Consider the following 115,343-nt stretch of genomic DNA (forward strand, 5'->3'; position numbering starts at 1 on the left):
TTTCTCTTAAGTTTTCAAAACTAAGTTTTACTTGACGCTAACTCGTTGCTGCTTTGCTTTTCAGCGTAGTGCCCCGTGTCAGTGGGGTCGCATTATAGGGCGATCCGATTTTAGTGCAACCCTTTTTTTAAAGAAAATTGCGAAAAAACGTTTGTTCGAGCAAAAAGAAAACAATCCGAATATAGAACAAACAAAAACACCCGCATTAGGCGGGTGTTTTACTATATTTAGGCTCGGATAAAGTCTATAAATTAAAACTTATACTCGATACCTAAGCCTAGATAATCCTTTTCTACTTGGTTGTCTGCATCAAATGTTGAGTAGAAACCATAAACCTTCGCGTTTTTAGCAAGCTTGTAATCAACACCGACAGAAACACCATCTACTTTGTCACCGGCATCGAAGTCAATAACTTGATACTGCGCTTTCAATGTCGCATTGCCCAATTTGTACGCTGCATTTAGCAAGTACCCATCGGCCTCTGCACTTCCATCCACCTTTTCTTGTGTCTGGTACATTGCACCAAGTTTGAAGTCAGCTACCTTACCTTGAACAGTGAAACGAACCGTATCATAGCCATTTACTTCGCTATCTGCCGCAATCGCTGCATAGATAGCTGACTCTTTCAATCCAGCATCGCCGTATGTTAGCGCAGTAGAGAAACCGTTTTCACCTTCTTCGCTGTCTTCAGCAATAAAGCTTCCTAGTACTCTAAAGCCATTAAAGCTTGGCGACTTGTAGGAAATTGAATCACCTAAGCGGTTTTCGCCTTTAAAGAGTACCTTAATGTCACCCTCAAGGTCGTTGAACTGGTCTAACTTACCTTGAGACTGTTTTAATGCTGTGTCATTACGGCCGATAACCACTTCACCGAAGTTACCTTTTAAACCCACGTACTGATTACGTGCAGTAATATTGTCTTTATCACCTTTTGAATCAGCGTCAGAGACATCTACTTGGAACTCAAGCTTATAAATAACTTCTAAACCAGAGTCTAATTTCTCAGAACCTTTGAAACCAAAGCGAGAGGCGTTACTTTTAATTTCAGTAACTGAACCTGCACCATCGTCAGAAGATTGTACCGATACATTCGCTTTACCATAAACATCTACTTCAGCGTTTGCTTGAAAAGTGAATGCACTTAGTAATGATAGCGCTAAAGCAGTCTTAGTTAGTTTCATGTGTATTTCCTCAATATCGCAACACGTATTTTCAAAACACGCGCAGTTTGACACTGGTAAATGACAAAAATATTACACATAAAATATTTCTGAAAATAAAATGACACCCAACTTTAAGAAATGCGTCACAAAAGATTCATTATAAGAATTACTTCACCGCCCCCAGTAAATTTACGATGGTTTCTATTTGCTCTAGTTGGTCGTTGTCTTTGTGATATGCCACAAATATCTCTCTTGAGTTACTTTCTACTTCATCAACTTGAGTCAACCTTCCAGCCTCAATGGACTCTAACGCTAACGCTTCTGGCACAAATGCAGAGCCACCACACTGAAGAATAAGATCGAGTGCTATTCTGCCGGTGCTGGTTCTAAAATAAGGAGGGGTTGCGCCAGTGAACTGTTTTGCATGCCATAGAGAAAAAGCAGTTCCCCAATCAACATAAACATACTGGTTGTCAAAAAAATCTTCCTTTGTTGCGTTATCAAAAGTGCTTACAGGAATAATAGCAAGATCGCTGATCGGCTTAACAACCAGTTCATCCACTTTTGGCGGATCGAACAGAACAGCGAGATCCAGTGTTCGCTCTAATAATAGTCGCGTGCTTTCTTGCTGTGCTTTCACTTCAGCAACAAGCGATACTCCGGGCATAGCGGATACAATATGGTTAATCCCGAATTGTAAAAATGCGTCCCAAATATTAGCCGTGCCACTCAGTGACAATTGCTTGTGCATATTGTTTGCGAGTGCAACATCAACTTTGGCGCGCTGCATCCCAGTTAAGATCATTTTGGCGTGTGGTAACAACCTTTCACCTGGCGCAGTTAACTGAATATTGTTACGCTGGCGAATAAAAAGATTCACCCCTAAACTTTGCTCAAGCTGGCGGATCCTAAAACTTACAGCTGACTGAGTGATGTATAAATTTTCTGCCGCTCGACCGAAGTGACGGGTTTTGACAACTTCGACAAAAGTTTTTAATAGATCTATGTCCATTTTTCTTCCTGACGATAAAAATTACTCGTTTAAAAAATTATAAAACTTGGTCCATACTCCAGCCAGATAATCTTAGAGGACTCAGTTATGGATCATAATTTAGCGACTTTGAAAAATGCATTTGCAAGCCCCAGAGCCTTTTATGATGACGCCAACTTCCCTAGAGGATTCGGACGCAGTGGTCACTTCACGCTACAAGAAGCCGAAATTCTTGAACGCTGTGGTGCCACATTAAGAAGCTTATACAGCAAAGCAGAAGAACCTCAAAACAGTTTCCAATCCCAGTTTGTTCAGGTAATGGAAGGGTTAATTCCTCCAACTAACGCTGTAGAAAAAGCCTGGACCAAATATTTGAAGCATACTACGTGTAAGACAAAGTTTCACACGCTATTTGGACGCTCTAAAGTTCAAAACGATGGTAGCGTGGTGATCCCGGTAGATATTGACGACGAGCTATAAGCGAAATCGTCTAAATCCTATCAAGCTTAGACGCCAACAGAGTAACCTTATTTCTGTCGTTGGTGTCTAAGCACTTCTATTATCAATCCCATTTCAATCTCGATTACCTCATCCCCCCCCTATCTTTCTCGTATTTTGTTCTTAGTCGTTATCTGTTTATTAGCACAAGCATTGCAATTAAGCGCAGTTAGGTTAAGAATTAGTAAAACAGGAAATGATTGGCGAAGGTTGTGTTACGGAAAATCTTAATCATTGAAGACACCCCCACCATTGCGAAGGTGCAAAAGCATATTGCAACCACTGTGGGATATCATGTAGATATTGCAGAGTCTTTGGCTGAAGCCAAAGCATTATTATCACAGCACGACTATTTTTGTGCCGTGGTAGATTTTGTGTTACCTGATGCGCCGCTTGGAGAAGCTATTCCTTGCACGGTTAAAGCTGATATACCTACCATAGTGATGACTGGTAACCTTGAAAGTCAGACTCGCTCAATCGTTGAGCAATACCCCATCATCGACTATATCACCAAGGAAAATAAACAAGCCTATCATTATTTACGTCGCCAATTAGAACGCCTGCCAAGAAATGAAAATGTCAGAGTACTGGTTGTGGACGACTCTATTTCGTCGAGACACTATGTCTCAGCACTCCTAACTCGCCATAAATATCAGGTACTAGAAGCCTGTGATGGCATAGAGGCACTCGCGGTATTAAAAGACAATCCGGATATTTCAGTGATCATTACCGACAATGAAATGCCAAATATGCGAGGCGAAGAGTTATGTATCGAAATTAGGCGACTCTACACTGATGATGATAAAGCGATAATTGGTATATCTGGAGTTGAAACCGAAAATTTATCTACACGATTTTTGAAAAATGGTGCTAATGACTATCTCAGAAAACCCTTTAACGCTGAAGAGTTTTACTGCCGTCTTAGCCAGAACGTCGATATGCTAGAACATATTCAAACGATACGCCGACAAGCAAATACAGACTATCTAACCAGCTTGCCAAATCGACGCTACTTTTTCGATACCGTAAAGAAAAGCCTAAAAGCAAGACATAAAAAGGAGCTCTACGGGCTGATCGCTATGATAGATATAGATCATTTTAAGCAAGTAAATGACAAATATGGCCATGAAGGCGGCGATGCAGTGCTTGAGTCAATTGGCCAAGCGTTTGCTCAATTCTTTCCCAATGATTTAGTCGCTCGATTAGGCGGCGAAGAGTTTGCGATATATTTTAAAGATACGGTGGCTGATCATTGCAAAGAAAGACTGGAGTGCTTCAGAGAATATTTAGAGCAAAGTAGTAACGAACTGACTGAACAGCGGATCTCGTTTACTGTTTCAATGGGACTTGCCGCTCAGGTGACTACGGACATAGAAAGCCTGATAAAACAAGCCGATGAGCGTTTATATCAGGCGAAAGCTTCGGGAAGAAACCGCTTAGTTCACTAAGCGCTTTCTTTTATCTCGATAAGAATCAAAGCTAAACATCACCAGCGCGCCCCAAATAAAGGCAAACGTTATTGCTCGTTCTGCATCAAAGGCTTCCCCATAAAAGAGTACCGCCAATATGAACATTAAGCTCGGCCCGATATATTGAAAAAAGCCAAGTGTCGTGTAGGGTATCCGTTTTGCTGCTGCGGTAAAGCATAACAAAGGCAAAGTTGTCACCACACCCGCACTTATCAATAGCGTGTTGGTATACCAATCATTATTCCAAAGGTTGCTTGTGGCACTCGGCTCAACCCACCACCAATAAGCCAGTGCAATTGGGGTGAGAATAAGGGCTTCCACCAGCAATCCCGGAAGCGATTCAACCGCTAAAGTCTTACGTAACAATCCATATATCGCAAACGATCCCGCCAGAGAAAACGCAATGACAGGGAATGAGCCAAAACTAATTAACTGTAATACCACACCCACTATCGCTAATAGCACAGCAAACTTTTGCGCCGTTCTCAACCTTTCCGATAAGAACAGCATTCCCAATAGCACGTTAAGTAATGGGTTGATGTAATAACCCAAACTCGCGTCTAACATAAAGCCGTTATTCACTGACCAAATAAATAAACCCCAGTTAAAACCCAACAGCAACGCAGTGAGTGTCAACATCGCCAGCAACTTTGGATTAGCCAGTATGGCCTTAATTTTGGGCCATTGCTGCTTTGCCAGCACAATTAGTGCAATAAAAAATACAGACCATACAACGCGATGAATGAGTATCTCAATCGCGTCGACATGGACGAGTTGCTTAAAATAGATGGGTGCAAGTCCCCACATAAAAAAGGCGAGTACAGCGAGTAAATGGCCTTTCTTTTGTTCTTCAATCACGGGCGTTTAACCTTTGGAGGGATCAACTAAGAGGTCAATCATTATACTCATTTTTACTAATCACGGCGATGAAAGTTCGATGAATTCACAATCACAAAGTTTAAAGCCTACAAGTGCTCAAAACTTATTCAAGTCTCTTAAGATTAGATAAAAAGCAAAGACAAGGTTCAAAAAAAGCTCTAAAATGACGCCGATGGATACCCTCGTAAGCACCCCAATTAACGACCCTCATTCAGTACTGAAAGATGTGTTTGGCTACAGTACGTTTAGAGATGGTCAGCTTGATATTATTCAGTCTAGCTTAGCTGGTCAGGATACGCTTGTACTACTGCCTACCGGCGGCGGTAAATCACTCTGTTACCAAGTCCCTGCAGTATTATTGTCAGGCGTGACAATTGTTATATCGCCACTTATCTCATTAATGCAAGATCAGGTCGCGCAGTTAAAAGCACAAGGCATAGCCGCAGAATATATCAACAACAGCGTCGCTTGGGAGCAGCAAAGAGATACCTATGACGCGCTTTTCCAAGGTCGTTTAAAGCTGTTGTACGTTGCACCAGAAAAGGCCTTACAACGAGACTTTATTGAACGCATATCCAACTGTAACATCAGTTTGTTTGCCATTGATGAAGCCCATTGTGTATCCCATTGGGGACATGACTTTAGACCGCACTATTTTCGTTTAAAAGAATTACGTCAACATTTTCCGTCTGTTCCGATGATGGCATTAACCGCAACGGCTGATTTAGCAACACGAAAAGATATTGTCCAGCAATTAGGTATGCAAGCACCATTTATCTATACCGGTAGCTTTGACAGACCCAATATTCGTTACACCATCGAAGAAAAGTTCAAACCCCTGCCTCAATTGATCCGCTATTTAAAAGAGCAAAAGGGGCAAAGTGGCATAATCTATTGTGGTAGCCGTAAACGTGTTGATGATATTGCCGAAAAGCTGATTGATGCCGGGTTTAATGCAGCTGGTTATCACGCAGGTCTAGATAATGATCAGCGCCAGTTTGTACAAAACCGCTTCGCCCGAGATGACATTCAAATCGTAGTTGCAACCGTTGCTTTTGGGATGGGGATCAATAAACCCAACGTGCGATTTGTGGTTCACTATGATATTCCTAAAAGTGTAGAAGCGTATTATCAAGAAACCGGCCGTGCAGGGCGAGATAGCTTAGCTGCTGAAGCCATTATGTACTTTGATCCTGCAGATATTCCCCGCGTTAGACGCTTTTTTGAAGATATTCCAGACGAGCAACGTCGTAAGGTCGAAGAACAGCGCTTTCAGGCGATGTCGAGTTTTGCTGAAGCGCAAACCTGTCGTCGTCAAATTTTGCTCAATTACTTCAGCGAATATCAACGTGAAGCATGCGGTAACTGTGATATTTGCCTTAATCCACCGAAACAATTTGATGGCACATTAGTTGCCCAACAAGCGTTATCGTGCGTATACCGCGCAGAGCAACGCTTTGGCATTGGTTACATTGTGGATATTTTGCGTGGGGCAAATACCGCAAGGATCAGAGAACAAAACCACCATACCCTCTCAACCTATGGGATCGGGAAAGAGCACAGCAATGAATTTTGGCTGAGTATCTTACGTCAATTGATCCATCATGGTTTATTGAGTCAAGATATTACTCAAGGCGCAACGCTTAGATTAACAGAAGCCGCCCGCGCCGTACTTCGCGGCGAATATGTGCTGCAACTCGCAGAACCAAGACTTGTAGCTAAGCATGTCTATCAAGATAAACTGGCTCAGTTTAATTACGATAAGAAGCTATTTGCTAAGCTTCGTGCACTCAGAAAGCAGCTCGCAGATGAAGATGATGTACCGCCGTATGTTGTATTTAACGACCGAACATTGGCTGAAATGGCACAAAGAACGCCAACAACTGATAGTGAGTTTTTGCAAGTGTCTGGTGTCGGTTTTACTAAGCTCAGCAAGTACGGTGCCCCTTTCATGCAGCTCATTCGCAATTATTTGGAAAGAGAATAATGACTACACTCACTTTGGATAATTCACACGAGGTGATTATCGTCAGCTGTGAAATTACACCTCAAGACGATGAATTTGAACTTTGGGGGCAAATATTCTTACATCAAGATGAGATTCAATTAATTGAATTCTCTGCTGGAGCGGATAGACATCAGTGGCGTTTTTCATATAAAAGCTGTAATTTTAATTTAAATTTTGAACATTACAGTGAGAGTGTGTGGATAGCTCCTGATGGCGTTGATGCCTTTGAACTCCTACCTTTCCTACGCCAACAACTTTCTCGTTAAGTCCACATAAAGCTCTTTAAGTCTATAAATATTATTACTTTTGTTGCAGAACTAAAGCAAGCTGCAACAATATAATCCATACTAAAGGAATATTAGACTTAAAGGCTCTGTGATGAATGTAAAGAGGATTTCGTGTAATAGTATTGTGCTAATGTGTAGCCTAAATGCAGCTGCGCAAGCTGAAAAAGTGCCTGCTGTTGATTTTGCTAATAGCTGTGGTAATAACCGAGTTGAAGCACAAAGCGACCAAAATCTTTCACGCCAGCTAGACAGCAAACAAGCCTATCCTGAGCCTGCAGAAGGTAAAAAGGTCGTCGCTATCACTCTAAAACAACTTAATGTTTTCGATACCGATAAACCTGAAGAAGACAATGCCCTATTCCGATTTGCCAACCGTTATCATATTCAAACCAAGCCCGAAGTATTAAAAAGCGTGCTCCTATTTCAGGAAGGGGATGCTTACAACCCAAGAAAACTCAGTGAATCCGAGCGACTCCTTCGCAATCAATCATACCTATATGATGCTCGTATCTATGCAGTGGAAAACTGTGATGGTGATATTTTAGTTACGGTTGTAACGCGGGATCTTTGGACACTATTGCCCGATTTAAGCTTTAGTCGTAGTGGCGGGGAAAATACTTCTCGAATTGGGTTTAGAGAAAGTAATTTATTTGGCTGGGGAAAGCGCCTTTCTTTTACCCACATACAAGAGGTCGACCGCTCTGGTTATCAGTTTGTCTATGATGACCCTAATATTTTAAACTCAAGATATCGTGGTCGCGTAGAATATTCAGATAATGACGATGGTGAACGCCACTATATCGATGTGAGCTATCCATTTTTTGCAACCGATACCCCATATAGTTATGGTTTTACGAGTTATTCCGACAAACGCGAAGAACCCATATATTCTGAAGGTGAAACAATCTCAGAGTTCAGTCAATCCACGGATGTCACGCAAGTCTACTTCGGACACTCAAAAGCGCTATCGGGCAGTTGGACTCGCCGTCTCATCGCAGGCGTTAGACATGAGCAACATACCTTTCGTGAGATAGCTGATACCACTTTACCCATTGCACAAGATAGAACGCTCACCTACCCTTATGTTCAAGCTCAGTGGTTTGAAGATTCCTATGTAAAGGTACGCAATTTCGACTCGATTTATCGTACAGAGGATCTTAATTTAGGTTGGAATATTAATGCTCTATTTGGCTATTCAGCCGAATCTTGGAGTGACGATACTGAGCGTCTTGTCTATTCATTTTCTGCCAATACAGCGCACTACACCTCAGATCACAGCTTATGGCGTTTTTATTTTGATGTTAGTGGCAACTGGAACAAAGACACAGATAAAACCGAAAACCTAATAGCGAAAACGACCTTTCAATACTATTTAAATACCAGCTTGTATGAGTCTTGGTTTATCAATGCAAGCTATACCTATGGAAATAACCTAACCTTTGATAATCAAATTACGTTAGGGGGGGAAACCGGGCTTCGCGGATACCCAATAAAATATCAACAAGGTAGCCGCAGTATGCTACTCAATATCGAAAAGCGATATTACTGGGAATATGACTTACTGCGCCTATTCAAAATTGGCGGTGCGGCCTTTTTTGACGTAGGTCGCGCATACCACTCTCATCTGCCGATTGAAGCAGATGAATCAGTCCTAAAAAATGTCGGCATTGGTTTACGTTTAGCACCTAGCCGAGCCAATTCAGATATCATGGTTCATATTGATTTAGCCGCGCCAATTAATGGCCCGGATAACGTCGATAGCGTACAGTGGCTATTAACCGTAAAAAATCGCTTTTAACGGTGTCGCGCACCAATAAACATGATATAAAGCAGAAAAAATTTCTTAGGATACGATTTTGCATTTGTTAGATTTCGCACTCAGTCAATACAAGCTAATTGTAACTTTAGTGGCACTATTATCCTTCCCACTATTGATGAAAGCGTGTTGCAAACTCTTAGAAAAAGTAACACGCGGAAAAATAGACTCTCATCGTAAACAACGTGCCGACTTACTCGTTCGTGTACTCGTTGCCTTTGTATTCGTCTGTTTTATGCTCGTATTCTGGGGCATAGAACTTCGTGGTTTACTGGTGCTTGGTTCATCGTTATTTGCGATGCTTGGTGTTGCCATGTTTGCCGCTTGGTCATTACTTTCCAATCTGACTTCGTTTTTACTTATGTTTATTCAAAACGATTATCGCGTTGGGAATTGGGTAAGAATTGTCGACGGTGCAAACTTTGTTGAAGGCTGCATTGTAGAGATGGGATTGATGAGTGTAGTACTGCGCCATGTTGACGGCCATAAGGTCGTATATCCTAACAACTTGTTTGTTACTCGACCCGTTATGGTGCTTAGTCAGGAACCAGCTAAACCTAAACAGGTTCCAACGCCAAGAAGAACATTAGGCCCTAAGAAATAGGGCCTATATCGTCAATAAAAGTTTCTAGCTGTTGTTCAACAATGCTATTTGCATGTGCAAAGTAAGCCAAATGAAAAACTGCGTCTCCTTCATTCACCAAAGGTAGCATTTGTTGGCCAATTACTATCCCACTACGAGGCGCGATAATCGCTTCTTCGCTTTGACCTAATGGACTGTCTATATAAGCCAAGATTTGACCTTTTGATACGCGTTCCCCCAAGTTAACTTGTGCTCGAACAATACCATCAACGTCTGCACGCACCCAACTTGTTGCAGCCGCGATAACTGCGTCATGACGTTGTTTCCTGCGACGTCCACGCAGCATTCTGAGTTTACGCATGACATTTTCAACCCCCTGCAATCCAGCAGCAATGGCCAATGAGTCAAACCGCAACGCTTCTCCCGCCTCATAGGTGATAACAGGAATGTCCAATCCCGCCGCTTCACTTCGCAACGAGCCGTTACGCAGTCGCGCATCTATCGCAACCGGCGTACCAAACGCCATCGCCATTTCTTTGGTCATTTCGCAGGACAAGTCACCACGGATCTGCGGTAAATTAGAGCGATGAATCGCGCCGGTATGTAAATCGATAATATGGGTGCATTTCTTTACCACCAAATCGAAAAACATAGATGCCATTCGAGCCCCTAGCGAGCCTTGCTCAGAACCTGGAAAACAGCGGTTTAGGTCTCGTCTATCAGGTAAATAGCGAGACTTATGAATAAAACCAAAGATATTTACGATAGGCACCGCTATCAAGGTGCCACGTAGCGTCGCCGCATCGACTTTACTTAATAGCTGACGCACAACCTCTACGCCATTCAATTCATCACCATGAATTGCGGCACAGACCAAAAGTACCGGCCCGGCCTCTGCGCCATTAACGACTTCAATCGGAATGGTCATTGGTGTGTGAGTGTAGAGCTTGGCCACTTCCAACTGGACAGTCTGCCTTTCAGCAACACCCACTCGTGTATCTAATAACGTAAAGGGTTGGTTGATTTTAACCTTTGCCACGTGTAGCAGTCCTTTTCGCCGCTGCATTTTTCTCGATAAAGGAGATTATCAAGCTAGCTATGTCTTTACCTGTTGCCTTTTCAATGCCCTCAAGGCCCGGAGATGAGTTCACTTCCATCACCAAAGGACCACGCTCTGAACGCAATAAATCTACACCGGCAACATTTAGGCCCATGGCTTTTGCTGCAGCAATTGCAGTGCGGCGCTCTTCCGGAGTGATTTTTACCAATGTCGCAGAACCACCACGATGCAGATTTGAACGGAATTCGCCCTCTTGCGCTTGACGCTTCATCGCGGCAATGACACGGTCGCCGATAACGAAACAGCGAATGTCCGCACCACCAGCTTCTTTAATATACTCTTGCACCATGATGTTGGCTTTTAAGCCCATAAATGCTTCGATAACGCTTTCCGCCGCTTTTCGTGTCTCAGCTAACACCACACCAATACCTTGTGTGCCTTCTAGTAGCTTGATCACAACCGGTGTGCCGCCAACCATTTCCAGTAAGTCTTTAACGTCATCAGGCTTACTGGCAAAGCCTGTGATTGGCATGCCTACGCCTTTTCTTGACAGTAACTGTAATGAACGCAACTTATCTCTTGAGCGAGTGATTGCAACAGACTCATTCAATGGGTAAACCCCCATCATTTCAAACTGTCTGAGTACCGCACAACCATAAAACGTCACAGAGGCACCAATTCGCGGAACAATCGCATCAAAGCCGCTCAACTGCTGTCCCTTAAAGTGAATTTCAGGCTCGCTACTATTGATATTCATATAACAACGTAGCGCGTCAATAACCTCAACTTCATGCCCACGCTGCTCTGCCGCTTCAATTAAACGACGTGTTGAATACAAAGATTGATTCCTTGAAAGAATGCCAATTTTCATGATTTATCCGTTTTATTACTTAAGTATGACTGTTCTGGATCAACAAGGATGCGGCCTCGCATCGCCGTACGGCCCAGTAACATTCTAAATTTCATGGTTTCTCTATTGCTTAGCGTGATTTCAATTGGCCAAGCCTGATTGCCGATAGTTAAATTTGTTTCTATTACATAACGTAGTTCTTTATGACCGCCTGAATCGGTAACAACGCGCTCATCTACTACTTTTGCTTCACTACAGACTTCATAGTCGGTATTGTCTTGTTTGGGATGGATCCAAAACCTTACCCAAAGTTCATCTTGTTCTGTTTTGAAAGGCTCAACCTTAAAAGCATGCAGACATGATGTTCTTGCTCCAGTATCTACTTTCGCTTTGATTTTTTCGATACCTAAATCGGGTAAGGAAAGCCACTCTCTCCAACCAACTGTGATCATATTATGCTCTCGTACAAAATGAGTTCGGACTTATACGCTGATTCAAGTCACTTGAAAAACAAAATAAATTTATCCTAAAGATAAAAACGCTCTGTTAAGCCAAGCACCTTAACTTACAGTAACACCACTTACACATTTTTCAAGGTAAAGCCCTATACTGAGCTAAAGTAAAATAGAGTATTCAAACAATTTATTTCATCGCCAAGATTTTTAAATGAATTTGAAAATTAAATTATCTATGTCAGTCTTGGGACAAACTTTTTAATAGGAATTAGCTATGACTGGATTACTCCATGCGTTTGTGCTCGACGGTCAAGGTGGCGGTAGGCTACTTTGCGATCTGAGTGAAGTAAAATCCGTAATTCACAAGGAGCCACTTTGGCTCCATTTTGACTACAGCTTCGACGAAACGACCGAATGGCTGAAGCAGCAAACGTTTTTGGATGACTGGGAAAGAGAAGCGCTAACCGCAGATGAAACCCGTCCGAGAACGGCTAATGGCGATGAAGGTTTGCTAGTGTTCTTGCGTGGCGTGAACCTTAACCCCAAGCAAAGCCCTGAAGACATGGTTTCTATTCGCTGTTTTGCAAACGATAAACTACTTATCACCTGTCGTAAGCGCCATATTATGTCTGCCCAAGATATGCTGGCATCGCTTAAAAAGGGTCAAGGCGCAAAAAGTATCGGTGAGTTACTGTCTACATTGGTGATGCGACTTTCTGTGCGAATGCAAGACATCATCTGGCAAATAGAAGAACAGCTTGATGAATTTGAAGATGCGATGGAAAGCAGTGAGCAGCTGCCAAACTATCAGCAACTTTCAACATTAAGAAGGCAAACCATTGGTTTAAAACGCTATCTTAAGCCACAAAAGCTTGCTATTAGCGAACTGCTATTGGCAAAGATTGCTTGGCTAGATGAAGATCATCGACACATGATTGAAGAGGCGAGCAATGCCTTAAGTCGATATATCGAAGAATTAGAGGCAGCGATTGAGCGTGCACAAGTGATCCAAAATGCGATCACCAACCATCAAAATGAACAGTTAAACCAAAGAATGTACGTGATGTCCGTCGTTGCAGCGTTATTCTTACCACTTGGATTTTTAACAGGCTTGTTAGGGGTGAATATTGGCGGTATTCCTGGCACTGAATGGGGTGGCGCATTTGCCTTTTTTGTTATTATGTTGGTGGTACTAACTGGTGGTATTGGGGTGTACTTTAAACGCAAAGGCTGGTTGTAAGTAGGATTAAGCATTGGCGCTCTCGCTAGGGATCGAACCTAGAACTCAGCCTCCGGAGGGCTACGTGATATCCATTTCACCACGAGAGCGTCGGCAATATAATAATGCTAAGTGCAGGCAATTGCCAGACAATGTTTGCTATATGACTAATTAGTAACCTATTTTTTAAAAAAAGCTGTACTTTGGGCAAAAAACCAGTTATTCAACTATGCTTTGAAAATAATAAAATAGACTGATATTGCTGCCCGTTCAGAAATATCGCGATACATCATTGAGGATCCCAAATATGACACCGATGACAACAGAGCAAGTTGCAGAGTTTCTTGACGTAAAGGTTGAGCGCGTAAGACGCCTCGCACGAGAAAACTTGCTAGTCGCCAAAGACACTGATGCCAATGGCGAACCTATCTTTGACAAAGCCGATGTTGAAAAATACAAAGAGCTAGCACAGCGACTGGGTGGGATTTAAACTACCCAATAGTGATGGCCAGTAATGTGATCAAGGAATATCACATACTACTGGCTCAGCTTGTAGCTACAGTATCCACTGCTTCAGTAACTGCCTAAGCTTTTCGGCTTCTATCATTACGCCGCGCTGCTCGTACCATTGGATGCTAACAATCAAATAAATTTGGCAAAATACCGTCAGTTTAGCTTGAGCGTATGAAGGCATGGCTTGCCGCTTTAGAGAAAAGTAAGACTCAACTACCGTAAGTGCTGCTTCAACACCACAGCTAAAACTACACACCAGCGCTGCTAAATCAAAAAAGATGTCACTATGACAAGCATACTCAAAGTCGATTAACCGAATCCCCTCTGGGCTTTGAATAATATTGCTCATGACTAAGTCATTATGGCAAAACGCCTGATCCACGGGTAAAGAAGCTAAGCTTTCGATAAGCCATTCGATATCAACTAAGTGACGCAATTTCTCATCAATAGCCTGAACATAACCGACTAGGTCCAGCACCTCGTATACTTCAAGCTCTAAGCTATGCACCTGAATAACTTGTGCTAACAACGCAATATTTAACTTTGGCTCAGCACACACTTCTGGCATAAAGGTGAATAGTGCCATACGAGTGCGTAGGTCGTACTGCAGTACTTTAGAAGTAATGCCTTGCTGTGCTAACTCATTCTGTGCTTTTAGTGCCTCAGTAGGAATACCATGGCTATAGCATTTTAATAGGTAGCTTTCGCCCTTACTCACCATCAGGTAATTATTGTTACTCACACCTTTAGTTAGCTTTTCTAATCGCTCAGCTGAAACCTTGAATACGGTATCCACCTTTACTTTTAATTTTTCAAGCTCAGAGTGCTGCAAGCGTCTTTCCTTGCTTAGCTTCATATTCTTCGTACCAACGCTTGTAGCCCCAACACGCCATCAAGGTGTAGAAAATAAATAGTACCAGCGTAGGATAGAAACCTTTAAGGTAATAAAGGTAGATGGAGGCTGCATCAATCACGACCCAATATAACCAGTTTTCAAGAATTTTCTTAGCCACTAAATAGGTCGTCACCACCGCAAAGCACGTGGTAAAGCTATCTAAATAGGCGAGATCTGCTGCCATATAATGCTTGGTGAAATACCCGAGCACAACGGAAACCACTGAAGTGATAACAATGATTGAAAGATGTTTTGATAACGACCAAGAAACAATATCACTGGGCTTGTTTTTGTCACCCTGACGCCACATCCACCAGCCAACAACGGCCATGACCATATAGTAAAAGTGCAGTAGTGATTCCATCACTAGTGCTCCGTTCCAGTACAGCACGGTATAGATGAAGGTGTTAATAAAGGCCACTGGCCAACACCAAATATTCTCTCGAATTGCCAGCAGTAAATAAGCTACAGCCAGCACCACAGCGATATACTCCCAACTCGACATCGCTGTGAACCCTGCAAAGGTTTCAGTAAACCAGTCCATTAATCGTAGGCACTATCAGCTGGAGATAAATCGCCTGAGATAAACTTACAAACAAAAATACATTTTCCGTAAGCTTCAAATGAGTGTTTCATTTCTTGATTCAATACTGAGGTCACTAAATCAAATTCACCAAAGACCTGAGTTGACATCGTATTTGTGATCACCTTGATCCCTTCATGCTCATTCAGCCTATCAATAAAACCTTTAATAAAAGGGATATAGTCTTGGTGCAGTGGGTATTTGCTTATTTCAACAGAAACTTGCATGGGCGCTCCTTACAAATGGCAGCCGATTATTAATATTGCTGGTTTAGATTTTCCCCACCGGTAAAATCCGATTTTGGGGTATAGTTAATCCAATCTTGCTGATAGATAATTTTACCTTTTTCGTCAAACTTTAGCACTATCAGAAATCGCCAAGGCCCTAACTCGCGTGACGCATAATTAAAGCGATTAAAAACGCCTCTAGCAACCACAGTTCTAGTCGTGCTATCGACTATCTTATCTTCTACCACTAAGACGGGTTGTTCATCCAGCACAGCAAAATTCCCAGCAGACCAATTTAAAAAAGCCGTAATCTGATCTTTACCTTGTGCCTTATGGCCAAAAACCATATCTTCCAGCACGGCATCTTCGGCATAGAACTCGATAAACTGAGTAAAGTTCTGCCTCTGAGCATAGGTATTAAAGTAAGCATCGGCATGGCTGATGAATGTATCTTTCTTACTGATATTAACCGAGTTATTACAACCACTCAGTATTAATATAAAGAATAACAAGAACCTATAGCGCATCATAGCCACTCCAAAAGCCGTATTAATCGAGTATAAAAAAAGCGCCTGTAGCGCTTAATTCGACGATGATAAAATGTGTATTTTTATACTGTCACTATACCCAATGGTTTAGCGGTTTTCCACGCTCCACGGGTAAAGTCTGGAATACTCAATGATTCACTGCGATTAGCCACTGACTGAGCCGATAACGGAGAAATTACCGACCAAGCTGCACCGTCGTATACGTCTTGATCTAGCGCTTCACCATTGCGCAGGCAATAGATCATGCGCCAGAACATTAAAAAGTCCATACCACCATGACCACCATTGCGCTGTGCTTCTTCACCCATTTTCGTCCAAAGCGGATGGTCGTATTGTTTGTACCATGGATCCATTTCGTAATCCCATTCATGGAAACTCTTAGCACCGCCTTGCTCTAACGCGATACGATTAGGGAAACCAGCAAAGACCCCATTAGTTCCTTGAATAAGATTGTGACGAGAATAAGGCCTAGGCGTGGTCGTATCATGTTGTACCATGATACTGCGTCCTTTGATGGTCTTAATCATCGTGGTATTCATATCACCCGCAATATAATGTAGTTGATTGCGCTCATGATCTGCCGGAAATTCGCGTTTTGCATAGGCTGCACGACCTAGGGCGGGAGAACTCATAGAAGTTAAGTAATCAAAACGATCACCTCGGTTAATATTCATGTACTGAGACACTGGACCTAAACCATGAGTTGGATATAGGTTACCATCTCGCTTAGTATGCCAGTGTGTACGCCATGAGCCGGTCTTGTGCTCAATTTCCTTCATTTGCCAACGTAGCTCATGAATATATGCAGCTTCACCATGCAATAACTCACCGAATACACCTTGGCGAACCATATTCAGTACCATCAACTCATCGCGACCGTAATTGACATTTTCCATCATCATACAGTTCTTTTGCGTGCGCTCTGCGGTGTCGACTATCTGCCACATTTCTTCAACGGTCAACGCTAAAGGCACTTCAACAAAAGCGTGCTTACCACTATTCATGGTATCAATTGCCATCGGCGCGTGCCATTTCCAAGGCGTTGAAATGATAACGATGTCAATATCGTCCCGATTTAGCATTTCTTGATAAGCTAAGTCACCACCACGATACAGCGCAGGTTTCGGCAAACCTCGCTCGCGCACAAGATAGTCTGCCGATTTTTCAAGCACTTCATCATGGGTATCACAAATCGCGACAATACGTGCACCATCGATGTGACTCATGCGCTTTACATGACCATAGCCACGTTGGCCAACCCCAATAAAACCTACCCGAACCACGTCCATTTTTGGTGCTACGAGCCCAATGACAGAGCGGCCTTGTTGCTTAGGTACAATGCTATTATTTTGATTCGAGCTTGCGCACCCAGCTACTACACTCGCAGCCGCTGCCGCTCCTGCGGCTTTTAAAAAGTCGCGGCGGTTTATATTTTTCATTCTTACTCCTAAACGATACTTCTTAACAGCACTAATACTGCTCGCTATCAAGCTAACCTATCCCAATCTTAGGTTCAAAACATTGCGATAAAGCCGCAAAAAAAGCGCTTGAAGCGCTTTTTCTTAAAATATACTAAATCGTTAAATTGCTCTGATAATATTATTCAGACAATCCTCTTTTTCTAGCACACTGGAATACAACGCAAACTGGTTCTTCGCACGGTCAAGATTATGATTGGCTCTGTGGGTTGCAAAATAATTATCTCCATCTAAGTGATCTGTTAAAAATCTCAGACCTATCATGAATGGCATCACTTTGGCGCCAAGAATAAAACTGTCTTTTTCTGCTTCAGTCACACTGTCTTGTAACGGTTCAATATACCCTTGTGCCAACGCAGCAAAGATATTTTCTCTTACCTGCACATTACTCAAGTTCGTAGAGTCTTCAGCTTCTGGTGAACAGAAGGTGCGCACCATATCGCCAAAATCAAACAACCAGTTACCCGGCATACAAGTATCTAAGTCGATAACGGCTCGTGCTGCATCACTCTGTGTTGAAAACAGCATGTTGTTGATTTTGGTATCGTTGTGGCAAGCTCTAAGTGGTACTTGTTTTTGTGCCTGCTGCAATTCTTCTGCAAGTGCAAATTGCTGCTGAAAAGCAGCGATAACATCACTGCACTTTTCCGCGCGACCATGCTCGTCTTTCGCTAGCACTTGGTTAAATGCATCAATACGCATCGCCAAGTTATGAAAGTTTGGAATGACATGATGTAACTGCGCCGCATCAAAATCATTTAGCGCATGTGCAAACTGCCCAAAGGCGTTTGCAGCCGTTAATGCTTGTTGTTCGTTTGCCACTACGTCTTCGCTATAACTGCGGCCAATAAATGCAAGCGCACGCCAAACTTCGTCATTAATATCGACTAAATATTGGCCTGAACTCGTCGCTAGATGCTTTATGATAGCGAGACTATATTCTCCATTTAAGGCTTTTGCTGTTAAGTGCTGTTCAATCGCTCGCGCATTTTCAACAAGATGCAAAGGGTTTGGAAACACCGCGGTATTTAGCTTTTGTACTACCATGGTTTTGTGATTGTCCTGCAACAGCATAGTCGTGTTGATATGACCACTACCGATCGGCTTCATTTTAGCTTCTTCACTAATGAGACCGTACTCACCAGCAAGTTGTTGCGCAACGGCTTGATACTCCATATTCACCTCAAAAGGAGTTAAGTCGGATGTAATTGTGTGGAGATGATTATCTTCCCTGACGTGCTTCATAAATCTTTCTCGCGACAATGTCTAGTTCGCTCTTATAAGTTATACCGTACCAATGTGATTTAGCTTGGTAGACCGACACGGTTTGTAGGCCCTTATTGATACTATGTTGGATACAATCCGGCAGATAATACTCTTTTTTGACACCGCTGTCATAATTCCTTAAAAACGCGTTAAACCCGACTTCTAATGAATCAAAAAGTGACGGTGTCACACCCCAGCAGGTCATCGAAGCCAGCGCAGAGCTTGCTATCTTACACCGCTTACCTGCAATATCACCTGACAACTCGCCGTTTTCAAAGCGAATATCTAATGCCTCTTCAACCGAGTGTAGTTGTTGCGCTTGTACCTGACAAACGCCACGGTTTACTCCACCTTGATCTGATAAGGTATTTATAATTGGGTATGCGACCATCGCCATATTGCTATGATGCTGAAAATGTTCAACAAGCTGCTCAAATGCATCAGGCCCGTAATAATCATCCGCCGTAATAACTATCGCAGGCTTATCAACGTATGGTTTTGCACACAACAGCGCATGTCCTGTGCCCCATGGTTTTTCTCGCCCTGCCAAACAGTCGATAAATTCATTCGGAATATCGCTAAGCCGCTGCTGCACTAAAGTAATGTTCAGCGCCTTTGGCAATCGTGGCAATATCACATTTTCGATTAGACTTCGCACTTTATCATTGATGATCAAAATAACATCGCGCACACCAGCATGATGCGCATCAATTATGCTCAATTCCATAATGCTTTTATCGATACTTGGCAGCTCAGCAACCTGCTTATTACCACCAAAGCGGCTTCCTAATCCACCTGCCAAAATGATCAGCTTAGGGGGGTGTTCGATTCCTATCATTGAAAAAATATCAAAACTCAAATAAGCGGGTAAGTGTACTGAGCTTTTGCACAGAATAAAAGCAATTGCGAGGAAAGGCGTCCTCGCAATTAGTGTGAACTAGCTAAACTTTTGGCATAAGTACTTTATTTCTTGGTATTCAAGCAGTCCTTCCTGTGCCCCTTCTCGGCCAAGACCTGAAAACTTCACACCACCAAAAGGCGCTACAGGATTGGATATGATCCCTTCATTAATCCCAACCATGCCATACTCAAGCGCATGACTTACTCGCCTTATTTGATTGCCATCATTCGAATAAAAATAAGCAGCAAGCCCTTCCGGCACAGAGTTTGCCATCCTTACCACTTCATCTTCACTCTCAAAATCAATAATGCTGACAATCGGTGCAAAAATTTCTTCATGGAAGAGCCGCATGGTGCTATTTACATCCGTGATAACTACTGGTGCCATAAATTGGCCGCTTTGTTTATCACCTTGATAAGCGATGCTCGCACCTTTAGCTAACGCATCTTCCAACAACTGCTGTGCTTTTTGTTTGGCTTCAAGTGAAATGAGTGGACCAATATCAACACCTTGCTCTAGACCATTTCCCAAGGTGAGTGTGCTAACCTGCTGAGTGAGCGTATTGAGTAGCTCTGCCGCGATACCTTTCGCAACAAACACACGATTTGCGGCCACACAAGTTTGTCCTGCATTTCTAAACTTCGCTGCCATCAAACCACTTACCGCTTGCTCAACATCAGCGCTGTCGAAAACAATAAATGGTGCATTACCACCAAGCTCCATTGACGTTTTTTTCACTGTGTCGGCACATTGCTTCAACAACGCACTCCCCACTTGCGTTGACCCCGTAAAAGTGAGTTTTCGCACTTGTGGTGACTCAGTAAGATGTGCTACTAACCCTTTAGAATCGTTAGTCACTAACACCTGAAAAGCGCCAACTTCCATTCCTGCCTGAATAGCCAGCTTAGCCAGTGCGATGGCCGCAAGAGGGGTTTTCTCTGAAGGCTTTAAAATAAAACTACAGCCTGCGGCATAAGCTGGTGCTACTTTTCTGGTGATCATCGCCAGTGGAAAATTCCACGGTGTGATCCCAAGTACAACACCAACCCCTTGCCTGATTGTAGTTAGCTCATGTGATTGAGAATGACTGGGAATAACCTGACCATAGGCGCGCTTGGCTTCTTCGCTATACCACTCAATAAATCCTGCAGCATAATCCGCCTCGGCAAGTGCCTCCTTAAGCGGTTTGCCTTGTTCCTTAGTGACGATTTCAGCCAACACCTGACGATGCTCTATTACCAATTCGTACCATTTTCTAAGTACTTGACTACGGGCATGTGCTGTCGTGCTAGCGAGTTTTTCGAAGGTTTCAGCCGCTGCTTGCAGCGCTTTATCAGCTGCCTGATTATCCGCCTCAGAAACCTGAGCAAGGTGCTCTCCAGTTGCAGGATTAACCACATCGACTTGCGTTTTACTATGATGTGCTTGGCCATTGATAAGTGAAAATTCGGGATTACTGATGAGTGACATAGCGTTCCTCCTAGAAAAGCAAAAAGCCGTAGCATAAGACTACGGCTTTTATTAAATTTGTCAGTAACAACCTAAGTTGTTAGCAGCACTTAATGGTCTTCATTAACGATATTGAGATTGTACTTTGGAATTTCAACCACTAAGTCTTCATCACTAATTATCGCTTGGCAACCTAAACGAGACTCAGCTTCGAGACCCCATGCTTTATCTAGCATGTCATCTTCTAACTCATCGCTTTCTTCCAGCGAGTCAAAACCTTCACGAACAACGATATGGCACGTAGTACATGCACATGACTTTTCACAGGCATGTGGAATGCTAATTCCGTTTTTCAACGCCACATCGAGTACAGTTTCACCCGTTTTCGCTTCGATTGCAGCACCTTCCGGACATAACTCTTCATGGGGTAAAAAGATAATTTGTGGCATATTACACCTCGTCTACCGACTGCCCTTGCAGTGCCTTTTTAATTGATTCATCCATACGGCGTGAAGCAAAATCACTACTCGCCTGATCGACTTCTTCGATCGCCTTTTTAATCTGCTCTGGATTGTCTGCACTTTCGCGAATTTGTGCAAGTTCAGTCATTGCACCACGCAGTGTATTGAGCTCATCTTCTGCCAACAGATGACCATCCGTTGCAAGCGATGCCTCTAACGCTTCTAACACACGCAGCGCTTCAACCTGCTGCTCTTTAAGCATACGAGCGCTCATGTCTTCTTTGGCATTGCTCATCGAATCTTTTAGCATTTGCGCTACTTGGTCATCGCTCAAACCAAACGACGGTTTGACTTGGATCTCAGCCTGCACGCCTGTCGACTTTTCTTCAGCCGAAACACTCAATAGACCATCCGCGTCAACTCTAAAAGTGACTCGAATATGCGCAGCGCCTGCCGCCATTGGCGGAATGCCTTTTAGACTAAATTTAGCTAAGCTACGACAATCATCAACGAGTTCACGCTCACCTTGCAATACATGCAATGACATAGCGGTTTGACCATCTTTAAAGGTGGTAAACTCTTGTGCGCGTGCAACAGGAATAGTGGTATTACGCGGAATGATTTTTTCAACCAATCCACCCATAGTTTCTAGGCCTAAAGACAATGGCAATACATCAAGTAGTAACATGTCAGAGTCAGGCTTGTTACCCACTAAAATATCAGCTTGGATAGCAGCACCCAATGCCACCACACGGTCTGGATCGATTGATGTTAGTGGCTCTTTGGAAAAGAAATTACCGACTTCTTCACGCACCACCGGCATACGAGTCGACCCACCCACCATCACAACCTGCAAGACTTCTTCTGCTGTGACACCCGCGTCTTTTAACGCGCGGCGACAAGAGCGTAAAGTCTTTTTAACCAATGGCATTGCCATTTCAGCAAATGCTTGACGCGTGATCGAAACAACCAATTTTTGCTCGCGAACTGGTAGCTCTACGTTTACCGTTTCATAGCTTGAAAGCGCTTCTTTACAGGCTCTTGCCTTATTGATAAACAAGCGTAGCTCTTTTGGGTTTAAATCAAATAGCTGAGTTTGCTGTTTGAAGAAATCGACCAACAATGAATCAAAGTCATCACCACCGAGGCTAGAATCACCACCGGTTGATAATACCTCAAACACTCCTTGGTTTAAGCGTAAGATAGAAATATCAAACGTACCACCACCAAGGTCATAAACCGCGATCACGCCTTCTTGACCAGAGTCTAGCCCATAAGCTACCGCAGCCGCAGTCGGCTCATTGAGAAGTCTTAATACTTTTAGACCAGCAAGCTCGGCTGCGTCTTTTGTACTTTGTCTTTGTGCATCATCAAAATACGCAGGAACAGTGATCACTGCGCCCATTACATCTTCACCAGCAAAGCTATCAATAGCACGTTGGTGTAATGTTTTTAAAATTTCAGCGGAAGCTTGCACTGGGCTTACAGCGCCTGCTACGGTTTCAATAGCAAGCGAACCGTTATTATCGACAAAGTTATAAGGCAACTGACCATAGCTTTGTTCTATTTCAGATTGCGTTTTACCTAAAAAACGTTTGACAGAAATAAGCGTATTAGTCGGGTCTTCAGCAGAAGCTGCTTGGGCTTGTTCACCAACGATAACCTCTGATTCGGTGTACCTTACTACCGACGGCAGCATAGGTTTACCCATTAAATCGCTAAGGGTCTTCGTTTCGCCACTTTGTACTGTTGCCACAAGAGAGTTCGTGGTACCTAAGTCAATACCAATCGCTAATTTATGCTCATGAGGTGCCGCGCTCTGCCCCGGCTCAGCAATTTGCAATAATGCCATAATGCTCTTTTCACTTTAACGTTTGTTGATGCTATACATCATCAATCGAATAATTCATCTTCGATACGTGCTAATTCGTCGCGTAACTTGTAGACAAACTTTAGCTTACGAATATTGTCTGCTGCGGCTTCTAATGTGCTCATGTCATCACTTTGAAGCTGCTCGGCAAGGGAGGCGCTAAACTCTGTATCTAACGCTTTAATCTGTGTTTCGAACTCTGCAATCGCGCCGTCAGGATCCGCCGCATCAGGTAATTCTTCTAACGCTTCACGCAGCTCCATCTGTTGCATTAAAAACATCGGATCTTGCAACGTTTGTTGCTCTGCACGTATGTCTACACCCTTTTCGCTTAACATATACTCGGCGCGTTTAACTGGGTGTTTAAGTACCGCTAGCGCGTCATTGATCTCTGCGGTTTTCTGTACCGCGAGCAACTTCTCTCGCTCACTTTTACCAGCAAATCTATCTGGGTGAACTGCACGCTGTAGCTCTAAATAACCTTGATTTAGTTTGTTTAAATCAACGTGATAATCAACAGTTAAATCAAATAATTCAAAATAACGCATACGCACCTAATACAGCAAAGCCCCACCAAGGCAGGGCTTTAAGCTATTCACTGTTGCAAACTATACGGTGAAGCTTTCGCCACAGCCACATTCGTCTTTCTGATTTGGGTTATTGAATTTAAACCCTTCATTCAGACCTTCTTTTGTGTAATCAAGCTCTGTGCCGTCGATATAAACTAAGCTTTTTGCATCAACGATGATTTTGACATCTTTGTCTTCAAATACTTCATCGCCTTCATCTAAATCGTCGACAAATTCGAGAACATAAGCAAGACCTGAACAGCCCGTGGTTTTAATACCAACGCGCAGCCCTATGCCTTTTCCACGGTTACTCAAAAAGGCTAATACGCGATTAGCGGCTGCATCTGTTAACGTCACTGCCATAATAGTCTCTTACTTCGCTTGTTTACTCTTATAATCTGCAATCGCAGCTTGAATCGCATCTTCTGCCAAAATTGAGCAGTGGATTTTCACTGGTGGCAACTCAAGCTCTGCACTGATATCAGTGTTTTTGATAGTCGCAGCTTCTTCTAACGATTTACCTTTCACCCACTCAGTCACAAGGGATGATGATGCAATCGCGCTACCACAACCATATGTCTTGAATTTCGCATCTTCGATGATGCCTTCTTTTGACACTTTAATTTGTAGCTTCATTACGTCGCCACATGCAGGTGCCCCCACCATGCCCGTTGCTACGCTTGGATCGTTCTTGTCTAAAGAACCTACGTTACGTGGATTCTCAACGTGGTCGATAACTTTATCACTGTAAGCCATAACTATTTCCTCACTACCTGCTTGCGGCTGGATAGTATCCAGCCAGCGGCTAAAACTTGCTTAATGGTGTGCCCATTCAACGCTATCTAAATCGATGCCATCTTGGTGCATTTCCCAAAGCGGTGACATCTCACGTAAGCGACCAATAGAATTCTTAAGAAGATTGACGGTGTAATCGATCTCTTCTTCTGTCGTAAAACGACCAATACTGAAACGGATAGAGCTGTGTGCTAACTCGTCATTACGACCTAGAGCACGCAGTACATAAGATGGCTCTAAGCTCGCCGATGTACATGCAGAACCTGAAGAAACCGCAATGTCTTTAACTGCCATTAGTAGACTTTCACCTTCAACAAAGTTGAAGCTAATGTTTACAATGCCAGGTACTGATTGGTCGATAGCACCATTAAAATAAACTTCGTCCATATCCATTAGGCCGTCCAATAGACGCTGACGAAGCGCACTGATGTGTGCATGGTCTTTTTCAAAGTCTTGCTTAGCAATTCTAAATGCAGTGCCCATACCCACGATTTGGTGAGTAGCAAGAGTACCTGAACGCATACCGCGCTCATGACCACCACCGTGCATTTGTGCTTCTAAACGCGCGCGAGGCTTACGACGTACGTACAACGCACCGATACCTTTAGGACCATAAACTTTGTGGCCAGAAAATGACATAAAGTCTACTTTCAATGTTTGTAGGTCGATTAATACCTTGCCAGCACTTTGCGCCGCATCAACATGGAACATGATCTTGCGCTCACGACACATCTCACCGATAGTCGCGATATCTTGAATAACACCTAGCTCGTTATTAACGTGCATTACGCTCACTAAAACAGTGTCTTCGCGCATCGTTGCTTCAAGCTTTTTCAAGTCAAGTAAGCCGTTGTCTTCAACATCCATATACGTCACTTCAAAGCCTTGACGCTCAAGCTCACGGCAGGTGTCTAGTACTGCTTTATGTTCAGTACGAACAGTGATGATGTGCTTACCTTTCTTTTTATAGAACTGTGCAGCACCTTTGATTGCAAGGTTGTTTGACTCAGTTGCACCAGATGTGAAAACGATTTCACGCGGGTCAGCGTTGATTAAATCAGCGATATCATTACGCGCCTGATCAACCAGTTCTTCTGCTTGCCAACCGAAACGGTGTGAACGAGAAGCTGGATTACCAAAGTTACCATCCATTGTCAGGCACTGCATCATCTCGTCTGCAACACGCTGATCAACCGGAGCGGTTGCTGCATAATCTAGATATATCGGTAATTTCATTTATCTCTCCGCTTGACGTCAACCTAGAGTTGACAGCTCACTTGAATATTGTCTAATTGCTCGATAACACGTTTAACGTGCTTATCTTGCCGCGTTGCTACGGATTGAACATCCGCGTCGGCGACTAACTCGGCTAGGGAAATACTGTTTAAAAATTCTTCAATTCGCACACTTAAATCAGACCACAATGAATGAGTCAGACAGCGCATACCGCTTTGGCAACCGCCGCCTTCGCCGTGACAACGTGTTGCGTCAACGGACTCGTCAACTGCATTAATCACATCACCAACAGAAATTGTGTGTGCATCACGGCCTAATAAGTAGCCGCCGCCAGGACCACGTACAGAGCTTACCAAGCCATGTTTACGTAGACGGGCAAATAATTGTTCAAGGTAAGATAGCGAAATCTCTTGTCGTTCAGAGATATCGGCTAGTGGAACAGGGCCAATACTTGCGTGTAACGCAACATCTAACATTGCTGTCACGGCGTATCTGCCTTTTGATGTCAGTTTCATGCATAACCCCCGCTAATTTACCAAGCCGCAAATTTTAATTACTTGACTAAGATAGTCAAGTATTAACCAAGCATAATAACGGCTTTAAATCTGCAACCCTCGTATGCCTACCCGAAATACCTGAGTAATTTAATCAGGTATTATGGATATTGTAATTACCTGAGTATTTTAGTCAAGTATTAGTGATGAAGATTTATGCAAGATTTCACAAAAGGAATGGTTAACATTTAGACAATAGAAATATAACAGTATTGGCGCGCTGAGTTGGCCAATACTGTTATCGTGTTTGGTTTACTTGTTAGTAGATTTATCTATCGAACTTAGGATCCCACGTAGAATATTAAGTTCTTGATCTTCCGGTCTAGCACGGTTGAACAAACGCTTTAGCTTAGTCATTACCATGCCCGGATGCTGTTTGATGATAAAGCCGGTGTCATTCAGGGTATTTTCAAGATGCTCGTAGAATAACTCCATCTGCTTTGATGATGGGTAAATCGTTTCATCCACTTCTTCTGGCTGTTTTTCTTGCGTGTCTAGATATGTCATACGCGTTTCGTAGGCCAAAGTTTGCACTGCCATCGCAAGATTAAGCGAGCTATACTCAGGATTAGCTGGAATACACACATGATAGTTGCACAATTGCAACTCTTCATTTGTGAGGCCGCTATTCTCACGACCGAATACAAGGGCGACAGGACCATTCACCGACTCAGCAACCAATTTTTGTGCACACTCACGCGGGTCTACCATTGGCCACGACAAAGTGCGTGAGCGCGCACTCGTGCCAATAGTTAAAGCGCAATCAGCAATCGCCTCTTGAAGTGTATCGACTTTAGTCGCTGCACCCAACACGTCGGTTGCGCCAGCCGCCAATGCACTTGCATGGCTGTCCACTTCACATGCAGGGTCAACTAAATAAAGCTTAGATAACCCCATCGTCTTCATCGCTCTCGCAACAGAGCCAATATTGCCAGAGTGTGAGGTGTTCACTAATACAATTCGAATATCTTCTAAAGCCATTTACACGAGTCTCAAACAAAAATAATGGCGCAGTGTAGCATATCTGATTTGCGTTTTTCCAAGCTCCACAACCAGAAATTAAAAATCTTTACGCAGCAACGGAGTACAAAAAACAACCAGAAAAATTCACAATTGGTTATTTACTTTAGAGAAAAAACCGCTAGAATACGCCGGCTCAAAATGATCCTGTTCTTTTACAACCTAAAGGTAATGCTATGCATCCAATGTTGAACATTGCGGTACGCGCTGCGCGTAACGCAGGTAAGATTATCCTACGTGCAAGTGAAGATTTATCGCGCGTTGAAGCCACTCAAAAAGGCACTAATGATTTAGTAACTAACATCGATAAAGATGCGGAATCAATCGTTCGTGACACAATTTTAAAATCTTACCCTGATCACTCTATTGTTGGTGAAGAATTTGGTCATCACGAAGGCAAAGATGCAGACTACCTTTGGGTTATCGATCCTCTAGACGGTACAACTAACTTCGTTAAAGGTATCCCTCATTATGCTGTTTCTATCGCGCTAAGAGTTAAAGGCCGCGTAGAGCAAGCTGTTGTATACGATCCAATCCGCGACGAATTATTTACTGCTTCTCGTGGCCAAGGCGCACAGCTAAACAACAAACGTATTCGTGTATCTAAGTCTATTGAATTACAAGGCACTGTGCTTGCCACAGGTTTCCCTTTCAAGCAAAAGCACCACATGGATGCCTACCTAGAAGCGTTCAAAGCATTATTCATTCATACAGCTGATATCCGCCGCGCGGGCTCTGCCGCTTTAGACATGGCATATGTTGCAGCAGGTCGTATGGATGGCTTCTTTGAAATTGGCCTTAAGCCTTGGGATACAGCGGCTGGTGAGCTGTTGGTAAAAGAAGCAGGCGGTATGGTCACTGATTTTGCTGGCGGTGCTAACTTTAACCGTAGCGGTAACATCATCTGTGGCGCACCTAAGCTTTGCCAAGCGATTGTAAAAGAAATTCGCCCAGTATTAACTGAGTCATTGTTAAAATAATAACTCTGGCTTAGATGAAAAACCCAAGCACTGCTTGGGTTTTTTTGTATCTGATTGAGTCTAAGAATAACAATAGTAAGAACTAGCTGTTATTCCAAACTCAGCTATTTAAGTTGAGCGACGGATACCTACTTAATTTCCACACGGGCTGAGCGCATTACGATTTCATCGTTTAGCTCAATACCAAGCCCCGGCTCTTCTGACACTCTAAAGATACCGTTCTTAGGCTGCGGGTCTTGCAAGCATAGCTCTCTGTTCCACTTTTTGATTGCGTAAGTATGGTGCTCATGGATCAGGAAGTTTGGGATCGCGGTTTCCAAGTGTAATGAAGCTGCGGTTGCTACCGGGCCGCCACAGACGTGCGCCTGAATACGGATATCAAAGATATCGGCGTAATCACATACCTTCTTAGTTTCCGTAAAGCCACCACAGAGGCCAATATCTGGCTGTAGTACATCAATACTTTGATCTTCAAAATAAGGGCGAACACCCCAGCGATTATACAAACGTTCACCACCAGCGATTGGCACAGAAGTCTTGTTGGCTACCTTTGCGTGTAAAGAGTGGTTAAGATAATTCACTGGCTCTTCATAATACATACAATCAAATTCTTCAGCGATGTCTGCAATTTGAATGGCTGATGTCGCGCCTGGTAAGCTGTGGCACTCAAAAATAATATCCACTTCATCACCTACCGCTTCACGTATTGCTTTCATTCTTGCACGGTATAATTTCATTTCCGCGCGCGAGATAAGCTTAGTTCTATCGTAATAGGTGTTGCCATCTTTGTCGTACTGAATTGGGTCAACTTTAACCGCATCGTACCCTTCAGCAATGGCTTTGTGAGCCGCTTCAGCATATTCGTGTGGTTGAACTAGTGCTTTAAACTCGCTATCCCAATCAAACTGTAATTGCGAGGCATAGGTGCGAAGCTCAGGGTTCACTTTACCACCAAGCAATTGATAAACAGGTAGGTTTAGGGCTTTACCTTTAATATCCCAAAGCGCGGTATCTATTGCTGACATCGCCGCATACACTACAGGTCCGCCACCTAAACCCCAAAAGCTTTCTCTCAGCATACGCGACCAAAGCAGCTCGGTTTGAAAAGGGTCATGACCAATTAAAAAAGCTTCAGCCATTTCTTTGATCATACTAGCCGCAGCGCTGTGGCCGAGGTCGTATGCAAGCCCAGCTTCACCAACCCCTGAAATGCCTTCATCGGTGTGAATACGAACAAAAACGGGTGTCCAAGCAGGTCTATCTGGACAATGAATATCGAAGACTTCGACGCGATTAACTTTCATGTTGACTCCTATTGAGCAAAGCCTGGATCTAGGCGGTAAGCTTTACGAAGCATTGCAGGCCATGCTAATTGACCACCGGTGCTACCGCTATGCACGACATTCGCTTGGTTATAAATGTTATCAATAATGGGTTGTGGTACAGGTACCGCTTGCTGTCCCGTTGCTTGAATCGCAACTTGAATCTCGCATGCACGCTGTAAGTCATAAAAACGCATAAAGGCATCGCCTACCGTTGGTCCAACAGTTAAACCACCATGGTTTACGAGCAGCATATGATTGGTTGTACCTAAGTCATCTTGCAAGCGCTTTTTCTCATCCATATTCACCGCCAAGCCTTCATAGCCATGATACGATAGTGATGGTAATGAGAACATACTGTGCTGACTCAAAGGCAATAACCCCCCCTCTACACTGGCGACCGCGATCGTCTCTTTGGTATGGAGGTGGATAACGCAATGCGCATCTTCTCGCACCTCATGGATTGCACTGTGAATGGTAAAACCCGCGGGATTAATCTTAAATGGCGTATCATCAAGAATATTCCCTTCAAGATCGACCTTCACCAAATTAGAAGCGGTGACTTCATCAAAGGTCAGGCCAAAGGCGTTTACTAAATAATGATCCGTACCCGGCAAACGCGCCGACATATGCGTATAAATTAGATCTCCCCAACGAAAGTGCTCAACCAGTCGATAGCAAGCGGCCAGGTCAACACGCAGCTGCCATTCTTCTGCGCTTACTTTGTCTTTTAAATTTAACTGAGGTAATTCGAACATGGGGATCCCTTATTGACTCCACATTTGGATGTATAGAAGTCTAAATTAGCTTAATTATATCTTCAACTAAAAACCACCGCGAACGGTGGTTTTTTATCATCTTTGATATCTAACTTTGATGTTATTCAACTTTAGATAGATACTCTGCAATCGCATCGATTTCAGCGTCAGTGACATTAGCAACCATCGCCTTCATTGCTGCTGTCATACCGTTATTACGTTTACCTGATTTGATATCTTTCATTTGCGCCGCTAAATACTCTTTGCTTTGACCATTTAGCTTAGGATACAGAGGCATGATTGGTGCTTTACCATCTGCACCATGACAGGTTTGACACATCTTTGCTGTATATAATGCTTTACCATCTGCAGCCATTGAACTTGCTGAACCTAGTGCGCAAATTGCCACCGTAGTCCCTACTAGTAGTTTTTTCATCTTGCTCATATCATTACTCTTTTTATTGACGGTTAACGTTGTAAGTCAGTGTAGACTAAAGTTCGACCTAAAGCCTAATCACTACCACATCAAATCATCTGGGACTTCAAAGTCAGCGTAAGGGTCATCCTCATCACCTTGCTGATTGTCCTCAACATGGAAAACGATATATTTCTCGTCTACCTCTGCGATCTTTCTAGCTGGTTCATCTTGTAGTACGTAGAACTGCTCTTCTAACACACAAATCGCTAAACGCCCCTTTGATAGCGCTTTTTGTGTTTCGGAATTAACTTCTAACTCCTTCACCTTATTTTGGTATGTGAAGTTAAAGGTCACATTGCCGCGGATCTCATCTTGGTTATGATGTTCTAAGATCTGCTTCACACGAGCAACTTGCTCTTTATCTTTTAGCGTTTCTTGCTTCGCTTTATTTAGCTCTTCGGCACGCTTTTGCTGCTCAAGCTTCGTTTGCTCAATATGTTTTTGAAGATCTGTTTGGTCGCTCGTTGCGCCTTTTTTCTTTTTCTTCTGCTGTTTACGCTTTTGTGTTTTTGCAACTTTCGCCTTGTGCTCAGTTGTTAGACCTGCTTTTAGCAACTGATCTTGCAGTGAACCCATCATGCAACTCCGTAAAATAGACTTTTCACTATTTTAACTCAGCAATTTCGATTGACCAGAGAGGAATCGGTCAATCTAATGTAAAACTACCAAAATTATTGTTGCGCATCGTGATTTAGCGCAAAAAATTGTCATCTAGTTTGCTTTAATTTAAGCTAACTCATCGAAATTAAAAGCCTTATTGCTTAATGCCCGTCATTCATCTATTGCTTTGCTCTGTGACCATTTTTTTTGTGCTCTATGCACCGCAGCCGCTGCTGGCTGAGTTTGCAGAGCAATTTAGTGTGTCAGCGTCTGATGCGGGCATGCTGATGTCAGCGACTATGCTACCTTTAGCTATCGCGCCAATCTGCTACGGATTATTGCTGGCAAAGTCCAATCCTTTGCGGATCTTAAAATGGACAATGCTACTATTGGCGCTAAGTAGTTTGGCTTTCGCTTCAATGACTTCATTCTCGGGCTTGTTGCTTACACGACTAGTTCAAGGACTGTTACTCCCTGCTGCACTCACTGCCATGACGGGTTATATCGGCCAACAATTTAGTGGCTCGCAGTTGAAAAGAAACATGAGCTTGTACATCGGAAGTACCATAGCCGGAGGTTATTTTGGCCGTACGCTTGCAGCCAACTTTACTGTCTGGTTTGAGTGGCAAAGTTTCTATTACCTAAACGCATTGTTATTGATTGTGCTGGCATTTAGCATTCGGGCCAGCAAGAACAAACCACCAATAATTCACGCGACAAGGATCAGGGACTACCTGGCACCACTCAAGCAATCACGCCTAGTGAGATTATACAGCTCTGTATTTTGTATGTTTTTCTGCTTCGCGGGACTACTTAACTTTTTACCTTTTATACTCAAGTACGACTTTAATTTAACCGATCCCAGCAAAGTGGGCTGGGTCTATACAGGCTATTTAGTTGGTGCTTTAGGGTCTATCGTTACACCTTGGCTACAAAGTAAATTTCATTCTACTTGGCGATTTTTAGCTGTGATGTTCTTCATCTATGCTACAACCATTGCGCTATTACCCGTGGCGTCTGTGTTCTTTTTTGTGGTCTTATTTACGCTATTCTGCGCCTGTATGTTTGTGATCCATTCAACCGCTGCGCCATTAGCCAACAGTATTAGTCAGGCACCTGCAACCGTCACTAATGGCGCTTATGTTTCATTTTATTATTCCGGAGGCGTGCTGGGATCTTATCTTCCGGGTTTGATTTATGAGCAAGCTGGTATCACTTGGTTTTGTGCGTCACTTTTTACCGTCTGTACAGTCGGCTTAGCTCTGAGTTTGAGAAACACAGTCAACCCAGTGAGGTGAGTGCCCAGTGACTTGCCAAAAGCGTTTCAAATCTTCGAGCGTTAACACCCAAGTTTTAGTATTCACTAGAGGGTGACACTGCCATAAATGCGCAGATTGCAGTTCACTATCAAGCCATAATTCGACTTGTTGCTCACTGTCGTTATGCAATGTGAGTGCTGATACACAGCCTTGTTCCACTCCTAAATACTTTGCTAGCCTGTCCGTCGATGCAAAACCTAAACGCGACACCCCTTGAGATTTAGACAGTGCTTTTAGGTCGACTTGCTTATCTGCAGGAATAATAAAAAGAAAGTGTCGCTTTCCATAGTTATCTCGGAGGAAAAGATTTTTCAGTCGCGTCCCTTTTCTCGCTAACTTCAAGTTGTCAGCATCTAGACAAGTATGTAACGGTGGATGCTCATAATTGAGATAGTTGATATCTAGCTGAGCGAGCCGCTCTGCAAGTGCACTTGGATTGTTTCTGATCACAAACACTTACCTCGTAACTGAACGCTACGCTGTCGCCAGTATACATCGGTAATTTTATGACCTGCATTACAATAGTCCGCCTCAATCAAAGCCGGTTTTAACAAGGCGACGGCTTGCTCTTCTAGCTTGAGTTTTAGAGAGGGGGAATCTTCAATACGCTCAAACTCGGCAAAGCGTTTTAGTTCTCTCCTTGATATTGGCTTACTTGCATCCAGCTCCATTCGAGGTGTTGCTTTTACCGTTACAATGAAAGCAAATTCTTTATCACCAGTTGGCGAAAGACGCTTATGAAGAGATTGCTTTTCGATAATAAGTTCAGGCTCATCAGGCTTTGATGCACAACTCGCTAGCAGCCCAATAATGAGAATAGAAAAGATATGACGCAGAACCATAATTCGCTTAATTCGTTTTATTTTCAGTTCAGTGTAACAAAGACTATAAAAAAATAGCGAAATTTTTTGTCTGGGGTTGACGGGAATATAAAAAATGATTAAATTTCGCTTCGTCCACTGACGGAATGTGGGGCTATAGCTCAGCTGGGAGAGCGCCTGCCTTGCACGCAGGAGGTCAGCAGTTCGATCCTGCTTAGCTCCACCACTTTCCGCACTTCTTACTTCTTACTTCTTACTTCTTACTTCTTACAACATTAACACCTTAAATCGAGAAGAAAAAAGCCCAAGTCTTTCGACCCGAGCTTTGCAGTTACTTATGTCATTCTGTGTATACCACTGAGTATGATTCTTCGATCTACTCAAGCAGCATCTGTTCATTATTCTCTGATTTGGCCTTCACCATTTACTAAAAACTTTTCGGTTGTTAGCGACTCCAAGCCCATAGGTCCGTATGCGTGCAATTTGGTGGTAGCAATACCAATCTCGGCACCTAAACCTAACGCTGAACCATCACTAAAGCGTGAAGAGGCGTTAACCATCACGACGGAAGCATCAACACCACGTTGGAACAAATCAGCAGCTGCTTTGTCCTCCGTACAGATAACTTCGGTATGGTGACTACCAAAGCGATCAATATGTGCAAGCGCTGCATTAAAATCAGCAACCTGACGAACCGCTATTTCAAGGCTCAAGTATTCTTCGCCAAACTCGTCATCACTCAATTCAACTGCATTATCAAAATAAGCTACGGTTTGCTTACACGCATTAATTTTCACGCCTCTTTCTGCTAATGCTGCTGCAACTTTCGGTAAAAAAGTCGGGGCGATATCTTGATGAACGATTAACCCTTCAAGCGCATTGCATACACCAGTACGCTGCGTTTTACCGTTTAACAGAAGCGCCATTGCTTTATCGAGATCGGCCGCTTTATCTATATATAAGTGACACACGCCTTTAAAATGCTGGATCACTGGCACCGTACTATTCTCAGTAACGAAATTGATTAGACCCTCACCGCCACGTGGGATGATAAGGTCGATATATTCTTTTTGCTGCATCAGCTCCATTAACAACGCGCGGTCTGGATCCGGAATAACAGAAACCAATGCGGCAGGTAGATTATGTTTTTCGAGCGCCTTATGCATCGCTTTTGCGATCTCTAAAGAACTCGCTAACGCTTCTTTACCACCACGCAAAATAACACCATTACCTGATTTAAAACACAGCGCACCGGCGTCAGCGGTGACATTGGGGCGCGCCTCATAAATCATGCAGACAACACCAAGTGGCACTCGCATTTTGCTGATTTTAATGCCATTTGGTCTTACACCCATGTCTCTACGTGCACCCACTGGATCGTCCAGTTGAATGATGGTCTCAATGCCCTCAGCCATGCTTTCAATCCGCGCTTGGTTAAGCGTTAATCTATCTATCATGGCGTCGCTAAGCTGGTTATCACGAGCAGCAGCTAAGTCAGCTTCATTGGCTTTAATAATGGCATCGCTGTTATCACGGATCCCTTTTGCCATATCTGCTAACACTGCATTTTTTTGCTCTGTAGATAATAGTGCTAACTGTTTCGCTGCTTTTGCAGCCTGTGATGAAATATCTGTGATTAAACTCATGTCTTATGACTTCTCCAATAATGCAATATCTTGTTCTGAAATAACGGGTCCGATACTATCTTGAATTCTTTCGCTGATCGGGTTCTCTTCATGTTCAGTTAAAAAGTTTAATAGGCAGCTACTGTAATTGGTGGTTGCTTTGGCTAAGCGCTTACCGTCTTTGCTCCTCACGAGTACGGTATCTCCAACAGAAAACTCACCTTTTACTTCAGTGATTTCATCGCCACTTAACTGACCGACCACTTGATTTTCGCCTGAGCCATAATCGCTATCTACGACTAGCTCACCTTGCTCTGATGCCGTGTGAGTCATCCAATGCACCGCTTCTTGCATCGGTTTATCATAGGCTGTAAATACCGTGCCTGGATTTTTTCCCGTCAACAATAATTCAAAGGTTGTTTCTTCGAAGCCGTTAACAATATAGGTATCTATACCGTGAGACGTCGCCTTTTCAGCAGCTTCAATTTTGGTCTTCATACCACCTGTGCCAACCTTGCTCGTTGGACAACCTGCCATATCGTAGATTTCTTCAGTGATCTCTGTCACCTCTGAGATCAGCTCTGCATCTGCGTGTAAATTAGGGTTTTTGTTATATAAACCACTGACATCGGAGCAAATAATTAGCCCATCGGCATCTGCAGCCCCCGCAACCATGGCAGATAAATTATCGTTATCACCCACCTTCAAATCGTCTGTGGTCACGGTGTCATTTTCATTGATAATAGGCAGTATTCCATGATCGAGTAAAGTGAATATTGTTTCACGAATACTGGTGTAGCGCTCTCTATCACGTAGGTCACCGTGAGTCAGCAATATCTGCGCCGACGGGAAGTCGAAGAAGCGGTCCCACGTAGCCATCATCTCGGTTTGGCCAGCTGCCGCCATCGCCTTTTTCACCGCAATGCTAGGCTGCTCTGAGTTTGGAAATAAGTGCGCCCCTGCTGCGACTGAACCTGAAGAGACGAGGATCACTTCGATACCTCGGGCTCGACAACGCACGATGAATTGCGCGATGCTGAGTAAATAGCGGGATCGACACCCATCTTGCTCTGGCGCGATCAACGCACTTCCGATCTTGATTACTATACGTTTTGACTGTTTCATCGACATAAATTCCTGCATTAAATTAACCACCCACTCACGAGTTGGTACTCCAAATATCTCCTATTAGAAGACAACAGAAAGCGCAATGCATCGACCAAAAAGTCGGCAAATAGATAAAACAGACAGACGTGCGACGGCGAAGACCTTAGTCCCATCATGTCGCCACACATGCTAAACCCAGACACAGCAACAATCGTTAACTGGCTGACATTTCACTAATAGAAGATTGATTGTGACATCAAGTACTTAACCCTTGACGTCGAGCCGTTTCCAACAGGGCCACCATGGTTTGGTGCGGCCGGAAAGGCTGTACCGCAATGAATAATTGCGTAATGAGTAGATTGTGAATGACGGCGCGATTTACTCCACGCCTTGAACGCTTATTACCTTAACGTAAGCTCGGGTAAGATTGCAACCCTATCCCATGTTAATTATTTATGACCACCATAAATCAATTTTATAATACCTTATTTTCAGTAATTTATTCACTTTACCCTCATTCGCGCTGTGTTATAACAGGATGCTAGCTATACTGATAAAAATGTTGGGATAATCCAACCGGGGAGAATCTATGTCAGCAATCTACATTGCAGGTATTGCAGTATGTTCTGTAATAGCACAATGGCTTGCTTGGGCCTTTAAGGTTCCTGCAATTTTGTTTTTACTTCTTATTGGTCTTGCTTTGGGGCCATTTAGTGGCACGCTGGATCCAGATGCCTTACTCGGGGATTTACTCTTTCCCGTCGTCTCACTTTCCGTTGCCGTTATCCTTTTTGAAGGTTCACTAACCCTGCATTTTAAAGAACTCAAAGGAATTGGTAAGGTCGTACGAAACCTTTGTTCTATCGGGATGTTAGCAACCTTTGCGGTGATAGCAACGACCGCAATTTTCGTGCTGGAGCTTAACTGGCAAGTTGCCGCCGTTTTGGGCGCAGTACTTGTCGTGACCGGTCCAACGGTTATTGCCCCGATGCTGAACGCCATGCGCCCAGACAAAGACATAGATCGTATTTTACGTTGGGAAGGTATAGTCATAGACCCAATCGGTGCACTCTTTGCGGTACTCGTATTTGAAGCCGTCTCTTTAGTTGGTGGCGAAGGTATCTTTAGTCACACCTTGTGGGCGCTCGTATCAACGCTTGGTGTTGGGATAAGTATTGGTGTCGCATCAGGTTACCTAACCACTTACCTAATAAGAAAAGAGTGGCTTCCTTTCGAGCTTCACAAATTCGCCATTTTAGCGCTGGTGTTGTTTAGCTTTACGCTATCTAATCATCTGAGCCATGAGTCGGGTTTACTGGCCGTGACTATCTTTGGTATTTGGCTCGCTAACCAAGATGACTTGGAAATAGACTCAGTGTTAGAGTTTAAAGAAGATCTCTCAATGATCCTGATTTCGAGCTTATTTATCTTACTCGCGGCACGACTCAAGTTAGAAGATTTAATGCTGTTAGACACCGACGTCTTTATTTTTCTAGCTGTAGTATTATTTATTGCTCGACCACTGTCGATATTCTTATCGACGTTCAATACTGACTTACCGATAAAGTCTCGTATTCTGTTAAGCTGGATAGCTCCTCGAGGCATTGTTGCTGCAGCGGTAGGCTCAGTTTTTGCGTTAAGTATGACCAAATCACAGATAGCAGATGCGGATAAAATGGTGCCGCTTATTTTCACCGTCATCATTGTCACCGTGGTACTACAAAGCCTAACGGCAACGCCTTTCGCACGTCTTTTAGGAGTACGTCAACCAAAGCCCAATACCTTACTTATCATTGGTGCAAACCATGTAGCTAGAGCGGTGGCTAAAGGCTTAAAAGACCAAAATATTGATGTTTATCTCTCCGATCCCGCATGGGAAAACTGCAAGATGGCGAGAATGGACGGACTGCCTTGTTACTATGGTAACCCACAGTCGGAGCATGCAGAGCGTTACCTCCCGTTGACCAGCTTAAAGTCAGTGCTAGCGCTTTCACCTAACCGTCACCACAACGCTTTGGGTGTACAGTACTTTTCTCACTTACTTGGCGATCAATGTGTTTATTCGCTCAAATCATCCACTAACCACGCTAAGGCGAACAAAGATAGCGCCACTTTCCTTTCTCGCCAAATCTTATTTGGCGACGAAGGTAATTACGCCAAGCTAAGTAGCATGATGGCTAAGGGCGGTAAAGTGAGCGTAACGCGGATCTCAGAAGAGTTTAAATGGGAACAGTATAAAGAGGTTAACAGTGAAGCAATCCCACTGTTTGTACTCACAGAGCAGAACAAAGATGAGGAACCCATCTTGATCCGCCCGTTTACCTCTGACATGAAAAAGCTTCCAGAAGAAGGCGACCGCGTGTTGGCATTGCAGCCGCCTAAGTTAACGGTGCTTAAAGATCCAAATGCAAATAAAGAAGGCCAAATTGGTGCAAAGCTTAGCAGCCAACAAATTACTTAACCTGAGATTTGGATAAGAAATAAGCTAGCTTTACCGGCTTTATTTAGAAACAAGCAAAGCGGCGTCACTTACGCCGCTTTTACTTTCCATTCATAATCTGCTGAAAGTAAAACCTATTGATCCAACGGAGTTAACCTGAGCCTCAGGTTATATAACCTAAACTCGGGATAAGAAGTAAGTTAATCCACTAAAATCACTAAGCTCAAAAGCGTAGTATCACTCTAGCCAGAAGTTATTTCTTAATACAAGGCAAATTTGTGCGTCAATAGCTGGCCTATTGCAAGCAAATTTAACGCAGTAGTAAGGAATAGCAGCTGCTAGAGAACAAGTTGTTATCCCGAATTCAGGTTATATAGGCAATCTCGCGCGCTTGACCACGCTATCAGGCATTTTATTTGCCAATTGCCCTAGTGCTACCTGAATCCGCTTATGTAGCTTTTTATCTGCAACTGCGGAATGGAACAACCATCGGTAGGCGTCTTCATAATCTCTAGGGCTACCATGACCTTGATTAAACACATCTACGAGTCTTAATTGAGCGTTTAAGTTGCCAAGCGCAGCGGCTTCTCTCAGATAGGTTACCGCCATCGCTTTATCTTCTTGCACCAACTGGCCAACATCATAGTAACGACCTAATTGTTCAAGCGCCGCGGCAAGGCCCTGCTCTGCTGCCCTTTTCATATAATAAAGGCCGAGCTCAACATCTCTGTCTACACACACGGCATAAGCTAACATGTCACCATAAAGAAACTGATACGAAGGCAGCGCCATGATCTCAGCACGCGCTTCAATATCTTTAACCAGCTGGCACTCATCCGCTTTAACCCGAGCAAGGTGTTGATTTTTTTCAATGAGCGCTAGTAGCTCTTGCTGCGTATACAAAGGCACAGCTTCGATAGCCTCTTCGGCAGATACTTTGCTCTGTATACTGAGACTTAAGGAAACACTCAATGCTGAAGCTGCAAAATAACGAAGTAAGTAATTCATCGAAGACCCATCAAAGTAAAGCTGATTGTTTAACTATAGCAGGCTACAGAGGCAAATTACTTGCTCTGCAGCAACATCGACACTCAAATTTGATTAAGCATTATTTACGCCAAAGCGAAGTCTAATTTCATCATCTGAGCAAAAATTCACTTACTTATCGGCAGGAAGACAAAAACTTGTAGGGTAATAGACACAAAAAAAGCTGCCGTAGCAGCTTTTTTCTTTATCAATCGACAGCAGGATTATTCAGCAAAAGGGTTGCGAACAATCATTGTCTCAACGCGGTCTGGGCCTGTTGAAATGATATCAATTGGCACGCCAGTGATTTCTTCTAGGCGCTTGATATAGTTGATAGCGGCTTCTGGAAGCTGCTCAACAGAAGTTGCACCAAAGGTGTTTTCGCTCCAACCAGGCATTTCTTCGTATACTGGAGTCACTTTCTCATAGCCTTCAGCAGCAAGAGGAGTCACATTAGTCACAGTGCCGTCTTCTAATTGGTAACCAGTACAGATTTTCACTTTTTCTAAACCATCAAGTACGTCTAGTTTAGTTAAGCAGAAACCACTGATGCTGTTGATTTGAACTGCACGGCGCATTGCCACTGCATCAAACCAACCGGTACGACGTAAACGACCAGTTGTTGCGCCAAACTCGTTACCTTTCTCGCCTAAGTGTCTGCCAACTGGGTCTTGCTTATCTTGACCATCGTAAAGCTCTGTAGGGAAAGGACCTGAACCAACACGAGTTGTGTAAGCTTTAACAATACCTAAAACGTAATCTAAGTGTAGCGGACCAAAACCTGCACCAGTCGCAACACCACCGGCTGTAGTGTTTGATGAGGTTACGTACGGGTAAGTACCGTGGTCAATATCAAGTAATGTACCTTGCGCACCTTCAAATAGAATATGGTCGCCAGCATTACGCGCTTGATCAAGTAGTTCAGTAACGTCAACAATCATTGACTTAAGTACTTTTGCTACTTCCATTGCATCATCGTATGTCTTCTGGAAGTCTACTGGGTCTACTTTGTAGTAGTTAACCAAGGCGAAGTTGTGGAACTCTAATACTTCTTTAAGCTTCGCAGCAAATTGCTCTGGGTTGAAAAGATCGCCAACACGTAAACCACGACGTGCAACCTTATCTTCGTATGCAGGACCGATACCACGGCCAGTTGTACCAATGGCTTTTTCACCACGCGCTAGTTCACGCGCTTGGTCTAGTGCAACGTGGTAAGGCAAGATCAAAGGACATGCTTCGCTGATCAATAGACGCTCACGTACAGGAACGCCACGCGCTTCAAGCATGTGGATTTCTTTCATTAGTGCATCTGGTGCAAGTACTACACCATTACCAATTACACATTTAACGTCTTCGCGTAGTACACCTGATGGGATCAAGTGTAGTACCGTTTTCTCACCGTTAATTACTAGTGTATGGCCAGCATTGTGTCCGCCTTGGTAGCGAACAACTAAAGAAGCCTTATCTGTAAGTAGGTCAACTACTTTACCTTTACCTTCGTCACCCCATTGGGTGCCTAATACAACGACGTTTTTACCCATTGCAAATTCACTTAGAAAAAATTAGGCGCAGATTTTACCAGAAAACCATAGTCGAAATCACCCCAATTTGCCTAATTTTTCTGCTTTCAATAAGATTGATGATGTAAAGCATCAAGGCAAGTTACATAACTTGTTGAAAAGGTGGATTAATAGCTGAAAATCAAACAACGTATTTTATTTTTATATCAAAATAGCTGTATTGTTCGGATTAATCGATAACTATCTCTTTGTTATCAAAAGTAAACTTTTATAAAACGTAAAAAGCCCAAAGGTTAACCTTTGGGCTTTTTAAAATATAGCTCAAGCTTGCTGGCGAGCAGTTAAGCTTGGGTGACTAGCCTATAGCTCTAAATCGTCTTCAACTTCAGCAAGGCCTTTATCTTCTCCCTCTTCAGGCATAATAACCGCTTGCGCTAGGAGCATTTCTCTCAACTTGCCTTCAATTTCGTTGGCAATCTCAACATTTTCTTTTAAGAACTTAATCGAGTTTGCTTTACCCTGGCCAATCTTATTGCCGTTGTAGCTAAACCAAGCACCCGCTTTATCAACCAGTTTGTGTTTCACACCTAAATCTATCAACTCACCTTGTTTCGACGTACCTTCACCGTACATGATGATGAACTCAGCTTGCTTAAATGGTGGTGCTACTTTGTTTTTCACAACCTTAACGCGAGTTTCGTTACCAACAACCTCATCACCTTCTTTCACTGAACCGATACGACGAATATCAAGACGTACAGATGCATAGAATTTAAGTGCGTTACCACCAGTTGTGGTTTCAGGGTTGCCAAACATTACACCAATCTTCATACGAATTTGGTTGATGAAAATACATAATGTATTCGAGCGTTTGATATTAGCTGTAAGCTTACGCAATGCTTGTGACATGAGTCGAGCCTGCAAGCCAACGTGTGAGTCACCCATATCGCCTTCGATTTCAGCTTTAGGGGTAAGTGCTGCTACCGAGTCAATAACAACCAAATCAACCGCACCAGAACGAACTAACATGTCACAAATTTCAAGCGCTTGTTCACCGGTGTCAGGCTGTGATACTAATAGCTCATCAACATTAACGCCTAGCTTTTCAGCATAGATTGGATCGAGTGCGTGTTCAGCATCAACGAACGCACATGTTTTACCAAGCTTCTGCGCTTCTGCAATCGCTTGTAATGTTAGCGTTGTTTTACCTGATGATTCTGGACCATAGATTTCAACAATACGACCAGTTGGTAAGCCGCCGATACCAAGTGCAATATCCAGACCTAGTGAACCAGTTGAGATGGCTTCAATATCTAGCGCCTTGTTCTCACCCAGTTTCATGATTGAGCCTTTACCAAACTGACGCTCAATTTGTGATAGTGCTGCGTCTAATGCCTTTTGCTTGTTATCGTTCATTTGCTTCTCCAATTCAGCGTAATGACACCTAGTATACTGTATGAAATTACAGTATCAAGTAGAATTTTATGATTTTACCATTGCTATAGTATTTTTTAATGCAAATTCAATAGCTTGAACTCTTATTTCGGCCCTACTTCCAGTAAATAGTTGGTGAAATACCTGAACTTTGTCACTATTTGCAATAGCAAACCATACAGTACCTACTGGCTTATCAGCACTGCCCCCAGTTGGTCCTGCGATACCGGACACAGCAATGGCAACTTCAGCATGGGCTGCCTGCTGAGCGCCTTTGACCATTTCCAAAACCGTTTGCTCGCTCACTGCACCAAATTGCGTTAGCGTTTGTTGTGATACTCCCAATAATTCATGCTTAGCTTGATTACTGTATGTCACAAAACAACGTTCTATATATGCAGAGCTCCCCGGCGTATCTGTTAACGCATAACTCACCCCACCACCCGTACATGACTCTGCGGTAGTGATTGTTACGCCGTTATTCGTTAGAATAGCGCCCAATTGTGCCGCATATTCGGCTATCTCTTTGTAGTGCTCCATAGGAAAACCTTTTAGGTATCAACAATGTCGTCAGATCTATATTCAGAACACACTATAAACCAACAAACCCCAATGATGCAGCAATACCTGCGAATTAAAGCTCAGCATCAAGAAATCTTGCTGTTCTATCGCATGGGCGACTTTTATGAACTCTTCTTTGACGATGCCATCAGAGCGGCGCAGCTTCTTGATATTTCTCAAACCTATCGGGGCAAAGCCGGTGGCAATCCAATTCCAATGGCGGGTGTTCCCTATCATGCAGTTGAAAACTACTTAGCTCGCTTGGTACAACTGGGTGAATCTGTTGCTATTTGTGAGCAAGTTGGCGACCCCGCGACCAGTAAAGGTCCTGTAGAACGTAAAGTTGTGCGTATTGTTACTCCAGGTACCGTCACCGACGAAGCACTATTGCAAGAACGCCAAGATAATTTACTTGCGGCGGTCTACCAACATCCAAAAAACTTAGGTTATGGCATTGCCTATCTTGATATTAACTCGGGCCGATTTAATATCGTAGAGCTACAGACTGACGAAGCACTTAACTCTACGCTACAGCGCTTGCAGCCCGCAGAATTGTTATATCCAGAATCATTTCAGAACCTTTTAGTGCTAGAAAGTATTAAAGGCAGTCGTCGCCGCCCGGATTGGGAGTTCGATTTAGACACAGCAAAGCATTTACTTTGTCAGCAGTTTGAAACCCGCGATTTAGTCGGTTTTGGTGTCGACAATGCCAATATGGGTTTAATCGCTGCGGGTTGTGTCATGCAATACGTGAAAGACACGCAGCGCACGGCATTACCTCATATTCGTGCGATCACGCTCGAAAAGAATGAGCACGCAGTGATCTTAGATGCCGCAACACGCAAAAACTTAGAGCTAACACTGAATCTCTCTGGCGGTGTTGAAAACACCTTAGCGCAGATTTTAGATAAGTCTTCAACGGCTATGGGTTCGCGCTTACTAAAACGCCGTATTCATACGCCCGTGCGCGAACGCAAAGAGCTCAATGCTCGACTCAATGCGATTGCGAGCCTTATCGAACAACAACTATGCATGGAAGTTTACGATGCACTAAAACACATTGGCGATATTGAACGAGTTGTAGCACGGTTAGCGTTGTTTACCGCTCGTCCGCGTGATCTAACGCGTTTAAGAAGTGCATTACAAGCGTTACCGCCATTGCATGATATTTTACAAGATGCGACGGATGCGAGACTTCAGTCTATCATTAGCCACTCACCGGCATTACCTAAGTTACAAGATTTGTTAGAACGAGCGGTTATCGACAATCCCCCTGTTCTCATTCGTGATGGTGGAGTGATAGCACAGGGTTACAATGCAGAGCTTGACGAGCTACGCGCATTAAGCGCAGGTGCCACGGATGTTTTAGAAAAACTTGAAGAAAGAGAGCGCGAACGCACAGGGATCTCGACATTAAAAATTGGCTATAACCGCGTTCACGGATTTTATATTGAGATCAGCCGCGCCAATTCGCACTTAGTGCCTGCAGAATACATTCGCAGACAAACACTGAAAAATAACGAACGCTATATTATTCCTGAGCTAAAAGAGCATGAAGACAAAGTGCTTGGAAGCCAATCGAAAGCACTAGCACTTGAAAAGCGCCTATATGAAGAGCTATTTGAACTCATCGCTCCTTATATTGAACAATTGCAAGTCATGGCAGCAGCACTTGCCGATTTGGACGTATTAAACACCTTAGCTGAACGTGCTCAGACACTAGACTATTGCAAGCCCACGCTTACCGAGGGCACTGAAATTGATTTAGTGGATGGTCGCCACCCAGTCGTAGAACAAGTAAGTAAAGAACCATTCATTGCCAACCCAGTAAAACTCAACGATGAACGTAAAATGCTCATTATTACTGGACCAAATATGGGTGGTAAATCGACCTATATGCGTCAAACCGCGTTAATCGTGTTGATGGCGCATATTGGCAGCTATGTACCGGCAAGCGCGGCCACCATCGGTATTGTCGATCGTATTTTTACTCGCATTGGTGCCAGTGATGATCTTGCCTCTGGGCGCTCAACCTTTATGGTTGAAATGACCGAAACTGCAACCATTTTAAACAATGCAACCGCCCAGTCGTTAGTGCTGATGGACGAAATTGGTCGCGGGACAAGCACCTATGACGGTTTATCACTCGCTTATGCGACAGCGGATTATCTCGCCAGCAAAATTGCAGCAAAAACACTGTTTGCAACTCATTATTTTGAGTTAACCGAATTGGCTGAGCAGCAAGCCGGCCTTGTTAATGTGCATTTGGATGCCGTTGAACATAACGATACCATTGCCTTCAAACACACCGTGATGGAAGGGGCTGCAAGTAAGAGTTTTGGTTTACAGGTAGCAAGTCTTGCCGGCGTGCCAAAAGCGGTGATTAAGTTGGCAAAACAGAAACTCGCTTTGTTAGAGCAACATCAGAGCGTCGTTGGCGATAAGCCTGTTCATGTAGCTGCGCCTGTACAGCAGAGCTTAATGCTTGCCAATGAGCCTTCTGAGGTTGAAGCGCTACTTGCAGATATGGATCCCGATGATATGACACCAAAGCAAGCTCATGCTTTGCTATATCAACTTAAGTCTATGCTGTAGAAAGTAAAAAAGCGGCTAAAAGCCGCTTTTTTAATGTTCTCTCACAATTAGAACTTGTGATTATATTGAAGACCAAAGATCATCGCATGGCCTTTAGAGCGATAGCCCCACTCACTGAATCTGTCAGCTTCAGTGAAAGTTTGTGTTTTACCTCTTAAAACACTGATCCCGAAATCTACAGTTGCTTGGTTAGCAAGTGTATACTCCGCACCAAATGAGTACCAAGTACGGTCTGTATCAGGAATTGAGATAGACAGATGGTTTTCATCCGCTGGTGATTCATCATACGCCATACCTGCACGTAGTTTCACTGCATTACTAAGCTGATAGTCAGCACCAACTGCAAAACGTAATGAATTAGAGAAATTCTCTTCTTTAGTGAATACTGAACCTGCGTTACCAACTACAGCTTCAAGTTCATCAAAACTATTCCAGCCAGTCCAAAGTACGCTGTAGTGTAGTGAGGTTTCTTGGTTTAGTTTATGAGAACCTGAGATCTCAGCAATCGCAGGTAACGTTACATCTACTGAACCTGGTAGTGACGCGCCATTCAAGCCGCCAATCGCTGCTGGTAAGTCGTTGCTAAAGTGGCCATCAAATGTGATATCTGTTTCACTACGGTAATGGAAGCCGATTAGGTTGTTTTCATCAATTTGATAAGCAACGCCTAGGTTCCAACCAAAGCCATAATCGTCACCTTCTAAATGTACCGCTTGAGTACTTGCTGGCAAACCTGTCGTTGTCGCGCCAAGGTTACGGACGATTTTAGCATCGGCATAAACTTCATTAATACCAAACGCTACGCTCCATTGCTCATCAATTTGGTAAGCAGCTGAAATGCCTAAGTTAACGGTCTTAATTTCAGTTTCACCCGCGATTTGGCCAGCAACATAATCCTTATCGAATTCTGTAGATAGGCCGAACTGTGAATAGATACCTGCACCAATCGACCATTGGTCATTATATTTGTGTGTTGCATAAATAGCAGGAATAATAGCACTTGGTGCGATGCTGTTGTCATTTAACGCAGATGCAGGGATACCATTGCTAGTACCTGTTCCCGTCAGGCTTACGTCCGGTTGAACATACATAGCTGCTACTGATAATTGCGTGCCTGATAGCTTACCCATCAATGCTGGGTTACGTGCAACCACTGACGCATCGTCGGCTGCAGATGCTTCACCCGCATAAGCACGACCAAGGCCAGATACGTTTTGTTCCGCAAGTTGGAAGGCGGCAGCTAGTGCTTGTGATGACGATAAAATCGCACCTGATGCGATAAGACCTAATAATACTTTGTTCATACTCTAATCCCCTGTGAACTAACCATTTCCTGAGTAATGGTTAAAAAAACCAATTCGAGTAACACTGCGTAGCCTCACTTTGACCTTGCTCACCTAGCCAATATCCAGCTATGCCACACACCCACCAAATTGGCAGAATAATAAATTCATGACACCCTACCTAAAAGTGGAGTAGAAATCTCCTTTTTTGCGACTTTTCGTTGATTAAGTGAACATATAACGAACAAATTACGCACTTTATAAACTCATCGGATGAGATAAATTATCAAATGATAATAATTACCAATATCATTGACGTACCTTCATCCCTTATATACACTCTTCAATCTGAGTATGAGTCATTCTGTGTGCTAATCGTGCCAAGGAGAACAACATGTCGATAGCATTAATCGTTTGCGCATTGGTATTTTGCGGTCTCAGCGTATATTGCCTGTGCAAAGCAAACTACTGTGCCTGTCGCCACGCAGGAGAGTGTGATAATCCGGTCAGTCAATACTGGCTAGGTGCAATTGTCGCAGCGCTGCTATCACTGCTGCTAAGCTGTGCGGCGTTACATTCGGAAAAGGGAACATTACTGTGGATATTAATGATGGCAAGCTGTATGACTGGCGCAATGCTCTCTGCTAGATGGCAAAATCTCAAAAGACGCTGTAAAAACGCTTTCTTCCCAGTCGCGCAATCCAAGCCTTAAATCAATAATTGATCTCTTAGCAATCGTGAGAGGTTAATTTGATAATCAAGCGGCCTGACACTTGCAATCACTTTGATGTCTGACTCGCTTAAATCCAAATCTTTTGCCGTAACATGGTGGAGATGTTTGGTATTGTAAAACACTCGTACAAGAGGCGCCGTGGGTGCATGTTTATTGCCTTCGAGTACCAATCCTAATCGCTCGTTGGTCAGTTTAACAATAGTTCCTACGGGGTGAACCCCCATACACTTAATAAAACGTTGCACTAAAATAGGGTCAAATTGCTTTTTACTCGACAGCAAAAAGCGTAACGCATTAATAGGCTCATCAGCCTCTTTGTGGTGCTGATCTGAGGTTATGGCGTCGTATACATCCACAATCGCCATCATTCTTGCCGCGGTGCTGAGTGCGTCGTCTTTAATCCCTCTGGGATAGCCTGTACCATCTAAGCGTTCATGATGGTTGATGATCATGTCCAGCATGATTGGCGTGATCCCAGACTCTCCTTTGCTCAACCCCAACGACTGCGCCACATGTTTTTTGACCGCACGATACTCAAGATCGGTAAAATTGCCCGGCTTATTGATCAGCCCCTGCGGTAACTTAGCGTGACCAATGTCATGCAACATCGCCCCCATGGCTAACTGTTCAATAATGTGATGTTGCAAGCCAAGGTGTTTGGCAAATACGGTGATCAGAATGGCGCAGTTGGTCATATGACGCCAATTGTAGGCATCTTTGTCTTTGATCCGAGTTAAAATCGCCATCGCATTTGAATTGCGCAGTACCGAATCGACGATGTCTTTACTTACCTCGTTGATGAGGCTCATATCGACCTTCAAACCCGACGTTACATCTCCATAGAGGCTTTGGATCTGACGGTTATTCTTTTCAAACTTTTGCATCGCAACCGCAAATTCTTGCTGCAAAGTTTGTTCTTTACTCACCGTTTTGGCTTTGGATTTTGGCTTGCTGCGAGCGGTGGAAAGACTGCCATCCATGCCATTTTTGGCGGCTGGTTCTTCAGGGGTTTGTGGTGCTTCAGTGACCGGTTCAGCTGGCTGCTGATATTTCTGTGGTACAGGAATATCGCTCTGCGTAAAGTCGATGGTGAGCTCCAGTACCCCTTTATCAATCAGTTTTTGAATGATGGCTTCATCTCTGACCATTCCCCGAGATTTGATCTTAATGCCCGCGTCAGACTTATGCTTGTGAACATTATCCACAAACATTCCTGGTCTAAGATCTTCAATGGGGAGGACAATCTGCATGAATCGCTTACACTACGTAGTTAGCCAATGAATATTAATACCATTGAATGAGGTGAAACACCATCTATTCAGATTAAATTCACACAAAGGTATGGTGAAATTACAACCACTCAGAAACGCTTGTTATACCAATTTGCTTAATTAAGTGATCTATTTTTAGGTGTTTGTGAGGTGTTGTAGGAGGGGAAACCCAACACCGTATACATGCTGGGTTTTATACAGTTGCTATTCTTGGAAATAAGTTCCCCAGCCGTCGTATTCAACGCCAGCGTCTAGTGCAACCTTTTCTAACTTGTCTACGTCTTCCATGATAACGTCGGTATCCAGTTCGGCTTCTACTACAACATCAAAGCCCCAAATTTTACCGCCGTCTTCGAGCTCAAGCTCTGCTGGTTCTTCAACATCATAGCCCAATTTAAATGCCGCTAATGCTGCTGCTTCCAGCTTGTCAAAATCCTCGCTTACAAAGTGATGTTCTACTTCATAAAGTGTTTCAGGGTTTGAACCGTCTTCTAGCAATGAAGAAACGATGTCTTCACTTATCTCACGCCAGTTTTCCATTATTTTAATCTCGCTTTTGCATCTAGTTCAGCTATTCTTTGAGCCATTTTAGCATGGATCTGAGCAGCGTGATCCCTTGCTGGCACTTCTGAGTCTAAATATTCTGGCTCTAGTATATCGATATAGACCTTACCATTATTCCAACGATTGAGCTTTATCTGCTCATGTGTTGAACTCATACATACTGGGATAATAGGCACATTGGCGCTCATTGCAGTATGAAATGCCCCGGTTTTAAATGGCAACAAACCGCGACCATAGCTTCTGGTTCCTTCAGGGAACATCCAAACCGATAGTTTTGACTCGGTGATTTTTTTTGCTGATTTGGTCAGTGTTCCCAAGGCTTTAGAACGATTAGCTCTATCAATCAAAATGTTGCCAGATAGCCAATACATTTGTCCAAAAAACGGGATCCACTTTAAGCTTTTTTTCCCCATGCTGACGGTGTTTTTTGGCACCACGGCCGGCAGCGTAAAGAGATCATAATTATTTTGGTGATTTGCAACATACATCGCAGGAACAACATGCTTGGCATTTGCATGCTGCGTAATAACCAATTCAACGCCTATCAACTTTGACATATAGCCATACCATTTGGCTATCGTGTGCACATTGTTGGCATGAAAAGGACGCACAATGCACAATAACAATCCGCAAATACCACTAACAATGATAAACACTGCTAATAAGAGAATTCGTATAATGGCAATCAATTTAACCACTCCAGAATTAAAATCTCGCGCATTATAGTAAAATAAGCGAACACTTGTAAGCTCAAAATGATGATAGTTTTGAGATTGCCAGAGGAGTCTCTAGGTATGAGAGTTAAGATGCTGATCTGTTTATAGAAAATAAAAATGCCGCTGAGTAGCGGCATTTGACACACGATTTATCATTTTTGCAAAATTTAGCTCATTGCGTTTTGCAGCTTTTTCATTGCTGACTTTTCTAGCTGGCGTACACGCTCTGCCGACACGCTATATTTCTCAGCTAAATCTTGTAGCGTTGCCTTTTCGTCAGCAAGCCAGCGTGCACTTACGATATCTTGAGAACGCTCATCAAGCGTTTTCAGTGCTGCAAATAGGCGATTATGTGACTGCTCTTGCCACTGCTCTTGCTCAACTTCTTCGGCAAGGTCACTACTTGTGTCTGTTAAATACTGTACTGGAGAGAAGTTACCCGCTTGGCTTTCGTCATCATCAGCAGATAGGTCAAAGCCCATATCTTGGCCTGCCATACGCGATTCCATCTCGCGAACTTCTTTCTCACTTACACCAAGCTCGTTTGCAACCGTTGTCACTTCGTCTTGGTTAAACCAACCTAAACGCTTTTTATTTTTGCGCAGATTGAAGAATAATTTACGCTGCGCTTTTGTCGTCGCAACTTTAACAATACGCCAGTTCTTTAATACATATTCATGGATTTCTGCTTTAATCCAATGTACCGCAAAAGAAACAAGGCGCACACCCACGCTTGGGTCAAAACGCTTTACTGCCTTCATCAATCCAATATTACCTTCTTGGATCAAGTCAGCCTGAGGTAGGCCATAGCCTGAATAACTTTTTGCGATGTGAGCAACAAATCTCAAATGAGACATAATGAGCTGCTTAGCCGCGTTAAGATCCCCTTCTTCCTGAAGACGTGTCGCAAGTTTTCTCTCTTCCTCAGCGCCAAGCATAGGTATTGTGCTTACAGATTGAAGGTAACCTTCAACACTTGCGCTCTGCTGCCCAGTTAGTGCTAATGCGTATAAATCTTTAGTCATGTTTCACCTCAGTGATAAACCGTTTCGTGTATATTTAGCACTCTAACATCTAGAGTGCTAAATGCAATCTACTTTATCTGATTTTTAAAATCAACCTTTTTAGAAGAACTTCGAAAATAAAATATAACCTACTGAATAATATTAAAAATATTGAATTAACTAGGCTTCTTTTTACGATATTATTTTTTTATGACAGTGCTAAATTTAAATAGTTCTGATTGTTTGAGTGCTAAAACCTGATAGTAATTGGCAACCGACTGCTACACTTTAGCAGTCGGTTGGTGTTTGTAGCGTTAAATCATACCTTTTCAGGTTCAATCTCTTTGATATAACGGTGTACAGAAAGAAAAGAGCCTACAAACCCTAAAGTAATCGCAGTGCCAAGTAGCACTAAAAGTTCATTCCCTGCCATTCCCTGAAGCACAAAGTTGCTTTGATATACCCCAACAACTGTAGATACAGCTGACTCCAGCCACCACAACATAAGGCCAACACAGATAAAGGCAACCAAACCACCGACTATGCCATACCATACACCAGTCCAAAGAAACGGAGCCTGAATAAAGGTATTGGTCGCTCCCACCAGTTTTAGCACTTGGATTTCTTCTTTCTTGTCCATGATGGATAAGCGTATGGTATTTCCAATAATCAAGATAACGGCGCTAAGCAATAGAAACCCCACGGTGATCACACTTTCTTTTAGTAATCCCAGTAGTGCATTTAGGCGCTCTAGCCATTCAATATCCAGCTTACCAAACTCAACCTCTCGTTCTTTTTCAAGTTTAGTGAGAAGCTCTGTTGCGGCTTGTGGTTTTCTAAAACGACTAACAGGCGTTACTAGCACAACATTAGGCAGCGGGTTTTCTTCTAAATAGTTAAGCGCCTGACCAAAGCCAGACATAGACTTAAATTCATCCAAAGCTTGGCTTTTACTTATCAGTACTACTTTTTCTATTTCTGGATAGAGTGCAAGCCGCTTCACCAAGGTTTGTGTCTGTGCCTCTGTCATTTCGTCTTTAACAAACAATGATATTTCAGATGCCTCTTTAAACCCGCTACTTACCTGCTGTACATTTTTCACTACCACATAAAGCGTCGCTGGCAATGTCAGGCTGAGTCCCAAAACTAGAATAGTCATTAAAGAGGCCATTGGCGTACGCCACATTTCCCCAAGGCTCTGTACACCTTGACGAATAATCATCAAACAAAAAAAGTAAAAATGATGAAATACCGACTTTTTACTCTGTTCAGCCTGATTTCCTCGTCCTTTAAACAGCAAACTCATAGCGTGTCCTCCGCTAGCGGATCTTGTAGCATGCGTCCTTGATTAAGCGTGAAGCTACGGTATTTCATACGTGCTATTAACCCCAAATCATGAGTAGCGATAAGAACGGATGTACCACGGCGATTAAATTCTTCAAATAGGTTCAGAATTTCCATCGATAGTTCTGGGTCTAAGTTCCCCGTAGGTTCGTCTGCAAGCAGCAAAGGCGGCGAGTTAACAATCGCTCTTGCTATGCCAACACGTTGCTGTTCACCTCCAGATAACACACTCGGATGGCACTTTGCTTTATCAAGCAAACCCACCTTGTCCAGAGCGGCATGTACTCTTTTGGTGATCTGTTTATGGTGAGTACCTTCAATAACTAAAGGTAGTGCGACGTTATCAAATACGCTGTAACGTTCGAGTAGGCGGTGGTTTTGAAAAATAATCCCAATATCTCGGCGAACGAAAGGAACCTGCCGGTTAGATACCGTATTGAGATCGACACCATTAATGTAGACACGGCCTGCTGATGGCCTTTCCATCACGCTAACCAACTTTAATAATGTACTTTTACCAGCGCCACTGTGGCCGGTTAAAAATGCGAGTTCTCCATTTGCAAGTTCAAAGCTCACTTTTTCCAGCGCTTTGTGCCCACCAGGATAAGTTTTGCTCACCTGCTCAAATTTAATCATGTTGGCCTCTTATACTTATTTTAACCATGACACTCAGTCCGTGGCATTGTAGCAATTCGGCAATCGAATAAAGCGGGCAAATTTGCCCGCTTTATTGCAACTGATGTCTCTATTTATTCTTGACTGAACAATGCCTCGATAAAGTCATCACTCTTAAAGGTGCGTAAGTCATCAATGCCTTCACCTACACCTATATATCGAATTGGTACCTTAAACTGATCCGCCACAGCAAAGATAACCCCACCTTTGGCTGTACCATCAAGCTTAGTTAACGTGATACCAGTTAAGCCAACCGCTTGATTAAACAGTTTTACCTGACTAATCGCATTCTGACCAGTTCCGGCATCAATCGTCAACATCACTTCATGTGGCGCATCAGGGTCTAACTTTTTCATTACTCGAGCTATCTTCTCAAGCTCTTGCATTAGGTTATCTTTATTTTGTAATCGACCCGCTGTATCCGCTATTAATACATCGATATTTCTCGCTTTAGCGGCTTGGAAGGCATCAAATACCACCGACGCAGAATCAGCACCTGTGTGTTGGGCAACAACGGGGATACTGTTTCTTTCACCCCATACCTGCAACTGCTCTACCGCAGCCGCGCGGAAAGTATCGCCAGCCGCCAACATGACGGATTTACCTTCGCTTTGAAACTGTTTGGCAAGCTTACCGATTGTTGTCGTTTTACCAACGCCATTTACGCCAACCATTAAGATAACAAAAGGTTTCTTATCGACAGGGATCTCAAGCGGTTGCTCTGCGGTATTTAAGATCTCTGACATTTCTTTTTTCATTAGATCATATAAAGCTTCACCGTCTTTTAACTGCTTTCTATCAGCAGCATCAGTCAGGTTATCTATCAGCTTCATCGTGGTTTCAACACCAATATCAGCCGTTAGCAATTGCGTTTCTAGATCTTCGAACAACTCATCATCGATTTTCTTGCCTTTGAATACCGAAGCAAAGCCTGAGCCGATATTGGCCTTGGTTTTCAACAAGCCTTTTTTAAGACGGGAGAAGAAACCTTCTTTTTTCGGCTTTTCTTGTTCTTGAGCTAATTGTGCCTGACGCTCTGCTTCCTCACGCTCAGCTTGTTCTTTCGCTAGTTGTGCCTGACGTTCTGCTTCCTCACGCTCGGCTTGCTCTTTAGCCAATTGTGCCTGACGTTCTGCTTCCTCACGCTCGGCTTGTTCTTGAGCTATTTTTGCTTGGCGTTCCGCTTCTTCACGCTCAGCTTGCTCTTTGGCTAACTGTTCTTGGCGTTCTGCTTCTTCACGCTCGGCTTGCTCTTTAGCCAATTGCGCCTGACGTTCCGCTTCCTCACGTTCAGCTTGTTCTTTCGCTAATTGTGCCTGACGCTCTGCCTCCTCACGCTCAGCTTGTTCTTTCGCTAATTGCGCCTGACGTTCTGCTTCTTCACGCTCAGCTTGTTCTTTCGCTAGTTGTGCCTGACGTTCTGCTTCTTCACGCTCAGCTTGTTCTTTCGCAAGTTGTGCCTGACGTTCTGCTTCTTCACGCTCAGCTTGCTCTTTGGCTAACTGTTCTTGGCGTTCTGCTTCTTCACGCTCGGCTTGTTCTTTTGCAAGTTGTGCCTGACGTTCTGCTTCCTCACGCTCGGCTTGCTCTTTAGCCAATTGTGCCTGACGTTCTGCTTCCTCAAGCTCGGCTTGTTCTTTAGCAAATTGTGCCTGGCGTTCTGCTTCCTCACGCTCTGCTTGTTCTTTCGCAAGTTGTGCTTGACGTTCGGCCTCTTCACGCTCAGCTTGATCTTTAGCTAATTGCGCCTGACGTTCTGCTTCTTCACGCTCAGCCTGTTCTTTCGCTAGTTGTGCCTGACGTTCTGCTTCCTCACGCTCAGCTTGTTCTTTCGCTAGTTGTGCCTGACGTTCTGCCTCTTCACGCTCAGCTTGCTTTTTCGCTAATTGCGCCTGACGTTCTGCTTCCTCACGCTCAGCTTGTTCTTTTGCTTGTTGCGCCTGACGTTCCGCTTCTTCACGCTCAGCTTGTTTTTTAGCTAATTGCGCCTGACGTTCTGCTTCCTCACGCTCAGCTTGTTCTTTCGCTAGTTGTGCCTGACGTTCCGCTTCTTCACGCTCAGCTCGTTCTGTTGCTTGTTGCGCCTGACGCTCAGCCTCTTCACGCTCTGCTTGCTCTTGAGCTAATTTTGCTTGGCGTTCTGCTTCCTCACGCTCAGCTTGTTCTTTTGCTAACTGTTCTTGGCGTTCAGCTTCTTGTTGCTCTTTATCGGATTTACCAAAGCCCAACCAAGATAAAAATTTGTTTTTCTTTCCCATATTCACTTATGACCGTGTTAGATAAATTGCATAAACCCAAAGCAAAATGTTAATGATCTTGCTACCATACTCGAAAACGCCAATCCGCATCAGCTTATTGCTTTTACTTGGATTGATATCACACTTAATTTTGGGCTCGAAAGGCAAGCCGAGGATGGCAACCTTAGTGCTTAGACAAAATTGCGTGCAAGTGTACCATGTTCCGTAAGGATGAAAAATCCTGACACCAAGAACCTTTAATAAAGAAGCAAATTACGTCGCTATGAGAAAATCTAAGCCCAAGTCAAATACCAAACAGTCTGGTTTCATCCGCCTGATAAGTGGTAAGCATAAAGGTCGCAAGTTACCTGTTCATGATGTTGTGGGATTAAGACCAACAACAGATAGAATGAAAGAAACCGTTTTTAATTGGCTCATGCAGGACGTAAGAGACGCAAAAGTACTCGATTGCTTTGCTGGTGCTGGCAGTCTAGGATTTGAGGCTATTTCACGCTTCGCTGCAAGCGGGACCTTTATCGAACTGGATAAAACCGCGGCGATGCAGCTTAGCAATAATGCAACTTTACTCAAACTGGATAACGTTGAAATCATTAATACCGACGCGTTAACCATGCTGGCAAATAACCTTAAGCAACAGCAATATGACTTGGTTTTTATTGACCCACCCTTTCGCAAAGGGCTTGTGACTCCTTGTTGTGATTTACTTGAGACACAATCTTGGCTCAGCGAAGACGCACTCATCTATGTTGAATTTGAACAAGAAGCACAACCTGAAACACCAGAAAATTGGCAAGTGATTAAAGAAAAGCATGCAGGACAAGTGATCTGCCGCCTTTATCAGCGCTGAAATTCCCTCATAAAGAATGAAAAAACAGCCGCTAGCGTATGACATGACAGGGCTGGTGTTTTTAGCTATAATTTAGGCTTTACATGCGGTCTTGCTTCAGATTACAATACCGCACCATTTTTGAACCAATTGGCTAGTTTTTAGCCAGATAGAGCTAAGCTCATTAATTAGGTAGGTGAATTTTTAATGCCAGTAATTAAAGTAAGAGAAAACGAGCCGTTTGACGTTGCACTACGTCGTTTCAAACGTTCATGTGAAAAAGCAGGTATCCTTTCTGAAGTTCGTCGTCGCGAGCACTACGAGAAGCCAACTGCTGAGCGTAAGCGCAAAAAAGCTGCAGCGGTTAAGCGTCACATGAAGAAGCTTTCTCGCGAAAACGCACGTCGCGTTAAATTATACTAATCAGTATTGGTCTTGTATCAATGAGCTTATTAGTTACGCTAAAAGACGCGCAAAAAGAAGCGATGAAAGCCAAAGAGAAACTTCGTCTTGGCGCGATTCGTGCGGTACTTGCTGAAATTAAACAGCGAGAAATCGACAACCAAACTACACTAGACGACGCAGGTATTACTGCGGTTTTAGTTAAGTTGGTTAAGCAGCGTCGCGATTCTTATACCCAGTATAAAGATGCAGGGCGTGAAGACTTAGCTGATATCGAAGCTAACGAAATTAGCGTACTTGAGACATTCCTTCCTAAGCCACTTAGCGAAGATGAAATTGTCGAGCTAATTGATGCCGTGATTGCACAAACTGGTGCGTCAGGCATGCAAGACATGGGCAAAGTAATGGGTGCGATTAAAGCAGAAGCTGAAGGTCGTGCTGATATGGGTAAAGTCTCTGGTTTAATTAAGCAAAGACTTACCGCTTAAGCCCACATACAATTGTATGATTGATAAGTGAACCGAGCCTAGTGCTCGGTTTCTTCGTTTTAGGCGTCATGCGCATCAATGCAGCGCTAATAAGATACCTTAATTGAATTAAGTTGATTTTTTCTCGTTGCTACTTGATATAATGCGCTCACTCACTAGTACAACTTCGGAACTTAAATGAAAGGCAAAATCCCTAGACAGTTTATTGATGACTTGCTCGCAAGAGCGGACATTGTCGAGCTCATAGACGGTCGTGTGGGATTAAAAAAAGCAGGAAAAGACTATCAAGCCTGCTGTCCATTTCACAATGAAAAAACGCCTTCATTTACCGTGTCGCGTGATAAACAGTTTTATCATTGCTTCGGATGTGGTGCTAATGGCAACGCTATTTCCTTTTTAATGGAATACGACAAGCTTGAGTTTGTTGATGCCATTGAGGAACTAGCCGCCCTATTAAACTTAGAAGTACCACGCGAAAACGCCCCACAAGGGCCGCAGCGTTCAATGGAAGAAAAAAAGTCTGACTATGACTTAATGCTCCAAGCCGCTAAGTTTTACCAGCATCAGTTAAAACACCATAGCAATGCCACTCAAGTAATTGACTACGTAAAAGGCCGCGGCCTGAGTGGCGAAACTGTACAAAAGTTTATGATTGGTTATGCACCACCTGAGTGGGAGTCATTGTGTAATCAAATAGCCCGCAAGCCTGAGCACAAACAACAGCTGCTTGATTTAAAGTTAGCATCAGAAAAGTCAGCTGGCCGCCAATTTGACTTCTTCCGCGATCGCTTGATGTTCCCTATTCGTGATAAACGTGGTCGTGTCATCGCATTTGGCGGAAGGATAATGGGTGCAGATCAAGGCCCTAAATATCTAAACTCGCCCGAAACACGCATTTTCCATAAAAGTTTCGAACTTTATGGTTTTTATGAAGCTAAACAAGCCCATAAGCAATTAGATAAAGTGTTGATTGTGGAAGGCTATATGGACGTCGTTGCCCTAGCAGAAAAAGGCATTGATTACGCCGTTGCCGCATTAGGCACTGCAACCACCGCTGAACACATGCAAACTTTGTTTCGTAATACCGACAGAGTGATCTGCTGCTACGACGGTGACAGAGCTGGCCGCGATGCTGCTTGGCGTGCGCTTGACCACGCTTTACCTAACTTAAAAGACGGTAAGTCTCTACAGTTTGTCTTTTTACCTGATGGTGAAGATCCAGACTCATTGGTACAGCAAGAAGGCAAAGATGCCTTTGAAGCACGGCTAGAAACAGCAAGCGATTATACGCAAGTATTGTTTACCAAATTACGTGAGCAATGCGACCTTACAAATGATGCAGGCAAATCCAAGCTGCTTACCGATGCCATTCCACTGATCAGCAAAATACCCAGTGACTACTACCAAGAGAGTTTATTAACGACCTTAGCCAGGTTAATTGGTCGTACTCGTGAGCAACTTAGTGCTAAATTGGCAAGTAACAAACAGCAGAATAAAATTGAGCGCCAATTTAAAGTCACGCCGATGCGTCGAGCGATTGGCTTACTGCTCCAACATCCACAGCTTGCGCAAACGGTTGAGTATATGCCTGAACTCGGTGAAATGGCGATCCCAGGTATTCAACTGCTGCTGAGCTTACAAATGTTATGTCACGATAATCCGCAAATAAACACAGCACAGTTACTTGAACATTATCGCGATCAGGCTGAATTCGACGCCTTGAAAAAGCTTGCGGTGTGGCAACATGGCGTTGCTGAAGATAGGCTAGAAGACGAATTTAAAAATACTTTTCAATTTATTGAAGATCAGTGTTTAAATTATCGCCTAGAGACCCTATTAATAAAGGAGAAAACCGAAGGCCTAACAAATGATGAGCGGCTAGAATGCGCACTCCTTACCCAAGCGCTTAAACAGTAGAAGTTCTAGTCAATAGCAATTTTCGGTGCTATAATGTTCTATTCACTGCGTCATCAAAATTTAGCTGTTAAATAGCTGGCGCCTGTTGTATCAACTTTTCAGAGTGGAAGCAAATTTCTCTATGGATCAATCTCCTCAGTCACAACTCAAACTTCTGATTCAGAAAGGTAAAGAGCAAGGTTATTTAACTTTTGCAGAAGTTAACGATCATCTTCCACAAGACATCATAGACTCAGATCAGGTAGAAGATATCATCAGCATGATCAACGATATGGGTATTCAGGTCTCTGAAAATGCGCCTGATGCTGATGAGTTGATGATGCAAGAAACAACAACAGATGAGGATGCTGCAGAAGCAGCGGCTGCGGCTTTAGCAACAGTAGAAAAAGAAATTGGCCGCACAACTGACCCTGTTCGTATGTATATGCGTGAAATGGGTACGGTAGAACTTCTAACTCGTGAAGGCGAAATCCAAATCGCTAAGCGTATTGAAGAAGGGATCAACCAAGTACAGATTTCTGTTGCAGAATACCCTGAAGCTATTACTTACCTGCTAGAGCAATGGGACAAGTACGAAGCAGAAGAAATGCGCCTAAGCGACATTGTTTCTGGTTTCTTTGATCCTAATGCTATCGAGGAAGACGAAGCACCAATTTCAGCAACACACATCGGTTCTGAGCTAAGTGATGAAGACTTAGATGACGAAGATGATGATGAAGATGATGACGATGATGACTCAGAAGAAGGCGATTCAGGTCCAGATCCTGAAGAAGCTCGTGAGCATTTTGAACAACTTCGTACGCTGTACAATAAAGCGCGAGAAATTTTTGAAAGTAAAGGTCGCTCGCACCCAGATGCGAAAGCTGCAATTCAGGAAATCGGCGATCACTTCCGTACTTTCAAGTTAGTTCCTAAGCAATTCGATCGCATGGTAAACAACATGCGCGACATGATGGATAAAGTGCGTGTTCAAGAACGCATCATCATGAAGCAAGCAGTTCAGATTGCTAAGGTTCCAAAAAAGGTTTTCGTTAAGCACTTTGCTAACAATGAAACCGATACCGCATGGATCGATGCTGAAATTGCATCAGGTGAAAAACACTCAGCAAAACTTGCTGAAGTAAAACCTGAAATCGAGCGTTGTGTTAACAAGCTTAAAGCGTTTGAAGATAGCACAGGTCTTAGCATTGAGCGTATTAAAGACATCAACCGTCGCATGAGTATTGGTGAAGCAAAAGCTCGCCGTGCGAAGAAAGAAATGGTTGAAGCGAACTTACGTCTTGTAATTTCAATCGCTAAAAAGTATACCAACCGTGGTCTGCAGTTCTTGGATCTGATCCAAGAAGGTAACATCGGTCTGATGAAAGCGGTTGATAAATTTGAATACCGTCGTGGTTATAAGTTTTCAACATACGCAACGTGGTGGATCCGTCAGGCGATCACGCGCTCGATTGCGGATCAGGCAAGAACTATCCGTATCCCAGTGCATATGATTGAAACAATCAACAAGCTAAATCGTATCTCTCGTCAAATGCTACAGGAAATGGGCCGTGAGCCAAGTCCTGAAGAGTTAGCAGAGCGTATGATGATGCCTGAAGACAAGATCCGCAAAGTGTTAAAAATCGCCAAAGAGCCAATCTCAATGGAGACGCCAATTGGTGATGATGAAGATTCACATCTTGGTGACTTTATCGAAGACACTACTATCGAGTCGCCGATTGATTCAGCAACGATGGAAAGTCTTCGTGGCGCGACCAACGAAGTACTGGCAGGCCTTACCGCTCGTGAAGCTAAAGTACTACGTATGCGTTTCGGTATCGATATGAATACAGACCACACGTTAGAAGAAGTGGGTAAACAGTTTGATGTAACACGTGAGCGTATTCGTCAGATTGAAGCTAAAGCGTTACGTAAGCTGCGCCACCCTTCTCGCTCAGATCTATTAAAGAGCTTTTTAGACGTTAAGGGCTAAAAAGTAGCAAATAAGATTAAGGCCGCTATTCAGCGGCCTTTTTTATATTAATTGGATTAAATAGGTATACACACATGGCTTGGATCCAAATCCGAATTTATTCAGATAAAGCCGATGCCGATGCGTTAAGCGATATGCTTATGGATGTCGGTTGTCCGTCTGTCACATTCATGGATAGTAAAAACAATCCCGTTTACGAACCAAAACCCGGCGAAGTCATCTTATGGCCCGAGACAACGGTGATCGGTTTATTTGAAGCGAATCATGATATGCAAGCAGTTGTTGACTTTGTCCAATCACAATATGACAAGCCGTTAAACTACAAGCTTGAACAGCTAGAAGACAAAGACTGGGAACGCGAGTGGATGGATAATTTCCACCCAATTAAGTTTGGCGAGAGATTATGGATTTGCCCAAGCTGGCGTGATGTGCCAGATCCCAATGCCGTCAATGTGCTACTGGATCCTGGTCTTGCATTTGGTACTGGTACCCATGCCACAACCGCACTTTGCCTGCAATGGCTAGAACAACAAGATCTCAGTGGCAAAACGGTCGTTGATTTTGGCTGTGGCTCTGGGATTTTAGGCATCGCAGCAATCAAATTAGGCGCTGAGCGTGTGATTGGTATTGATATCGATCCACAAGCGCTTATCGCAAGCCGCGATAATGCCGAGCGTAATGGCGTTGCAGATAAGCTAGAAGTGTACTTACCTGAAAATCAGCCACAATTCAGTGCTGATATCGTTGTTGCTAATATTCTTGCACAGCCGCTGAGAGAGCTACACGAAATCATTCTCGGCTTCTTGGGCGACAAAGGTGCCATCGCCATGTCTGGGATTTTAGAAGAGCAAGCGCAATCTGTTGCGGATGTTTATGCGCCATTTTTAAAGCTAGACAACATTGCTCAACAGGGTGAATGGACGCGCGTCAGCGGTGTGAAAAAATAAGGCTGCTAACGTCACGCTGACAAAAGTATCAGCGAGTCAATGAAAGTTAGTAAGTTTTAACTGGTAAAGCCTGTAATTAACAGGCTTTACGCATTTTTCACAGCTTAAATTTTCGGCTCAAATTGTACCTTTAAAATTGTTTTTGCATAAATTTCGTGCAAATTATCTGGGCTCTCAGGTTGTTATCAAATGTCAACCCATAAAGTTCAAAAAAAAAGCAATTATGTTCAATTTATAACCTTTGATTTTTGCGAAAAAAACCGTAAACTTAGCGCCCCTTGAGGTAAGGCGGATTAAACTGTAGTGCGTATTGGTCCATACCAACTTGAAAACAATCTTATCGTAGCACCAATGGCTGGGATCACCGACAGACCGTTTCGACAACTGTGTCGACGTCTAGGTGCTGGGCTTGCGGTATCAGAAATGTTGTCTTCAAATCCAAAAGTGTGGAAAACCGATAAGTCGCAAAATCGCATGGATCACAGCGGTGAATCGGGCATTCGCTCGGTACAAATCGCAGGAGCAGATCCTGAGTTGATGGCGCAAGCAGCACAATTTAATGTCGCAAACGGTGCGCAGATCATAGATATCAATATGGGCTGCCCCGCTAAGAAAGTGAACAAGAAGCTTGCAGGCTCAGCATTGTTGCAATATCCAGAGTTGGTTGACGAAATCGTAACCGCTGTGGTTGCTGCCGTTGACGTACCTGTGTCGTTAAAAATCCGTACAGGATGGGACACAGACAATCGTAACGGTGTTGAGATTGCTCGCATAGCTGAACGTCGAGGCATTGCTTCGCTAGCCGTGCATGGCCGTACAAGAGCATGTATGTATAAGGGCGAAGCTGAATACGCCACGATCAGAGAAATTAAACGTTCAGTATCTATTCCTGTGGTAGCAAACGGTGACATTACGTCTCCTGAAAAAGCGAAACAGGTGCTGGAATACACGGGCGCAGATGCCATTATGATTGGTCGAGCCGCCCAAGGTCGTCCTTGGATTTTCCGAGAAATAGACCACTATTTGCAAACCGGTGAACATTTGCCAGAACCTGAAATAGCAGAGGTTCGAGCAATATTGATGGAGCACTTAGTAAATCTTCATCAATTCTATGGTGAGCCAATGGGAGCGCGCATCGCACGCAAGCATGTATCTTGGTATTTGCAAGCCCATGACCAAGAAGGTCAATTTAGGCGAGTATTCAATGCCTTGGAGACGCCAGAAGCGCAAATCGAGGCATTAGAAGACTATTTTGAAACATTAGGGTGAATGAATTTATTCATCCTTCAGGCTAACTAAGAAAGAGACATAACGATGTTCGAACAAAATGTGACTTCTCCATTTATTACTAACGCTCATGTTCAGTCACAAGAGAAACCGCAACCTTTGCGCGATGCAGTTAAAAAAGCTGTACATCACTACCTAAAGCAGCTTAATGGTCAAGACGTACAAGACGTTTATGAGTTAGTTCTTTCTGAGCTTGAAGCACCTCTACTTGAAGAGGTTATGACTTATACTCGTGGTAACCAGACTCGTGCAGCGATCCTTTTAGGCATCAACCGTGGCACACTTCGCAAGAAGCTAAAAAAATACGGCATGAACTAAGCACTGCTGGTAAAATTTAGTTGATAAAAAAGCACCTTCGGGTGCTTTTTTATTGTTTAAAATTCAGCAGCTAGCGGACATTTATCCTTTTCATATCGCACTTTTCTCATGTTTATCTCGCCTTTTAACATCGTCATCTTAACAATAATGCGCTAAAATACTGGCTTTCTAAGTTAGCCCTTAACTAATCATTGAGGAAACCTGAACCATCATGGATATACATCGTCCAATTCGTCGCGCCCTACTAAGCGTGTCAGATAAAACCGGTATCGTTGAATTCGCCACAGCACTTGCAGCTCAAGGCGTAGAAATTTTATCAACTGGCGGTACTTGCAAACTACTTGCAGACAACGGCATTAAAGTAACAGAAGTATCTGATTACACTGGCCACCCAGAAATCATGGATGGTCGCGTTAAAACGCTTCACCCAAAAGTGCACGGCGGTATCTTAGGACGTCGCGGTCAAGACGAAGACGTCATGACTGAAAACAATATTTCAGCAATCGATATGGTAGTAGTCAACTTATACCCCTTCGCACAAACTGTTGCGAAAGCTGACTGTAGCCTAGAAGATGCAATCGAAAATATCGATATTGGTGGTCCAACTATGGTTCGTGCTGCGGCTAAGAACCACAAAGACGTGACCATTGTTGTAAATGCGAATGACTACAGCCGTGTCATTGAAGAAATGAAGGCGAACTCTGGCTCTACAACATACAAGACACGTTTCGACCTTGCTATTGCGGCCTACGAGCATACCGCTCAGTATGACGGCATGATTGCCAACTACTTCGGTAAAATGGTTCCGGATTATACGGAAGAAGCAGCAGAGGAAACCAAATTCCCTCGCACTATCAATATGCAATTCACCAAGAAGCAAGATATGCGCTACGGTGAAAACTCACATCAAGACGCTGCTTTCTATGTTGAAAACAACATTGAAGAAGCATCCGTCGCGACGGCTAAACAACTTCAAGGTAAAGCGCTGTCTTATAACAATATCGCTGATACCGATGCTGCACTTGAGTGTGTTAAAGAGTTTGATAAGCCGGCTTGTGTTATCGTAAAACACGCAAACCCTTGTGGTGTTGCGGTAGATGAAAACATTCTTGCCGCCTATGACCGCGCGTTTAAGACCGACCCAACTTCTGCCTTCGGTGGTATCATCGCCTTTAACCGAGAGCTAGACGGCGACACGGCGGAAGCCATCGTAGCGCGTCAGTTTGTTGAAGTTATCATCGCACCTAGCGTATCAGAAGAAGCCGCACAAATCGTTGCTGCGAAGCAAAATGTACGTTTACTAGAATGTGGTCAGTGGTCAAACAAAACCACAGGTACTGATATTAAACGTGTTAATGGCGGTATCTTAGTACAAGATCGTGACCAAGGTATGGTTGGTTTGGACGACCTTAAGGTGGTTTCAAAACGTCAACCTACAGAGCAAGAACTAAAAGATCTACTGTTCTGCTGGAAAGTCGCTAAATTTGTTAAGTCCAACGCGATTGTTTACGCCCGTGATGGTATGACTATTGGTGTGGGCGCAGGCCAAATGAGCCGCGTATACTCTGCAAAAATCGCAGGGATCAAAGCCGCAGACGAGAACCTAGAAGTTCCAGGTTCTGTGATGGCTTCTGATGCGTTCTTCCCATTCCGTGATGGTATTGACGCCGCTGCAGCTGCGGGTATCACTGCGGTTATCCAGCCGGGTGGTTCAATGCGTGATGAAGAGGTGATTGCCGCCGCTGATGAAGCGGGAATGGCAATGGTGTTTACCGGCATGCGCCACTTCCGCCATTAATCAATAAAGCGCGAAACTTATGAGTTTCGCGCTTTTTGTTTCAGCTAATTTCCAGTATTCTGGCTACAGCATAATCATAACAGAATGAAGGAAGCTAACGATGAATCTAGGTATGAAATCTCTTATCGCTGCTGCAGTATTTACTACTTTAGTAGGCTGTAACGCGACAGAATCCAACTCCAGCCAAGCAGTACCAAGCGCGATTGCAAAAGCCGTTGCTAGCGACAATCGAGCTGAGAAAAATAGAGCCCGAGACCAGTATCGCCACCCAAGTGAAACGCTTGCTTTTTTTGGCATTGAGCCATCAATGACCGTGGTAGAAATTGCACCTGGTGGTGGTTGGTATAGCGAGATTTTAGCGCCGCTGGTTAAAGGTCAAGGCACCTATTATGCAGCGCACTTCCCTGCTGATTCAGATGTTGGCTACTATCAACGCTCATTAAAAGGCTACAAAGAAAAAGTAGCAACCAACCCAGACTATAGTGAAGTAAAGATCACGGAATTTGCACCAGTGACGCACAGTAATATTGCGCCACAAGGCAGTGCTGACGTGGTACTTACCTTCCGTAACGTACATAACTGGTACATGGGTAAAGGGGATGAAGGTGTACTTAGCGCGTTCAACGCGTTTAATAAGGCACTGAAACCTGGTGGCATTTTAGGTGTGGTTGAACACCGTCTGCCTGAGCACCGCCAACTTGAGGATCAAAAGTCGTCAGGTTATATGAAGCAAAGTTATGTTGTTGATATCGCCAAGCAAGCTGGGTTTGAATTAGTTGCAAGCAGCGACATTAACGCCAACCCGCTAGACAGCGCCAATCACCCGAAAGGCGTCTGGACTCTGCCACCTCGCTTAGCGCTAGGTGATGAAAAAGCAGCGCAATATAAAGCGATTGGGGAAAGCGACCGCATGACCTTAAAATTCAAAAAGCTTTAATAGGAAAATTTCGCCATGAATGTACTAGTCATTGGCAGCGGTGGACGTGAGCATGCGCTTGCGTTCAAAGCCGCACAAAACCCATCTGTAAAAACAGTTTTTGTAGCACCAGGTAACGCAGGTACTGCGCTTGAGCCTAAACTCGAAAACGTAGCTATCGGCGTTGAAGATATCGATGCCTTGGTCGTCTTTGCTAAAGAAAACAATGTGCAATTAACCATTGTTGGCCCTGAAGCGCCACTGGTTATCGGTGTAGTTGACCGTTTCCGTGAAGAAGGCTTAGCTATTTTTGGACCTACTCAAGCGGCAGCACAGTTGGAAGGTTCAAAGTCGTTTACTAAAGACTTTTTAGCACGTCACGATATTCCAACAGCGGCTTATCAAACGTTTGAAGAGATTGAGCCTGCGCTTGCCTACTTGAAAGCACAAGGAGCACCTATCGTCGTTAAGGCTGATGGTCTTGCTGCTGGTAAAGGGGTTATCGTGGCAATGACCGAAGCGGAAGCGGAAGAAGCTATCCGCGATATGCTTGCGGGGAATGCTTTTGGCGAAGCGGGCAGCCGCGTGGTTATCGAAGAATTTTTAGAAGGTGAAGAAGCTTCTTTTATCGTCATGGTTGACGGCAAAAATGTACTTCCTTTTGCCACCAGCCAAGATCACAAACGTGCATACGATGGTGATAAAGGCCCAAATACAGGTGGTATGGGTGCATACTCTCCAGCTCCTGTAGTCACGCCAGATATTCATGACCGCATCATGGCCGAAGTGATCAATCCAACGGTTGAAGGTATGGCGAAAGAAGGTCACCCTTATACAGGTTTCCTATACGCTGGTTTGATGATCACAGCAGACGGCACACCAAAAGTTATCGAGTATAACTGCCGCTTTGGTGACCCAGAAACACAACCTATCATGTTACGCCTCCAATCTGATTTAGTTGAGCTGATTGAAGCGGCAAACCGTGAAGAGCTTGATCAAACATCGATCGAATTCGATCCGCGAGCTGCCGTTGGTGTTGTGCTTGCAGCTAGTGGCTACCCAGGCAACTATCCTAAGGGTGACGCTATCTCAGGTCTTCAGGTGAACTATCCTGAAGGTGAAAAAGTGTTCCATGCTGGTACTAAGCAAGATGGCGAGCATGTAGTCACCGCTGGTGGTCGAGTATTATGTGCAACGGCCCTTGGTCACACGGTAACCGAAGCGCAAAAACGCGCCTACTCTCTAGTGAAAGACATTCACTGGGATGGTGTAGAGTACCGCACAGATATCGCATATCGTGCAATCGCACGCGAAAGCTAATTCACATTAAGCTTTGCAAGGCCAGCCCGACGCTGGCCTTTTTCATTTTTACACACTGCGTTTCTAAGTTTGTAATGGTATCCTACCCTTTTATGAGCATTTTTAGGGGCAAAGATGCAAGTACAAGGTACACTCAGCAAGTTAAAGTCAGCGCTTGTTGAACCTATTCAATATCAATTACCCGTGGGTGATAACTTAGTATCACTCAATGACTACTTTGGTAAATCTGTCACCCTTACCTTCACCGGCAATATATTTTGCAGTAGCTGTGGTAAAAAAACCAAAAAGAGCTATTCGCAAGGCCACTGTTTCGTGTGCATGAGAAAACTCGCGAGCTGCGACATGTGCATTATGAAGCCAGAGACCTGCCACTATGATCAAGGCACCTGTCGTGAACCCCAATGGGGCGAAGAGAACTGTATGATCCCGCACTATGTGTACTTGGCCAATACCTCAGGTCTTAAAGTTGGGATCACTCGTCATACGCAGATCCCAACACGTTGGATAGATCAGGGCGCAACGCAAGCACTGCCGATTTTTAAGGTGCAGACCCGTCACCAGTCAGGATTAGTGGAAGTGGCACTGGCTCAGTTTATTGCCGATAAGACTAACTGGCGCAATATGCTCAAAGGCATCAATCCTGAAATAGACCTCAAAGCAGAAGCTGCTAAGCTTATTCCCGAGATCCAAGCAAAGCTCGACGAACTTGCTGAACTCTTTGGTGCAACCGCCATTGAAGTGCTGGACGAAGAAGTGGTTGATCTCACTTTCCCTGTAGAGCAGCACCCGAGTAAAATCAGCTCGTTTAACTTTGATAAAGACCCTGTAGTATCAGGCGTGCTTGAAGGGATCAAAGGCCAATACCTTATTTTTGATAATGGCGTGATCAATATCCGTAAGTTTACTTCTTACGAAATTACCTTCTCTGACGAATAAAATGCATGCCAATCGTCTTCTGTAAGTGGCTTACAGAAGACGTAACCTTGGATTGTATGACAACCAAGCTTGCGCAGGTAACGTTTCTGTACAGGCTTTTCTACGCCCTCAGCTACAACTTGCAGGTTGAGCGCCTTAGCCATCGCCACAATTGCCGAAACAATTTCGCTGTTGCCATATTCATCGGGCACCTTAGCAATAAAACTAGCATCTATTTTTAGGATATCGATGGGCAGTTTAGCCAAGTAACTGAGCGCAGAATACCCTGTACCAAAGTCATCAATCGCCAGTTTGACCCCCAGCTCCTTGAGTTTTTTCAAGGTGTACTTAGCCTCAAGCAGATTACCGATAAAGCTATTTTCAGTAAGCTCAAGCTCAAGATACTTGCCATCGACGTTGTGCTTCTTTAATGCCTGCGCAACACATTGATACAGGTCACCTTGAGTGACATGTGACGCCGAGATATTAATCGCCAAGCGCCTAATCTCAACACCTGCGCGTTGCCATTTAGCCAAGTGCTGGCAGGCTTTATCTATTACCCACTGATCTAAGCGAATAATAAGCCCCAGTTCCTCAGCAAGTGGAATAAATTGAGCCGGCGAGATCATCCCAAGATTTGGGTCACGCCAGCGCAGCAAACACTCAACACTGGAAATACGACTACTGGTTAAGCACTGCAAGGGTTGAAAATGCAGTTCAAACTCATCATTTTCTAAGGCATTCTGAAAACGGCTTAGCATGGATAAACGCTCAAATGAACGTGCATTCATCGAAGCTTCGAATAACTGAAAGGAGTTGCGCCCTACTTCTTTGGAGCGATACATAGCAACATCGGCGTGTTTAAGTAATGTTTCCGTATCATGACCATCTTCGGGATAAATAGCTGCCCCCATCGAGGCCGTCGCAGCCACCTGCATATCACCAAGTTGAAAGGGGCTCGATAGTGCCATCAACATTTGGTCAGCAAACTCAATGACCTCCGACATGCCATTCACTTCGCTCAGTAGTACAACAAATTCATCGCCACCAAGTCGCGCTAAGGTGTCACCTTCGTTTAGAATAGACTTTATCCGCTCGCTAACCTGTACCAATAACTCATCTCCGGCGCTGTGACCAAGAGAGTCATTCACTTCCTTAAAGCGGTCTAAATCTATAAACATCACACTGAGTTTTTGCTTGTAGCGGTGCGCTGATGCCAATGCCATAGAGAGTCTGTCGTAAAATAAGCGGCGATTAGGCAGCCCAGTCAATTCATCAAAATAGGCTAAGCGAGCAATTTTTTCTTCAGCATTTTTACGCTCCGTAATGTCGCTAAAAATGGCTGCGTAAAGCATGTCGTCACTGTACGGCTCTCTGATCTCAATAATCGTAAGCCATTCAACATAAATCTCACCGCTCTTTTTACGATTGCAGATCTCGCCCTGCCACACACCTGTTTCTCTGAGCGTTTGCCACATGCTCTGATAATAGCATTCATCATGTAGCCCAGAGCTCAATATGCTTGGGTTTTTCCCTAGTACTTCGTAATCTTTGTAGCCGGTAAGCGCACTAAACGCTGGGTTGATCTGGATTATTTCACCTGAACTTTTGGTGATCATAATGCCATCGAGAGAAGCATCAATGATGCGGTTAGCTAGATAAAGATTCTTCTCCGATTTTTGCAGTGCAATATCACGTTGTACTAGGACTTTTTCCAGCTCGCTACAATACGCAGTTTCAATTTCAGTCAGGACATTTTTGAGCGCTAATAGCCCTATCACTTGTTGCGAGTCAGGGGAAGTCACCACCAAATGGCGAATGGAGTTTACCGTCATTAGCCGGTAAGCATCGAATAGGCTGTCTTTTGGCGTCATGGAGAGCATCGGATAGCTAGCTAATTGCCAGCAAGGCTGACGCCAATCAGGGTTGAGAATAATATACGCAATATCGCGCTGAGTAATAATGCCATACTCATTTAATTCACGGTTATACACCAGCACGGCGGTCAGCTTAAGCTCACGCATATTATTGATAACATCAGAGACGCAGTCTTCACTGTCTAAAATCACAATGCTCGAGTCAAAGTGCTGCTCAATTGGTCTAAAATGCAAATAGTGGTCGAGCCCTTGGCTGCGCACAATATCGGATAAAGAGACCACACCACAAGGTAGATTATCCGAGTCCACCACGAGTAAGTGACGGATCCCTAATTGATGGAACTTGACCGTCGCCTCACTCAAGGTTTTATCTATTTGAATTTTTTGCACCGGTGTAGTCATCACTTCTCGGATCGGCACCTGAGCAAAGTCAGGGTCGTTAAAGTTGAGCTTAACGCAATCCGACTCAGTCCAGATACCAATAATGTCATCGGCACGGGTAATAAAGATCGAGCTCACTCTGCTCGCTCGCATTTGCGCAACCGCATCATATAGGCTGGTTTGCTCATCGCAACATAACAAGCTATTGGTAAATACTTCTTTGATCTGTAACTGACGTGAATCACCAACCATAAGCACACTCTCGCAATATTATTCCAATTTGAAGTATACTGGGCGACACTTTTGATAACTTGACCAAGAACAAATTATGGCGATAAAAACCTATCCTTTATTGCTGGTATTAGACCAAAGTATAGAGTTTATCGAAGATGAAAAAGCACTAAGAGATACAACGCATCTGCTCGATGATGCGTCACTCAAACGGTTAATTCTAGTATACCCAAACGATTGCTGCAGCAACGCACACGGTGCGCCCGTGCAGTGTATTGATTTGAAATATTTAACCGAATTAGTGCAACAATATCTCGTTAACGAAGGCCAGTGTTGCGTCAGCAAAATCCAACTGAGCACTACTCAGCAGGCTTTTGATTTATTAAGTCTAAGCTAACCGGCTTCAACCAGCGCTTTGATATGTGTCACGGCGCTGCGGCCTAAAGAAGAAAGATCATAGCCCCCTTCTAAGTAGGAAATAATCCCCAAACAGTCCGATAAGTTTGCAAACTCAACCACTTGCTCAGTAAACCACTGGTAATCTTGTTCAACAAACTTGAGCCCGCCCATATCATCTTCTAAATGACCATCAAACCCTGCGCTGATAAAAATGAGCTGAGGTTTAAATGATTGCAGCTTAGGTAACCATTGCTGCTCCACCAAGGCTTTTAAGTCTGTACCGTCCGCTCCCGCACTCAAAGGGGAATTGATAAGTGTTTGATGATTCTCAATCGCGGTATTTGGATAAAAAGGATGTTGAAACAAAGAGCAAAGTAATACGCTATGATCGTCTTTGAAAATATCTTGCGTGCCATTACCATGATGTACATCGATATCCAATATAGCCACCCGCTCTACGCCCTTTGTCTTGGCATAAGCGGCGGCAATGGCAACATTATTAAAGACACAAAACCCCGATGAAGTACTTTGATTGGCGTGGTGCCCAGGAGGTCTAACAGAACAAAATGCAGCATCAAGTTTACCAGCAACAACTTCGTCCACCGCGAGTATTCCTGCGCCGACAGCGCGTTCAATCGCTTTCATAGAATCAGGACAAAGCCAAGTGTCGCCGTCTAACTCGGTTAACCCTTCATTAGGGATTTTATCCATTACTTCTTTGATCATGGCTTGATCATGAACCAATGCATAGTGTGAGGTATCGGCTTTCAGCGCCGTTTTGTGTTCAATGGCGATATCAAGTCCAGACGCTAGCAACCTGTCTGATATCGCATCTAACCTCGCAGGACACTCAGGATGTTCCTCGGTCATTTTATGCTTGCGGCAATATGGATGAGTAATAATTGCAGTACGCATAACGAATATACATCCTATGTTAGTTTGCGACGTGGTTGATTTAAGTAGCTATCCTTTCACTATATCAAAGCCACATAATTGTGGCTTTGATACTTTGGTATATCCTAATGCTGGATTTCTTTCGCCTTTAAATCCAAGTTATGGAAATCGAAACTAAAGTCGGTTATTTCTGGGTTAACAAATTCCATCGCAGCAGACTCAACCCGTTGTGATTTATCCATCACAAAATTGATGTAAGCATCTGCTTCAAGTAATGGCTCATCCCACCGTACCACAAAGGTGTTACCGGTTAGGTGCTCAAGTTTCCCTTTTAAGCGCTTCGTGTGCGTAAAATCAATGCGCAGTTCCTTACCGAGCTTTTCCACTACCACATCGCCATACCAAGCGCTAGTTAGTGTCCCTGTGTAGTTGTTTAATGATAAAGCAGGTTGTGGTTTTGCAACTTCGATTATCCCAGCTTTAGCATATTTTTCTTGTTGCGCCTTAAAGTAATCATCGGCGATGATCTGCACCCAGTCTTTATCTTCTAGACCAAGCGCATCTTCAAACACTTCATTGATAATCGCGGAAAGTGCAGGGTATTTTTGCTGGTTTGATAAGACCACCACACCCAATTTTTTCTCTGGGATCATCGCCACTTGCGACACCATACCTAAAATCCCACCGCCGTGACCTACCTTTTTATAACCAAAGTAGTCTTCTACCGCCCAGCCAAGGCCGTACCCTCTAAACTGCTGGTGGTATACTTCTGCGGCTTTTGCTGCGGGAATACGCGTAATGTGTGGGTGCCACATTTGCACTTGTTGCTCTTGGCTAAATAGCTGCTCGCCAGAAGGTAAGCGACCACCTTCAAGCTGAGTTTGTAACCACTTGGTCATGTCATCCACGTTAGACGCAATGGCGCCAGCACCACGGAAATCTTCTAGGTAGTTAACAAAGAACGGTGTAAGTTTGCCATCCATCGGAATATGGCCAGTCGCCCAATTACTATTGTTAGCCGGGATCCGAGAGAATCCAGCCTTTGAGTCATCCATATCTAGCTTGGTAAACATTTCCTGCTCAACAAAATCGCGCCAATCTTTGCCACTGACTCGGCTTACGACTTCTCCTGCAACCACAAACATCAAATTGTTATAAGCGTAATGGCTGCGGAAACTTGAATCCGGTTTGAGATGTGAAATACCTGCCAGCAATTCAGTCATGGTTTTATCAGTATCAGGCCAGATCATAAGGTCACCCGCCCCAAGACCCAACCCACTTCGATGACTTAATAAATCGCGGATCGTCATCTCTTGAGTTACATAACTATCGTAAAGCTTAAATTCTGGAATGTGTTTGGTGACTTTGTCATCCCAACTCAGTTTGCCTTGATCTATCAACATCGCCAGTGCTGCTGCCGTAAATGCTTTGGTGTTAGATGCAATACCAAACAAGGTATCCGCATTGACCTTGGCTGGCTTATTTAAATGCGTCACTCCGAAGCCCTTGGTCATCACAACCTTACCATCTTCTACGATACCAATTGCCAAACCTGGAATATTAAACTTTGCCATTGCACTTTTTACCGCAGCTTCAACATCCTGTTGGTTTACTGCCGCGCTTGCCTGCGCACTAAGAAAACTTGCAGCAACTAGGCCTGAGGTTAATAGCCATTGTTTTATTTTCATTATTTTTCCTTGGTTTTTTGCCACAACTAATCATGATGTTACCAGTCAAGCTTTGAGATTTAACTTCGTAATATCACATTGATAGATGGCTAATTCTTGTTGTTGTCTGTCACTATTATTATCTGTAACGTGTGATTGCGCCGAAATTGCCTGTAAATAGCTAGTCGGAAACTGATGCTCCTTTGCCCCGGCCAACACATGATGTACGTACCAATCGAAAGGTAATTGATGTTCCACAAAGGTGTTAGCAATATAGCACCAAGCGTCCACCATACCGCCATCTTGCCTTTCAACAGGCAAACAATGACAGCTGTAGCGCTCCCCTTCAATGTCGTCCAAACGAGCCTTTTCTTGCTCATCCAACGCATACAAAACGCCATAAACATGGCTATTTGCTTTAGTGCTCGGCGTAATACTGCACTTGGCTGAACCATCGGTGCTCAACATATCAAAAGTCAGCCGATAGCCATGCAATTTTCCCACTCCAAGTAGCTTCGCTTGTGGTAAGCGAGCGAGCAGGCGTGCGGTCGACATATTTGAACCAAAACTAAAGTTAATAATGTTTTTGTCACACATTAGATCACCAATCTTACTGCAAGCAGTAACATGATCACACCGATCCCGCGATCAAACCAATGTCCTGCACGACGAAAAAATTGCCTTACCCTTGTTTTTGATAAAACTAAAGATAAAAACGAAAACCAAGCCCAGGTAGCCAACGCCATATAAACACCGTAAAACAACTGCACACTGCTTGGTGTGGTTGGCTCAATCACTAAGGTAAAAAGCGATAAAAAAAACAGCGTTGCTTTAGGATTTAAGGCGTTGACTAAAAAACCTCGTTTTAACGCAGTCCAATTAGACTCAGTAACAGCGTGTTCAGTGATATTTTCTTGCTCTGAATTGGGTTTTGCATACCACAACGCTTGAACACCAAGGTAAGCGAGGTAAAGCGCGGCTAAGTATTTTACTGCTGTGAACAAGGTTTCAGATTGAGATAGCAGTAACGCAACCCCCAATAAGCAATAACTGACATGTACTAAAATACCAAGGCCAACCCCAAAACTTGTCCAAAGGGCGTTTGCTCTACCCTGCTGTACACTTTGTTTAAGCACTATCGCAAAATCAGGACCGGGACTTGCGACAGCAAAAAAATGTGCCAGCGCAATTAAGATAAACTCATCAAGATAAACGAGCATGTGCATGCTCCTGTAAGGCCAGTAAATCACCTCGCTCTGAGTTATCCATTAAGGTATTAATTTGCTTTTTCGCCTTTTTATACTGACTCACAAGGTGTGACTTAAGATGCTTATGACCATCTTTCACCCCTTTAAAATGGCATACTAGGGCATGCACAAAAACACTCTGCTGCTCTGTCAGTGCAGCTTTTCGGTTGGCATATTGGTTGTAGCAAGAACCACATCCTCCCCTAAAGTGATATACGGTATTAGACATCATGACCCCAAAGCCAAAAAAGCTCGCCAGCACATCACAAGCCGCGTCTAATTGCGCTTCCCCACCTGGAGGTAACACGCCACGCTGTAAAATTAAAACTTTTGCCATAACACCTGCGTAACTGGCGATCAGATCTTGAGGCTGATTTATTTGATTGGGATTATAAGAAATCAAAATAGGCGCAGCCGCTTCAGCGATAACCGCTTGCTCACCGCGCCAACGCCCTGCAATGTTTAACTTAGTCATGCTGTTCGACGCGAGCATGCGTTCAGGCGCAACCAAAGTGATTGGCCACCGTTGTAACCCCGCGTAGGACTTTACTCGGGAGAAAACCACTGCCGCCATCTCTTCAATACTGGATACCGGCTCAGGAAAACAACTGGGAGTCGGAGTAATGATCTGCGTTTCATTTAAAAAGTACTCGCCATCAAAATGCTCAAATGCCCAGACAAAGGTATCAATTAACCATTGGGTTTCTTCATCGCTAAGCAAAGGTGAGACTTTAAATAAGGACAGCATGCTAATAATTCACTCTTTTCTGGAATAACCCCTGATAAATAGCATAAACTCTGAGCCTAATGCAAAAACATGGAGTTTCACATGCCACACTTTATTCTCGAACACTCAGCTAATTTGCCAATTGAAACCGAGGCATTAGTATCACAGGTGCAGCAATTTGCCTGTGCAAGTGGCTTGTTTGATCCAACTTCCGTCAAAACCCGTGCTGTTGCTTTTGAGCATTTTCAGTTAGGTGATGGCAAACAAGGATTTATTCACCTGCAGATCCATATGATGGCTGGTAGAACATTAGAGCAAAAACAAATGCTCACGGAAGGTGCTCTAAAGCTTTTGCTCGCAAAGGTCGGGGAGCATTTTGCTCTCAGTGTCCATTGCTATGATTTATTATCCGATATTTACCGCAAAAACTAATTTATTATTCGAGTTATTTAGCTATGAAATTTCCATGTAGATTGGAGAAATTTTTGAGCCACGTTGCAGAGATGCCGCGCAGCAAGGTCAAAATTAATATTAAAAAAGGTCTAGTTACCGTCAATGGCAATGTCGTCAAAAAAGGTGATATCCAAGTCACTCCAGCAGACCACATTACTTTCGATGGCAATCGCCTAGAGTATTTGGGTTTACGCTACTATATGCTAAACAAACCGCAAGGTTATGTATGTGCAAATAGTGATGAATTGCACCCTACAGTATTCGATTTAATCGAAGAACCTAACTTAAAAGATTTTCATGTTGCAGGTAGACTGGACATCGATACGACGGGTTTGGTTCTGCTCACTAACGATGGTGATTGGTCTCATCAAATCACCTCGCCAAAGAAACAAAAGTTTAAAACTTATGTACTAGAAAGTCGCGATGAACTCACTGAAGAAGCGCTAACACAGCTTGAGCAAGGCGTTGAGTTACATGGTGAAAGGCAAGCAACCCTGCCAGCAAAAGCGGAGCTTATTGATAAATTCGCACTACGCTTATCTATTTGCGAAGGAAAATATCACCAAGTAAAGCGCATGCTTGCCGCAGTTGGCAACCAAGTAGTTGAACTCCATAGAGAAAACATTGCAGGGATCGAACTTGATCCAACCCTTGCTAAGGGAGAATATCGCCCGTTAACTGATGAAGAAATAAGCATAATTAATGCAAATTAGTCTTCGCCCTTAGGTAGTATGAGTAAATATCATCTCAAAATAACCCGCATAGGGCATTAACCTACTTACAAACTCCCCCTAAACATGCTAAATCATGTAATGAGAGTATTTTTAGGGGGCGATCCTGTGTTTTCTAGTTTCACATTAAAAGCAAAAATAATTACCTTTGCCGCCGCAATATTTGTTTCATTACTTGCCGTTGCCTTTGTAGGTCTTCAAGCTCTACGCCATGCCAGTGAAAGCGATAATATTGCGCGTATCAACCAATTAATGAAAAGCACCGTTAATATTGTTAAACAGTTTGAGCACTTTGCAGAGCAAGGAAAACTGACTGAGCAACAAGCAAAAGAGATGGCAATTCAAGTTTTAAGAGAAAATAAATATCATGACTCTGAGTATGTGTATGTTGTTAATGATAAAATGGACTTCGTAGCAACACCTCATGACCCCCAACTACATAACACCAGCTTTAATGACTTTGAAGATGCTGACGGCAAAAGCATAGGCAGCATGGTAAAGCGTTTAGTCGGTAACCAATTTGATCGGATCATTACCTACAATTGGACCTCATTACGAAATGGAGAAGTTGTCGACCTGACCTCAGTGGTTCAAAAAACCCCAGGGTTTGGCTGGTATGTCGGCACTGGTATTAGTTATAAAGAAGTGAACGAGCGCTATTGGGACACCGCAATCTGGTTAGTTGCACTTTCTTTAGTGGTTGCCGTTGCATTAACCACCGCACTTGCGCGGTTTGGACTGTCACTCAACAATAAACTTGGGGCGGAAATCAATGATGTGCTCGAAATCGTAAAACATGTTTCAAGAGGAAACCTGACTACGCCAATCAATACTGCTGACTGTCAAGATTATAGCATTCTCGCAGCTATGGCCTATATGCAAGGCGGATTAAAAGGGGTAGTTGAGGGACTAAAAGAAGCAACCAAGGCGCTACAAAACCAAACATCAGACAGCGAGGTACGATCAGTAGAACTTGAGAATCTAACTCGTAGTTTAAATGCAGAAACTCAAATGGTGGCTTCAGCAATTACTGAGCTCACAGCATCAGCACAAACCGTTGTCGAACATGCAGAGCAAGCTGCAGATTCAGTTCAAGAGGCTGAAAAGCAAGGTAATGCAGCCGACAAACTGACAGCTCAAGCAGCGACTGAAATTGCATTATTAGAGCAACAAATTGACAGCGCTGGTAATAACATTCAAGTGCTAGATGAAGAAGTATCTAATATCGCCAATGTACTTACCGTAATCCAATCTATCGCCGAGCAAACCAATTTACTGGCTCTCAATGCTGCGATAGAGGCAGCACGAGCTGGAGAGCAAGGACGAGGCTTTGCTGTCGTAGCGGACGAGGTCAGACAGCTTGCTCAGCGCACTCAAACCAGCACAGAAGAGATCCGTACCATGATCACTAAACTGCAAAGTGCGACTCAAGATGCGAAGGCTTCGGTAAGCTTGAGTATTGCAACAAGTGAAAAGACAGTAAGTATGTCGTCTAAAGCATCCCAAGCGCTTGTGCAAGTCGCCGATTCTTTAAAATCTATATCGCAAATGAGTCATCAAATAGCTCAAGCAGCCAAAGAACAGTTGGATGCAGGTGAAGATACAGCTAAACGCGTCGTTATTATTTCTGATACCGCTTCGCAAACGGCTAGCGTCTCAGAAAAAGCACATAAAGCAACCGATACGATTAAATCATTATCCGGAAATCTAGAGCTTGAGATGGCTAAATTCAAGGTGTGAAAAATTAATTTTATCTTTACTTTTCAGACCATTAGAATAGTGTAAATATATCTAAACTATTATTTTAAAATTTTCTTTAATTTTTCATTCACCTTGTGTTTATTTGGTGTTAAGTTTGTACCTGTCGGGAGTGTCGGTTGAGTAGTCTGGCACGGCTCTCCTGAAGTTGTGAGAATCACAATAAAAGATAAATCCAATACAATTTGATCACTTGGTATTCAAGTGTGTTCAATAAGGACTATGATAATGCAAAAGCTAAATTTGAAAGAATGCAAAAAAGTTTCTGGTGGCGGTATTTTTGAACCTGAATTTCCACAACAAAAAAGCCAAGAGTCTCAAAAGAAAGACTAAGTTTTAGATTGTCAAAATGAAAAAGAACTTTTCAATAAGAGATCTACTTCTTCCTTACGCTGTTATCGGAGTAGGTCTTTTTGTACTATATGATATTAGGTATCACTTCTTTTTAATTTACATTATGACGATCTCTGCAATTTTGGTGGTGGGGATTCGGCTGAAAGACATTAACATTTCCACTTTAGCTATTCTGGTTGCAATTCCTTTTTCTCTCGAAGTCATTGTTTTTTCATCCGGATTAATTAGCTTATCTTCAACCGAAAGCAGTCGCTTACTCCAAAATAGCATTATTTTTGGCGTACATTTCTTAATAAATTTATCAGTTGTCTTCCCTTTAACGCATCGAGTTGAATTAACTAAAAAGCTTTTTCCTAAGGCAAAAGTGAGATTTACCTTCGCAGATTCCATCTTACCTTGGTTGGCAATTTTAGGGGTATTTATGAGTTTTGCAGGACTTGTTGAAAACTATTTAAGACATGCTAAAGGTGTAAACAGTACTATCTTCTTCTACAGTTTTGACGTTAGTGGCTACATTATTTACGCTTCCAATTGTGGCGTCCTACTTGTTTTAACTGCCTTAACGTATAAAGAGGAATACGACTATGCGCTGCCAAGCTTACGCAAAAAGCGTTAATCTTCTGTAAAATACGGATTCACCAAGTTTATAGTTGCGCTTGTAAACTGTTTATCCAAACCATACTTTTGTTTTAAAGTTTGTAACTCTCCAGACTCTTGAAGTTTGGCAAGCCCTTCTTCCAAAGCCTTTGCCAGCGCTTGCTTGTCTTTATTTACAAAGAAGTAAAAGGCGGTTGAATACGATAGATGAAAATCAGGTACGATCATGAGGTTCTCGTTATTTTGTGCGATTAACTCTGAATTTGCCTCAATCACCGAGCGTGGAAAATAATCCGCTTTCTTATCCGCAATCAAATTAAACATAGTTTGATAATCAGAAATCGGTCTGACCTTAAGGCCGTTATAGCTTAGAATTTTGGTATCAGGCCAATCGTGCCCCTGAACTGCGGTAAAACGCTTTAATTCGTTAAGTGACCGAACTGCTTTTATGGCTGGATAAATATCTTTATGAACAATCAGCACACGTTTACCAATAAGTCCATCATAAAGGGGGATCTTAATAGGAATAGCAATTTGCTCACGAGCAGGGCTGGTCATCGACCAATGTAAATCAACCTTACCTCGGCTTAGTGCCATTAGCGTGCGCTGTTGATGAGGGTGGATTTTGATGTGTTCAATTTGAGCTGAGTACTTAGCAGCCGCCAGCGCCTTTTCTAGTAATTCGTAAAGATAAAGATCGCGATCGTACAAGGTTCTCGCTTCTTTCGCGACATAGATTAACTCGGGGGTTTGCGCCACGATATAAGCGCTTTGAAACACCAGAGCAGAGATAATTACACTCAACTTTAACTTCATCGCACAACCCTCTTTTAGGGGAAACAATACTACAATCAAGAGTATTTTTACGGATTGCTATTACTATTGCGTAATTAAAAATATAGTCAACCTGCATTTTCCAATCGTACAGTCGATACCGTAGGCTTGCGACGGTTACATACAAATAAATAGCTATTACGATAGCGCTTTGCTTCTTTCTTAGCATCCGTTGCTAAAGCTGCAACTTGGTGCGAATTTATACAGTGTTGTAAATCTGGTCTCACTAAACCAATCGATAAAGTGAGTAAAGGTACAAATTGCTTTTGCCCTTCACGATTTGTTGCCCAGTAACCGCCAGCACTAACATGCTCGGGAGTAAAAAAGGCTTTTGATTTAAGCTCAAACTGAGTGATGATCTCATGACACAACACTTCTGCATCATTATTATCGAACACCACCATAAAGTCGTCGCCCCCGATATGCCCAACAAAACTTGAGCTCTGTGCACATACATCAACTGTCACCTCGGCAAGTAGCTTAATCACGCTATCGCCACTGGCATATCCATATAAATCATTAAACTGCTTAAAATGATTAAGGTCGATATATGCAAGAGAAAAGTCATGATGTGAACGTAACCTTTGCTCTATTGCCTCATTTATCGCGACATTGCCCGGCAACATGGTTAATGGATTGGCATGTTGAGCATGACGAATTTTTTCTTCTGTGATGTGCTTGAGTATGTCTCTCAAGGGCGCTAAGCCAAGATAACGACCATCTCTAGTAATAATGATATGACGTCGAATATCAAATTCATGGTCGGTTATTTGCTTACTCACCGTATCAAGCTCTTGCTGCTCATCCACCACTAACGGCTGTTTATCCATCAACTTAATCACTGATTTCTTATCGAAGAGTGCATGACCATATGGTGCCGCAAACACCTCAGTCAGTTGATCTCTGTGTAGCAGCCCTACAGGCTCTCTAGCATCATTCACCACAGCAAGGCTGGTAAGCTTACGATCTTGTTCAAACAACCTATGAGCATCGATACATTGCGTACATTCATGGATAGCATTGGCCTCTTTGGCAAGCCAACCGATTGCCATCGACTGCTCAAATTGATTGACACTGGAACGAACTTCCGAATGAAGGGATTTTAACAACGCCAGCTCTGTCGGTGGCTTTCGAGTTGGCTTCGCGAGCAGAAAGCCTTGAGCGTTTACAATACCGAGCTGCTCTATCAGCTTTAGCTCCTCCATCCGCTCAATTCCCTCGGCAATTACTTGAGTGCTAGTGGCTTTAGCAAGCTCGATAATAGACTTTAAAAACTCACGTTTCACCACACTTTGGTCACAATGGTCGATAAAATATCTGTCGACTTTGACGTAGTCAGGGCATAACTCCGACCACTTTCTGAGACCAGAATAACCCGCTCCCAAATCATCAATCGCAATTTGAAACCCAAGTTCTCGATAATGGGTAATTGTAGTTAGTAGCAGATTCGCGTCATCTACTTTGTCTTGCTCAGTCACTTCAATGACGACACGCTTGGGATCGAGCCCATACACTTCTGTAAGATGTCTGGTTTCGCCCTTTGGGTGGCTCGGATCAAGTAACGCTTTTGGACTAACGTTTAAAAATAACTTACCAGGAAGGTTGAGTGAGACGAACTGCTTAATAGCAGCTTCACGACAGATAATCTCGAGTTCTGACAAACGCTCCTGCTTACTCGCGATCGCAAAAAGCTTGTCTGGAGATTCCAACAATGAGCCGGACATGCCACGACTTAATGCTTCAAACCCTAAGATTTGCCGTTTCGCAAGATCGTAGATAGGCTGAAACAGAGTAAATACAGCTTTTTCTTTTATTATTGTATTAAGTACTAACGTGCGCGAAGGATCCACAGCATTAAACTCACTGTAAAAGTATAATCGCGCACGGTAGCAACAGAGTATGACAGATATATGTCAATCGGGTGAAATGTACCCAATTTGCAATTGAATGATTTTCAACCGCTTACTTCAGCGCTCGTTCTACCTGATCGAAGTGTGCAATCACTTCCACAATTTCCATCTCTGCGCTCTTATAGTCTTCAGCGCCACTAAACCCTTTCATCGCAATCGCTTGCACCGTTGCTGGATGCACTAATAAATCTTTTGCATGGTAGCAAACAGGGTCATCAAACTTGGGTAATTTGCCATCTGCATGATAGCCAGTTTCGATCTCTTCAAGTGGTAAAGTAGGAATGATATCAGCGGCCTTATCCAAGGCATCTAGATAAGTCTGACACTGAGGATACTTGGCCACAAACTCATTAAGCAAAGTTCTAGAAAGCGTCACAAGATCGGCGGATTGTGCTTCAAGTGCAGCAGCATCTTTCTCGATACGAATATCCGCAAGTAAAGTCTCGGCTTGTGCTTTATATTGCGCCAAAGATGAGGTTGCTTCCGTGGGAGCGGACTCTGTGCGTTGTTCTAATTCAGGTTGCTTAGAACATGCGGTCATTAATGTTAATGCGCCAACCGCCATCACAAGTTTGTACATAGGTATCTCCTTTATTGATAACGATTATCATTATATACTACTGTCATTTTTTAGAAACAATAAAATGACGTTTTACAAACAACAAAAAAGCGGCCAAAAAGCCGCTTTCGATTATCACAACAACTTCTGTGATTAAGGCATAGCGTCTAGGTCTGCACCTTCTTTTTCAACTTCTACTGGGATCAAATCTTCTTTGCTAACACCCATTGCTACTGCAACTGAACTCGCTACATAAACAGAAGAATAGGTACCGATAAATACACCGAACAGCAGAGCCGTCGCAAAACCGTGAATGGTTTGACCGCCCCATACGAATAGCGCTATCAATACAAGGATAGTCGTAATTGAGGTCACTAATGTACGATTAAGCGTTTGTGTCAGTGAAATGTTGATGATCTCTAAGGTGTCGTCAATGCGTACTTTACGGAAGTTTTCACGAATACGGTCAGACACAACGATAGTATCGTTAAGTGAGTAACCAATTACCGCCAATATTGCCGCCAAAATCGTTAAGTCAAATTCCAGACCTAAGATAGAAAACAGACCCATTGTCAGTACAACATCGTGGAAGAGTGCAAATACAGCACCTACCGCAAAGCGCCATTCAAAACGAAAAGCAACATAAATCAAGATACAGATAAGCGCGGTTAGCATCGCCAAGCCACCCTGCTCTTTGAGATCTTCACCAACACTTGGACCTACGAATTCAATGCGGCGCATCACCACACTTTCGTCTGCTTGCTTAAGTGCTGCAATAAGCTGGTTACCTAATACCTCAGCTTTCACGTCGTCCCCACGAGGGGCGAGTCGCACTAATACCTCTTGGCTTGAACCAAAAAGTTGCACAGAGGCATCGGCAAAACCATTTTCGGCTAATACACTACGTACCTTCGCTAAGTCTGCTGGCTGTGAAAATCCAACTTCAACTGCCGTACCACCGGTAAAGTCCAAACCAAAGTTTAGTCCTTTCACCATAAACGAGCCGATTGAAGCCAAGATCAACAAAACAGAGAAAGCCATGGAAAGCTTTCTTGCCGACATAAAACGGATAGTGCCTTTTAAGTTTAATAATTGCATGTCCGTCTCCTAGATTGATAGCTTAGTGATACGTCTGCCACCGATGATGGCATTAATAACTGCACGCGTACCAACGATCGCTGTAAACATCGAGGTAATGATACCGATAGCTAAGGTTACCGCGAAGCCTGCAATTGGACCTGTACCAACAGAGAATAGAATCACCGCAGCAATTAAAGTGGTGATGTTGGCATCAAAAATCGTACTAAATGCACTATCGTAACCATGATGAACGGCTTGCTGTGGACTGCGACCTTCCGCAATTTCTTCACGAATACGCTCAAAGATAAGTACGTTAGCGTCAACGGCCATACCGACGGTTAATACGATACCGGCAATACCTGGCAACGTCAGCGTCGCACCTGGGATCATCGACATCACACCCACAATCATGATGAGGTTAGCCGCAAGCGCTAAGTTTGCTACCAGACCAAAGCCTTTGTAGTACAGCAGCATAAAGGCAAGAACAAAAGCAAAACCAAGGACAACCGCAGTCATACCCGCTTCGATATTCTCCTGACCAAGGCTTGGACCTACAGTACGCTCTTCAACGATTTGAATTGGCGCAACCAGTGCTCCTGCACGTAGTAGCAAGCTTAAGTTATGTGCTTCTGCTGGGCTATCAATACCAGTAATACGGAAAGAGCTATTTAAACGCGCTTGAATCGTGGCAACGTTAATCACTTCTTCCACTTTGATTGGTGGTAACGCTTTGCCGTTTTCATCTTTCTTGCCAGATGGTTTGTACTCGATAAAAACCGTCGCCATACGTTTGCCGATAGCACGTTTAGTAAAGGCATTCATTTTTGCCCCACCTTTGCTATCAAGCTTGATATTCACCTGAGGGCGCTGATATTCATCCATACCAGATTGCGCACCTGTGATATGCGTACCTTCAAGAATAACGCGCTTTTTAAGCACAACAGGATAGCCATCTTTATGTGGGATCACTTCTGTGCCAGGAGGAATGCGGCCTTGTGCTGCTGCACGCACGTCGGCATTTTCGTCTACTTCACGGAACTCAAGCGTTGCAGTAGCACCAAGGATCTCTTTCGCACGAGCCGTGTCCTGAACACCTGGAAGTTGAACAATTATGCGCTCACCACCTTGACGTTGAACATTTGGTTCAGCAACACCCAGTTGGTTAATACGATTACGAATAATAGTTTCGTTTTGCTTGATAGCGTATTCACGCAGCTCTTTGTATTTAAGGTCGCTAAGGCTTGAGAAGAAAGCGAGGCTATCGCTGCTATCATTAATAAAGTCGTTACCCGGGTAACGTTTTCTCAAGAAGCTCATTGCCGCGTCTTTATCTTCTTCCGAGCGCATCGTTACTTGTACACGTTCAGTATTAGAAACACGACGAACAGCACGATAACGCAATTTCTCATCACGTAAATCGCTCTTGAAATCTTGCTCCATTTGCTCAAGTGCATTGTCCATCGCCGTGACCATATCCACTTCCATTGTGAAGTGAACACCACCACTTAAATCTAGACCGAGCTTCATTGGGTTTGCACCTAAGTCTTTTAACCACTCAGGTTGTGCCGGAGACATATTGATTGCTGAAATGTAATCATCACTTAAGCTATTACGCAAAATATCTTGTGCTTTAAGCTGATCTTCAACATTTTTGAAGCGAACAAGGATTTGACCGTCTTCTAACACAGAAGATTTTACGGCAAGGTTGTTCTTTTGTAGGGTTTCGTTAACTTGATCTAATACACTGAGCGTCGCATCAGCACCTTTTGTGCCAGACACTTGTATGGCCGGATCGCGACCATACAAGTTTGGTGTGGCATAAAGAATACCGATAGCTAACACAGCGAGAACAAGTAAGTACTTCCACATTGGATACTTGTTTAACACTGGACTATCCCTTTATTGTTATTCTTATAGAGATTTCATTGTACCTTTAGGTAACACAGCTGAAACCGCTGACTTTTGCACTGTCACTTCAGTTTGATCGTTTAGTGCGATTACAACAAAGTCTTTGTCATCAGCAACTTTTGTGATTTTACCCACTAGTCCACCTTGAGTTAGTACTTCATCACCCTTGCCTAATGCACCCATTAGGTCTTTGTGTTCTTTAACACGCTTGGCTTGTGGACGGTAAATTAAAAAATAAAATACCAAACCAAAAATACCTAACATGATTAGCATTTCCATGCCACCACCAGCAGGTGCTGCCGCAGCAGTGCTAGCATGCGCGTTTGAGATAAAAAAGCTCATTTCACTTCCTCGTTTATAAATTAATTATTTTCTGTCAAACCAACGTCAGCCAACTCTGGCACCGCAATGCCACGGCGCGCATAAAAGTCTTCGACAAATTCATCAAATGTACCTTCAGATAAGGCATTTCTCATTCCTTCCATCAAACGTTGATAATAACGTAAGTTATGGATGGTATTGAGTCGAGCGCCTAGAATTTCATTACACTTATCTAGGTGATGTAAGTACGCTCGAGAGTAATTCTTACAAGTGTGGCAATCACACTCCGCATCTAGTGGACTGGTATCTGTTTTGTGTGCTGCATTACGGATTTTCACCACGCCACCGGTTACAAATAAGTGACCATTACGAGCGTTACGCGTTGGCATTACACAGTCAAACATGTCGATACCACGACGCACAGCTTCAACCAAATCTTCTGGTTTACCAACACCCATTAAATAGCGTGGTTTGTTTTCTGGCATTTTATAGGCACATTGGTCAAGAATATTGATCATGTCTTCTTTAGGCTCACCAACCGATAAACCACCAAGTGCATAACCGTCAAAGCCGATTTCTTCTAAACCCTTTTGCGACTCGGCACGAAGCTCTGGGTACATACCACCCTGAATAATACCGAATAGTGCAGAAGGATTGTCAGCATGTGCATCTTTAGAGCGCTTAGCCCAACGTAAGCTTAGCTCCATCGAGTCTTTTGCTTCTTTTTCTGTCGCTGGATACGGCGTACATTCGTCAAAAATCATCACGATATCTGACCCTAAGTCGCGCTGTACTTCCATCGCTTTTTCTGGAGACAACATGATTTTCTCACCATTAACTGGTGACTTGAACAACACACCTTCTTCCGAAATTTTACGCATTGCACCAAGACTAAATACTTGGAAGCCGCCTGAATCGGTCAGAATCGGTTTATCCCAGTTCATAAAATCATGCAGATCGCCGTGCTGTTTGATGATCTCTGTGCCAGGTCTTAGCATCAAGTGAAAGGTATTTCCTAAACAGATATGTGCGCCCGTTTCTTTGAGCTCATCAGGGGTCATGCCTTTTACTGTGCCGTAAGTACCAACAGGCATAAATGCAGGCGTTTCTACCACACCACGGTCAAAAATCAAGCGACCTCGGCGAGCCTTACCCTGTTTGCTATCTAATTCAAATTTCATTGTTACCTCGTTGTCGGAAAAACAGTCCAACTTTGACTAAAAAACGTGCTAAGCCAATGCTTAGGGCAGTGATCTTTCGATTCTACCAAGATTACTAGCGCAATTCTAATACCAATTATCTTAATTAAGTGTTCTATTTTGAGGCGAGAAAATCTTGTCGATAACAAGGCAAAAATTTTGATATTTAGTTGCTCTAAATAAGAAATTTTTAACGCAGTTAGCGTCAGATTTACTCCTTCAAATTGAGCAAGCGTTAAGACTAATTGGTATAATATTGGGATAAAAAACACAAAGTCCATATCGAGCTTGCAACTTTACAGCTATAAAACGCAAAATGCCCAGCAACACTGGGCATTTAAATAGTTGTATGGCGTGAGTTACTTATCTTGCTTTTGCAAGAACATCGCATCACCGTAACTAAAGAAGCGGTATTTCTGTTCAATGGCGGTTTGGTAGGCCTTCATAATATGTTGTTGCCCTGCAAACGCACTCACTAACATGATGAGCGTTGATTCTGGTAAGTGAAAGTTAGTCACCATTGCATCTACCACGTTAAAACGGTAGCCCGGATAAATAAAAATATCGGTATCGCCGTAAAGTGGAGCAATTTCACCGCCGTTTGCTTTAGCCGCAGACTCAAGTGAGCGCACCGACGTAGTACCTACCGCGATGACGCGTCCTCCTCTGGCTTTTGCCGCTTTGATTGCCTCCACGACTTCTGCTGAGACCTCGATATATTCTGAGTGCATAACATGCTCTTCCACCGAATCGACTCTCACTGGCTGGAACGTACCTGCCCCCACGTGCAAAGTAACAAAGGCCATCTCAACACCTTTGTCTTTTAGCTTGGCCATCAATTCATCATCAAAGTGCAGTCCAGCGGTAGGTGCGGCGACTGCGCCTGGTTTCTCACCATACACAGTCTGATAACGCTCTTTATCTTCTTCATCATCCGGTCTGTCGATATAAGGAGGCAAAGGCATATGGCCAATTTTATCTAAAATAGCCAATACATTTTCTTCGCCCTCAAATCTCAACTCAAATAATTCACCATGGCGCTGAACCATCTCTGCGTTTGCTTGGCCTTCAAGCTCAATCTTAGTACCAGGTTTTGGCGACTTGCTCGCCCTTACGTGAGCAAGCACAGTACGCTCATCTACAACGCGCTCAACCAGTACTTCGAGTTTTCCACCACTGGCTTTTTGACCAAACATACGAGCAGGAATAACTTTAGTGTTATTAAAGATGATTAAGTCTTCTGGATTAATAAGTGCCAAAATATCTCTAAATACTTTGTGTTCTATTTCACCACTATTGCCATTTAAGGTAAGAAGACGACTGCTAGAGCGTTCCTTCATTGGGTGTCTGGCAATCAACTCATCAGGAAGATCAAAACTAAAGTCTGCTACGCGCATGGAAAGGCCTCATTTCTATAAGTGCGCCAAGTCTAGTGCGGTGTTTTGGCGAAATCAAGTGCTTGTAACCTTGCGTAAATACCTTTAACCTAGCGAGTCTAAAACGGTAATCACCATGTAAAGTTTTGTACGGTGTGCACCTTTGTTTAGTACGTTCTTTATTCTTTACGTTTAAACAATAACTTATCGCTATCGGCTATAATTTCCGAGCAAAGTTCGCGTCACTGTTTGATTATTATCAAGCGGCGGTTAAGTACGATTTGCTAACTTTAAGACAAGCCCAATGATTGTGTCGCAGTATCTGGTGAGGTTTTTTTATTGTGTCTAGACAACTAACGTTGCTCATTGTTAACGCCAGTGCTCACGAGCGTCAAACCTTGACTAAAACTCTTAGTGCATTAGATGTCTTTACTATCATTGCCAAGTCCGACTCTCAAGATGCCCTAAGCTTATTGAAGATGCAAGCTGTCGATTTAGTGATCACCGGCTTGGATGTTGGCAAAATTGACGGCTGGCGATTCTCTCGCATGATCCGCTCAGGTCTGCTGGCAACGCCCAAAAATACCCCCATTGTACTTATTCCGCCAACTTATTGTGAACGAATAGCCGAAACCACCGCCCGTAGCTATAGTATTGATGCCGTGCTGCCATTTGAGCGTCAAGACATGTTGCCGCAAATTCTGGCCAATGTGTTGTCAACGCATTTAGATAAAAGCAGTCGCCTCAACTTGCTGTTGTTAGAGCCCAACCAACAACGTGCGCAAAAAATATGTGAGCACCTATCGCACAATTTCGTTTGCACACATGTAAGCTCGGCGGCCAGCGCTTTATCACTATTTCTACAAGATCACTACGCCATTGTTTTAATGGACACTACGTCTAACTTGTCAGGTTCCGCAGAAAGCTTAGTCGAAAGTATTCTCAAACATCGTCCAAGCCAAGCCATTGTAACCATTATTGACAAACGCGATGCCGACCATGCTGAACAACTACTATTATTAGGTGTTACCGACTTTGTTCGAGCGCCATACGACATGCCCTTTTTAAGCAAGGTATGCGACCATGCGGCGCGGCGAGAAGATTTTATGGTGAGCTATGCTGAGTTTGCTAATAAAGTTGAGCAACTCAGTCGCAGTGAAAGTCGCTACAAAGATTTATTTTCTGCGCACCAAAGGATCTTACTGCACCTCAGAACTGTAGTCGTCGAGTTGGATTTGGAAGGCGCGATCCGCTTTATAAATCCAGCATGGGAATACCTCTCGGGCTTTGGTATTAAGTCGAGCCTCAATACTCAACTCAGCAACTACATTGCCAAAGATGAACTTGCAACTTTCAACAAAGTCATTCGAGAAATTCAAAGTGGGGTAAGGCAACATGCCCAAGTCGAGCTGCAGCTCTGCCATAAAGCTGGACATCTAGTGTGGGTCGAGTGCCGCCTGCAACTTATCAAGAATACCTCAAGTTCGGTCGCAATAACTGCAACTCTCGATAACATTCACGAGCGCAAGCAAGCTGAACTACAACTCAGACACTTAGCACTGCATGATACGCTTACCGGCTTACACAACCGCTATTATTTTGACCAGCAATTAAATCAGCTGTGCAATGAAGTAAAGTCTGCAGAAGAGATAGAACACGCTCTAATTTACATCGACTTAGATCACTTTAAGATCATCAACGACAGTAAAGGCCATCAACAAGGAGATATCGTACTCAAAGAGGTATCTGAGTTGTTTGGCGACAAAATAGGCGAAGAGCATCTCACTTTCCGTATCGGTGGAGACGAATTTGCTGTACTGCTTAAGCACACCAATTTACTCGACGCTCATATGTGCGCTGAAAGTATTTGCATGGCTATCGAAGAACATAAATTTCACTTTGAAGACAATGCATACTCTCTCAGTTGTTCTATCGGATTAACGCAAATTACCAATGAAAATGCGGATCCCAGTGAGTGTTTAAAACAAGCTGACATAGCCCTTTACATTGCCAAGAATCTCGGCCGCAACTTAGTTCATTGTTATAACAAAGAAGATGAACAAAACCAGACACTGCAAACCGGTTTAGAATGGGGCCATAGTGTTAGGCAAGCGCTTCAGAACGACAGCATAGAACTCCACTATCAACCGATCTGGGATTTCAAAAAACAACAAATAGCCTATTACGAAGCACTGCTTAGATTAAAGATCAACGGTGAGACAATTTACCCAAATCAGTTTATTCCTGCATTAGAGCTACTTAATGATACATTTTTGATGGATCAATGCGTGATCAGAACAGCCATTAAAGCACTGGCGGAACATGAGATCCTGAGCCAAGTGGCCATTAACCTATCCGCTCATTCATTTTTAGATGAACGACTGCAGCCACACATTCAAGCCTGCTTAAAAGAGCATCAAGTTTCAGCTAATCGCGTTATTTTTGAGATCACTGAATCTGCCAGTATTAACAATCTTAACGCAACCCAGACGATGATCAAAAACCTGAACGATCTTGGCTGCCATTTCGCTATTGATGATTTCGGGACAGGCTTCAGCACTTTTAGCTACCTAAAACAGCTACCCGCGCAGCATGTTAAGATAGATGGTTCCTTTGTTCGAGACATGCTCAACGACCCAATTGACCTGGCGCTGGTCAAAGCTGTAAACGATATTAGTCACTCATTAGATAAGTGTTCAGTTGCCGAATATGTCGAAAACAAAGAAATATTTCAACAACTTAAGGAAATAGGTGTGGACTATGGACAAGGTTACTTTATCTCTAGACCGCTTCCTATTGAACAACTAGCGAGCAGTGCAAAAACTATTTTATCTCTAAAAACAGCGTAGTAACATTTTTATACTAAAGGTTACTTTTACTTCTTGCAAAGTCCACTATAATTAAAGATACCAGTTTAAAATGTCACCAAATTTTAAGGTAACACCTTAATTTTATAGACATTCAAAGGATTGAGTTACATCTTGCTATGGACTTCAAGGGGTAAATTATGCTGTCATTATCACTGTTTTTACTACTTGCAAACTTGCTCATCGCTTATCAATGTTACCGCTATGCCAACACTAAAGGATATCCGGTAAAATTGTTCACAGGGCTCGGTTTGCTACCCTACTTTAATCTAGTGGTTTGGGTTTACTTACTCTTTTTACCAAATTTAACTACTGCAAAAAATATAGAGCAGGCTTAATACAAGCAAGTGTAGTTCTTTTACTAGTGTAAGTTCCTTTATAAATAAAACAGCATGTAATCATGCTGTTTTTTGTGTCATCACTTTGCGCCCCTAACCTCAAAGAAACACTTTCACCCCAAGCTTAGATTAACTAAAAGCGATAGCTAGTTACTGTCTCGGCTAGCTCTTTAGCCGTTTTCTCACCTTTAACACATTGCTGCACCAAGGATTTCGGATAAACAAATACCTGTTTATTGTTTGGATTGCTAAGCTCACTGTAAATAAAGCTTATATGCTCATTTCTAGGTAAACTTCTTAAACCCGCACCATAGTCGCATAAACTTCGGGCTAAGCTGGTTACTAGCATTTTTTCAAGCGCCTGTTGCTTTTCTGCTTTCTCTTTCGCGCGTTTGACTCGAGAAGCCTCAAGGCTCGCTTTCAGCTTATCTTTCAGGTCTTTTAATTCCGAATCCTTAAGTGAAAGCTTCTCTATGCGCTTTTCAACTTCTCTCAATGACTCCGTAAATTCTTTTACTTGATCATCACTTTCGTGCCTTTTCGCAAACTCCAGCTCCGCTTTTTGGCGTTCAAGCTCCCTCAATTGAATTCTATTCTCTCTTTCTTGCTCTACGGCTTCGCGGACCTTCTCAGCTCCTGCTCTCACCTTCTCAGCAGCATCCGAATAAGCTTGAGAAAAAGCTTCAGCTATTGGCTGTGAAATCTCGACCTCCGCAATGTCCATATCAAATTCCGGCAGTTCAAACTCCCCTATTGCAGCCACATCATCGAGATTGTCGATATGAGAGATCCACTCTAAACGGTGCCGACGTTTTAATGCCAGTTCAAACACAACTCCCTGATCTTTTAAATAATAGCCAGAAACACTACGAACTTGGTCTTGTGTGTCATGCTGTAATGCACTCATTAGTACCCGCTCAAAAATAGCAACCTCACGCTTTAGTGCTTCATCAACAACTTGGGCCTGAGCAAAGCTTGTAGCGATGGCTGCAACAGCGCCAAAACAAAGTGGAATTAACTTCATGGTTTACCTCGATACTGTGCTAAATTTTGTGTCGGTGTTTGCTCTACTTGCTCTGCCAATTCATTCAATTGCAGCCTAAGTAGGGCTTGATCTTGCGCTCTTTGTGCTTGGATCAGATCAACGAGATTATTCATTGCCAAACTGCGCTCTTTACGATTTTGTTCAACCACTTGCGTTGCTAACTTGGCAAGCGTAGCTTGATCTATTGGCTTAGTCTCATCAAGTTTTGCAAGCATGGCCTGCATAGCGCTTTGCTGCTGTGCCAGTTGTGTTTGTTGAACACTTAACTGCTTATTTAAGCCTAAGTTCTGTAACCAAAGTCCTGATACACCGAGCCCAACAACCAGCCAAGCAGCAACGGCAGCCACTGGCCAAGCGCGAGTTTGGTGCTGCAAAGTGAGCTGTGAGGGTGGCGCTTGCTCTTCGAATCTAGCGACACGCTGTTGCCAAGTAGTGGCTGCACTCATCATTTCTCGATATTCACTATCAGCCTGAAGTTCGGCCAACTCTGCCTCAGACAGCACTTTGCCATCTAACCACTGCTCAAATAAGTGTGCTAATTTAGCCATGATTTTGCACCTCTAGTTGCCCTTTCATCTTACCTAACGCACTGTATAGCCTAGCCTTCACCGTATTACTTGATAACTCAAGCTGCAGCGCAATTTCATCAAAGGTGTAATGCTGGAAAAACTTTAGCTCCACGACAATGCGCTGCTCAAATGGTAGTTGTTTCAGCGCGATATATATCTCTTCATTACTTTGTTGTTGCGCTATTTTGCTGTCAGGTCCGTGTTGCGGCGTCTCAGGTTCTTTACCTTCAATCGATTCAAACTTATGTTTTCGCATGTGATCCACTATCCTTGCATGGGTGATTTTAAATACCCAAGTCGAGAACTTAGCATCACCATTAAAGGTATGCAGATTTCGATACATACTTAAAAATACATCTTGAGCAATATCTAGCGCGTCTTGCGGATTACCAACCAGCCTCAAACATTGGTTATACACACGACTATGATGCTGGGCGCAAAGCTTTGACCATGCTCCTTGATTACCTTGCAGTGCTCTTTTTATTAATTGTTTTTCGCTATTAAAAAACACGCAGTTCACTCATCCAATCTACTCACTAACTATTAATCGTAGCGGGCGCAAAAAAAGTTGTTCAGACGGGAAAATTTTTTGAAAAAAAAGCACCGTTAAGGTGCTTCTTTCGTCATCATTACTGCGACTGACATTGGCCACTGATGTAGCCACCAACAAAGTCGCTAAACAGTCTAAAATCTCTGATCCGCCCGGTAGTACGACGCCAGATCAAGCCAATCTCGCGATATGCATGATCTTGTGGTGGCATAGCCACTAAAGGCTTACCTTCCAAAATCCCAGCATTGATCGCCATTTGAGGTAAAAATGTTACGCCATTTTTGTATTCCACCATACTTAATAAAGTATGTAGGTTTGCCGCCTCGAATGGATTAATGCACGCGCTACGGTTCAGGTGACAAGCACTAAGAGCATGCCCCGTCATACAATGCTCTTTTTCGAGTAAAAATACACTTTGCTCAGGTAACAGGTTAAAGTCCTCTATCGGCTCAGGTACGCTGTACTCCGTATGGCGAACCAAACTAAAATGATCTTTTGCAAGTACCTGTGTATGAAACTTATCGGTTCTATATGGCAGCGCCAACATGGCCATATCAATATGCCCATGCTCTAACTTATCCAGTAAGTTATCACTGGTATCTTCAACCAGTACCAAATTAAGCGCTGCAAATTCTTTTTTGCACGCCTGATAAAGTGGCGCAGCAATAAAACTCGCAATAGTGGGAATGATCCCTAACGTCAACTTGCCAGATAATGGATTTTTATAGCTTTTAGTCAGCTCTTTAACGCTCATGGTGTCGTCGATAATTTTCCGCGCTCGTTCAACCACTTCCTCACCAATATCGGTAAACATTAGGCTGCGATTTTCGCGTTCAATTAGCTGACATCCTAATGTCTCTTCAAGGTTTTGTATCGCGCTACTTAGCGTCGATTGACCAATAAAGCATGCTTCCGCTGCACGACCAAAATGTTGGTGCTGATGCACCGCAAGCAGGTATTGTAGTTGTTTGATACTAGGTAAATTCGTCACAAGCTTTACTCTTAATTTTCAACAGCACAAATAAAAAGACCCCAACACCAAAGGTGTTGAGATCTTTTCAAGCTAAAAGTCTGTCTTTTTGAAAAGTGCGGTTTATTTTTATACGCCGAACACTAATCTCAAAATATAGAATATAACAATAGCAAGGGCAGCACCAACTGGCAATGTAATTACCCAAGAAACTACGATGTTACGAATAACACCCATGTTTAATGCCGCAATACCACGTGCCATACCCACACCCAATACCGCACCAACTAAGGTTTGAGTTGTAGAGATTGGTAGGCCTGTGCCTGATGCGATTACTACTGTTGAAGCAGCAGCAAGTTCAGCTGCGAAACCACGGCTAGGAGTAAGATGCGTGATGCCTTCACCGATAGTCTTGATTACTTTCTTACCAAGGATCGCAAGACCCGCAACAATACCTAAACCACCTAGTGGTAAGATCCACCAAGCTAGGGCCGCTTTCTTAGCAATTTCACCGTCGTTTTCAACAATGTTTACCACAGCAGCTAATGGACCAATTGCGTTAGCAACGTCATTCGAACCATGTGCGAATGCCATACAACATGCTGTTAGTACCATAAGGATAGCGAATACTTTTTCAACATTATTGAACTGCATTTGCTTGTCTGCATTGGGATCCATTTTCAGCTTAGAAATCGCAATCTTACCGATAATAGCAATGATAATAGCGATACCGATAGCAAGCGCAAAACCTTCGAATGTGCCGAGCTTGATGCCAATATGCTTAAGGCCTTTTTTGATCGTAACCAAAGACATAACAAAGCCCGCTAGACCCATGTAAATAGGCACAAAGCGTTTGGCATTTTCTAGTGGCTTATTGGTATCAAATATGAGCTTCTGGGCGCTCATAAAGATAAGATAAGCAATAAAACCAGAGATGGCCGGGGTGACAATCCAGCTACCAACTATACCTGCAACTTTACCCCATTGAATTGCTTCGCTGCCTACAGCAACTAGCGCAAAACCAATGATTGCACCAATGATTGAGTGCGTCGTAGATACCGGCCAACCTAACATTGAGGCCATCAATAACCAGCTACCTGCAGCAAAAAGTGCAGAGATCATTCCCAGTATCATCAGTTCAGGAATATCGATGAAAGGAGTAGAATCTATAATCCCTTTTCGGATCGTTGATGTTACCTCACCACCCGCAAGATAAGCACCAGCGAATTCAAAGATCATAGCAATGATAATTGCTTGTTTGATGGTAAGTGCTTTTGAACCTACCGAAGTACCCATAGCATTCGCAACATCGTTTGCGCCAATACCATAAGCCATAAAGAAACCAACTGCTGCGGCAATTAAAACCAATACTGTGCCGTAGGATGCAATGATATCCATAAGAAACCTTACTTTATTTTAAAAGATCGATTTTTATTAACGAGCTAACATCAGCTCAAGACGTGAACCAACGCGCTCTGCGATATCTGCAAGCCCACCGACCCATTCGATGATCTTGTATAAGAACATCGCATCAATTGGGTTAAGCTCGCTTTCAACAGCGCGTAACTCTCGACGAATTTTAATTTGCATATCGTCGGTATCTTGCTCGATGGCATCAAGCTCAACTAGCATTTTTTCAACTAAAGTGACTTCACGGCCTCTAAAGCCTGTCTCAAGCAGTTCATCAAACTCATTAATCGCTTCTGATGCTTGTTTAGTTGCGTCCACACAACGAGTGACGTAAGCAAGAAAATCTTTTTGAATGGATTCAGGGATGACCATTTCACGACCGATAACGCGACCTGCGATATCTTTCGCTTTGTTGGCTATCTTATCTTGGTGGGTGATAAGTTCCAGTAAGTCAGTCCGTTCTACTGGCATGAATAAACCACGAGGCAAATGTAAGCGTACTTCACGCTTTAGTTCATCTGCTTCACGCTCTAGGTTGCGGATTTCAATGCGAATTGCATCCGCTTCTGTCCACTCCCCTTTGAAGACATGGTTAAAAAATGGGATCAAAGCCGCACTGGCTTGATGGACTATTTTTATATGCTCTTCAATTGGCTTAATAGGAGATTTAGCAAATACTCCTAAAAACGCGTTACTAGGCATAACTGACCCTTAAATCATATTTGTATGCATGTGCAAAGTGTAATTTTACAGCATTGAGCGCTGTTGTGAACGGTTTTATTGCAAGTTTAGATGAACTTACTATGAAATTGCGCGCCGAAAGCGCGCAACTAATTGATAAGCATCACAAGGTTTTTGCGATATCTTCTTGAGATGTATGACGAATATCTTTGCCATTTACGAAATAAATGACATATTCCGCAATATTTTGACAACGATCGCCGATACGCTCTAATGAGCGCACAGACCAAATTAAATCCATTATTTTTGGAATAGAGCGTGGGTCTTCCATCATATAGGTCATAATTTGACGTGTTACTGCTTCGTATTCACGGTCCACTTTGGCATCAGCTTTATGCACTTCAAATGCCTTTTGCGCGTCCATCCGAGCAAACGCATCGAGCACGTCATGTAGCATTTGTGACACTTGGCGACCCATATTGTCAATATTCACCAATAGATCTTGCTGATCTTTGGTAAACGAATCCAAGGCAACTTTAGCAATACGCTCCGCTTCGTCTCCGATACGTTCAAGATCTGCAATCGTTTTAGCGATGGCAACGACCAAACGTAAGTCACTGGCTGCAGGCTGTCTTTTGGCGATGATACGTGTACATTCTTCGTCAATATTCACTTCCATCGCATTGACTTTGTAATCGTTCTGACTGACCTTTTTCGCTTTTTCAGCATCATTGTGGTTAACCGCATCAAGCGCAGTGTTTAGTTGCTGCTCGACCAGTCCACCCATACTGAGTACGTGATTCCTCACGTTTTCTAGCTCTTCATTAAAGCGGCCAGAAATGTGCTTATTAATATTGTGTTCCATTATATTCTCCTCGCAAGCTCGCCTTAACCGTAACGACCTGTAATATAGTCTTCTGTTTTCTTCTTAGACGGCGTGGTGAATAAGGTATTGGTATCTGCATACTCAATTAACTCACCCATATACATAAACGCAGTTTGATCAGATACACGCGCAGCTTGTTGCATGTTATGTGTAACGATAACTACAGTATACTTGTTTTTCAGGTCGTTAATGAGTTCTTCGATAACCAATGTTGAAATCGGATCGAGTGCTGATGTTGGTTCATCAAGTAACAACACTTCTGGTTCAATCGCGATAGAGCGAGCAATCACCAAACGCTGCTGCTGACCACCAGATAAACCAAATGCACTGTCGTGAAGTCGGTCTTTTACTTCATCCCAAAGTGCGGCGCCGCGGAGTGACTTTTCAACCACTTCATCTAACTTGCGCTTATCCTTGATACCTTGCAGACGCAGACCATAAACCACATTCTCATAAATAGATTTAGGGAAAGGGTTTGGTCTTTGGAATACCATACCCACGTTACGGCGCAGTGCCGCAACATCTACGCTCTTGTCATAAATGTTCTGTCCTTGAAGGTTGATTTCTCCTTCAATACGACAGCTATCAACAAGGTCGTTCATGCGGTTAATACAACGTAGTAACGTTGACTTACCACAACCTGATGGACCGATAAACGCGGTTACCTGCCCTTTTGGGATCAACATATTGACGTTACTAAGGGCTTGTTTATCACCATAGTAAAGATCTAGGTTTTTGATCTCTAGTGCGGTGAGTTCTGGACTTAAGTTTGCTAAATCAAGCTTGTTATTGCCGTTTGCTTGATTGACTTCTGGCGCTACTGTAATCATGTTTTTACCTATTAAAAATCTTTACTATTAATGCTCTAACGATCTGAATTTTTCGCGTAAGTGGTTACGAATACCAATCGCTGTGATATTCAGTGCAATAATCACCGTAACCAGTAGGAACGCGGTTGCATAAACCAAAGGTCTAGCAGCTTCAACATTCGGGCTTTGGAAGCCAACATCATAAATATGGAATCCTAAGTGCATAAACTTACGATCCAAGTGAATATAGGGGAAGTTTCCGTCTAGCGGTAGGGTTGGTGCCATTTTCACTACACCAACCAGCATTAGAGGAGCTACCTCACCCGCGGCACGCGCAACAGCAAGAATAAGACCTGTCATAATTGCAGGGCTTGCCATTGGTACAATGATCCGCCATAGGGTTTCTGCTTGAGTTGCACCAAGCGCAAGTGAACCATGACGCACTGAGCTTGGGATCCGAGACAGACCTTCTTCCGTGGATACAATAACCACTGGCAAAGTAAGGATAGCAAGTGTAAGTGCAGACCAAATCACCCCTGGTGTACCAAATACAGGACTTGGCGCAGCCTCAGGGTAGAAAAGTTCGTCAATTGACCCACCTAGCATATAAACGAAGAATCCTAAACCAAACACCCCATATACAATGGATGGAACACCTGCAAGGTTGATCACCGCGATACGGATCATCTTAGTCACAGCGTTCTTTGCTGCATATTCATGGAGATAAATCGCGGCAATAACACCGAATGGTGTCACGATCACCGCCATCAGCATAACCATAAATACCGTACCAAAGATTGCAGGGAATACCCCACCTTCGGTGTTTGCTTCACGCGGGTCATCACTCACAAACTTGCTGATTTGCACTAAGTAGTGACCTACTTTGGCAAAAAAGCCCATGTCATTTGGAAACCAAACGTCCAACACTTGGTACAGAGGCAAAGTCACTTCTTCACCACGCATATCACGCACCACAACTTGGTCACGCTTAGCCTGTTTTCTTAGCTCAAATAAACGCTTTTCGAAGACTTTGTAATCTTCGCGTAGCTCAGCACGGCGTGCATTTAACTCTGCTAACTTTTCCTCTGTCAGGTCATTATCAAGTTGATACGACTTTTCTTTTAAACGTAGACGTTCAAGCTCATAGTTAATGTGCCCGATTTCGCTATTTTGTAGATCAAGCGCTTCGTCATTAAGGTCAACGGCGCGTTCAACAAGCTCATGTAGCCTTTCAATCGGCTGATCAGTTACTACTTTACCGTCTTCTAAAACGCGAGCAACATAGCCATAGAAATTACCATTTTTACTACGCTCAAATACCGCTAATTCCGCTGGTGTAGACTGGCTTTTAATATCTGTTGATAATACCCAACGGAAATCAAGTTCTACATATTCACGGTTACCCGTTTTAACGAGCAACCGCTCGATTTGCTCACTGTTGTAACCGGAAAGGTCGAATCCAGCCGCTTCAAGGCGAGATTTTGGTACCATCTCGCGGTCGTATATTTCACCAATAACGGTCTGCTTGGCAACTGAACCGTCGAGATGCATCTCAACAACTTGAGACGGCCAAAAGAAGCTCAGTCCTTTCCACGCTATCATCGCAAGTAGTCCAATTACTGAAATCAAACTAATACTGACCGCGCCACCTGTCATCCAGATCCACGGAGAACCTGACTTAAACCACTGTTTTACCATGTCATGTCACTCCAATTACATTGAGCTGTACTTTTCACGCAGCTGCTGGCGAACAAACTCAGCAACGGTGTTAAATACGAAAGTAAAAATAAACAATACAAAGGCAGCTAGGAACAGGATGCGATAGTGAGAGCTGCCAACTTCAGACTCCGGCATTTCCACCGCAATGTTAGCAGCAAGCGTACGCATACCTTGGAAGATACTCCAGTCCATGATTGGCGTGTTACCAGTTGCCATTAATACAATCATGGTTTCCCCTACGGCGCGGCCAAGACCCATCATTACCGCAGAGAAGATACCTGGACTTGCTGTTAGTAATACTACACGAACCAAAGTCTGCCACTGCGTGGCACCGAGTGCTAATGAGCCATTAGAAAGGTGCTTAGGTACGCTAAATACCGCATCTTCCGCAATAGAGAAGATAGTAGGAATAACCGCAAAGCCCATCGCGATACCCACAACTAGCGAGTTACGCTGGTCGAATGTTAGACCTAACTCATTGGTTAGATACTGACGCACATTACCGCCAAACAGCCAAGACTCAATTCCAGCGCTCATGGCAAATGAAATCCAGCCTACGATAAGCACAACTGGGATCAGTAAGATTGAATGCCAGCCTTCAGGCACAACGTGTCTTACTTTTGCAGGTAGCTTAGTCCAGCCAAATGCCGTTGCTATCATCGCAATTGGTAATAGCACCAATAAAGCAACCACGGCGGGTAGATGCGTTTCAATTAGCGGAGCTAGCCAAAGACCCGCCAAGAAGCCCAAGATAACCGTTGGTAGTGCTTCCATTATCTCGACCGTTGGTTTCACCACGCGGCGTAATTCACTCGACATGAAATAGGCAGTGTAGATTGCTGACGCTAATGCAATAGGAACAGCAAACAACATGGCGTAAAGCGCCGCTTTAATGGTACCGAAGGAAATAGGCACTAATGAGAATTTCGACTCAAAGTCATCACTCGCAGAGGTTGACTGCCAAGTATAAGCAGGCTCTGGATACCCTTCGTACCACACCTCTTGCCACAAAGCAGACCAAGTTACTTCAGGGTGCTCATTATGTAGCTCTACTACCGTTAACGTATCATCGGCAAGTAACAAGGCGGCATTAGCACGCGGCGCTACCGCAAACTTCTGAACTGCTTTATCTGTAATTTTACCTTGCCATAAGTGCGCTTCACTGGTGGTGTAATATAAACCTAATTGACCATTTTCGTTGGTCGTGAAGAAAGTACGACGATAATATTCACTAAATAGTTTGACCTGTTTGCTCTTTGGCGTCTCAAAAGAGCGGATTTTAGCAAACTGGCGTCCATCATCGGTATTGACTTCAAACCACTGTGAAACCTCACCGTTGTCGTTAGCAAGCATTAATGAGTTGGCGCCCGCTAGCAGATTCATGTCGACCAAGTTGGCATTTTCTTCGTTTGCAGCAAGCAATTGGAATAACTCAACTTCAGAAGCATAGCGAGAATCAAAGACGTAAACTTGATTTGCTGAGCGAACAAATGTGCGCGATGTGTCTGGAGAAATAAGTAACTCATCAACACGACCATCAATATCTAGCTCGGTACGCTCAACCGCCCATTCAACCTCTCCAGTAAACATGTTTTCTTCTGCAACAAAGGAGGCAAAAATCACACGTTTATCCGCAGTCTGTGCAACAACAGCGGTTTTGTCTTCGAAGTGACTAAAGGCGAATTTACGAATTGCTTGCCCTTGTTCATCAACAATCAATTGCTTCGCATTAAGTGGATAACTTAAGCGAGGGGTTAAAACACGTTGATTTCCCGGAAAGCTTACCGTAAACATCGGCTTCACCAGTTGTACCTGACCGTTATCCAGACCAAATGCATATTGCCCCAAGAAAGGCGCACTTTCTGCAAATGCCGTGACATTACCGTCAAGTTCAACATCCAATGTATCTAGTAATTTACCGGCGTTTTCACCTTTGATCTGGTAATAATCTACCGAACCTTGACTGCCGAGTAAGTATGCAATTTCCGTTTGTTCTTCTACCCCTACACCTAAATATGTTTTGTCTTGTGTAAGCTGAATATCTATACGCTTTTCAACCTTTGCTGATTCAAAGATCGGTTGAACGACATATAGTAAGTAGAAGAAGATAAGTAAAAGTGCGACTAATACCATTACTCCACCAGCAGTAATGCCAAATTGTGCAAACCTGTCTTTAAAGAGACGGCTTCTATCCGTTTTAAAGGATGGCTTTTGCGGATTTGAAGTCATCAATATACCCTTTGGTTTAAAAATTGGGGGCATTATATTTCATCAAGATGACAGTTGTGTTACACCTGAGACACAATTGAACTTTCTTCAATTGGCATTTACCCTCAAATTCATTATAAAAATAATGGAACTAATCGGCTCAAAAAATGCTCTGATTGTTAGCCTAGAGTAAATACATAAATTTCGTTGCATTTCTTTACATTAAGTGTTTACGGGCACTGGACAAAGTAAGTTTTTAGACTAGTCTAAATCATGCGCCGAATTCGTTTTTTCGCCTACGGGCGCCACAAAAAAAGAGACATGATATGAAGCAGTTAATATTAACACTTATAGGTAAGGACCGACCGGGTCTCGTTGAAGAAATCTCTTCCACTATTCTTTCTCACCATGGCAACTGGCTAACGAGTAATTTGAGTCATTTGGCAGGACAATTCGCAGGCATAGTGCAGGTTGAGGTTGCTGAAGAACATTTGCAAGAAATACAAGATGCATTGCATAAATTGCCAGGTTTAGACGTGAGAGTTGAATCAGGCGAAAACTTGCAAGCGCAAGAAGAGCCGGACACATTAAATTTAATCATTACAGGCAACGATAGACCGGGAATTGTGCAAGAACTTGCTACGGTTATTCGCCACAAAGGCGCAAACATCACGCACCTAACTTCAAAACAACGTAGTGCTCCAAACTGGGGACTACCCATTTTCAGCGCTTTCGCAACCGTGACTCTACCTGCTGGCACGGTCAAAGAAAACGTGATTGATGCACTCGAGTCAATCACCAGTGATTTGATCGTGGACATAGAAGAAAGCTAAAACCTACACTATACTCATGATGGTTGAATGACAAACACGACAGGCGCGTTGTGTTTGTCATAATTATGTCACACACCCTGCTTAAGCTGTAAAAATAAGCTGTACCTATGGAAAGCACCATGCAGGCCGTATCTCCAGAGCATAAAACTATCACGTACTTTGCCAAAGAATTAAGCTGGCTCTCTTTTAACGAACGCGTTTTACAAGAAGCCAAAGACCCAACCAACCCGATCATCGAGCGGATCCGCTTTCTTGGTATATTTTCCAATAATTTAGACGAGTTTTTCCAAGTTCGTGTTGCGGATGTAAAGCGCCGTATCTTATTAAATAATTTGCCTGATACCAATTTCGATGAAGATGAAGTGCTACTCGCCGACATTCAAAAGAAAGTATTGGAACTAGGTAAAAAATTTAGTGTTATTTATGACCAGATCCTCATCGATTTAAATGAGCATCATATCCATATTAAGCAACCTGATGCGCTGTCGGACTTCCACAAGAATTGGTTGGCTAACTACTTTAAAGACCAAGTGCTGCCTCACCTATTACCAATGATGATTAACGAAAGTAAGGACTATTCGGACAACATCAACGACACTATGACTCACCTATTTGTGGAGTTAAATGGCGAAAAACAGCATCATGCCTTTTTGGAAGTCCCGACTGATCGTCTAAACCGCTTTGTCCAGCTGCCACCAGAAAAAACCCGAAGGCATAAAACGATTGTGTTGCTTGATGACGTTATTCGATTTTTTATTGCCGATGTGTTCAAAAGTTTCTTCAAATTTGAGCGCATTGAAGCCTATTCGATGAAGCTCACTCGAGACGCTGAGTACAACTTAGATGATGAGCTAGAAGAAGGCGTGTTAGATACCATGTCTAAAGGCCTCAAACAGCGTTTATATGCCGAGCCTGTACGTTTAGTCTACGAAGAATCTATGCCTGAAGAAATGCTCAAGTTGATGAAAAAGCGTTTAGGGGTGACAGGCCAAGATGCCATGATCCCAGGCGGTAGATATCGTAATTTCAGAGATTTTATTTCTTTTCCAAACGTTGGTCGCGGCTATCTAGAAAACAAACCATTGCCGCCGCTAAAAAGTGCAGCCTTTTCAAAATATAGCAGCGTCTTTCGCGCGATTTCTGTTCAAGATATCTTGCTATATTACCCCTACCACACCTTTAATCACATGCTGGAATATATCCGCCAAGCGGCGTTTGATCCCAGAGTGACACAAATAAAGGTCAACATTTATCGCGTGGCAAAGCAATCTCGATTGATCGCTTCATTGATCAACGCTGCAAAAAATGGCAAAAAAGTTACCGTGATGGTTGAATTGAAAGCCCGCTTCGATGAGCAAAACAATATTGAATGGGCAAAACTCATGAGTGAATACGGTATTAAGGTCATGATTGGCATACCGGCGCTTAAGGTCCATAGTAAGCTTTGTGTGGTTCACCGTAGAGAAAAAGGCAAAATCGTCAAATATGCCCACATAGGTACGGGTAACTTTCACGAAAAAACGGCTAGGATTTATACTGATTTCAGTTTGTTTACCAAACACCCCGATATTACGGAAGAATGCGATAGCGTGTTTCGCTTTATCGAGAGTAGTTACCTGCCGTTTAAATTCGAACACCTGATGATTTCTCCCATCAATGCACGTAGTCGAATTGTAGAATTGATCGATGAAGAGATAACTCATGCAGAGCAAGGGAGAACAGGAAAAGTAACAATTAAGATCAACAACTTAGTTGATAAGCAGCTCGTTGACAAGCTTTACGAAGCATCGCGAAAAGGCGTCAAGATCCGCCTCATTGTGCGAGGTATGTGTGCCCTTGTCCCGGGCCTTGCACAGTTTAGCGATAATATAAAAATCATTAGTATCGTCGATCGTTTCTTAGAACACCCGCGAGTGATGATTTTCGACAACAACGGCGACCCCAAGGTTTATATTTCTTCAGCTGACTGGATGACCCGTAACCTTGACCACCGTGTTGAAGTCGGCACACCTATTTATGCAGAGCATTTGAAGAAACTAATTATCGATATCATTGAACTGCAGTTTAAAGATCGCACCAAAGCCAGAGTTATTGACGCCGAACAGAAGAATCTGTACGTTCGCCGAGGTAACCGTAAAAAAATTCGCTCTCAGATCGCGATTTATGACCATTTAAAGAAATGGGAGTTACACCAATTAAATGAAGCGAAAGAATAACCGTTGAGGAAGAATATATGCGCGACTACCCTTCTATTGCCGCAGTGGACTTAGGTTCAAACAGTTTTCACCTTGTTGTAGCAAGAGAAGTAGATGGTCGCCTTCAACTCCTCCATAAAGAAAAGCAACGTGTTTACTTGGCCGCGGGCCTTGATGATGATTTTAATTTAAGTGACGACGCGATCGCCCGAGCATTAGATACTCTCTCGCAATTTGCGACGACACTACATGATTTTCCGAAAGAGTCGGTGCAAGTAGTGGCAACCTATACACTGCGAAATTGCAAAAACCTTAATTATTTTCTCGCTAAGGCAAAACAAGTTTTTCCATATCCAATCAATGTGATTTCAGGCCAAGAAGAAGCTCGTCTTATTTACCAAGGGGTCGCCAACCATGAACATGATAGTCATAACCGTTTGGTTATCGACATCGGTGGAGGCAGCACAGAGTTGGTTATTGGTCAGCACCTTACACACAAGCTGTTAAGTAGTCGCAATGTGGGCTGCGTGACCATGCAAAAAGCCTACTTTGCTGATGGTAAGCTATCTGCAAAGCGATTCAAAAAAGCCGAAATAAAAGCAGAACAACAAATTGAGAGTATTACCGCGAGCTACTTAAGGCTCGGCTGGAATACCGTTATCGGTACTTCTGGAACTATTAAGGCGATTGCGGCCATGGTTCATGAACTCACTCAAGCCGATGAAATTACCCTGCCTATTTTGGAGCAAATTAAGCAGTTATTTATTGATGCTGGACACATAGACAACGTCTCCTTAAAAGCACTACCTGAGGAGCGAAAAACCAGTATTGCTGGCGGCCTTGCTGTATTGATAGCACTGTTTAGACAATTAGGACTTGAGCGCATGCGCCTTAGTGAATATGCATTGCGAGAAGGCTTATTGTTTGAAATGCATCAAACCGACGAGTTTGATATTCGTACCCGCACAATTAACACGTTCAGCGATCACTATAATATTGATAAGCAACACGCCGACAATATTTGTGAAACCATTAAGCTTTTTACCACTCAGCTAAAAGAGCAATGGCAACTATCCTCTTATGATGTCGAAATGTTATGTTGGGCAGCAAAACTCCACGAAGTTGGGCTCGCCATTAATTCTTCCGGCATGCATAAACACGGTGCTTATATTGTCAGGCATAGTCAACTTCCAGGCTTTACTCAAGCCCAGCAATTAAGGCTAAGTGCACTTGTACGCTTCTATCGAAAAAAGATAAAAATGCCAGAGTTAACAGAGTTAATTGACGAAGAGCTAACCCACTTTAACCGTGTTTTGGCTGTGTTTCGTCTCAGCGTTTTAGTGAACCAAAAACGCCAACAAGACCAACTTCCCGAATTAAGTATTACTGCCGTTGATAACGCCTTGATACTTCACATTGCAACTGAGTGGCTCGAATCACACTCGCTATTTCAAGCAGATTTAGAGCAAGAACAAAACTATTTAAAAACCATAGGTATTCAATTTAACCTGAGCTTTGGGTAAGTAATACCAATAGTTGGCTATTGGACGGGAATTCAACGTCGTTAGCGCTTAAATGAGCTGTAAGAAACGCGCTAACTATCCGCAACTCCGATTACTTACCGTTTCATGTTGTCAGATGAGAACTACTGTTCATCACCTGCAACAATAGAGAGGATTTCATCGGCGTAGGCTCGACTAGAAAGCGCCATATCATAAAGATAATTGGTCGGTGTTGCCGGTCGAATGGCTTGTAAAATGAGCTCTGCTTCGCGCCAATCATTGCGCTCAATTTCAAATGCTAAACGTAGCGCTCCACCAAGCAATCCTTGATAACTTAGTAGCGCACTAGAAAGCGAATCATCGAGAGAAAATTCTGCTGCAATTACAGCAAGATCGACATCAAGGATCACGTCAAGGATAGACATGAGACCAAGCAAATAGCCAGTTTCTGCCATTTCTTCGCCTCCAGGCATCAAAAATGTTTCCACAAACTTGGCACGGGTTAACCCCATTCTCGTCAGCTCACTGGGTTTATCTGAACCCAATTCGCTCAATGCGAGTACTTTAACAAACTGCCTAATTGCGTCTTCACCTAAATACACAACGGCCTGAGAGATAGACTTAATTTCTAACCTGTCTTCACCAGCTTTCGCGTTCGCCAGTTTTAGCAATCGTGCGGTTAAACTCAGATCTTTGCTTACTCTAGTTTGTATTTCTTTGAAGCATAAAGACTTTCTGGCAGTGGCTTGTAGCAGCTGAAAGACCACCATTTTCGATGGTTCCACGTTGCCATGATTGAGCATTTCAGGTTTGGCGAAAAAGAAACCTTGGAAAAAATCAGCTCCAGAGGATTTGATGATCTCGAACTCTTCTTTTGTTTCAATACGCTCAACAATAACCTTAATATCTGGATACTGACGCTTGAGCTTTTTTACCGTCATATTGGTTTTTATAATTGGCTGCTCAACCTCAATTTTGACGAATTCCATGAGTGGTAACAACGGATCCCACTTTGACGTGCCGTCGTAGTCATCTAGCGCAAATCGATAGCCTCTCTCTGTTAACTTAGTCACTGTATTCACCAGTGAAGGAATATTTTTAGAGCGCTCAACGATTTCCACCACAATTTTCTGTGGCGCTAATAAGCTAGGTAATTCCTGCAGCAAGGATTCGTCGGATAGGTTGATAAAGGCAAGCTGCCCCGCAGCCAAACGGTCTACACCGATAAACATTAAGGAGTTAAAAAACATTCGCCCAGTCGCTTGCCCATCGCTCACCCCAATTGGGAAAGCATTGTTGTCTGAGTCTCTGTAAAGCAACTCATAAGCAAAGACTTCTTGATCTGGCCGCAAAATGGCCTGTCGTGCAATATACTGCACAGCTGATTTACGTACTTCAGTCACCGGACCACTCATTAACATTCGTATCCTTTATTAGGTAAAAGGAAACCACGTATCTCGGAGCGTATAATATGGTAACGCCCCGAGCAATAAAAAAGTTTCGCTATTTTACAACACTTATAACCAAAAGTTACCAACTTATTAAACTAAGTCCTTATAAAGAGTAGGCTTTTAATTCACAGAACGCCAGCGGCTTGCCTGTCTAAGAAAAGTTAAGCTAAGATGAGTGCATGAAGCAAGTTTTGATCGTCTGGTTATTCGCCTTTGCCGGTTTGACTAAGGCAGAACAAGTCCCCTACTTAAAGTACAGTTTAAGTGGCTCGGGAAGCTTTTACCCTTATTTTACTCACAGCGAAGATGCGCCCGGGATCCTGCCAGAAATGGTAGAAGCCATTTTGGTTAAGGCAAAGATCAGAGGCGAAAATCTGCTTCTCCCAGCGAAACGCACAAACTTTTATCTAGAAAAGCAGCACATTGATTTTGATATCATCAGTCCAGATTGGTTGAACGAACAGCAAAAGCAAGATGATAGATTTATCTATTCAGACCCCATTCTACCTATTAAAGAGTACGTTGTTACTCGTCAGTCTCAACCACCGGTATTAACCCTATCGGGTATCGAAGTCGGTACTGTGAGAGGCTACTACTACCATGATGACCAACTATTCGAGCGGGTTGATTTCGCATCCGAAAAAGAGCTACTGCAAGCCTTAAACTTACGTCGGATTGAGCATATTATCATTGGTGATTTACCCGCGTTATATTGGTCAGAACAACTTGGTATTGCATTTAGCTTCAACCAACTACATTCAGAAGGGATGTTGCAGCTACGCCTGTTAGCTAAGCATCAAGGATTACTTAAGCGGATAAATCAAGCTATCGCACAACTCAAACTCTCTGGTGAAATCGAAAAAATAGAACAGCAGTATATTTCCCAACTACCTATACACGCAAAAGGTGGCAGGTAACCTCTGCTCTGGACATAGATCAAGTTATACGCATAAATTCTTCCCATAAATTGAGCATCAATTGAGGCATTTGGTATAATGGCGCTTTTACAGCTTGGGAAATCATTATGACTATCGCTGCCGCGCTTACTGAGCGCAGTAACAATCAATGTGAGCTATGTACCTCAACGGATGGCCTCGAAGTATACGAAGTACCACCTGTCGCCGAGGCGCATTCTGACAAATCTGTTTATCTTTGTAGCCAGTGCAAACCACAGGTTGAAGGTCAACAGGATTTAGAAGCCAACCATTGGCACTGTTTAAATGATAGTATGTGGAGCCAAGTTCCAGCTGTTCAGGTTGTTGCCTACCGTATGCTTAAGCGCCTTGCGCCGGATAATGGCTGGGCTCAAGATGCATTAGACATGCTGTATCTAGAAGATGAGACTCGAGCATGGGCTGATCAAGCACTTGCAGAGGATGACGACCTTGTCCACTTAGACAGTAACGGGGTGAAGTTAAGCGCAGGTGACACAGTGACCTTGATTAAAGACTTGGATGTTAAAGGTAGTAGCCTAGTTGCAAAACGCGGCACTGCGGTACGTAACATTCGTCTTTCGCCTTCAAACCCAGAGCATATTGAAGGCCGTGTAGAAGGTCAAAACATCGTTATTTTAACGAAGTTTGTTAAGAAGTAACTAGCGCAAGCTAACACGCCCTAAGATAAACTGCTAAGTATCTTCAATGCCTTATCGACTAGGGCCTGTTGATCTTTGCTGTTTGATTTTTGTTCTCCTGAGTGTGTTTTGGTCGCGACGCTCGACTTGCCACCTAGTAATCTAGGCAAAAGTTGAGCAACAATGAACAAAGCGCACTCAGGTGAACCCAAAGGGCAGCGCTTGATTAGCATTTCTACTGTGTTCTCGCCTGACTCACATAGAATAACTATGCTACGCAGGCTCTGCCTTGTACAAATACCAATCAAACTGCTGCAAAAACAAACTTGAAAGGTAAACAGGCCCTAGATAGCTTAGCAGTTTATTTTTACTATTCTTCTACTAATTGAATACTGCGATAAAACGCACCGTCATCCTCAGCCAATAATGAAACCAGCTCGGGCAACACTTGATCCATGGTTTTCTTTAAGGTCCAAGGTGGATTGATCACCATCATACCAGAAGCCGTCATGCCTCGTTCTTGGGTATCTGCCCGGGTGGCAAGTTCAAACACTTGGATATTACGCACTCCAGATTCAATCAGGCTCGACTCCATTGCATCAATGCGTTCACGGTCAACAACGGGGTACCAGATCATATACACGCCGGAATCAAACTTCTTGTGCGCTTTTATAATGCTTTTAACCGCAACATCATAATCGGATTTGATTTCATATGGAGGATCCATCAGCACGCAGGCTCTGCGTGAAGCTGGAGGCACCAATCCTAACAGCCCTTTAAAACCATCACTCCCAGTGACGCGCAGTGATTTTTTATGTGCCGTATTTTGCTTTAACAGCTCAAGATCTTTTGGATGTAGCTCAAAAAACCAGCCGTTATCCTGACGACGTAAGAAGTGCTCCGCTACCTTAGGAGAACCAGGATAATGGCTTAATTTATCGCCTTCGTTAAAAGACTTGATTAGTGCCACATAGTCGCTAATTGCCGACACGGATCCTGAATAGTTCCACAGCTTAGCTATGCCTTGCAGATACTCCTGAGTTTTTTGCGCATCACTGCTCGCCAGCTCAAAAAAACCAGCGCCAGAGTGCGTATCCACGTAATCGTATGGCTTATCTTTTTTAGCCATGTATGACAGAGCTTCTGCCAATACTAAATGTTTGATCACATCGGCAGGGTTTCCTGCATGAAAAGAATGTCGGTAACTGAGCATAACCCCGCCTTGATAAAAATAATAACAACACTGGTGAAATAAACCTGAGCTAAATTTAAGCAATGATTCATCAATTTTTAACTTTAGACTGAATCACTTCTGAACAAAATATTCCAATATCGGCATTATCTCTTAAAAGTTGAGAAAAATCAGCAGAAAGTCGCGTAAACACTAGCATCCTTAGCCGCTTTGTTTTACATTTGCATGACAAATCACAGTCATATGAGCGCATTTATGAATAACCAAGATCTCCAAAAACTCGACCAGTTGATTGACCAACTTTTGAGCCAAAATAACCAGTTAAAATCGGAAGTTTCGGCACTAAAAGAACAAAATCAAAAACTCATCGATGAAAATGAAACCCTACAGCTTGAAATGCTAGAAAGCGAAGAAAAGCAAAAAGAATTTAGTTCATCTTTATCTGGCCTACTTGATAAGTTGCAAACTCAACAGGCGAGCTAATGTCTGAGCAGAATAACCAAGTAACAGTGACGTTACTTGGCAAGTCACATCAATTTGCATGTGCGCCAGATCAAGAAGAAGCGCTGCATAACGCCGTAGCGCTTTTAGACCGACGTGTAGAAGAAATGCGTAAACGTTCAACTGTTCGCAATGATCACAATGCTTTACTACTCGCAGCCCTACACCTTTGTCATGATTTACAAGCATTGGAAGCAAAGCAACAGCAAGACGCAGAGTTCGTTTCCACGCTCATCGACAAGTTAGTGCTGCCAGCAGGCGAATAATGCCGACATCCTGGAGCAAACCTATCTTACGTAGCATCTCTCTTATTTGGGCTATCATTCTATTGGCGGCAAGTTTTAAAAGCACCGCCGCCAATGCTAATCAGTTCCATAAAGTCAATGACGCGGTTTATTTTATCCAAGGAAAAGATAGCGCTTTACAGCCCAATCAAGCTTTAGTTATTGGCAAACAGTGTGCACTGTTGGCATCCATACATGGCGATCTTGTCACCACAGAAGCCTTGATCCACGAATTAGAAAAGCGCCTCACCGTTCCGCTTTGTTACGCAATCTCTTTGCATGCCGATATCAAACAAGACACCAGCATAGTGCTACTCAAGCATGCTTATCCAAATTTACAATGGCTAAGTCCAACGGCAACATCAGCCAACGCATTGACGAGGGCCTTTCACTCACAGCTTGAGCTTTTTAACCAAAGCGTCATGCTTAGTGAAAATCGTATCGCGTCTCTAGAACCTAGTGAACGGCCGAAATGGCAAGCCAAACTTGCACTAGCAAAAAGTAGAATTGCAACGTGGTCCAAGCTCGCCACACAAGCGCCATCGAGTAAAGCCATTGGTAACGCGCCTAAAACTGTGGAGCTAGGAGGTGTAGTGGTTGAGCTTGCTCAAGTCACGGGCTTTAGCGGTCATGACATCAGTGTTTATCTGCCAAAATATCAAGGCTTGATAGCAGGTTATAGCGTGGATCAGATCCCACTTGCGCATTTACCGCATACTACACAGTGGCAACAAGCGATTATTCACTTTAATCGCTATGCACTCGATTGGATATTACCAGCAACAGGAAAACCCTACCGTCCTGAAATGCTGACCACTCCAGCACAATTTTTGGCTTTATTAGCGTTACAAGATACTCAGCAAGTGGTTGAAAAGATAAGTATTTTATATCCAGATAAACACATGCAGCAACGCGCGTTATTGCAGTGGCAGCACTTTCAGCAGCAAAGAAATTTTGAATAAAACTTAACCTCTCGGTATAGTTAAAGGATGAACAGAGTATTAATACAGCTGAGTGGGTTAATATTATTAACCATGCTCTCTGGGTGTAAAAGCAGTAGCAGTCCACAGGTGAGCAGGCAAGCCATTTTGTCGGCTCTCACTCAAGTGCCCGTAGAAAAGCCAGTCACGTCTCCTGCTATCGTTGAGGTAGAACCACCCAAAATCACTACCGTTAAAGCTCCCCTCAGAGACGATGATTTATGGCAACACATACGCCAAAAGCTCAGTTTTAATACTGCATCTCACCCAAGGCTTGATAAGCGCATAAAATGGTATTTATCACAGCCTAATTATCTCAATGTGGTAAATAAGCGCGCCGCCCCCTACTTTTATCACGTAGTAAAAAAGGTAGAGCGCAAAGGTCTCCCTATTGAAATCGCATTACTCCCTTTTGTCGAAAGTGACTTTAGACCAAAGGCCAAATCGCAACAAAATGCTGTTGGAGTTTGGCAACTAGTGGATGCCACTGCCTACCATTTCGGCATCAAGAAAGACGAATGGTATGACGGTCGACAGGATGTGTTAGCATCGACTGACGCCGCGCTTGATTATTTGCTGTATTTGCATGAACGCTTTGATGGCGACTGGCTACACGCGCTTGCAGCCTACAATAGTGGTGAAGGGCGCGTCAAAAAGGCCATCGCAAAAAATAGAAAAGCAGGAAAGTCGACCCACTTTTGGCACTTAACATTACCAAAAGAAACCGCAGACTACGTGCCCAAACTCTTAGCGCTCAGCCACTTACTAAAAACCTCACCCAAGGGTTTTAAGATACCAAGTTTGCCCAACAAGGCCACTACGTCGATACTTGATATTGGACAGCAATTTGACGTCAATCAACTGGCTAAACTCAGTGGTATCAAAAAGCGTCAACTATACGCACTCAATCAAGGGATCTTAAAACATAGAAGCTCTCCAAACGGTCCGCACAAAGTGTTATTACCATTATCCGAGCAAACATTGTTGAAAAGTGCATTTTTCAGGGAAAACTTCAGCCAAGGCTACACTGTCAAAGCCAACGACACACTCTACCGCATCGCATTAAATGCGGGGATGAGCGTAAATGCACTAAA

At 43.4% G+C, this 115,343-nt stretch carries 110 protein-coding genes and 2 tRNA genes (1 of these 112 running past the window's edge); 42 read left to right on the forward strand and 70 right to left on the reverse strand.

Annotated elements, in window-relative coordinates:
- Window positions 1-251 precede the first annotated feature (251 nt).
- Both EXT47_RS15345 and EXT47_RS15350 read right to left on the reverse strand, forming a co-directional pair.
- Window positions 252-1,181, reverse strand: coding sequence for a porin (locus tag EXT47_RS15345; RefSeq protein WP_039493077.1), 930 nt, complete (start codon window positions 1,179-1,181; stop codon window positions 252-254).
- Between the two features lie 148 nt (window positions 1,182-1,329).
- Window positions 1,330-2,175, reverse strand: coding sequence for a LysR family transcriptional regulator (locus tag EXT47_RS15350; protein WP_010607242.1), 846 nt, complete (start codon window positions 2,173-2,175; stop codon window positions 1,330-1,332).
- A gap of 87 nt (window positions 2,176-2,262) precedes the next feature.
- Here EXT47_RS15350 and maoP point away from each other — a divergent pair, with 87 nt between their 5' ends.
- Both maoP and EXT47_RS15360 read left to right on the forward strand, forming a co-directional pair.
- Window positions 2,263-2,634 (forward strand): DUF413 domain-containing protein, encoded by a 372-nt coding sequence (gene maoP / locus EXT47_RS15355; protein ID WP_010607241.1) that lies wholly within the window; start codon window positions 2,263-2,265, stop codon window positions 2,632-2,634.
- Between the two features lie 230 nt (window positions 2,635-2,864).
- Window positions 2,865-4,100: a response regulator gene (locus EXT47_RS15360; RefSeq protein ID WP_188249515.1), complete on the forward strand. Its 1,236-nt coding sequence runs from the start codon at window positions 2,865-2,867 to the stop codon at window positions 4,098-4,100.
- Here the strand turns inward: EXT47_RS15360 and rarD are convergent.
- The gene (gene rarD, locus EXT47_RS15365; RefSeq protein ID WP_039493074.1) at window positions 4,089-4,979 is read right to left on the reverse strand and encodes an EamA family transporter RarD; all 891 of its coding nucleotides are present in this window, start codon (window positions 4,977-4,979) and stop codon (window positions 4,089-4,091) included. The genes EXT47_RS15360 and rarD overlap by 12 nt on opposite strands.
- Before the next feature lie 193 nt (window positions 4,980-5,172).
- Here rarD and recQ point away from each other — a divergent pair, with 193 nt between their 5' ends.
- The 4 genes from recQ to EXT47_RS15385 all read left to right on the forward strand — a co-directional run bounded on the left by recQ (window position 5,173) and on the right by EXT47_RS15385 (window position 9,715).
- Window positions 5,173-6,987, forward strand: a complete 1,815-nt coding sequence (gene recQ, locus EXT47_RS15370; protein WP_130127002.1) for a DNA helicase RecQ — start codon at window positions 5,173-5,175, stop codon at window positions 6,985-6,987.
- Window positions 6,987-7,274 carry a DUF3630 family protein gene (locus EXT47_RS15375; protein ID WP_130127003.1) on the forward strand — a complete coding sequence of 96 codons (288 nt, stop codon included), beginning with the start codon at window positions 6,987-6,989 and terminating at the stop codon, window positions 7,272-7,274. Before recQ ends, EXT47_RS15375 begins: the two co-directional genes overlap by 1 nt.
- Before the next feature lie 151 nt (window positions 7,275-7,425).
- Window positions 7,426-9,093, forward strand: a complete 1,668-nt coding sequence (locus EXT47_RS15380; RefSeq protein WP_130127004.1) for a POTRA domain-containing protein — start codon at window positions 7,426-7,428, stop codon at window positions 9,091-9,093.
- Window positions 9,094-9,151: 58 nt separating this feature from the next.
- Window positions 9,152-9,715, forward strand: a complete 564-nt coding sequence (locus EXT47_RS15385) for a mechanosensitive ion channel domain-containing protein (protein ID WP_017218501.1) — start codon at window positions 9,152-9,154, stop codon at window positions 9,713-9,715.
- Here the strand turns inward: EXT47_RS15385 and EXT47_RS15390 are convergent.
- From EXT47_RS15390 to EXT47_RS15400, 3 genes are read right to left on the reverse strand one after another with little or no spacing between them, the layout of a single operon-like run.
- The gene (locus tag EXT47_RS15390) at window positions 9,705-10,733 is read right to left on the reverse strand and encodes a succinylglutamate desuccinylase/aspartoacylase family protein (protein WP_010378992.1); all 1,029 of its coding nucleotides are present in this window, start codon (window positions 10,731-10,733) and stop codon (window positions 9,705-9,707) included. The two genes, EXT47_RS15385 and EXT47_RS15390, sit on opposite strands and share 11 nt — an antisense overlap.
- Entirely contained in the window at window positions 10,720-11,625 is a 906-nt protein-coding gene (rimK, locus tag EXT47_RS15395) for a 30S ribosomal protein S6--L-glutamate ligase (protein WP_010378991.1), read from the reverse strand. Before rimK ends, EXT47_RS15390 begins: the two co-directional genes overlap by 14 nt.
- Window positions 11,622-12,056 (reverse strand): ATP-dependent zinc protease, encoded by a 435-nt coding sequence (locus tag EXT47_RS15400; RefSeq protein WP_010378990.1) that lies wholly within the window; start codon window positions 12,054-12,056, stop codon window positions 11,622-11,624. The genes rimK and EXT47_RS15400 overlap by 4 nt, the downstream gene beginning before the upstream one ends.
- Window positions 12,057-12,333: 277 nt before the next feature.
- On the opposite strand from EXT47_RS15400, the gene EXT47_RS15405 reads away from it, so the two are divergent.
- Window positions 12,334-13,299, forward strand: coding sequence for a zinc transporter ZntB (locus tag EXT47_RS15405; protein ID WP_010607232.1), 966 nt, complete (start codon window positions 12,334-12,336; stop codon window positions 13,297-13,299).
- A gap of 14 nt (window positions 13,300-13,313) precedes the next feature.
- Here the strand turns inward: EXT47_RS15405 and EXT47_RS15410 are convergent.
- Window positions 13,314-13,388: transfer RNA gene (locus EXT47_RS15410), tRNA-Arg, on the reverse strand.
- Between the two features lie 197 nt (window positions 13,389-13,585).
- Between EXT47_RS15410 and EXT47_RS15415 the strand changes: the two genes are divergently transcribed.
- Window positions 13,586-13,768: a helix-turn-helix domain-containing protein gene (locus EXT47_RS15415; RefSeq protein ID WP_010607231.1), complete on the forward strand. Its 183-nt coding sequence runs from the start codon at window positions 13,586-13,588 to the stop codon at window positions 13,766-13,768.
- Window positions 13,769-13,834: 66 nt separating this feature from the next.
- Here EXT47_RS15415 and EXT47_RS15420 read toward each other — a convergent pair whose 3' ends face one another.
- The 16 genes from EXT47_RS15420 to trmJ form a co-directional block, all read right to left on the reverse strand.
- Window positions 13,835-14,647, reverse strand: a complete 813-nt coding sequence (locus tag EXT47_RS15420; protein ID WP_223193780.1) for a phosphotransferase — start codon at window positions 14,645-14,647, stop codon at window positions 13,835-13,837.
- Window positions 14,610-15,230, reverse strand: a complete 621-nt coding sequence (gene pnuC, locus EXT47_RS15425; protein ID WP_039493061.1) for a nicotinamide riboside transporter PnuC — start codon at window positions 15,228-15,230, stop codon at window positions 14,610-14,612. The genes EXT47_RS15420 and pnuC overlap by 38 nt, the downstream gene beginning before the upstream one ends.
- The gene (locus tag EXT47_RS15430; protein ID WP_010607228.1) at window positions 15,230-15,496 is read right to left on the reverse strand and encodes a YkoF family thiamine/hydroxymethylpyrimidine-binding protein; all 267 of its coding nucleotides are present in this window, start codon (window positions 15,494-15,496) and stop codon (window positions 15,230-15,232) included. The genes pnuC and EXT47_RS15430 overlap by 1 nt, the downstream gene beginning before the upstream one ends.
- A gap of 29 nt (window positions 15,497-15,525) precedes the next feature.
- Window positions 15,526-16,026, reverse strand: a complete 501-nt coding sequence (locus EXT47_RS15435) for a nuclear transport factor 2 family protein (RefSeq protein WP_039493059.1) — start codon at window positions 16,024-16,026, stop codon at window positions 15,526-15,528.
- An 80-nt stretch (window positions 16,027-16,106) separates the two neighbouring features.
- Entirely contained in the window at window positions 16,107-17,483 is a 1,377-nt protein-coding gene (locus EXT47_RS15440; protein ID WP_039493056.1) for a Gfo/Idh/MocA family protein, read from the reverse strand.
- A 141-nt stretch (window positions 17,484-17,624) separates the two neighbouring features.
- Window positions 17,625-18,698, reverse strand: a complete 1,074-nt coding sequence (locus tag EXT47_RS15445) for a phosphotransferase enzyme family protein (protein WP_039493054.1) — start codon at window positions 18,696-18,698, stop codon at window positions 17,625-17,627.
- A 46-nt stretch (window positions 18,699-18,744) separates the two neighbouring features.
- Window positions 18,745-19,626 carry an NTP transferase domain-containing protein gene (locus tag EXT47_RS15450; protein WP_165383823.1) on the reverse strand — a complete coding sequence of 294 codons (882 nt, stop codon included), beginning with the start codon at window positions 19,624-19,626 and terminating at the stop codon, window positions 18,745-18,747.
- A 99-nt stretch (window positions 19,627-19,725) separates the two neighbouring features.
- Entirely contained in the window at window positions 19,726-21,159 is a 1,434-nt protein-coding gene (locus EXT47_RS15455) for an NAD-dependent succinate-semialdehyde dehydrogenase (RefSeq protein WP_130127005.1), read from the reverse strand.
- Between the two features lie 89 nt (window positions 21,160-21,248).
- Window positions 21,249-21,587, reverse strand: coding sequence for an ISC system 2Fe-2S type ferredoxin (gene fdx, locus EXT47_RS15460; RefSeq protein WP_010607222.1), 339 nt, complete (start codon window positions 21,585-21,587; stop codon window positions 21,249-21,251).
- Window position 21,588: 1 nt separating this feature from the next.
- Window positions 21,589-23,451 carry a Fe-S protein assembly chaperone HscA gene (hscA, locus tag EXT47_RS15465; RefSeq protein ID WP_130127006.1) on the reverse strand — a complete coding sequence of 621 codons (1,863 nt, stop codon included), beginning with the start codon at window positions 23,449-23,451 and terminating at the stop codon, window positions 21,589-21,591.
- A gap of 41 nt (window positions 23,452-23,492) precedes the next feature.
- Entirely contained in the window at window positions 23,493-24,017 is a 525-nt protein-coding gene (gene hscB / locus EXT47_RS15470; protein ID WP_130127007.1) for a co-chaperone HscB, read from the reverse strand.
- Window positions 24,018-24,077: 60 nt separating this feature from the next.
- The gene (gene iscA, locus EXT47_RS15475) at window positions 24,078-24,401 is read right to left on the reverse strand and encodes an iron-sulfur cluster assembly protein IscA (RefSeq protein WP_010378967.1); all 324 of its coding nucleotides are present in this window, start codon (window positions 24,399-24,401) and stop codon (window positions 24,078-24,080) included.
- Between the two features lie 9 nt (window positions 24,402-24,410).
- Window positions 24,411-24,794, reverse strand: a complete 384-nt coding sequence (iscU, locus tag EXT47_RS15480; protein WP_010378965.1) for a Fe-S cluster assembly scaffold IscU — start codon at window positions 24,792-24,794, stop codon at window positions 24,411-24,413.
- 60 nt (window positions 24,795-24,854) lie between these two features.
- Window positions 24,855-26,069, reverse strand: coding sequence for an IscS subfamily cysteine desulfurase (locus tag EXT47_RS15485; RefSeq protein ID WP_010378962.1), 1,215 nt, complete (start codon window positions 26,067-26,069; stop codon window positions 24,855-24,857).
- A 23-nt stretch (window positions 26,070-26,092) separates the two neighbouring features.
- Window positions 26,093-26,584: a Fe-S cluster assembly transcriptional regulator IscR gene (gene iscR, locus EXT47_RS15490; protein WP_010378960.1), complete on the reverse strand. Its 492-nt coding sequence runs from the start codon at window positions 26,582-26,584 to the stop codon at window positions 26,093-26,095.
- 291 nt (window positions 26,585-26,875) lie between these two features.
- The gene (gene trmJ / locus EXT47_RS15495; protein ID WP_039493041.1) at window positions 26,876-27,604 is read right to left on the reverse strand and encodes a tRNA (cytosine(32)/uridine(32)-2'-O)-methyltransferase TrmJ; all 729 of its coding nucleotides are present in this window, start codon (window positions 27,602-27,604) and stop codon (window positions 26,876-26,878) included.
- 215 nt (window positions 27,605-27,819) lie between these two features.
- Between trmJ and suhB the strand changes: the two genes are divergently transcribed.
- The gene (gene suhB / locus EXT47_RS15500; RefSeq protein WP_045988903.1) at window positions 27,820-28,623 is read left to right on the forward strand and encodes an inositol-1-monophosphatase; all 804 of its coding nucleotides are present in this window, start codon (window positions 27,820-27,822) and stop codon (window positions 28,621-28,623) included.
- Between the two features lie 128 nt (window positions 28,624-28,751).
- Here suhB and EXT47_RS15505 read toward each other — a convergent pair whose 3' ends face one another.
- The 4 genes from EXT47_RS15505 to EXT47_RS15520 form a co-directional block, all read right to left on the reverse strand.
- Window positions 28,752-29,927 carry a mandelate racemase/muconate lactonizing enzyme family protein gene (locus EXT47_RS15505; RefSeq protein WP_039493039.1) on the reverse strand — a complete coding sequence of 392 codons (1,176 nt, stop codon included), beginning with the start codon at window positions 29,925-29,927 and terminating at the stop codon, window positions 28,752-28,754.
- Between the two features lie 8 nt (window positions 29,928-29,935).
- On the reverse strand, window positions 29,936-30,703 hold the full coding sequence (locus EXT47_RS15510; RefSeq protein WP_039493036.1) for a class II aldolase/adducin family protein: 768 nt from the start codon (window positions 30,701-30,703) through the stop codon (window positions 29,936-29,938).
- Window positions 30,704-30,824: 121 nt separating this feature from the next.
- Window positions 30,825-31,148, reverse strand: a complete 324-nt coding sequence (locus EXT47_RS15515; protein WP_039493034.1) for a c-type cytochrome — start codon at window positions 31,146-31,148, stop codon at window positions 30,825-30,827.
- Window positions 31,149-31,220: 72 nt separating this feature from the next.
- On the reverse strand, window positions 31,221-31,757 hold the full coding sequence (locus EXT47_RS15520) for a DUF2058 domain-containing protein (protein ID WP_130127106.1): 537 nt from the start codon (window positions 31,755-31,757) through the stop codon (window positions 31,221-31,223).
- 188 nt (window positions 31,758-31,945) lie between these two features.
- On the opposite strand from EXT47_RS15520, the gene EXT47_RS15525 reads away from it, so the two are divergent.
- On the forward strand, window positions 31,946-33,079 hold the full coding sequence (locus EXT47_RS15525; RefSeq protein WP_130127008.1) for an MFS transporter: 1,134 nt from the start codon (window positions 31,946-31,948) through the stop codon (window positions 33,077-33,079).
- On the opposite strand, the gene EXT47_RS15530 is transcribed toward EXT47_RS15525, so the two are convergent.
- Together EXT47_RS15530 and EXT47_RS15535 are read right to left on the reverse strand one after the other, a co-directional pair.
- Window positions 33,038-33,550, reverse strand: a complete 513-nt coding sequence (locus tag EXT47_RS15530; RefSeq protein WP_130127009.1) for a prolyl-tRNA synthetase associated domain-containing protein — start codon at window positions 33,548-33,550, stop codon at window positions 33,038-33,040. The genes EXT47_RS15525 and EXT47_RS15530 overlap by 42 nt on opposite strands.
- On the reverse strand, window positions 33,547-33,942 hold the full coding sequence (locus tag EXT47_RS15535; RefSeq protein ID WP_130127010.1) for a hypothetical protein: 396 nt from the start codon (window positions 33,940-33,942) through the stop codon (window positions 33,547-33,549). The genes EXT47_RS15530 and EXT47_RS15535 overlap by 4 nt, the downstream gene beginning before the upstream one ends.
- A 129-nt stretch (window positions 33,943-34,071) precedes the next feature.
- Here EXT47_RS15535 and EXT47_RS15540 point away from each other — a divergent pair.
- Window positions 34,072-34,147: transfer RNA gene (locus EXT47_RS15540), tRNA-Ala, on the forward strand.
- Window positions 34,148-34,319: 172 nt separating this feature from the next.
- On the opposite strand, the gene EXT47_RS15545 is transcribed toward EXT47_RS15540, so the two are convergent.
- Window positions 34,320-35,567: a glutamate-5-semialdehyde dehydrogenase gene (locus EXT47_RS15545; protein WP_039493024.1), complete on the reverse strand. Its 1,248-nt coding sequence runs from the start codon at window positions 35,565-35,567 to the stop codon at window positions 34,320-34,322.
- Window positions 35,568-35,570: 3 nt separating this feature from the next.
- Window positions 35,571-36,671 carry a glutamate 5-kinase gene (gene proB / locus EXT47_RS15550; RefSeq protein ID WP_130127011.1) on the reverse strand — a complete coding sequence of 367 codons (1,101 nt, stop codon included), beginning with the start codon at window positions 36,669-36,671 and terminating at the stop codon, window positions 35,571-35,573.
- A 571-nt stretch (window positions 36,672-37,242) separates the two neighbouring features.
- On the opposite strand from proB, the gene EXT47_RS15555 reads away from it, so the two are divergent.
- Window positions 37,243-39,114 (forward strand): sodium:proton antiporter, encoded by a 1,872-nt coding sequence (locus EXT47_RS15555; RefSeq protein WP_010607207.1) that lies wholly within the window; start codon window positions 37,243-37,245, stop codon window positions 39,112-39,114.
- 348 nt (window positions 39,115-39,462) lie between these two features.
- On the opposite strand, the gene EXT47_RS15560 is transcribed toward EXT47_RS15555, so the two are convergent.
- The 4 genes from EXT47_RS15560 to EXT47_RS15575 all read right to left on the reverse strand — a co-directional run bounded on the left by EXT47_RS15560 (window position 39,463) and on the right by EXT47_RS15575 (window position 43,613).
- Window positions 39,463-40,101: a tetratricopeptide repeat protein gene (locus tag EXT47_RS15560; RefSeq protein ID WP_010378945.1), complete on the reverse strand. Its 639-nt coding sequence runs from the start codon at window positions 40,099-40,101 to the stop codon at window positions 39,463-39,465.
- A 242-nt stretch (window positions 40,102-40,343) separates the two neighbouring features.
- A complete protein-coding gene (locus EXT47_RS15565; RefSeq protein ID WP_010378944.1) occupies window positions 40,344-41,660 on the reverse strand; it encodes an adenylosuccinate synthase in 1,317 nt (438 codons plus the stop codon).
- Between the two features lie 339 nt (window positions 41,661-41,999).
- Window positions 42,000-43,055 (reverse strand): recombinase RecA, encoded by a 1,056-nt coding sequence (recA, locus tag EXT47_RS15570; protein WP_017218478.1) that lies wholly within the window; start codon window positions 43,053-43,055, stop codon window positions 42,000-42,002.
- 66 nt (window positions 43,056-43,121) lie between these two features.
- Entirely contained in the window at window positions 43,122-43,613 is a 492-nt protein-coding gene (locus EXT47_RS15575; protein WP_130127012.1) for a CinA family protein, read from the reverse strand.
- Window positions 43,614-43,637: 24 nt separating this feature from the next.
- Here EXT47_RS15575 and mutS point away from each other — a divergent pair, with 24 nt between their 5' ends.
- Window positions 43,638-46,229 (forward strand): DNA mismatch repair protein MutS, encoded by a 2,592-nt coding sequence (mutS, locus tag EXT47_RS15580; protein ID WP_130127013.1) that lies wholly within the window; start codon window positions 43,638-43,640, stop codon window positions 46,227-46,229.
- 47 nt (window positions 46,230-46,276) lie between these two features.
- On the opposite strand, the gene EXT47_RS15585 is transcribed toward mutS, so the two are convergent.
- Window positions 46,277-47,533 carry an outer membrane protein transport protein gene (locus EXT47_RS15585; RefSeq protein ID WP_039493017.1) on the reverse strand — a complete coding sequence of 419 codons (1,257 nt, stop codon included), beginning with the start codon at window positions 47,531-47,533 and terminating at the stop codon, window positions 46,277-46,279.
- A gap of 373 nt (window positions 47,534-47,906) precedes the next feature.
- Between EXT47_RS15585 and EXT47_RS15590 the strand changes: the two genes are divergently transcribed.
- On the forward strand, window positions 47,907-48,224 hold the full coding sequence (locus EXT47_RS15590; RefSeq protein WP_010374094.1) for a hypothetical protein: 318 nt from the start codon (window positions 47,907-47,909) through the stop codon (window positions 48,222-48,224).
- Here EXT47_RS15590 and EXT47_RS15595 read toward each other — a convergent pair.
- The 7 genes from EXT47_RS15595 to ftsY all read right to left on the reverse strand — a co-directional run bounded on the left by EXT47_RS15595 (window position 48,221) and on the right by ftsY (window position 56,077).
- Window positions 48,221-49,495, reverse strand: a complete 1,275-nt coding sequence (locus EXT47_RS15595; RefSeq protein ID WP_039493015.1) for an HD-GYP domain-containing protein — start codon at window positions 49,493-49,495, stop codon at window positions 48,221-48,223. The genes EXT47_RS15590 and EXT47_RS15595 overlap by 4 nt on opposite strands.
- A 225-nt stretch (window positions 49,496-49,720) precedes the next feature.
- Window positions 49,721-50,056 carry a ribonuclease E inhibitor RraB gene (rraB, locus tag EXT47_RS15600; protein ID WP_010374098.1) on the reverse strand — a complete coding sequence of 112 codons (336 nt, stop codon included), beginning with the start codon at window positions 50,054-50,056 and terminating at the stop codon, window positions 49,721-49,723.
- Window positions 50,056-50,769 carry a 1-acylglycerol-3-phosphate O-acyltransferase gene (locus EXT47_RS15605; protein WP_188249513.1) on the reverse strand — a complete coding sequence of 238 codons (714 nt, stop codon included), beginning with the start codon at window positions 50,767-50,769 and terminating at the stop codon, window positions 50,056-50,058. The genes rraB and EXT47_RS15605 overlap by 1 nt, the downstream gene beginning before the upstream one ends.
- Window positions 50,770-50,963: 194 nt before the next feature.
- Window positions 50,964-51,821: an RNA polymerase sigma factor RpoH gene (rpoH, locus tag EXT47_RS15610; protein WP_039493011.1), complete on the reverse strand. Its 858-nt coding sequence runs from the start codon at window positions 51,819-51,821 to the stop codon at window positions 50,964-50,966.
- A 298-nt stretch (window positions 51,822-52,119) separates the two neighbouring features.
- Complete coding sequence (ftsX, locus tag EXT47_RS15615; RefSeq protein WP_039493009.1) at window positions 52,120-53,106, reverse strand: permease-like cell division protein FtsX; 987 nt, start codon at window positions 53,104-53,106, stop codon at window positions 52,120-52,122.
- Entirely contained in the window at window positions 53,103-53,780 is a 678-nt protein-coding gene (gene ftsE / locus EXT47_RS15620) for a cell division ATP-binding protein FtsE (RefSeq protein WP_017218471.1), read from the reverse strand. Before ftsE ends, ftsX begins: the two co-directional genes overlap by 4 nt.
- 113 nt (window positions 53,781-53,893) lie before the next feature.
- Complete coding sequence (gene ftsY, locus EXT47_RS15625; protein ID WP_130127014.1) at window positions 53,894-56,077, reverse strand: signal recognition particle-docking protein FtsY; 2,184 nt, start codon at window positions 56,075-56,077, stop codon at window positions 53,894-53,896.
- A gap of 262 nt (window positions 56,078-56,339) precedes the next feature.
- Between ftsY and rsmD the strand changes: the two genes are divergently transcribed.
- The 12 genes from rsmD (at window position 56,340) to EXT47_RS15685 (ending at window position 69,204) form a co-directional block, all read left to right on the forward strand.
- Complete coding sequence (gene rsmD / locus EXT47_RS15630; protein ID WP_045990366.1) at window positions 56,340-56,924, forward strand: 16S rRNA (guanine(966)-N(2))-methyltransferase RsmD; 585 nt, start codon at window positions 56,340-56,342, stop codon at window positions 56,922-56,924.
- Between the two features lie 186 nt (window positions 56,925-57,110).
- Window positions 57,111-57,326, forward strand: a complete 216-nt coding sequence (gene rpsU / locus EXT47_RS15635) for a 30S ribosomal protein S21 (RefSeq protein ID WP_010362466.1) — start codon at window positions 57,111-57,113, stop codon at window positions 57,324-57,326.
- A 20-nt stretch (window positions 57,327-57,346) separates the two neighbouring features.
- Entirely contained in the window at window positions 57,347-57,793 is a 447-nt protein-coding gene (locus tag EXT47_RS15640; RefSeq protein ID WP_010374111.1) for a GatB/YqeY domain-containing protein, read from the forward strand.
- Between the two features lie 177 nt (window positions 57,794-57,970).
- Window positions 57,971-59,710 carry a DNA primase gene (gene dnaG, locus EXT47_RS15645; RefSeq protein WP_017218469.1) on the forward strand — a complete coding sequence of 580 codons (1,740 nt, stop codon included), beginning with the start codon at window positions 57,971-57,973 and terminating at the stop codon, window positions 59,708-59,710.
- Between the two features lie 121 nt (window positions 59,711-59,831).
- Window positions 59,832-61,682, forward strand: a complete 1,851-nt coding sequence (rpoD, locus tag EXT47_RS15650; RefSeq protein WP_010374116.1) for an RNA polymerase sigma factor RpoD — start codon at window positions 59,832-59,834, stop codon at window positions 61,680-61,682.
- A 74-nt stretch (window positions 61,683-61,756) separates the two neighbouring features.
- Window positions 61,757-62,629 carry a 50S ribosomal protein L11 methyltransferase gene (prmA, locus tag EXT47_RS15655; RefSeq protein WP_010607189.1) on the forward strand — a complete coding sequence of 291 codons (873 nt, stop codon included), beginning with the start codon at window positions 61,757-61,759 and terminating at the stop codon, window positions 62,627-62,629.
- 303 nt (window positions 62,630-62,932) lie between these two features.
- Complete coding sequence (gene dusB / locus EXT47_RS15660; protein WP_010374120.1) at window positions 62,933-63,898, forward strand: tRNA dihydrouridine synthase DusB; 966 nt, start codon at window positions 62,933-62,935, stop codon at window positions 63,896-63,898.
- A gap of 45 nt (window positions 63,899-63,943) precedes the next feature.
- On the forward strand, window positions 63,944-64,234 hold the full coding sequence (gene fis / locus EXT47_RS15665; RefSeq protein ID WP_010374122.1) for a DNA-binding transcriptional regulator Fis: 291 nt from the start codon (window positions 63,944-63,946) through the stop codon (window positions 64,232-64,234).
- A 211-nt stretch (window positions 64,235-64,445) separates the two neighbouring features.
- A complete protein-coding gene (gene purH / locus EXT47_RS15670; protein WP_039492703.1) occupies window positions 64,446-66,032 on the forward strand; it encodes a bifunctional phosphoribosylaminoimidazolecarboxamide formyltransferase/IMP cyclohydrolase in 1,587 nt (528 codons plus the stop codon).
- Between the two features lie 100 nt (window positions 66,033-66,132).
- Entirely contained in the window at window positions 66,133-66,969 is an 837-nt protein-coding gene (locus tag EXT47_RS15675; protein WP_039492706.1) for a class I SAM-dependent methyltransferase, read from the forward strand.
- Window positions 66,970-66,984: 15 nt separating this feature from the next.
- Entirely contained in the window at window positions 66,985-68,268 is a 1,284-nt protein-coding gene (purD, locus tag EXT47_RS15680) for a phosphoribosylamine--glycine ligase (RefSeq protein ID WP_045990370.1), read from the forward strand.
- Between the two features lie 114 nt (window positions 68,269-68,382).
- On the forward strand, window positions 68,383-69,204 hold the full coding sequence (locus tag EXT47_RS15685) for a DUF2797 domain-containing protein (RefSeq protein WP_130127015.1): 822 nt from the start codon (window positions 68,383-68,385) through the stop codon (window positions 69,202-69,204).
- Here the strand turns inward: EXT47_RS15685 and EXT47_RS15690 are convergent.
- Window positions 69,177-71,693: an EAL domain-containing protein gene (locus EXT47_RS15690; protein WP_039492712.1), complete on the reverse strand. Its 2,517-nt coding sequence runs from the start codon at window positions 71,691-71,693 to the stop codon at window positions 69,177-69,179. The two genes, EXT47_RS15685 and EXT47_RS15690, sit on opposite strands and share 28 nt — an antisense overlap.
- A 76-nt stretch (window positions 71,694-71,769) precedes the next feature.
- Between EXT47_RS15690 and EXT47_RS15695 the strand changes: the two genes are divergently transcribed.
- Window positions 71,770-72,069, forward strand: coding sequence for a DUF4144 family protein (locus tag EXT47_RS15695; protein ID WP_039492714.1), 300 nt, complete (start codon window positions 71,770-71,772; stop codon window positions 72,067-72,069).
- Here the strand turns inward: EXT47_RS15695 and EXT47_RS15700 are convergent.
- The 5 genes from EXT47_RS15700 to EXT47_RS15720 form a co-directional block, all read right to left on the reverse strand.
- Window positions 72,066-72,986, reverse strand: coding sequence for a histone deacetylase family protein (locus EXT47_RS15700; protein WP_039492716.1), 921 nt, complete (start codon window positions 72,984-72,986; stop codon window positions 72,066-72,068). The genes EXT47_RS15695 and EXT47_RS15700 overlap by 4 nt on opposite strands.
- A gap of 104 nt (window positions 72,987-73,090) precedes the next feature.
- Window positions 73,091-74,653 (reverse strand): serine hydrolase, encoded by a 1,563-nt coding sequence (locus tag EXT47_RS15705; RefSeq protein ID WP_130127016.1) that lies wholly within the window; start codon window positions 74,651-74,653, stop codon window positions 73,091-73,093.
- A 45-nt stretch (window positions 74,654-74,698) separates the two neighbouring features.
- Window positions 74,699-75,229: a gamma-glutamylcyclotransferase family protein gene (locus EXT47_RS15710; protein ID WP_039492719.1), complete on the reverse strand. Its 531-nt coding sequence runs from the start codon at window positions 75,227-75,229 to the stop codon at window positions 74,699-74,701.
- Window positions 75,229-75,852 (reverse strand): LysE family translocator, encoded by a 624-nt coding sequence (locus tag EXT47_RS15715; RefSeq protein ID WP_130127017.1) that lies wholly within the window; start codon window positions 75,850-75,852, stop codon window positions 75,229-75,231. The genes EXT47_RS15710 and EXT47_RS15715 overlap by 1 nt, the downstream gene beginning before the upstream one ends.
- Window positions 75,836-76,627, reverse strand: coding sequence for a hypothetical protein (locus EXT47_RS15720; RefSeq protein ID WP_130127018.1), 792 nt, complete (start codon window positions 76,625-76,627; stop codon window positions 75,836-75,838). The genes EXT47_RS15715 and EXT47_RS15720 overlap by 17 nt, the downstream gene beginning before the upstream one ends.
- Window positions 76,628-76,708: 81 nt before the next feature.
- On the opposite strand from EXT47_RS15720, the gene EXT47_RS15725 reads away from it, so the two are divergent.
- The 4 genes from EXT47_RS15725 (at window position 76,709) to EXT47_RS15740 (ending at window position 80,518) form a co-directional block, all read left to right on the forward strand.
- A complete protein-coding gene (locus EXT47_RS15725) occupies window positions 76,709-77,038 on the forward strand; it encodes a 5-carboxymethyl-2-hydroxymuconate Delta-isomerase (protein WP_017218460.1) in 330 nt (109 codons plus the stop codon).
- A 23-nt stretch (window positions 77,039-77,061) separates the two neighbouring features.
- The gene (gene rsuA, locus EXT47_RS15730; protein WP_165383824.1) at window positions 77,062-77,772 is read left to right on the forward strand and encodes a 16S rRNA pseudouridine(516) synthase RsuA; all 711 of its coding nucleotides are present in this window, start codon (window positions 77,062-77,064) and stop codon (window positions 77,770-77,772) included.
- Between the two features lie 126 nt (window positions 77,773-77,898).
- Complete coding sequence (locus EXT47_RS15735) at window positions 77,899-79,530, forward strand: methyl-accepting chemotaxis protein (protein ID WP_039492727.1); 1,632 nt, start codon at window positions 77,899-77,901, stop codon at window positions 79,528-79,530.
- Window positions 79,531-79,897: 367 nt separating this feature from the next.
- Window positions 79,898-80,518 (forward strand): hypothetical protein, encoded by a 621-nt coding sequence (locus EXT47_RS15740; RefSeq protein ID WP_223193778.1) that lies wholly within the window; start codon window positions 79,898-79,900, stop codon window positions 80,516-80,518.
- Here the strand turns inward: EXT47_RS15740 and EXT47_RS15745 are convergent.
- The 8 genes from EXT47_RS15745 to queA all read right to left on the reverse strand — a co-directional run bounded on the left by EXT47_RS15745 (window position 80,515) and on the right by queA (window position 89,707).
- Entirely contained in the window at window positions 80,515-81,315 is an 801-nt protein-coding gene (locus EXT47_RS15745) for an ABC transporter substrate-binding protein (protein WP_130127020.1), read from the reverse strand. The genes EXT47_RS15740 and EXT47_RS15745 overlap by 4 nt on opposite strands.
- A gap of 86 nt (window positions 81,316-81,401) precedes the next feature.
- Window positions 81,402-83,183 (reverse strand): bifunctional diguanylate cyclase/phosphodiesterase, encoded by a 1,782-nt coding sequence (locus EXT47_RS15750; RefSeq protein WP_039492731.1) that lies wholly within the window; start codon window positions 83,181-83,183, stop codon window positions 81,402-81,404.
- A gap of 112 nt (window positions 83,184-83,295) precedes the next feature.
- The gene (locus tag EXT47_RS15755; RefSeq protein ID WP_010374160.1) at window positions 83,296-83,823 is read right to left on the reverse strand and encodes a hypothetical protein; all 528 of its coding nucleotides are present in this window, start codon (window positions 83,821-83,823) and stop codon (window positions 83,296-83,298) included.
- Window positions 83,824-83,955: 132 nt separating this feature from the next.
- Entirely contained in the window at window positions 83,956-84,900 is a 945-nt protein-coding gene (gene secF, locus EXT47_RS15760) for a protein translocase subunit SecF (protein ID WP_039492733.1), read from the reverse strand.
- 9 nt (window positions 84,901-84,909) lie between these two features.
- Window positions 84,910-86,769: a protein translocase subunit SecD gene (secD, locus tag EXT47_RS15765; protein ID WP_130127021.1), complete on the reverse strand. Its 1,860-nt coding sequence runs from the start codon at window positions 86,767-86,769 to the stop codon at window positions 84,910-84,912.
- A gap of 24 nt (window positions 86,770-86,793) precedes the next feature.
- Window positions 86,794-87,132, reverse strand: a complete 339-nt coding sequence (gene yajC / locus EXT47_RS15770; protein ID WP_010374166.1) for a preprotein translocase subunit YajC — start codon at window positions 87,130-87,132, stop codon at window positions 86,794-86,796.
- 20 nt (window positions 87,133-87,152) lie between these two features.
- Window positions 87,153-88,292: a tRNA guanosine(34) transglycosylase Tgt gene (tgt, locus tag EXT47_RS15775; protein ID WP_010374167.1), complete on the reverse strand. Its 1,140-nt coding sequence runs from the start codon at window positions 88,290-88,292 to the stop codon at window positions 87,153-87,155.
- A 377-nt stretch (window positions 88,293-88,669) separates the two neighbouring features.
- The gene (gene queA, locus EXT47_RS15785; protein WP_130127022.1) at window positions 88,670-89,707 is read right to left on the reverse strand and encodes a tRNA preQ1(34) S-adenosylmethionine ribosyltransferase-isomerase QueA; all 1,038 of its coding nucleotides are present in this window, start codon (window positions 89,705-89,707) and stop codon (window positions 88,670-88,672) included.
- 320 nt (window positions 89,708-90,027) lie between these two features.
- Between queA and EXT47_RS15790 the strand changes: the two genes are divergently transcribed.
- Both EXT47_RS15790 and EXT47_RS15795 read left to right on the forward strand, forming a co-directional pair.
- Window positions 90,028-92,535, forward strand: a complete 2,508-nt coding sequence (locus tag EXT47_RS15790) for an EAL domain-containing protein (RefSeq protein ID WP_130127023.1) — start codon at window positions 90,028-90,030, stop codon at window positions 92,533-92,535.
- Between the two features lie 158 nt (window positions 92,536-92,693).
- The gene (locus EXT47_RS15795) at window positions 92,694-92,891 is read left to right on the forward strand and encodes a hypothetical protein (RefSeq protein WP_010607165.1); all 198 of its coding nucleotides are present in this window, start codon (window positions 92,694-92,696) and stop codon (window positions 92,889-92,891) included.
- Between the two features lie 133 nt (window positions 92,892-93,024).
- Here the strand turns inward: EXT47_RS15795 and EXT47_RS15800 are convergent, their stop codons facing one another.
- The 10 genes from EXT47_RS15800 to EXT47_RS15845 all read right to left on the reverse strand — a co-directional run bounded on the left by EXT47_RS15800 (window position 93,025) and on the right by EXT47_RS15845 (window position 103,759).
- On the reverse strand, window positions 93,025-93,915 hold the full coding sequence (locus tag EXT47_RS15800) for a hypothetical protein (RefSeq protein ID WP_130127024.1): 891 nt from the start codon (window positions 93,913-93,915) through the stop codon (window positions 93,025-93,027).
- Window positions 93,912-94,484 carry a hypothetical protein gene (locus EXT47_RS15805; protein WP_130127025.1) on the reverse strand — a complete coding sequence of 191 codons (573 nt, stop codon included), beginning with the start codon at window positions 94,482-94,484 and terminating at the stop codon, window positions 93,912-93,914. Before EXT47_RS15805 ends, EXT47_RS15800 begins: the two co-directional genes overlap by 4 nt.
- Window positions 94,477-95,016 carry an RNA polymerase sigma factor gene (locus tag EXT47_RS15810; protein ID WP_039492741.1) on the reverse strand — a complete coding sequence of 180 codons (540 nt, stop codon included), beginning with the start codon at window positions 95,014-95,016 and terminating at the stop codon, window positions 94,477-94,479. The genes EXT47_RS15805 and EXT47_RS15810 overlap by 8 nt, the downstream gene beginning before the upstream one ends.
- Window positions 95,017-95,134: 118 nt before the next feature.
- Window positions 95,135-96,046: a hydrogen peroxide-inducible genes activator gene (locus tag EXT47_RS15815; protein WP_039492743.1), complete on the reverse strand. Its 912-nt coding sequence runs from the start codon at window positions 96,044-96,046 to the stop codon at window positions 95,135-95,137.
- Between the two features lie 108 nt (window positions 96,047-96,154).
- A complete protein-coding gene (locus tag EXT47_RS15820; RefSeq protein WP_017218447.1) occupies window positions 96,155-97,423 on the reverse strand; it encodes an inorganic phosphate transporter in 1,269 nt (422 codons plus the stop codon).
- A 36-nt stretch (window positions 97,424-97,459) separates the two neighbouring features.
- The gene (locus EXT47_RS15825) at window positions 97,460-98,137 is read right to left on the reverse strand and encodes a TIGR00153 family protein (protein ID WP_010607159.1); all 678 of its coding nucleotides are present in this window, start codon (window positions 98,135-98,137) and stop codon (window positions 97,460-97,462) included.
- A gap of 142 nt (window positions 98,138-98,279) precedes the next feature.
- Window positions 98,280-98,981 (reverse strand): phosphate signaling complex protein PhoU, encoded by a 702-nt coding sequence (gene phoU, locus EXT47_RS15830; RefSeq protein WP_010607158.1) that lies wholly within the window; start codon window positions 98,979-98,981, stop codon window positions 98,280-98,282.
- Window positions 98,982-99,004: 23 nt separating this feature from the next.
- On the reverse strand, window positions 99,005-99,832 hold the full coding sequence (pstB, locus tag EXT47_RS15835; protein WP_010607157.1) for a phosphate ABC transporter ATP-binding protein PstB: 828 nt from the start codon (window positions 99,830-99,832) through the stop codon (window positions 99,005-99,007).
- A 27-nt stretch (window positions 99,833-99,859) separates the two neighbouring features.
- Window positions 99,860-101,509: a phosphate ABC transporter permease PstA gene (gene pstA, locus EXT47_RS15840; protein ID WP_039492745.1), complete on the reverse strand. Its 1,650-nt coding sequence runs from the start codon at window positions 101,507-101,509 to the stop codon at window positions 99,860-99,862.
- A gap of 15 nt (window positions 101,510-101,524) precedes the next feature.
- Window positions 101,525-103,759: an ABC transporter permease subunit gene (locus tag EXT47_RS15845; protein ID WP_130127026.1), complete on the reverse strand. Its 2,235-nt coding sequence runs from the start codon at window positions 103,757-103,759 to the stop codon at window positions 101,525-101,527.
- A gap of 305 nt (window positions 103,760-104,064) precedes the next feature.
- Between EXT47_RS15845 and EXT47_RS15850 the strand changes: the two genes are divergently transcribed.
- The 3 genes from EXT47_RS15850 (at window position 104,065) to EXT47_RS15860 (ending at window position 108,289) form a co-directional block, all read left to right on the forward strand.
- Window positions 104,065-104,571, forward strand: a complete 507-nt coding sequence (locus EXT47_RS15850) for a glycine cleavage system protein R (RefSeq protein ID WP_069021844.1) — start codon at window positions 104,065-104,067, stop codon at window positions 104,569-104,571.
- 119 nt (window positions 104,572-104,690) lie between these two features.
- Window positions 104,691-106,787: a polyphosphate kinase 1 gene (gene ppk1, locus EXT47_RS15855; protein WP_039492751.1), complete on the forward strand. Its 2,097-nt coding sequence runs from the start codon at window positions 104,691-104,693 to the stop codon at window positions 106,785-106,787.
- Window positions 106,788-106,804: 17 nt separating this feature from the next.
- Window positions 106,805-108,289 (forward strand): exopolyphosphatase, encoded by a 1,485-nt coding sequence (locus EXT47_RS15860; RefSeq protein ID WP_130127027.1) that lies wholly within the window; start codon window positions 106,805-106,807, stop codon window positions 108,287-108,289.
- 122 nt (window positions 108,290-108,411) lie between these two features.
- Here EXT47_RS15860 and EXT47_RS15865 read toward each other — a convergent pair whose 3' ends face one another.
- Window positions 108,412-109,689, reverse strand: a complete 1,278-nt coding sequence (locus tag EXT47_RS15865) for an EAL and HDOD domain-containing protein (RefSeq protein WP_130127028.1) — start codon at window positions 109,687-109,689, stop codon at window positions 108,412-108,414.
- Window positions 109,690-109,898: 209 nt separating this feature from the next.
- Here EXT47_RS15865 and EXT47_RS15870 point away from each other — a divergent pair, with 209 nt between their 5' ends.
- A complete protein-coding gene (locus EXT47_RS15870; RefSeq protein WP_069021848.1) occupies window positions 109,899-110,636 on the forward strand; it encodes an ABC transporter substrate-binding protein in 738 nt (245 codons plus the stop codon).
- Between the two features lie 107 nt (window positions 110,637-110,743).
- Window positions 110,744-111,313, forward strand: a complete 570-nt coding sequence (locus EXT47_RS15875) for an alkylphosphonate utilization protein (RefSeq protein WP_130127029.1) — start codon at window positions 110,744-110,746, stop codon at window positions 111,311-111,313.
- Window positions 111,314-111,333: 20 nt separating this feature from the next.
- On the opposite strand, the gene EXT47_RS24245 is transcribed toward EXT47_RS15875, so the two are convergent.
- Together EXT47_RS24245 and EXT47_RS15890 are read right to left on the reverse strand one after the other, a co-directional pair.
- Entirely contained in the window at window positions 111,334-111,525 is a 192-nt protein-coding gene (locus tag EXT47_RS24245; protein ID WP_130127030.1) for a hypothetical protein, read from the reverse strand.
- A gap of 137 nt (window positions 111,526-111,662) precedes the next feature.
- On the reverse strand, window positions 111,663-112,505 hold the full coding sequence (locus EXT47_RS15890; protein ID WP_039492762.1) for a 23S rRNA (adenine(2030)-N(6))-methyltransferase RlmJ: 843 nt from the start codon (window positions 112,503-112,505) through the stop codon (window positions 111,663-111,665).
- A 234-nt stretch (window positions 112,506-112,739) separates the two neighbouring features.
- Between EXT47_RS15890 and EXT47_RS15895 the strand changes: the two genes are divergently transcribed.
- The 4 genes from EXT47_RS15895 to EXT47_RS15910 all read left to right on the forward strand — a co-directional run.
- Window positions 112,740-112,967 (forward strand): hypothetical protein, encoded by a 228-nt coding sequence (locus tag EXT47_RS15895; RefSeq protein ID WP_010374211.1) that lies wholly within the window; start codon window positions 112,740-112,742, stop codon window positions 112,965-112,967.
- Window positions 112,967-113,251, forward strand: a complete 285-nt coding sequence (locus EXT47_RS15900) for a cell division protein ZapA (RefSeq protein ID WP_010607148.1) — start codon at window positions 112,967-112,969, stop codon at window positions 113,249-113,251. The genes EXT47_RS15895 and EXT47_RS15900 overlap by 1 nt, the downstream gene beginning before the upstream one ends.
- Complete coding sequence (locus EXT47_RS15905) at window positions 113,251-114,231, forward strand: hypothetical protein (RefSeq protein ID WP_130127031.1); 981 nt, start codon at window positions 113,251-113,253, stop codon at window positions 114,229-114,231. Before EXT47_RS15900 ends, EXT47_RS15905 begins: the two co-directional genes overlap by 1 nt.
- A 108-nt stretch (window positions 114,232-114,339) precedes the next feature.
- A protein-coding gene (locus EXT47_RS15910) for a LysM peptidoglycan-binding domain-containing protein (protein WP_130127107.1) crosses the window boundary here: on the forward strand, window positions 114,340-115,343 show its 5' portion. The gene runs 412 nt beyond the window's last position; the window shows 1,004 of its 1,416 coding nt (coding positions 1-1,004); its start codon is at window positions 114,340-114,342; its stop codon lies off the right edge, out of view.

This window comes from Pseudoalteromonas sp. CO342X (assembly GCF_004208915.1).
In the GTDB taxonomy this organism is placed as follows: Bacteria; Pseudomonadota; Gammaproteobacteria; order Enterobacterales; family Alteromonadaceae; genus Pseudoalteromonas; species Pseudoalteromonas maricaloris.

Bases quoted from the DNA above. Each gene is read 5' to 3' on its own strand.
- EXT47_RS15345 (WP_039493077.1), bottom strand. From the start codon at position 1,181: ATGAAACTAACTAAGACTGCTTTAGCGCTATCATTACTAAGTGCATTC.
- EXT47_RS15350 (WP_010607242.1), bottom strand. From the start codon at position 2,175: ATGGACATAGATCTATTAAAAACTTTTGTCGAAGTTGTCAAAACCCGT.
- maoP (WP_010607241.1), top strand. From the start codon at position 2,263: ATGGATCATAATTTAGCGACTTTGAAAAATGCATTTGCAAGCCCCAGA.
- recQ (WP_130127002.1), top strand. From the start codon at position 5,173: ATGGATACCCTCGTAAGCACCCCAATTAACGACCCTCATTCAGTACTG.
- EXT47_RS15375 (WP_130127003.1), top strand. From the start codon at position 6,987: ATGACTACACTCACTTTGGATAATTCACACGAGGTGATTATCGTCAGC.
- EXT47_RS15380 (WP_130127004.1), top strand. From the start codon at position 7,426: ATGTGTAGCCTAAATGCAGCTGCGCAAGCTGAAAAAGTGCCTGCTGTT.
- rimK (WP_010378991.1), bottom strand. From the start codon at position 11,625: ATGAAAATTGGCATTCTTTCAAGGAATCAATCTTTGTATTCAACACGT.
- EXT47_RS15400 (WP_010378990.1), bottom strand. From the start codon at position 12,056: ATGATCACAGTTGGTTGGAGAGAGTGGCTTTCCTTACCCGATTTAGGT.
- EXT47_RS15405 (WP_010607232.1), top strand. From the start codon at position 12,334: ATGACTGGATTACTCCATGCGTTTGTGCTCGACGGTCAAGGTGGCGGT.
- EXT47_RS15415 (WP_010607231.1), top strand. From the start codon at position 13,586: ATGACACCGATGACAACAGAGCAAGTTGCAGAGTTTCTTGACGTAAAG.
- EXT47_RS15420 (WP_223193780.1), bottom strand. From the start codon at position 14,647: ATGAAGCTAAGCAAGGAAAGACGCTTGCAGCACTCTGAGCTTGAAAAA.
- pnuC (WP_039493061.1), bottom strand. From the start codon at position 15,230: ATGGACTGGTTTACTGAAACCTTTGCAGGGTTCACAGCGATGTCGAGT.
- EXT47_RS15430 (WP_010607228.1), bottom strand. From the start codon at position 15,496: ATGCAAGTTTCTGTTGAAATAAGCAAATACCCACTGCACCAAGACTAT.
- EXT47_RS15435 (WP_039493059.1), bottom strand. From the start codon at position 16,026: ATGATGCGCTATAGGTTCTTGTTATTCTTTATATTAATACTGAGTGGT.
- EXT47_RS15440 (WP_039493056.1), bottom strand. From the start codon at position 17,483: ATGAAAAATATAAACCGCCGCGACTTTTTAAAAGCCGCAGGAGCGGCA.
- EXT47_RS15445 (WP_039493054.1), bottom strand. From the start codon at position 18,698: ATGGAGTATCAAGCCGTTGCGCAACAACTTGCTGGTGAGTACGGTCTC.
- EXT47_RS15450 (WP_165383823.1), bottom strand. From the start codon at position 19,626: ATGATAGGAATCGAACACCCCCCTAAGCTGATCATTTTGGCAGGTGGA.
- EXT47_RS15455 (WP_130127005.1), bottom strand. From the start codon at position 21,159: ATGTCACTCATCAGTAATCCCGAATTTTCACTTATCAATGGCCAAGCA.
- fdx (WP_010607222.1), bottom strand. From the start codon at position 21,587: ATGCCACAAATTATCTTTTTACCCCATGAAGAGTTATGTCCGGAAGGT.
- hscA (WP_130127006.1), bottom strand. From the start codon at position 23,451: ATGGCATTATTGCAAATTGCTGAGCCGGGGCAGAGCGCGGCACCTCAT.
- hscB (WP_130127007.1), bottom strand. From the start codon at position 24,017: ATGCGTTATTTTGAATTATTTGATTTAACTGTTGATTATCACGTTGAT.
- iscA (WP_010378967.1), bottom strand. From the start codon at position 24,401: ATGGCAGTGACGTTAACAGATGCAGCCGCTAATCGCGTATTAGCCTTT.
- iscU (WP_010378965.1), bottom strand. From the start codon at position 24,794: ATGGCTTACAGTGATAAAGTTATCGACCACGTTGAGAATCCACGTAAC.
- EXT47_RS15485 (WP_010378962.1), bottom strand. From the start codon at position 26,069: ATGAAATTACCGATATATCTAGATTATGCAGCAACCGCTCCGGTTGAT.
- iscR (WP_010378960.1), bottom strand. From the start codon at position 26,584: ATGAAACTGACATCAAAAGGCAGATACGCCGTGACAGCAATGTTAGAT.
- trmJ (WP_039493041.1), bottom strand. From the start codon at position 27,604: ATGGCTTTAGAAGATATTCGAATTGTATTAGTGAACACCTCACACTCT.
- suhB (WP_045988903.1), top strand. From the start codon at position 27,820: ATGCATCCAATGTTGAACATTGCGGTACGCGCTGCGCGTAACGCAGGT.
- EXT47_RS15505 (WP_039493039.1), bottom strand. From the start codon at position 29,927: ATGAAAGTTAATCGCGTCGAAGTCTTCGATATTCATTGTCCAGATAGA.
- EXT47_RS15510 (WP_039493036.1), bottom strand. From the start codon at position 30,703: ATGTTCGAATTACCTCAGTTAAATTTAAAAGACAAAGTAAGCGCAGAA.
- EXT47_RS15515 (WP_039493034.1), bottom strand. From the start codon at position 31,148: ATGAGCAAGATGAAAAAACTACTAGTAGGGACTACGGTGGCAATTTGC.
- EXT47_RS15520 (WP_130127106.1), bottom strand. From the start codon at position 31,757: ATGGGTTCACTGCAAGATCAGTTGCTAAAAGCAGGTCTAACAACTGAG.
- EXT47_RS15525 (WP_130127008.1), top strand. From the start codon at position 31,946: ATGCCCGTCATTCATCTATTGCTTTGCTCTGTGACCATTTTTTTTGTG.
- EXT47_RS15535 (WP_130127010.1), bottom strand. From the start codon at position 33,942: ATGGTTCTGCGTCATATCTTTTCTATTCTCATTATTGGGCTGCTAGCG.
- EXT47_RS15545 (WP_039493024.1), bottom strand. From the start codon at position 35,567: ATGAGTTTAATCACAGATATTTCATCACAGGCTGCAAAAGCAGCGAAA.
- proB (WP_130127011.1), bottom strand. From the start codon at position 36,671: ATGAAACAGTCAAAACGTATAGTAATCAAGATCGGAAGTGCGTTGATC.
- EXT47_RS15555 (WP_010607207.1), top strand. From the start codon at position 37,243: ATGTCAGCAATCTACATTGCAGGTATTGCAGTATGTTCTGTAATAGCA.
- EXT47_RS15560 (WP_010378945.1), bottom strand. From the start codon at position 40,101: ATGAATTACTTACTTCGTTATTTTGCAGCTTCAGCATTGAGTGTTTCC.
- EXT47_RS15565 (WP_010378944.1), bottom strand. From the start codon at position 41,660: ATGGGTAAAAACGTCGTTGTATTAGGCACCCAATGGGGTGACGAAGGT.
- recA (WP_017218478.1), bottom strand. From the start codon at position 43,055: ATGAACGATAACAAGCAAAAGGCATTAGACGCAGCACTATCACAAATT.
- EXT47_RS15575 (WP_130127012.1), bottom strand. From the start codon at position 43,613: ATGGAGCACTACAAAGAGATAGCCGAATATGCGGCACAATTGGGCGCT.
- mutS (WP_130127013.1), top strand. From the start codon at position 43,638: ATGTCGTCAGATCTATATTCAGAACACACTATAAACCAACAAACCCCA.
- EXT47_RS15585 (WP_039493017.1), bottom strand. From the start codon at position 47,533: ATGAACAAAGTATTATTAGGTCTTATCGCATCAGGTGCGATTTTATCG.
- EXT47_RS15590 (WP_010374094.1), top strand. From the start codon at position 47,907: ATGTCGATAGCATTAATCGTTTGCGCATTGGTATTTTGCGGTCTCAGC.
- EXT47_RS15595 (WP_039493015.1), bottom strand. From the start codon at position 49,495: ATGCAGATTGTCCTCCCCATTGAAGATCTTAGACCAGGAATGTTTGTG.
- rraB (WP_010374098.1), bottom strand. From the start codon at position 50,056: ATGGAAAACTGGCGTGAGATAAGTGAAGACATCGTTTCTTCATTGCTA.
- rpoH (WP_039493011.1), bottom strand. From the start codon at position 51,821: ATGACTAAAGATTTATACGCATTAGCACTAACTGGGCAGCAGAGCGCA.
- ftsX (WP_039493009.1), bottom strand. From the start codon at position 53,106: ATGAGTTTGCTGTTTAAAGGACGAGGAAATCAGGCTGAACAGAGTAAA.
- ftsE (WP_017218471.1), bottom strand. From the start codon at position 53,780: ATGATTAAATTTGAGCAGGTGAGCAAAACTTATCCTGGTGGGCACAAA.
- ftsY (WP_130127014.1), bottom strand. From the start codon at position 56,077: ATGGGAAAGAAAAACAAATTTTTATCTTGGTTGGGCTTTGGTAAATCC.
- rsmD (WP_045990366.1), top strand. From the start codon at position 56,340: ATGAGAAAATCTAAGCCCAAGTCAAATACCAAACAGTCTGGTTTCATC.
- rpsU (WP_010362466.1), top strand. From the start codon at position 57,111: ATGCCAGTAATTAAAGTAAGAGAAAACGAGCCGTTTGACGTTGCACTA.
- EXT47_RS15640 (WP_010374111.1), top strand. From the start codon at position 57,347: ATGAGCTTATTAGTTACGCTAAAAGACGCGCAAAAAGAAGCGATGAAA.
- dnaG (WP_017218469.1), top strand. From the start codon at position 57,971: ATGAAAGGCAAAATCCCTAGACAGTTTATTGATGACTTGCTCGCAAGA.
- rpoD (WP_010374116.1), top strand. From the start codon at position 59,832: ATGGATCAATCTCCTCAGTCACAACTCAAACTTCTGATTCAGAAAGGT.
- prmA (WP_010607189.1), top strand. From the start codon at position 61,757: ATGGCTTGGATCCAAATCCGAATTTATTCAGATAAAGCCGATGCCGAT.
- fis (WP_010374122.1), top strand. From the start codon at position 63,944: ATGTTCGAACAAAATGTGACTTCTCCATTTATTACTAACGCTCATGTT.
- purH (WP_039492703.1), top strand. From the start codon at position 64,446: ATGGATATACATCGTCCAATTCGTCGCGCCCTACTAAGCGTGTCAGAT.
- EXT47_RS15675 (WP_039492706.1), top strand. From the start codon at position 66,133: ATGAATCTAGGTATGAAATCTCTTATCGCTGCTGCAGTATTTACTACT.
- purD (WP_045990370.1), top strand. From the start codon at position 66,985: ATGAATGTACTAGTCATTGGCAGCGGTGGACGTGAGCATGCGCTTGCG.
- EXT47_RS15685 (WP_130127015.1), top strand. From the start codon at position 68,383: ATGCAAGTACAAGGTACACTCAGCAAGTTAAAGTCAGCGCTTGTTGAA.
- EXT47_RS15690 (WP_039492712.1), bottom strand. From the start codon at position 71,693: ATGGTTGGTGATTCACGTCAGTTACAGATCAAAGAAGTATTTACCAAT.
- EXT47_RS15695 (WP_039492714.1), top strand. From the start codon at position 71,770: ATGGCGATAAAAACCTATCCTTTATTGCTGGTATTAGACCAAAGTATA.
- EXT47_RS15700 (WP_039492716.1), bottom strand. From the start codon at position 72,986: ATGCGTACTGCAATTATTACTCATCCATATTGCCGCAAGCATAAAATG.
- EXT47_RS15705 (WP_130127016.1), bottom strand. From the start codon at position 74,653: ATGAAAATAAAACAATGGCTATTAACCTCAGGCCTAGTTGCTGCAAGT.
- EXT47_RS15710 (WP_039492719.1), bottom strand. From the start codon at position 75,229: ATGTGTGACAAAAACATTATTAACTTTAGTTTTGGTTCAAATATGTCG.
- EXT47_RS15715 (WP_130127017.1), bottom strand. From the start codon at position 75,852: ATGCTCGTTTATCTTGATGAGTTTATCTTAATTGCGCTGGCACATTTT.
- EXT47_RS15720 (WP_130127018.1), bottom strand. From the start codon at position 76,627: ATGCTGTCCTTATTTAAAGTCTCACCTTTGCTTAGCGATGAAGAAACC.
- EXT47_RS15725 (WP_017218460.1), top strand. From the start codon at position 76,709: ATGCCACACTTTATTCTCGAACACTCAGCTAATTTGCCAATTGAAACC.
- rsuA (WP_165383824.1), top strand. From the start codon at position 77,062: ATGAAATTTCCATGTAGATTGGAGAAATTTTTGAGCCACGTTGCAGAG.
- EXT47_RS15740 (WP_223193778.1), top strand. From the start codon at position 79,898: ATGAAAAAGAACTTTTCAATAAGAGATCTACTTCTTCCTTACGCTGTT.
- EXT47_RS15745 (WP_130127020.1), bottom strand. From the start codon at position 81,315: ATGAAGTTAAAGTTGAGTGTAATTATCTCTGCTCTGGTGTTTCAAAGC.
- EXT47_RS15755 (WP_010374160.1), bottom strand. From the start codon at position 83,823: ATGTACAAACTTGTGATGGCGGTTGGCGCATTAACATTAATGACCGCA.
- secF (WP_039492733.1), bottom strand. From the start codon at position 84,900: ATGCAATTATTAAACTTAAAAGGCACTATCCGTTTTATGTCGGCAAGA.
- yajC (WP_010374166.1), bottom strand. From the start codon at position 87,132: ATGAGCTTTTTTATCTCAAACGCGCATGCTAGCACTGCTGCGGCAGCA.
- tgt (WP_010374167.1), bottom strand. From the start codon at position 88,292: ATGAAATTTGAATTAGATAGCAAACAGGGTAAGGCTCGCCGAGGTCGC.
- queA (WP_130127022.1), bottom strand. From the start codon at position 89,707: ATGCGCGTAGCAGACTTTAGTTTTGATCTTCCTGATGAGTTGATTGCC.
- EXT47_RS15795 (WP_010607165.1), top strand. From the start codon at position 92,694: ATGCTGTCATTATCACTGTTTTTACTACTTGCAAACTTGCTCATCGCT.
- EXT47_RS15800 (WP_130127024.1), bottom strand. From the start codon at position 93,915: ATGAAGTTAATTCCACTTTGTTTTGGCGCTGTTGCAGCCATCGCTACA.
- EXT47_RS15805 (WP_130127025.1), bottom strand. From the start codon at position 94,484: ATGGCTAAATTAGCACACTTATTTGAGCAGTGGTTAGATGGCAAAGTG.
- EXT47_RS15820 (WP_017218447.1), bottom strand. From the start codon at position 97,423: ATGGATATCATTGCATCCTACGGCACAGTATTGGTTTTAATTGCCGCA.
- EXT47_RS15825 (WP_010607159.1), bottom strand. From the start codon at position 98,137: ATGCCTAGTAACGCGTTTTTAGGAGTATTTGCTAAATCTCCTATTAAG.
- phoU (WP_010607158.1), bottom strand. From the start codon at position 98,981: ATGGAACACAATATTAATAAGCACATTTCTGGCCGCTTTAATGAAGAG.
- pstB (WP_010607157.1), bottom strand. From the start codon at position 99,832: ATGATTACAGTAGCGCCAGAAGTCAATCAAGCAAACGGCAATAACAAG.
- pstA (WP_039492745.1), bottom strand. From the start codon at position 101,509: ATGGTAAAACAGTGGTTTAAGTCAGGTTCTCCGTGGATCTGGATGACA.
- EXT47_RS15845 (WP_130127026.1), bottom strand. From the start codon at position 103,759: ATGACTTCAAATCCGCAAAAGCCATCCTTTAAAACGGATAGAAGCCGT.
- EXT47_RS15850 (WP_069021844.1), top strand. From the start codon at position 104,065: ATGAAGCAGTTAATATTAACACTTATAGGTAAGGACCGACCGGGTCTC.
- ppk1 (WP_039492751.1), top strand. From the start codon at position 104,691: ATGCAGGCCGTATCTCCAGAGCATAAAACTATCACGTACTTTGCCAAA.
- EXT47_RS15860 (WP_130127027.1), top strand. From the start codon at position 106,805: ATGCGCGACTACCCTTCTATTGCCGCAGTGGACTTAGGTTCAAACAGT.
- EXT47_RS15865 (WP_130127028.1), bottom strand. From the start codon at position 109,689: ATGTTAATGAGTGGTCCGGTGACTGAAGTACGTAAATCAGCTGTGCAG.
- EXT47_RS15870 (WP_069021848.1), top strand. From the start codon at position 109,899: ATGAAGCAAGTTTTGATCGTCTGGTTATTCGCCTTTGCCGGTTTGACT.
- EXT47_RS15875 (WP_130127029.1), top strand. From the start codon at position 110,744: ATGACTATCGCTGCCGCGCTTACTGAGCGCAGTAACAATCAATGTGAG.
- EXT47_RS24245 (WP_130127030.1), bottom strand. From the start codon at position 111,525: ATGCTAATCAAGCGCTGCCCTTTGGGTTCACCTGAGTGCGCTTTGTTC.
- EXT47_RS15890 (WP_039492762.1), bottom strand. From the start codon at position 112,505: ATGCTCAGTTACCGACATTCTTTTCATGCAGGAAACCCTGCCGATGTG.
- EXT47_RS15895 (WP_010374211.1), top strand. From the start codon at position 112,740: ATGAATAACCAAGATCTCCAAAAACTCGACCAGTTGATTGACCAACTT.
- EXT47_RS15900 (WP_010607148.1), top strand. From the start codon at position 112,967: ATGTCTGAGCAGAATAACCAAGTAACAGTGACGTTACTTGGCAAGTCA.
- EXT47_RS15905 (WP_130127031.1), top strand. From the start codon at position 113,251: ATGCCGACATCCTGGAGCAAACCTATCTTACGTAGCATCTCTCTTATT.